General features: G+C 56.3%; 107 protein-coding genes, 7 tRNA genes and 1 pseudogene (2 of these 115 only partly in view). 79 read left to right on the top strand and 36 right to left on the bottom strand.

Going from position 1 to position 115,343, the window contains the following annotated elements:
• The 8 genes from kdpA to potE form a co-directional block, all read left to right on the top strand.
• A protein-coding gene (gene kdpA, locus SP99_RS06240) for a potassium-transporting ATPase subunit KdpA (RefSeq protein ID WP_047958033.1) crosses the window boundary here: on the top strand, positions 1–1,196 show its 3' portion. The gene continues 484 nt to the left of window position 1, outside the view; the window shows 1,196 of its 1,680 coding nt (coding positions 485–1,680); its start codon lies off the left edge, out of view; its stop codon occupies positions 1,194–1,196.
• A gap of 18 nt (positions 1,197–1,214) precedes the next feature.
• Entirely contained in the window at positions 1,215–3,263 is a 2,049-nt protein-coding gene (gene kdpB / locus SP99_RS06235; protein ID WP_047958032.1) for a potassium-transporting ATPase subunit KdpB, read from the top strand.
• Positions 3,264–3,275: 12 nt separating this feature from the next.
• Entirely contained in the window at positions 3,276–3,851 is a 576-nt protein-coding gene (gene kdpC / locus SP99_RS06230; protein WP_025756364.1) for a potassium-transporting ATPase subunit KdpC, read from the top strand.
• A complete protein-coding gene (gene kdpD / locus SP99_RS06225; RefSeq protein WP_045286152.1) occupies positions 3,852–6,539 on the top strand; it encodes a two-component system sensor histidine kinase KdpD in 2,688 nt (895 codons plus the stop codon).
• Complete coding sequence (gene kdpE / locus SP99_RS06220) at positions 6,536–7,213, top strand: two-component system response regulator KdpE (protein WP_047958031.1); 678 nt, start codon at positions 6,536–6,538, stop codon at positions 7,211–7,213. The genes kdpD and kdpE overlap by 4 nt, the downstream gene beginning before the upstream one ends.
• A gap of 278 nt (positions 7,214–7,491) precedes the next feature.
• Complete coding sequence (gene speFL, locus SP99_RS24295) at positions 7,492–7,596, top strand: leader peptide SpeFL (protein ID WP_003858645.1); 105 nt, start codon at positions 7,492–7,494, stop codon at positions 7,594–7,596.
• Between the two features lie 254 nt (positions 7,597–7,850).
• On the top strand, positions 7,851–10,049 hold the full coding sequence (gene speF, locus SP99_RS06215) for an ornithine decarboxylase SpeF (protein ID WP_047958030.1): 2,199 nt from the start codon (positions 7,851–7,853) through the stop codon (positions 10,047–10,049).
• Positions 10,046–11,359 (top strand): putrescine-ornithine antiporter, encoded by a 1,314-nt coding sequence (potE, locus tag SP99_RS06210; RefSeq protein WP_025756360.1) that lies wholly within the window; start codon positions 10,046–10,048, stop codon positions 11,357–11,359. Before speF ends, potE begins: the two co-directional genes overlap by 4 nt.
• 90 nt (positions 11,360–11,449) lie before the next feature.
• Here the strand turns inward: potE and pgm are convergent, their stop codons facing one another.
• Complete coding sequence (gene pgm, locus SP99_RS06205; protein ID WP_025756359.1) at positions 11,450–13,090, bottom strand: phosphoglucomutase (alpha-D-glucose-1,6-bisphosphate-dependent); 1,641 nt, start codon at positions 13,088–13,090, stop codon at positions 11,450–11,452.
• Between the two features lie 24 nt (positions 13,091–13,114).
• Positions 13,115–13,663: a replication initiation negative regulator SeqA gene (seqA, locus tag SP99_RS06200; protein ID WP_025756358.1), complete on the bottom strand. Its 549-nt coding sequence runs from the start codon at positions 13,661–13,663 to the stop codon at positions 13,115–13,117.
• 183 nt (positions 13,664–13,846) lie between these two features.
• On the opposite strand from seqA, the gene ybfF reads away from it, so the two are divergent.
• The 4 genes from ybfF to fur all read left to right on the top strand — a co-directional run bounded on the left by ybfF (position 13,847) and on the right by fur (position 16,459).
• Positions 13,847–14,620: an esterase gene (ybfF, locus tag SP99_RS06195; protein WP_047958029.1), complete on the top strand. Its 774-nt coding sequence runs from the start codon at positions 13,847–13,849 to the stop codon at positions 14,618–14,620.
• 128 nt (positions 14,621–14,748) lie between these two features.
• Positions 14,749–15,036: a LexA regulated protein gene (ybfE, locus tag SP99_RS06190; protein WP_023334913.1), complete on the top strand. Its 288-nt coding sequence runs from the start codon at positions 14,749–14,751 to the stop codon at positions 15,034–15,036.
• A gap of 155 nt (positions 15,037–15,191) precedes the next feature.
• Positions 15,192–15,722 (top strand): flavodoxin FldA, encoded by a 531-nt coding sequence (fldA, locus tag SP99_RS06185; protein ID WP_008501067.1) that lies wholly within the window; start codon positions 15,192–15,194, stop codon positions 15,720–15,722.
• A gap of 290 nt (positions 15,723–16,012) precedes the next feature.
• Entirely contained in the window at positions 16,013–16,459 is a 447-nt protein-coding gene (gene fur, locus SP99_RS06180) for a ferric iron uptake transcriptional regulator (RefSeq protein WP_023310771.1), read from the top strand.
• Positions 16,460–16,554: 95 nt separating this feature from the next.
• Here fur and chiQ read toward each other — a convergent pair whose 3' ends face one another.
• The 4 genes from chiQ to nagE form a co-directional block, all read right to left on the bottom strand.
• Complete coding sequence (gene chiQ / locus SP99_RS06175) at positions 16,555–16,884, bottom strand: ChiQ/YbfN family lipoprotein (RefSeq protein ID WP_047959783.1); 330 nt, start codon at positions 16,882–16,884, stop codon at positions 16,555–16,557.
• A 46-nt stretch (positions 16,885–16,930) separates the two neighbouring features.
• Complete coding sequence (chiP, locus tag SP99_RS06170; RefSeq protein WP_025756355.1) at positions 16,931–18,328, bottom strand: chitoporin ChiP; 1,398 nt, start codon at positions 18,326–18,328, stop codon at positions 16,931–16,933.
• 446 nt (positions 18,329–18,774) lie between these two features.
• Positions 18,775–20,442: a glutamine--tRNA ligase gene (glnS, locus tag SP99_RS06165; RefSeq protein ID WP_047958028.1), complete on the bottom strand. Its 1,668-nt coding sequence runs from the start codon at positions 20,440–20,442 to the stop codon at positions 18,775–18,777.
• A 169-nt stretch (positions 20,443–20,611) separates the two neighbouring features.
• Positions 20,612–22,633 (bottom strand): N-acetylglucosamine-specific PTS transporter subunit IIBC, encoded by a 2,022-nt coding sequence (gene nagE, locus SP99_RS06160; RefSeq protein ID WP_025756353.1) that lies wholly within the window; start codon positions 22,631–22,633, stop codon positions 20,612–20,614.
• 328 nt (positions 22,634–22,961) lie between these two features.
• Between nagE and nagB the strand changes: the two genes are divergently transcribed.
• The 5 genes from nagB (at position 22,962) to asnB (ending at position 28,907) form a co-directional block, all read left to right on the top strand.
• Positions 22,962–23,762, top strand: a complete 801-nt coding sequence (nagB, locus tag SP99_RS06155; protein WP_013097568.1) for a glucosamine-6-phosphate deaminase — start codon at positions 22,962–22,964, stop codon at positions 23,760–23,762.
• A gap of 55 nt (positions 23,763–23,817) precedes the next feature.
• Positions 23,818–24,966 carry an N-acetylglucosamine-6-phosphate deacetylase gene (gene nagA, locus SP99_RS06150; protein WP_047958026.1) on the top strand — a complete coding sequence of 383 codons (1,149 nt, stop codon included), beginning with the start codon at positions 23,818–23,820 and terminating at the stop codon, positions 24,964–24,966.
• Positions 24,967–24,974: 8 nt separating this feature from the next.
• Positions 24,975–26,195, top strand: coding sequence for a DNA-binding transcriptional regulator NagC (gene nagC, locus SP99_RS06145; protein ID WP_025756351.1), 1,221 nt, complete (start codon positions 24,975–24,977; stop codon positions 26,193–26,195).
• Between the two features lie 45 nt (positions 26,196–26,240).
• Positions 26,241–26,993, top strand: coding sequence for a ribonucleotide monophosphatase NagD (nagD, locus tag SP99_RS06140; RefSeq protein ID WP_025756350.1), 753 nt, complete (start codon positions 26,241–26,243; stop codon positions 26,991–26,993).
• Positions 26,994–27,242: 249 nt separating this feature from the next.
• Positions 27,243–28,907, top strand: coding sequence for an asparagine synthase B (gene asnB, locus SP99_RS06135; protein ID WP_025756349.1), 1,665 nt, complete (start codon positions 27,243–27,245; stop codon positions 28,905–28,907).
• Here asnB and SP99_RS24880 read toward each other — a convergent pair.
• Positions 28,898–29,092, bottom strand: a complete 195-nt coding sequence (locus SP99_RS24880; RefSeq protein WP_167514952.1) for a hypothetical protein — start codon at positions 29,090–29,092, stop codon at positions 28,898–28,900. The genes asnB and SP99_RS24880 overlap by 10 nt on opposite strands.
• 42 nt (positions 29,093–29,134) lie before the next feature.
• Here SP99_RS24880 and SP99_RS06130 point away from each other — a divergent pair.
• The 7 genes from SP99_RS06130 (at position 29,135) to SP99_RS06100 (ending at position 29,832) form a co-directional block, all read left to right on the top strand.
• A tRNA-Met gene (locus tag SP99_RS06130) sits at positions 29,135–29,211 on the top strand.
• Positions 29,212–29,220: 9 nt separating this feature from the next.
• A tRNA-Leu gene (locus SP99_RS06125) sits at positions 29,221–29,305 on the top strand.
• Positions 29,306–29,328: 23 nt separating this feature from the next.
• Positions 29,329–29,403 (top strand) — tRNA-Gln (locus SP99_RS06120).
• A gap of 32 nt (positions 29,404–29,435) precedes the next feature.
• Positions 29,436–29,510, top strand: a tRNA-Gln gene (locus tag SP99_RS06115).
• A 17-nt stretch (positions 29,511–29,527) separates the two neighbouring features.
• A tRNA-Met gene (locus SP99_RS06110) sits at positions 29,528–29,604 on the top strand.
• 42 nt (positions 29,605–29,646) lie between these two features.
• A tRNA-Gln gene (locus tag SP99_RS06105) sits at positions 29,647–29,721 on the top strand.
• 36 nt (positions 29,722–29,757) lie between these two features.
• Positions 29,758–29,832: transfer RNA gene (locus SP99_RS06100), tRNA-Gln, on the top strand.
• A 95-nt stretch (positions 29,833–29,927) separates the two neighbouring features.
• Here SP99_RS06100 and ubiF read toward each other — a convergent pair.
• Positions 29,928–31,103 carry a 3-demethoxyubiquinol 3-hydroxylase gene (gene ubiF / locus SP99_RS06095; protein WP_047958025.1) on the bottom strand — a complete coding sequence of 392 codons (1,176 nt, stop codon included), beginning with the start codon at positions 31,101–31,103 and terminating at the stop codon, positions 29,928–29,930.
• A 135-nt stretch (positions 31,104–31,238) separates the two neighbouring features.
• Here ubiF and miaB point away from each other — a divergent pair, with 135 nt between their 5' ends.
• The 10 genes from miaB to rihA all read left to right on the top strand — a co-directional run bounded on the left by miaB (position 31,239) and on the right by rihA (position 41,521).
• A complete protein-coding gene (miaB, locus tag SP99_RS06090; RefSeq protein ID WP_025756346.1) occupies positions 31,239–32,663 on the top strand; it encodes a tRNA (N6-isopentenyl adenosine(37)-C2)-methylthiotransferase MiaB in 1,425 nt (474 codons plus the stop codon).
• A gap of 163 nt (positions 32,664–32,826) precedes the next feature.
• Positions 32,827–33,873, top strand: coding sequence for a PhoH family protein (locus SP99_RS06085; RefSeq protein WP_025756345.1), 1,047 nt, complete (start codon positions 32,827–32,829; stop codon positions 33,871–33,873).
• On the top strand, positions 33,870–34,337 hold the full coding sequence (ybeY, locus tag SP99_RS06080; protein WP_047958024.1) for an rRNA maturation RNase YbeY: 468 nt from the start codon (positions 33,870–33,872) through the stop codon (positions 34,335–34,337). Before SP99_RS06085 ends, ybeY begins: the two co-directional genes overlap by 4 nt.
• Positions 34,338–34,426: 89 nt before the next feature.
• Positions 34,427–35,305 (top strand): CNNM family magnesium/cobalt transport protein CorC, encoded by an 879-nt coding sequence (gene corC / locus SP99_RS06075; RefSeq protein WP_025756344.1) that lies wholly within the window; start codon positions 34,427–34,429, stop codon positions 35,303–35,305.
• 5 nt (positions 35,306–35,310) lie between these two features.
• On the top strand, positions 35,311–36,849 hold the full coding sequence (gene lnt, locus SP99_RS06070; protein ID WP_047958023.1) for an apolipoprotein N-acyltransferase: 1,539 nt from the start codon (positions 35,311–35,313) through the stop codon (positions 36,847–36,849).
• Between the two features lie 408 nt (positions 36,850–37,257).
• Positions 37,258–38,163 carry an amino acid ABC transporter substrate-binding protein gene (locus SP99_RS06065; RefSeq protein ID WP_008501049.1) on the top strand — a complete coding sequence of 302 codons (906 nt, stop codon included), beginning with the start codon at positions 37,258–37,260 and terminating at the stop codon, positions 38,161–38,163.
• Between the two features lie 155 nt (positions 38,164–38,318).
• On the top strand, positions 38,319–39,059 hold the full coding sequence (gene gltJ, locus SP99_RS06060; RefSeq protein ID WP_008501048.1) for a glutamate/aspartate ABC transporter permease GltJ: 741 nt from the start codon (positions 38,319–38,321) through the stop codon (positions 39,057–39,059).
• On the top strand, positions 39,059–39,736 hold the full coding sequence (gene gltK / locus SP99_RS06055; protein WP_025756342.1) for a glutamate/aspartate ABC transporter permease GltK: 678 nt from the start codon (positions 39,059–39,061) through the stop codon (positions 39,734–39,736). Before gltJ ends, gltK begins: the two co-directional genes overlap by 1 nt.
• Positions 39,733–40,458, top strand: coding sequence for an amino acid ABC transporter ATP-binding protein (locus SP99_RS06050; RefSeq protein WP_008501046.1), 726 nt, complete (start codon positions 39,733–39,735; stop codon positions 40,456–40,458). Before gltK ends, SP99_RS06050 begins: the two co-directional genes overlap by 4 nt.
• 121 nt (positions 40,459–40,579) lie before the next feature.
• On the top strand, positions 40,580–41,521 hold the full coding sequence (rihA, locus tag SP99_RS06045) for a pyrimidine-specific ribonucleoside hydrolase RihA (protein ID WP_047958022.1): 942 nt from the start codon (positions 40,580–40,582) through the stop codon (positions 41,519–41,521).
• A 172-nt stretch (positions 41,522–41,693) separates the two neighbouring features.
• On the opposite strand, the gene SP99_RS06040 is transcribed toward rihA, so the two are convergent.
• Positions 41,694–42,176 (bottom strand): zinc ribbon-containing protein, encoded by a 483-nt coding sequence (locus tag SP99_RS06040; protein WP_025756340.1) that lies wholly within the window; start codon positions 42,174–42,176, stop codon positions 41,694–41,696.
• A 214-nt stretch (positions 42,177–42,390) separates the two neighbouring features.
• On the opposite strand from SP99_RS06040, the gene leuS reads away from it, so the two are divergent.
• The 14 genes from leuS (at position 42,391) to lipA (ending at position 57,354) form a co-directional block, all read left to right on the top strand.
• Entirely contained in the window at positions 42,391–44,973 is a 2,583-nt protein-coding gene (gene leuS, locus SP99_RS06035) for a leucine--tRNA ligase (RefSeq protein ID WP_053060141.1), read from the top strand.
• 14 nt (positions 44,974–44,987) lie between these two features.
• A complete protein-coding gene (lptE, locus tag SP99_RS06030; RefSeq protein WP_025756339.1) occupies positions 44,988–45,557 on the top strand; it encodes an LPS assembly lipoprotein LptE in 570 nt (189 codons plus the stop codon).
• Positions 45,557–46,588 (top strand): DNA polymerase III subunit delta, encoded by a 1,032-nt coding sequence (gene holA, locus SP99_RS06025; protein WP_047958020.1) that lies wholly within the window; start codon positions 45,557–45,559, stop codon positions 46,586–46,588. Before lptE ends, holA begins: the two co-directional genes overlap by 1 nt.
• The gene (nadD, locus tag SP99_RS06020; protein ID WP_025756337.1) at positions 46,581–47,246 is read left to right on the top strand and encodes a nicotinate-nucleotide adenylyltransferase; all 666 of its coding nucleotides are present in this window, start codon (positions 46,581–46,583) and stop codon (positions 47,244–47,246) included. The genes holA and nadD overlap by 8 nt, the downstream gene beginning before the upstream one ends.
• Positions 47,247–47,516: 270 nt before the next feature.
• Positions 47,517–47,834 (top strand): ribosome silencing factor, encoded by a 318-nt coding sequence (gene rsfS, locus SP99_RS06015; protein ID WP_003858696.1) that lies wholly within the window; start codon positions 47,517–47,519, stop codon positions 47,832–47,834.
• A gap of 3 nt (positions 47,835–47,837) precedes the next feature.
• A complete protein-coding gene (gene rlmH, locus SP99_RS06010) occupies positions 47,838–48,305 on the top strand; it encodes a 23S rRNA (pseudouridine(1915)-N(3))-methyltransferase RlmH (RefSeq protein WP_003858701.1) in 468 nt (155 codons plus the stop codon).
• 28 nt (positions 48,306–48,333) lie between these two features.
• Entirely contained in the window at positions 48,334–50,235 is a 1,902-nt protein-coding gene (gene mrdA, locus SP99_RS06005; RefSeq protein ID WP_025756336.1) for a peptidoglycan DD-transpeptidase MrdA, read from the top strand.
• 2 nt (positions 50,236–50,237) lie between these two features.
• Entirely contained in the window at positions 50,238–51,350 is a 1,113-nt protein-coding gene (gene mrdB / locus SP99_RS06000) for a peptidoglycan glycosyltransferase MrdB (RefSeq protein ID WP_013097590.1), read from the top strand.
• 16 nt (positions 51,351–51,366) lie between these two features.
• Positions 51,367–52,479, top strand: a complete 1,113-nt coding sequence (gene rlpA, locus SP99_RS05995; protein ID WP_047958019.1) for an endolytic peptidoglycan transglycosylase RlpA — start codon at positions 51,367–51,369, stop codon at positions 52,477–52,479.
• Positions 52,480–52,618: 139 nt separating this feature from the next.
• Entirely contained in the window at positions 52,619–53,830 is a 1,212-nt protein-coding gene (dacA, locus tag SP99_RS05990) for a D-alanyl-D-alanine carboxypeptidase DacA (protein ID WP_025756334.1), read from the top strand.
• A 105-nt stretch (positions 53,831–53,935) separates the two neighbouring features.
• Positions 53,936–54,199, top strand: coding sequence for a DUF493 family protein YbeD (gene ybeD / locus SP99_RS05985; protein ID WP_003858718.1), 264 nt, complete (start codon positions 53,936–53,938; stop codon positions 54,197–54,199).
• A gap of 94 nt (positions 54,200–54,293) precedes the next feature.
• A complete protein-coding gene (lipB, locus tag SP99_RS05980) occupies positions 54,294–54,935 on the top strand; it encodes a lipoyl(octanoyl) transferase LipB (protein ID WP_045286196.1) in 642 nt (213 codons plus the stop codon).
• A gap of 292 nt (positions 54,936–55,227) precedes the next feature.
• Positions 55,228–56,181 carry a YbeF family transcriptional regulator gene (locus SP99_RS05975; protein ID WP_045286197.1) on the top strand — a complete coding sequence of 318 codons (954 nt, stop codon included), beginning with the start codon at positions 55,228–55,230 and terminating at the stop codon, positions 56,179–56,181.
• Positions 56,182–56,388: 207 nt separating this feature from the next.
• A complete protein-coding gene (lipA, locus tag SP99_RS05970) occupies positions 56,389–57,354 on the top strand; it encodes a lipoyl synthase (RefSeq protein ID WP_024907012.1) in 966 nt (321 codons plus the stop codon).
• Positions 57,355–57,436: 82 nt separating this feature from the next.
• Here lipA and tatE read toward each other — a convergent pair whose 3' ends face one another.
• Together tatE and SP99_RS05960 are read right to left on the bottom strand one after the other, a co-directional pair.
• A complete protein-coding gene (gene tatE, locus SP99_RS05965; protein ID WP_025756331.1) occupies positions 57,437–57,640 on the bottom strand; it encodes a twin-arginine translocase subunit TatE in 204 nt (67 codons plus the stop codon).
• A gap of 125 nt (positions 57,641–57,765) precedes the next feature.
• Positions 57,766–58,554, bottom strand: a complete 789-nt coding sequence (locus tag SP99_RS05960; protein WP_047958018.1) for a deaminated glutathione amidase — start codon at positions 58,552–58,554, stop codon at positions 57,766–57,768.
• A gap of 67 nt (positions 58,555–58,621) precedes the next feature.
• Between SP99_RS05960 and crcB the strand changes: the two genes are divergently transcribed.
• The gene (crcB, locus tag SP99_RS05955) at positions 58,622–59,005 is read left to right on the top strand and encodes a fluoride efflux transporter CrcB (RefSeq protein ID WP_047958017.1); all 384 of its coding nucleotides are present in this window, start codon (positions 58,622–58,624) and stop codon (positions 59,003–59,005) included.
• A gap of 219 nt (positions 59,006–59,224) precedes the next feature.
• Here crcB and cspE read toward each other — a convergent pair whose 3' ends face one another.
• Positions 59,225–59,434, bottom strand: a complete 210-nt coding sequence (gene cspE, locus SP99_RS05950; RefSeq protein ID WP_002439184.1) for a transcription antiterminator/RNA stability regulator CspE — start codon at positions 59,432–59,434, stop codon at positions 59,225–59,227.
• Positions 59,435–59,624: 190 nt separating this feature from the next.
• Positions 59,625–60,242, bottom strand: coding sequence for a lipid IV(A) palmitoyltransferase PagP (gene pagP / locus SP99_RS05945; protein ID WP_047958016.1), 618 nt, complete (start codon positions 60,240–60,242; stop codon positions 59,625–59,627).
• A 393-nt stretch (positions 60,243–60,635) separates the two neighbouring features.
• Between pagP and dcuC the strand changes: the two genes are divergently transcribed.
• Both dcuC and rna read left to right on the top strand, forming a co-directional pair.
• Complete coding sequence (gene dcuC / locus SP99_RS05940; protein WP_045286223.1) at positions 60,636–62,003, top strand: anaerobic C4-dicarboxylate transporter DcuC; 1,368 nt, start codon at positions 60,636–60,638, stop codon at positions 62,001–62,003.
• A gap of 94 nt (positions 62,004–62,097) precedes the next feature.
• Positions 62,098–62,907, top strand: coding sequence for a ribonuclease I (rna, locus tag SP99_RS05935; protein WP_047958015.1), 810 nt, complete (start codon positions 62,098–62,100; stop codon positions 62,905–62,907).
• On the opposite strand, the gene SP99_RS05930 is transcribed toward rna, so the two are convergent.
• Entirely contained in the window at positions 62,901–63,518 is a 618-nt protein-coding gene (locus tag SP99_RS05930) for a flavin reductase family protein (protein WP_025756325.1), read from the bottom strand. The genes rna and SP99_RS05930 overlap by 7 nt on opposite strands.
• 259 nt (positions 63,519–63,777) lie before the next feature.
• On the opposite strand from SP99_RS05930, the gene rnk reads away from it, so the two are divergent.
• Entirely contained in the window at positions 63,778–64,188 is a 411-nt protein-coding gene (gene rnk, locus SP99_RS05925; protein ID WP_025756324.1) for a nucleoside diphosphate kinase regulator, read from the top strand.
• A gap of 139 nt (positions 64,189–64,327) precedes the next feature.
• A complete protein-coding gene (gene yldA / locus SP99_RS25240) occupies positions 64,328–64,417 on the top strand; it encodes a small membrane protein YldA (protein ID WP_008501020.1) in 90 nt (29 codons plus the stop codon).
• A 10-nt stretch (positions 64,418–64,427) separates the two neighbouring features.
• On the opposite strand, the pseudogene SP99_RS05920 reads toward yldA, so the two are convergent.
• Positions 64,428–65,666 (bottom strand): annotated as a pseudogene (locus tag SP99_RS05920) (zinc-dependent alcohol dehydrogenase).
• Between the two features lie 180 nt (positions 65,667–65,846).
• On the opposite strand from SP99_RS05920, the gene uspG reads away from it, so the two are divergent.
• Positions 65,847–66,275: a universal stress protein UspG gene (gene uspG, locus SP99_RS05915; protein WP_025756322.1), complete on the top strand. Its 429-nt coding sequence runs from the start codon at positions 65,847–65,849 to the stop codon at positions 66,273–66,275.
• A 55-nt stretch (positions 66,276–66,330) separates the two neighbouring features.
• Here the strand turns inward: uspG and ahpF are convergent, their stop codons facing one another.
• Positions 66,331–67,896 (bottom strand): alkyl hydroperoxide reductase subunit F, encoded by a 1,566-nt coding sequence (ahpF, locus tag SP99_RS05910; RefSeq protein ID WP_047958013.1) that lies wholly within the window; start codon positions 67,894–67,896, stop codon positions 66,331–66,333.
• A 188-nt stretch (positions 67,897–68,084) separates the two neighbouring features.
• Positions 68,085–68,648: an alkyl hydroperoxide reductase subunit C gene (gene ahpC / locus SP99_RS05905; protein ID WP_008501015.1), complete on the bottom strand. Its 564-nt coding sequence runs from the start codon at positions 68,646–68,648 to the stop codon at positions 68,085–68,087.
• A 637-nt stretch (positions 68,649–69,285) separates the two neighbouring features.
• Between ahpC and citR the strand changes: the two genes are divergently transcribed.
• The 3 genes from citR (at position 69,286) to SP99_RS05890 (ending at position 72,193) form a co-directional block, all read left to right on the top strand.
• On the top strand, positions 69,286–70,185 hold the full coding sequence (citR, locus tag SP99_RS05900; protein ID WP_025756320.1) for a DNA-binding transcriptional repressor CitR: 900 nt from the start codon (positions 69,286–69,288) through the stop codon (positions 70,183–70,185).
• A gap of 173 nt (positions 70,186–70,358) precedes the next feature.
• A complete protein-coding gene (locus tag SP99_RS05895) occupies positions 70,359–71,582 on the top strand; it encodes a phosphoadenosine phosphosulfate reductase (RefSeq protein ID WP_047958012.1) in 1,224 nt (407 codons plus the stop codon).
• Entirely contained in the window at positions 71,567–72,193 is a 627-nt protein-coding gene (locus SP99_RS05890; protein ID WP_047958011.1) for an IbrB-like domain-containing protein, read from the top strand. The genes SP99_RS05895 and SP99_RS05890 overlap by 16 nt, the downstream gene beginning before the upstream one ends.
• Here the strand turns inward: SP99_RS05890 and SP99_RS05885 are convergent, their stop codons facing one another.
• Positions 72,194–73,354: a pyridoxal phosphate-dependent aminotransferase gene (locus SP99_RS05885; protein WP_047958010.1), complete on the bottom strand. Its 1,161-nt coding sequence runs from the start codon at positions 73,352–73,354 to the stop codon at positions 72,194–72,196.
• A 122-nt stretch (positions 73,355–73,476) separates the two neighbouring features.
• On the opposite strand from SP99_RS05885, the gene SP99_RS05880 reads away from it, so the two are divergent.
• The 3 genes from SP99_RS05880 to SP99_RS05870 are packed head-to-tail and all read left to right on the top strand — an operon-like array spanning position 73,477 to position 75,316.
• Positions 73,477–74,091, top strand: coding sequence for a methylthioribulose 1-phosphate dehydratase (locus SP99_RS05880; RefSeq protein ID WP_047958009.1), 615 nt, complete (start codon positions 73,477–73,479; stop codon positions 74,089–74,091).
• Entirely contained in the window at positions 74,088–74,777 is a 690-nt protein-coding gene (gene mtnC, locus SP99_RS05875) for an acireductone synthase (RefSeq protein ID WP_047958008.1), read from the top strand. The genes SP99_RS05880 and mtnC overlap by 4 nt, the downstream gene beginning before the upstream one ends.
• Positions 74,774–75,316 (top strand): 1,2-dihydroxy-3-keto-5-methylthiopentene dioxygenase, encoded by a 543-nt coding sequence (locus tag SP99_RS05870; protein ID WP_047958007.1) that lies wholly within the window; start codon positions 74,774–74,776, stop codon positions 75,314–75,316. The genes mtnC and SP99_RS05870 overlap by 4 nt, the downstream gene beginning before the upstream one ends.
• A 420-nt stretch (positions 75,317–75,736) precedes the next feature.
• Here SP99_RS05870 and SP99_RS05865 read toward each other — a convergent pair whose 3' ends face one another.
• Together SP99_RS05865 and mtnA are read right to left on the bottom strand one after the other, a co-directional pair.
• Positions 75,737–76,207, bottom strand: a complete 471-nt coding sequence (locus SP99_RS05865; RefSeq protein ID WP_045286208.1) for an SRPBCC family protein — start codon at positions 76,205–76,207, stop codon at positions 75,737–75,739.
• 42 nt (positions 76,208–76,249) lie between these two features.
• Positions 76,250–77,266, bottom strand: a complete 1,017-nt coding sequence (gene mtnA / locus SP99_RS05860; RefSeq protein WP_047958006.1) for an S-methyl-5-thioribose-1-phosphate isomerase — start codon at positions 77,264–77,266, stop codon at positions 76,250–76,252.
• A 105-nt stretch (positions 77,267–77,371) separates the two neighbouring features.
• Here mtnA and mtnK point away from each other — a divergent pair, with 105 nt between their 5' ends.
• Positions 77,372–78,571 carry an S-methyl-5-thioribose kinase gene (mtnK, locus tag SP99_RS05855; RefSeq protein WP_047958005.1) on the top strand — a complete coding sequence of 400 codons (1,200 nt, stop codon included), beginning with the start codon at positions 77,372–77,374 and terminating at the stop codon, positions 78,569–78,571.
• Between the two features lie 40 nt (positions 78,572–78,611).
• Here the strand turns inward: mtnK and SP99_RS05850 are convergent, their stop codons facing one another.
• The 4 genes from SP99_RS05850 to SP99_RS05835 form a co-directional block, all read right to left on the bottom strand.
• A complete protein-coding gene (locus tag SP99_RS05850) occupies positions 78,612–79,853 on the bottom strand; it encodes an LVIVD repeat-containing protein (protein ID WP_047958004.1) in 1,242 nt (413 codons plus the stop codon).
• 92 nt (positions 79,854–79,945) lie between these two features.
• Positions 79,946–81,010: a sugar ABC transporter substrate-binding protein gene (locus SP99_RS05845; protein ID WP_047958003.1), complete on the bottom strand. Its 1,065-nt coding sequence runs from the start codon at positions 81,008–81,010 to the stop codon at positions 79,946–79,948.
• 19 nt (positions 81,011–81,029) lie between these two features.
• Positions 81,030–82,025: an ABC transporter permease gene (locus tag SP99_RS05840; protein ID WP_045286213.1), complete on the bottom strand. Its 996-nt coding sequence runs from the start codon at positions 82,023–82,025 to the stop codon at positions 81,030–81,032.
• Entirely contained in the window at positions 82,022–83,524 is a 1,503-nt protein-coding gene (locus SP99_RS05835) for a sugar ABC transporter ATP-binding protein (RefSeq protein ID WP_047958002.1), read from the bottom strand. The genes SP99_RS05840 and SP99_RS05835 overlap by 4 nt, the downstream gene beginning before the upstream one ends.
• Before the next feature lie 159 nt (positions 83,525–83,683).
• Here SP99_RS05835 and SP99_RS05830 point away from each other — a divergent pair, with 159 nt between their 5' ends.
• From SP99_RS05830 to SP99_RS05815, 4 genes are all read left to right on the top strand, one after another.
• The gene (locus SP99_RS05830; RefSeq protein ID WP_047958001.1) at positions 83,684–84,772 is read left to right on the top strand and encodes an oxidoreductase; all 1,089 of its coding nucleotides are present in this window, start codon (positions 83,684–83,686) and stop codon (positions 84,770–84,772) included.
• 57 nt (positions 84,773–84,829) lie between these two features.
• Positions 84,830–85,573 (top strand): SDR family NAD(P)-dependent oxidoreductase, encoded by a 744-nt coding sequence (locus SP99_RS05825; RefSeq protein ID WP_047958000.1) that lies wholly within the window; start codon positions 84,830–84,832, stop codon positions 85,571–85,573.
• A gap of 183 nt (positions 85,574–85,756) precedes the next feature.
• The gene (locus tag SP99_RS05820; protein ID WP_047957999.1) at positions 85,757–86,062 is read left to right on the top strand and encodes a type II toxin-antitoxin system RelE family toxin; all 306 of its coding nucleotides are present in this window, start codon (positions 85,757–85,759) and stop codon (positions 86,060–86,062) included.
• Entirely contained in the window at positions 86,034–86,438 is a 405-nt protein-coding gene (locus SP99_RS05815) for a helix-turn-helix domain-containing protein (protein WP_025756303.1), read from the top strand. The genes SP99_RS05820 and SP99_RS05815 overlap by 29 nt, the downstream gene beginning before the upstream one ends.
• On the opposite strand, the gene SP99_RS05810 is transcribed toward SP99_RS05815, so the two are convergent.
• Both SP99_RS05810 and cstA read right to left on the bottom strand, forming a co-directional pair.
• Positions 86,435–86,632, bottom strand: a complete 198-nt coding sequence (locus SP99_RS05810; protein WP_047355420.1) for a YbdD/YjiX family protein — start codon at positions 86,630–86,632, stop codon at positions 86,435–86,437. The genes SP99_RS05815 and SP99_RS05810 overlap by 4 nt on opposite strands.
• A 60-nt stretch (positions 86,633–86,692) precedes the next feature.
• Positions 86,693–88,798 carry a pyruvate/proton symporter CstA gene (cstA, locus tag SP99_RS05805; RefSeq protein WP_047957998.1) on the bottom strand — a complete coding sequence of 702 codons (2,106 nt, stop codon included), beginning with the start codon at positions 88,796–88,798 and terminating at the stop codon, positions 86,693–86,695.
• A 269-nt stretch (positions 88,799–89,067) separates the two neighbouring features.
• Here cstA and SP99_RS05800 point away from each other — a divergent pair, with 269 nt between their 5' ends.
• From SP99_RS05800 to SP99_RS05790, 3 genes are read left to right on the top strand one after another with little or no spacing between them, the layout of a single operon-like run.
• Positions 89,068–89,763, top strand: coding sequence for a nucleoside recognition domain-containing protein (locus SP99_RS05800; RefSeq protein ID WP_047957997.1), 696 nt, complete (start codon positions 89,068–89,070; stop codon positions 89,761–89,763).
• A complete protein-coding gene (locus SP99_RS05795; RefSeq protein ID WP_045286221.1) occupies positions 89,760–90,224 on the top strand; it encodes a YjiG family protein in 465 nt (154 codons plus the stop codon). Before SP99_RS05800 ends, SP99_RS05795 begins: the two co-directional genes overlap by 4 nt.
• A gap of 13 nt (positions 90,225–90,237) precedes the next feature.
• Positions 90,238–91,350: a M20 family metallopeptidase gene (locus SP99_RS05790; RefSeq protein ID WP_047957996.1), complete on the top strand. Its 1,113-nt coding sequence runs from the start codon at positions 90,238–90,240 to the stop codon at positions 91,348–91,350.
• Positions 91,351–91,417: 67 nt separating this feature from the next.
• On the opposite strand, the gene entH is transcribed toward SP99_RS05790, so the two are convergent.
• The 5 genes from entH to entC are packed head-to-tail and all read right to left on the bottom strand — an operon-like array spanning position 91,418 to position 96,243.
• Positions 91,418–91,831, bottom strand: coding sequence for a proofreading thioesterase EntH (entH, locus tag SP99_RS05785; protein ID WP_047957995.1), 414 nt, complete (start codon positions 91,829–91,831; stop codon positions 91,418–91,420).
• Complete coding sequence (entA, locus tag SP99_RS05780) at positions 91,831–92,583, bottom strand: 2,3-dihydro-2,3-dihydroxybenzoate dehydrogenase EntA (RefSeq protein WP_047957994.1); 753 nt, start codon at positions 92,581–92,583, stop codon at positions 91,831–91,833. The genes entH and entA overlap by 1 nt, the downstream gene beginning before the upstream one ends.
• Positions 92,583–93,437, bottom strand: a complete 855-nt coding sequence (locus tag SP99_RS05775) for an isochorismatase (protein WP_047957993.1) — start codon at positions 93,435–93,437, stop codon at positions 92,583–92,585. Before SP99_RS05775 ends, entA begins: the two co-directional genes overlap by 1 nt.
• A gap of 10 nt (positions 93,438–93,447) precedes the next feature.
• The gene (gene entE, locus SP99_RS05770; RefSeq protein WP_047957992.1) at positions 93,448–95,058 is read right to left on the bottom strand and encodes a (2,3-dihydroxybenzoyl)adenylate synthase EntE; all 1,611 of its coding nucleotides are present in this window, start codon (positions 95,056–95,058) and stop codon (positions 93,448–93,450) included.
• A gap of 9 nt (positions 95,059–95,067) precedes the next feature.
• The gene (entC, locus tag SP99_RS05765) at positions 95,068–96,243 is read right to left on the bottom strand and encodes an isochorismate synthase EntC (RefSeq protein WP_047957991.1); all 1,176 of its coding nucleotides are present in this window, start codon (positions 96,241–96,243) and stop codon (positions 95,068–95,070) included.
• 188 nt (positions 96,244–96,431) lie between these two features.
• Between entC and fepB the strand changes: the two genes are divergently transcribed.
• Entirely contained in the window at positions 96,432–97,391 is a 960-nt protein-coding gene (gene fepB, locus SP99_RS05760) for a Fe2+-enterobactin ABC transporter substrate-binding protein (RefSeq protein ID WP_047957990.1), read from the top strand.
• A gap of 45 nt (positions 97,392–97,436) precedes the next feature.
• Here the strand turns inward: fepB and entS are convergent, their stop codons facing one another.
• Positions 97,437–98,684: an enterobactin transporter EntS gene (gene entS, locus SP99_RS05755; RefSeq protein WP_047957989.1), complete on the bottom strand. Its 1,248-nt coding sequence runs from the start codon at positions 98,682–98,684 to the stop codon at positions 97,437–97,439.
• A gap of 108 nt (positions 98,685–98,792) precedes the next feature.
• On the opposite strand from entS, the gene fepD reads away from it, so the two are divergent.
• Genes fepD through fepC form a run of 3 tightly spaced genes read left to right on the top strand, consistent with a single transcriptional unit; the run spans position 98,793 to position 101,577 of the window.
• Entirely contained in the window at positions 98,793–99,797 is a 1,005-nt protein-coding gene (fepD, locus tag SP99_RS05750) for a Fe(3+)-siderophore ABC transporter permease (RefSeq protein WP_047957988.1), read from the top strand.
• Positions 99,794–100,786 (top strand): iron-enterobactin ABC transporter permease, encoded by a 993-nt coding sequence (gene fepG / locus SP99_RS05745; RefSeq protein ID WP_047957987.1) that lies wholly within the window; start codon positions 99,794–99,796, stop codon positions 100,784–100,786. Before fepD ends, fepG begins: the two co-directional genes overlap by 4 nt.
• The gene (fepC, locus tag SP99_RS05740) at positions 100,783–101,577 is read left to right on the top strand and encodes an iron-enterobactin ABC transporter ATP-binding protein (protein ID WP_047957986.1); all 795 of its coding nucleotides are present in this window, start codon (positions 100,783–100,785) and stop codon (positions 101,575–101,577) included. The genes fepG and fepC overlap by 4 nt, the downstream gene beginning before the upstream one ends.
• Positions 101,578–101,659: 82 nt before the next feature.
• On the opposite strand, the gene entF is transcribed toward fepC, so the two are convergent.
• The 3 genes from entF to fes are packed head-to-tail and all read right to left on the bottom strand — an operon-like array spanning position 101,660 to position 106,936.
• Positions 101,660–105,517, bottom strand: a complete 3,858-nt coding sequence (entF, locus tag SP99_RS05735; RefSeq protein ID WP_047957985.1) for an enterobactin non-ribosomal peptide synthetase EntF — start codon at positions 105,515–105,517, stop codon at positions 101,660–101,662.
• Positions 105,514–105,726 (bottom strand): MbtH family protein, encoded by a 213-nt coding sequence (locus SP99_RS05730; protein WP_047957984.1) that lies wholly within the window; start codon positions 105,724–105,726, stop codon positions 105,514–105,516. The genes entF and SP99_RS05730 overlap by 4 nt, the downstream gene beginning before the upstream one ends.
• Positions 105,727–105,736: 10 nt before the next feature.
• Positions 105,737–106,936: an enterochelin esterase gene (fes, locus tag SP99_RS05725; protein ID WP_047957983.1), complete on the bottom strand. Its 1,200-nt coding sequence runs from the start codon at positions 106,934–106,936 to the stop codon at positions 105,737–105,739.
• A gap of 144 nt (positions 106,937–107,080) precedes the next feature.
• On the opposite strand from fes, the gene SP99_RS05720 reads away from it, so the two are divergent.
• The 5 genes from SP99_RS05720 (at position 107,081) to SP99_RS05700 (ending at position 111,605) form a co-directional block, all read left to right on the top strand.
• Complete coding sequence (locus SP99_RS05720; protein ID WP_047957982.1) at positions 107,081–109,321, top strand: TonB-dependent siderophore receptor; 2,241 nt, start codon at positions 107,081–107,083, stop codon at positions 109,319–109,321.
• Between the two features lie 61 nt (positions 109,322–109,382).
• Complete coding sequence (gene entD / locus SP99_RS05715; protein WP_047957981.1) at positions 109,383–110,024, top strand: enterobactin synthase subunit EntD; 642 nt, start codon at positions 109,383–109,385, stop codon at positions 110,022–110,024.
• 158 nt (positions 110,025–110,182) lie between these two features.
• Positions 110,183–110,743: a hypothetical protein gene (locus tag SP99_RS05710; RefSeq protein WP_047957980.1), complete on the top strand. Its 561-nt coding sequence runs from the start codon at positions 110,183–110,185 to the stop codon at positions 110,741–110,743.
• A complete protein-coding gene (locus tag SP99_RS05705; RefSeq protein ID WP_047957979.1) occupies positions 110,740–111,096 on the top strand; it encodes a putative T6SS immunity periplasmic lipoprotein in 357 nt (118 codons plus the stop codon). The genes SP99_RS05710 and SP99_RS05705 overlap by 4 nt, the downstream gene beginning before the upstream one ends.
• Positions 111,096–111,605, top strand: coding sequence for an Hcp family type VI secretion system effector (locus SP99_RS05700; protein WP_047957978.1), 510 nt, complete (start codon positions 111,096–111,098; stop codon positions 111,603–111,605). The genes SP99_RS05705 and SP99_RS05700 overlap by 1 nt, the downstream gene beginning before the upstream one ends.
• A 157-nt stretch (positions 111,606–111,762) precedes the next feature.
• On the opposite strand, the gene betT is transcribed toward SP99_RS05700, so the two are convergent.
• Positions 111,763–113,796: a choline BCCT transporter BetT gene (gene betT, locus SP99_RS05695; RefSeq protein ID WP_025759672.1), complete on the bottom strand. Its 2,034-nt coding sequence runs from the start codon at positions 113,794–113,796 to the stop codon at positions 111,763–111,765.
• 128 nt (positions 113,797–113,924) lie between these two features.
• Between betT and betI the strand changes: the two genes are divergently transcribed.
• On the top strand, positions 113,925–114,512 hold the full coding sequence (betI, locus tag SP99_RS05690) for a transcriptional regulator BetI (RefSeq protein WP_025759674.1): 588 nt from the start codon (positions 113,925–113,927) through the stop codon (positions 114,510–114,512).
• 13 nt (positions 114,513–114,525) lie between these two features.
• A protein-coding gene (betB, locus tag SP99_RS05685; protein ID WP_047957977.1) for a betaine-aldehyde dehydrogenase crosses the window boundary here: on the top strand, positions 114,526–115,343 show its 5' portion. The gene runs 655 nt beyond the window's last position; the window shows 818 of its 1,473 coding nt (coding positions 1–818); it begins with the start codon at positions 114,526–114,528; its stop codon lies beyond the right edge, outside the window.

The raw sequence follows: 115,343 nt of genomic DNA, 5'->3' as shown, positions 1-115,343 counted from the left end.
CCCTGGGAAATGCCTGGGTCGATCTGACACGCATTACCCTGTGGATCCTGCTGCCGATTGCGCTGCTGATCGCGCTGTTCTTTGTTCAGCAAGGCACCCTGCAAAACTTGCTGCCTTACACGCCATATACCTCCCTTGAAGGCGCAAAACAGCTCCTGCCTATGGGGCCAGTGGCGTCACAGGAGGCCATCAAGATGCTGGGGACGAACGGGGGTGGTTTCTTTAACGCCAACTCGTCGCATCCATTTGAGAACCCCACCGCACTGACCAATTTTGTGCAGATGCTGGCGATCTTCCTGATCCCCGCCGCGCTCTGCTTCGCCTTTGGCGACGTGGTCAACGATCGCCGTCAGGGGCGCACCCTGCTCTGGACCATGTCGCTTATCTTTGTGGTCTGCGTAGCGCTGGTGATGTGGGCGGAATGGCAGGGTAATCCGCACTTCCTTTCACTGGGTGCCGATAGCGCCATCAACATGGAAGGGAAAGAGAGCCGCTTTGGCATTCTCGCCAGCAGTTTGTATGCGGTGGTCACTACGGCAGCCTCTTGCGGGGCGGTTAACGCCATGCATGACTCGTTTACCGCACTGGGTGGCATGATCCCGATGTGGCTGATGCAAATTGGCGAAGTGGTGTTTGGCGGCGTGGGCTCCGGTCTTTACGGCATGCTGCTGTTCGTACTGCTGGCGGTGTTTATTGCCGGTCTGATGATTGGCCGCACCCCGGAATACCTGGGTAAAAAAATCGACGTTCGCGAGATGAAATTAACCGCGCTGGCGATTCTGGTCACCCCGGCGCTTGTACTGCTCGGCACCGCATTGGCCCTGATGACCGAGGCCGGACGCAGCGGCATTTTTAACCCCGGGATCCACGGCTTTAGCGAAGTGCTCTATGCCGTCTCTTCTGCCGCCAACAACAACGGCAGCGCCTTTGCAGGCTTAAGCGCCAACTCACCGTTCTGGAACTGTCTGCTGGCGTTCTGCATGTTTGTGGGTCGCTTCGGGATCATTGTGCCGGTAATGGCGATTGCCGGATCGCTGGTGAATAAAAAAATTCAACCGACCACTACCGGCACATTGCCGACCCACGGCGCGCTGTTTATCGGCCTGCTGACGGGCACCGTGTTGCTGGTCGGCGCCCTGACCTTTATCCCCGCCCTCGCGTTAGGCCCGGTCGCGGAATACCTCTCTTTACGCTGATTTTGCGGAGAAATTGTCATGAGTCGTAAACAACTGGCCCTGTTCGAACCGTCATTAGTTCGCCAGGCGCTCATGGATGCGGTGAAAAAACTCAGCCCGCGCGTGCAGTGGCACAACCCGGTGATGTTTATTGTCTGGGCGGGAAGCGTCCTGACCACCGCCCTGGCGATTGCCATGGGAACGGGCCACATGCCGGGAAACGCGATGTTTACCAGTGCCATCAGCCTGTGGCTGTGGTTTACCGTGCTGTTCGCCAACTTCGCAGAGGCGCTGGCGGAAGGCCGGAGTAAAGCCCAGGCCAACAGCCTGAAAGGGGTGAAAAAAACCGCCTTCGCGCGCAAGCTACGTGAACCAAAATACGGTGCGCAGATGGACCACGTCCCGGCGGATGAACTGCGTAAAGGCGATGTGGTGCTGGTGGAAGCGGGCGACATCATCCCCTGCGACGGGGAAGTTATTGAGGGGGGCGCATCGGTGGACGAAAGCGCCATCACCGGGGAATCTGCGCCGGTGATCCGTGAATCCGGCGGCGATTTCGCCTCCGTGACGGGCGGGACGCGCATTCTCTCCGACTGGCTGGTGATCCAGTGCAGCGTTAACCCGGGTGAGACCTTCCTCGACAGGATGATCGCCATGGTGGAAGGCGCGCAGCGTCGGAAAACCCCTAACGAAATTGCGCTGACCATCCTGCTGGTGGCCTTAACCATTGTCTTCCTGCTGGCAACGGCAACGCTCTGGCCGTTCTCCGCCTATGGCGGCACCGCGGTCACCGTCACTGTTCTGGTGGCACTGCTGGTCTGTCTGATCCCCACCACCATTGGTGGTCTGCTGTCGGCCATCGGCGTGGCCGGTATGAGCCGTATGCTCGGTGCCAACGTCATCGCCACCAGCGGGCGGGCGGTGGAAGCCGCCGGTGACGTGGATGTCTTGCTGCTGGATAAAACCGGGACCATCACCCTGGGTAACCGCCAGGCGTCAGACTTCTTACCCGCCCCGGGCGTGGATGAAAAAACGCTGGCGGATGCCGCCCAGCTCTCTTCCCTTGCCGATGAAACCCCGGAAGGCCGCAGCATTGTGATCCTCGCCAAACAGCGCTTCAACCTGCGCCAGCGCGACGTGCAGAGCCTGCATGCCACTTTCGTGCCCTTCACGGCGCAAACCCGCATGAGCGGCATCAACATCCAGGACCGCATGATCCGTAAAGGTTCCGTTGACGCCATCCGTCGCCACATTGAGGCCAACAACGGTCATTTCCCACCGGAAGTGGACAGCCTGGTCGAGAGCGTGGCCCGTCAGGGGGCGACGCCGCTGGTGGTGGCCGAAGGGGCGCGCGTGCTCGGGGTCATTGCCCTGAAGGACATTGTCAAAGGCGGCATCAAAGAGCGCTTTGCCCAGCTGCGCAAGATGGGGATCAAAACGGTGATGATCACCGGGGATAACCGGCTGACTGCCGCGGCGATTGCCGCCGAAGCGGGCGTGGATGATTTTCTTTCCGAAGCCACCCCGGAAGCCAAACTGGCATTGATTCGTCAATATCAGGCGGAAGGCCGTCTGGTGGCGATGACCGGTGACGGGACCAACGATGCCCCTGCCCTCGCACAGGCTGACGTGGCGGTAGCGATGAACTCCGGTACCCAGGCCGCAAAAGAGGCGGGCAACATGGTCGACCTGGACTCCAACCCGACCAAGCTGATTGAAGTGGTGCACATCGGCAAGCAAATGCTGATGACCCGCGGTTCGCTGACCACGTTCAGCATCGCCAACGACGTGGCGAAGTATTTCGCCATCATTCCGGCCGCGTTTGCTGCGACTTATCCGCAGTTAAACGCGCTGAATGTGATGCATCTGCACTCCCCGGCCTCGGCCATTCTGAGCGCAGTGATTTTTAACGCCCTGATTATTGTCTTCCTGATCCCGCTGGCGCTGAAAGGCGTGAGCTATAAGCCGCTCACTGCCGCCGCCATGCTGCGCCGTAACCTGTGGATTTACGGCCTGGGCGGGCTGGTGGTGCCCTTCATCGGTATCAAGGTTATTGACCTGCTGTTGACGCTGTTCGGCCTGGTTTAAAAGGTGAATCAAATGACGATGTTACGCCCCGCTATACTTCTGTTTATTCTGCTGTCTCTTATTACCGGCGGGTTGTACCCGCTGGTGACCACCGCGCTGGGCCAGTGGTGGTTTAAGGATCGGGCCAACGGCTCGCTGATTATGCAAAATGGCGAAAACCGCGGTTCGCGCCTGATTGGTCAGAACTTTACGGATGCCCGCTACTTCCAGGGACGCCCTTCCGCCACTGCCGAAAGCCCGTATAATCCGATGGCATCCGGCGGCAGTAACCTGGCGGGCAGCAACCCTGAGCTGGACAAAGCCGTCACTGAGCGCGTGGCCGCTCTTCGCGCCGCTAATCCACAGGCCAGTCAGCATGTTCCCGTGGAGCTGGTAACTGCCTCGGCCAGCGGGCTGGACTATAGCCTGACGCCGGCAGCGGTGGCATGGCAGATCCCGCGCGTCGCCGCTGCCCGTCAGCTGACCGTTGAGCAGGTTAGCCAGCTGGTTGCCGAGCACACGCAAAAGCCGCTGGTCAGCTTTATCGGCATGCCCGTGGTAAATATTGTTGAGCTGAATCTGGCGCTGGACGCGCTAAGGAAAAACTAAATGACCGACGAGCCCATGCGCCCGGATCCGGACCGGCTGCTCGAACAAACAGCTGAAGCCCATCGCGGCAAACTGAAAATTTTCTTTGGCGCCTGCGCAGGCGTCGGGAAAACCTTCGCCATGCTGACAGAAGCCCAGCGGCTTCGGGCACAGGGGCTCGATATTCTGATCGGCGTGGTTGAAACCCACGGCCGCAAAGAGACGGCATCGCTGCTGAAGGGGCTGGCTACTCAGCCGCCCCGACGCATCAGCCATCGTGGTCGTTTAGTCACCGAATTCGATCTCGATGCCGCCCTCGCCCGCCGTCCCGCCCTTATCCTGATGGACGAACTGGCGCACAGCAATGCGCCAGGCTCACGCCATCCCAAACGCTGGCAGGACGTGGAAGAGTTACTGGAAGCCGGCATCGATGTGTTCACGACAGTTAACGTTCAGCATCTCGAAAGCCTGAACGACGTGGTGAGCGGCGTGACCGGCATTCAGGTCCGTGAGACGGTGCCCGACCCCTTCTTTGATTCCGCGGACGAAGTGGTGCTGGTTGATCTTCCCCCCGATGATTTGCGCCAGCGCCTGCATGAAGGCAAAGTCTATATCGCCGGTCAGGCCGAACGCGCCATCGAACATTTCTTCCGTAAAGGCAATCTGATAGCCCTGCGCGAACTGGCTCTGCGCCGCACCGCCGACCGGGTGGACGACCAGATGCGTGCCTGGCGAGATCTGCAGGGACAGGAGCGCGTCTGGCATACGCGGGACGCCATCCTGCTGTGCGTGGGGCACGGTAGCGGCAATGAAAAACTTGTCCGCACCGCCGCTCGCCTGGCGGCCAAATTTGGCAGCGTCTGGCACGCGGTGTATGTCGAAACGCCGCAGCTGCACGCTCTGCCTGAAAACCAGCGTCGCGCTATTCTGAGTTCGCTGCGCCTGGCGCAGGAGCTGGGCGCGGAAACCGCCACCCTTTCCGATCCTCAGGAAGATAAAGCCATTCTGCGCTACGCGCGTGAGCATAACCTGGGGAAAATCGTGATTGGCCGTCGCCAGCATCGCCGCTGGTTTAGCCGCGAATCCTTTGCCGACAAACTGGCCCACCGCGCGCCGGATCTGGATCTGGTGATCGTGGCGCTGGATGACAAACCCACGCCGTTACCCAACCGCGCACCGGACAGCCGCACCTTCAGCGATAAGTGGCGCATTCAGCTCCGCGGCTGTCTTGTGGCCGTGGTGCTCTGTGCCCTGATCACCGTCATTGCCAGCCAGTGGCTGATAGCGTTTGATGCCGCCAACCTGGTGATGATTTACCTTCTTGGCGTGGTGGTGGTGGCGCTCTTTTACGGGCGCTGGCCGTCGGTACTGGCGACGGTTATCAACGTCATCAGCTTCGATCTGTTCTTTATTGCCCCCCGCGGAACGCTCGCCGTGTCGGATGTGCAGTACATTCTCACCTTTGCGGTAATGCTCACCGTCGGGCTGGTGATCGGGAATCTGACGGCGGGGGTGCGCTATCAGGCGCGTATCGCCCGCTACCGCGAACAGCGCACCCGCCATCTCTATGAGATGTCGAAATCGCTGGCGGTGGGTCGTACCCCGCTGGATATTGTGCAGACCAGCGAGCAGTTTATCCGCTCGACGTTTCATGCCAGCAACCTGATTTTACTCCCGGACGAACACGGCAAGCTGCGCCCGCTGACGTCGGCCTCGGGCATGACCCCCTGGGACGAGGCTATCGCGCGCTGGAGCTTTGACAAAGGATTACCGGCTGGCGCAGGGACCGATACCCTGCCCGGCGTGCCCTATCAAATTCTGCCTCTGCGCAGTGCCGATAAAAATCAGGGGCTGGTCATCGTTGAGCCCTCCAACCTGCGCCAGTTGATGATCCCCGAACAGCAGCGGCTGCTGGAGACCTTTACGCTGCTGGTTGCCAGCGCGCTGGAGCGGCTGGCCCTCACCGCCAGCGAAGAGCAGGCCCGGCTGGCAAGCGAACGTGAAAGTATTCGTAACTCGCTGCTGGCGGCGCTGTCTCATGACCTTCGAACCCCGCTCACCGTCCTGTTTGGTCAGTCAGAGATCCTGACGCTGGACCTGGCGGCGGAAGGCTCTAAGCACGCCCTTCAGGCCAGCGAGATCCGCCAGCACGTGCTGAATACCACGCGCCTGGTGAATAACCTGCTTGATATGGCGCGTATTCAGTCCGGCGGTTTTAACCTCAAAAAAGAGTGGCTCACGCTTGAAGAGGTGGTGGGCAGCGCCCTGAAAATGCTCGAGCCTGGCCTCGGTGGGCGGCATATCGCGCTCAACATGCCCGAGCCACTCACCCTGATTCACGTTGATGGCCCGCTGTTTGAACGCGTGCTGATCAACCTGCTGGAAAATGCCGGCAAATATGCCGGTGCCAGTGCACGGATTGGCGTGGATGCGACGGTGGAAGAGGGAACGCTGCATCTTGACGTCTGGGATACTGGCCCGGGCATTCCTGCCGGGCAAGAGCTGGCTATTTTTGAAAAATTCGCGCGCGGCAATAAGGAGTCGGCCATTCCAGGCGTTGGGCTGGGGCTGGCCATTTGCCAGGCGATCATTGACGTTCACGGCGGGTCCATTTCCGCAGAGAATCGTCCGGAAGGCGGTGCGCGTTTTTGTGTTACACTTCCTCTGGAAACCCCGCCAGAACTTAATGAATTACCAGAGGATTTGTGATCAACGTTCTGATTGTTGAAGATGAGATCGCCATTAGCCGGTTTCTGCGCGCTGCGCTGGAAGGAGACGGCCTGCGCGTGCATGATGCGGGTACGCTGCAGCGGGGTTTAATTGAAGCCGCCACCCGCAAACCGGACCTGGTGATCCTCGATCTTGGTCTACCGGACGGCGACGGCATCGATTTCATTCGGGAAGTCCGCCAGTGGAGCCAGATGCCGATTCTGGTGCTCTCCGCCCGCACAGAAGAGACGGATAAAATTGCCGCGCTGGATGCCGGGGCGGATGACTACCTGATTAAACCCTTTGGTATCGGCGAACTGCAGGCGCGCCTTCGCGTGGCGCTGCGTCGTCACAGTGCCTCTACGCCTGCCGATCCCACTTACGCGTTTGGTGATATCCAGGTTGACCTTGCCGCACGACGCATTGTGCGCGGTGAAGAGGAGATCCATCTCACGCCAATCGAGTTTCGCCTCCTCGCCGTGCTGCTCAACAACCACGGCAAGGTGCTCACCCAACGCCAGCTGTTAAGTCAGGTATGGGGCCCCAATGCCGTAGAACATAGTCACTATTTGCGCATATATATGGGGCACCTTCGTCAGAAACTCGAAATCGATCCCGCACGCCCTCGCCATTTATTAACTGAAACCGGTATCGGTTATCGGTTTATGCTCTGAATAACTATTCATTTTATTTTAAATAAAAACAAAACCAACCAGAAAAATAGTTAAAAAATAACCCAACGTTATTTTATCGGGTTATTTTCGCTCATTTAAGACATTAACAATACAATCCATTAACAGACCATCAACAAATCAGCATTTTGATCTGCAATATTCATCAAAAACGAATATTTATTTCTGATTTGATCGGTTAACGGTGATCTGTTTCACAGTTAATCGCCTTTTCCTGGATAAAATGACCATGCTTTCAATTACTGAAAGGAAAATGAAACATGGAAAACAACAATCGTTTAATGCCCCATATAAGGCGGACAACACATATCATGATGTTTGCCCACCGAAACTGCTTTGACTTTCATCTCTTTAATGCCCGGTAGTCCTTCGACTTCTGGCGCACTCGCTTACAGGTTATCCTGAAACTCCCTATTTTACAGGCTGTTGCCTGTAACCTCGTGCGCTCATTTAACGTGATTCAGACTCATCCGCACCGGGCGGACTGAATTGCCATCATAAAAAAGCAATTCACTGATTTTTAATCAGCGGCCACCTTTTGCTTTTTTTCCGGAAAATTATCGATTTCTTTTTTGCAAGAAATCGAGGGACTTTTATTACCTAAAATAAAGAGAGAAAGATGAACAGTTTAAAAATTGCAGCCAGCCGTGCCTGTCCGGATTGTTTTACCACCCAGCGTGAACTGGTGGATGTACGGGCCTCGGATTATATTGATGTTGCCGCTATTGTTCTGGCCGTAAGCGATATTACCGATGGTATACTGGACGAAATAGAAGCCACCGGATTTGGTATTCCTGTTTTTGTCGCGACGCACAAAGAAGAGATCATCCCGGCAGACTATTTATCACGCATTCAAGGCGTATTTGAGTATTCAGACACCAGCAACGACTTTTATGGACGTCAACTTGAAGCGGCAGCACAGAAGTATGAAACCCAGCTGCGCCCGCCGTTTTTCCGCGCCCTGGTCGATTATGTGAAACAGGGCAACAGCGCGTTTGACTGCCCGGGGCATCAGGGCGGGCAATTCTTCCGCCGTCACCCTGCCGGGAACCAGTTTGTCGACTTCTTTGGTGAGACGCTTTTCCGTGCCGATCTGTGCAACGCCGACGTGGCGATGGGCGACCTGCTGATCCACGAAGGCGCGCCGTGCATCGCCCAGCAGCATGCGGCAAAAGTCTTTAATGCCGATAAGACTTACTTCGTGCTGAATGGCACTTCATCATCTAACAAAGTGGTGCTTAACGCCCTGCTCACGCCGGGTGACCTGGTCTTGTTCGACCGTAACAACCATAAATCGAACCATCACGGTGCCCTCCTTCAGGCAGGCGCTACGCCGGTCTATCTGGAAACCGCGCGCAACCCGTACGGTTTTATCGGTGGTATTGACGCCCACTGCTTTGATGAACGTTATCTGCGCGAGCTTGTGGCAGAGGTGGCGCCTGGCCGTGCACGCGATGCGCGTCCGTTCCGCCTGGCGGTGATCCAGTTGGGTACCTACGATGGCACCATCTATAACGCCCGTCAGGTGGTGGATAAGATTGGTCATCTGTGCGATTACATCCTGTTTGACTCGGCCTGGGTGGGTTACGAGCAGTTTATTCCGATGATGGCCGACTGCTCTCCCCTGCTGCTGGATCTGAACGAAAACGATCCGGGGATCCTGGTGACCCAGTCTGTGCACAAACAGCAGGCGGGCTTCTCACAGACCTCGCAAATCCACAAGAAAGACAGCCACATCAAAGGCCAGCAGCGCTATGTCCCGCATAAGCGGCTGAATAACGCCTTTATGATGCACGCCTCCACCAGCCCGTTCTATCCGCTGTTTGCCGCGCTGGACATCAACGCCCGGATGCATGAAGGCCAGAGCGGGCGCAACATGTGGATAGACTGCGTGGTGAACGGTATCGAAGCGCGAAAATTAATTCTGGAGAACTGCCACTACCTGCGTCCGTTCGTACCCGAAACGGTAGATGGTCGTCCCTGGGAAAGCTGGGCCACGGCGGAAATTGCGACCGACCTGCGTTTCTTCCATTTCGTGCCGGGTGAACACTGGCACGCTTTTGAAGGCTACGCTGAGCACCAGTATTTTATCGACCCGTGCAAGCTCTTGCTGACCACGCCGGGCATTAACGCCCGCACCGGCGAGTATGACGACTTTGGCGTGCCTGCCACTATCCTCGCCAACTTCCTGCGTGAAAATGGCATTGTGCCGGAGAAATGCGATCTCAACTCGATCCTGTTCCTGCTCACGCCTGCGGAAGATATGGGCAAACTGCAGCAGCTGGTGGCGCAACTGGTCCGCTTCGAAAAACTGCTCGAGAGTGATGCCCCGCTAAAAGAGGTGCTGCCTTCCATCTGCAGACAACATCCGGATCGCTACGCGAATTACACTCTGCGCCAGATCTGCCAGGAGATGCATGACCTGTACGCCCGCCACAACGTGAAACAGCTACAGAAAGAGATGTTCCGCAAATCTCACTTCCCACGCGTGATGATGAACCCGCAGGACGCGAACTACGCCTATCTGCGCGGCGAGGTCGAACTGGTGTCCCTGCGCGACGCGGAAGGCCGCATCGCCGCCGAAGGCGCCCTTCCTTATCCGCCAGGGGTGCTGTGCGTTGTTCCGGGGGAAGTCTGGGGCGGTTCCGTGCTGCGCTACTTTGCCGCGCTGGAAGAAGGCATCAACCTGTTACCGGGCTTTGCGCCCGAGCTGCAGGGGGTCTACGTCGAAGAGTGCGAGGGTCGCAAACAGGTTCGCTGCAATGTCATCAAACAACCCGCCGCTCAGCCCGCGCTGCTGAAAGGAGAGACATTATGAGTAAGTCCAATAAGATGGGCGTAATGCAGCTCACCATCCTCACTATGGTGAATATGATGGGATCGGGGATCATCATGCTGCCCACCAAGCTTGCAGAAGTGGGGACCATTTCGATTATCTCCTGGCTGGTGACCGCCTTAGGTTCAATGGCGCTGGCATGGGCGTTTGCCAAGTGCGGAATGTTCAGCCGCAAGTCAGGCGGTATGGGGGGCTATGCCGAATATGCCTTTGGTAAGTCCGGCAACTTTATGGCCAACTATACCTACGGGGTGTCGCTGCTGATCGCTAACGTGGCCATTGCTATTTCCGCCGTCGGTTACGGCACAGAGCTGTTTGGCGCGACGCTTAGCCCGGTACAGATTGGTTTAGCCACCATCGGCGTACTGTGGATCTGCACCGTGGCCAACTTTGGCGGCGCGCGCATCACCGGCCAGCTCAGCAGCATCACCGTCTGGGGCGTAATTATTCCGGTTGTCGGCCTGTGCATCATCGGCTGGTTCTGGTTCAGCCCGACCCTGTACGCTAACTCATGGAACCCGCACCATGTACCGTTCTTTACCGCAGTGGGCTCTTCTATCGCCATGACACTGTGGGCCTTCCTCGGCCTGGAATCCGCCTGCGCGAATGCGGAAGTGGTGGAGAATCCGGAAAAGAACGTTCCGATTGCCGTTCTTGGTGGCACGCTCGGCGCGGCGGTGATCTATATCGTCTCGACGAACGTGATTGCAGGCATCGTGCCGAACATGGACCTGGCAAACTCCACGGCGCCGTTCGGGCTGGCTTTTGCGCAGATGTTCACTCCAGGCGTCGGGAAAGTGATCATGGGTCTGATGGTGATGTCCTGCTGCGGGTCACTTCTCGGCTGGCAGTTTACTATCGCTCAGGTATTTAAATCTTCGGCTGATGAAGGCTACTTCCCGAAAATCTTCTCCCGCGTGACCAAAGCCGATGCGCCGGTGCAGGGCATGTTAGCGATTGTCATCTTCCAGAGCGGATTGTCGCTGATGACCATCAGCCCGTCGCTGAACAGCCAGTTCAACGTGCTGGTCAACCTGGCGGTCGTGACGAATATCATTCCGTATATTCTGTCGATGGCGGCGCTGGTGATTATTCAGAAGGTCGCGAAAGTGGAGCCACGCAAAGCGCGCGTGGCGAACATCGTGGCGCTGATTGGGGCGATTTACAGCTTCTATGCGCTCTACTCATCCGGGCAGGAGGCGATGCTGTATGGTGCGATGGTGACCTTTATGGGCTGGACGCTGTACGGTCTGGTGTCACCGCGGTTTGAATTGAAGAATAAGCACAGTTGAAAAAAAGCCCGGTGGCGCTAGCGCTTACCGGGCCTACGATCGTTGTTGTAGGCCGGGCAAACGCAGTGCCGCCCGGCACACAAACCGCACTTACGCGTTTTTCAGCACTTCGCTGACAATCTCTACCGCTTCTTTCTCAATCTGCTGACGGTGCTCAGCGCCAAGGAAACTTTCGCAATAGATTTTATACGCATCTTCCGTACCGGATGGACGTGCCGCGAACCAGCCGTTGTCGGTCATCACTTTCAGTCCGCCAATGGATGCGCCGTTACCCGGTGCCGCCGTCAGACGGGCAGTGATCGGGTCGCCCGCCAGGGTGCTTGCGCTGACCATCTCAGGAGAGAGTTTCGACAGCGCCGCTTTCTGGGCAGACGTCGCGCTGGCCTGAATACGGTTATAGCTCGGCGCACCAAAGCGTGCCGCCAGGTCGTTATAATGTTCCTGCGGGTTTTTACCAGTGACCGCGGTGATTTCCGCCGCCAGCAGGCACATGATGATGCCGTCTTTATCGGTTGACCACGGCGTGCCGTCAAAGCGCAGGAAAGATGCCCCCGCGCTCTCTTCACCACCGAAGCCGAAGCTGCCGTCGTGCAGACCGTCAACAAACCATTTGAAGCCAACCGGTACTTCCACCAGCTTGCGGCCCAGCGCATCAACCACGCGGTCGATCATAGCTGAAGAGACCAGCGTCTTACCGACAGCCACCTCTTTGCCCCACTGCGGACGGTGCTGGAACAGGTAGTTAATCGCAACCGCCAGATAGTGGTTCGGGTTCATCAGCCCGGCCGGGGTGACAATACCGTGGCGGTCATAATCCGGGTCGTTAGCAAACGCCAGGTCGAATTTATCGCGCAGCGCCAGCAGGCCCGCCATGGCACACTCTGATGAACAGTCCATACGGATCGCGCCATCTTTATCGAGGTGCATAAAGCGGAAGGTCTGATCGACGTGATCGTTCACGATGGTCAGGTCCAGCTTGTAATGCTCTGCGATACGTTTCCAGTATTCAATACCGGAGCCGCCCAGCGGATCCACGCCCAGCTTCAGCCCGGCTTTCTGAATTGCCGCCATATCGACGATATCCGCCAGCCCTTCCACGAACGGCTGAACCAGATCCTGTTCTTTCACGTGACCCGACGCCATGGCGGCATCCAGAGAAATACGTTTCACGCCTTTCAGGCCATCTGCCAGCAAAGCGTTGGCGCGATCTTCCACCACTTTGGTGACGTTGGTGTCAGCCGGACCACCGTTAGGCGGGTTGTATTTGATGCCGCCGTCTTCCGGCGGGTTGTGGGATGGCGTGATAACGATGCCGTCCGCCAGCGCGCCACCTTTTTTGTTGTGCACAAGGATAGCGTTAGAGACCGCAGGCGTTGGGGTAAAACCGTTGTTCTCCTGAACAATCACATCGACGCCGTTTGCCACCAGCACTTCCAGCACCGAAATAAAGGCAGGTTCAGACAGTGCATGGGTATCTTTCCCCACGTAGCACGGACCGGTAACGCCGTTTTTAGCGCGCTCTTCTGCAATGGCCTGAGCAATGGCCAGAATGTGCGGTTCGTTAAAGCTGTGGCGCGCCGCGCTACCGCGGTGGCCAGATGTACCAAACTTCACTGCGTGTTCTGCGTTGCCCACGACCGGTTTCAGCACGTAATACTGCGCGGTCAGCTGAGCGACGTTAATCAAATCGCTTTGTTGTGCAGGTTGGCCTGCACGGCTGTGATTTGCCATTACCGGGTCCTTCTGATGCAAGGGTTAAATTGTACCGCAAACCTTTTCAGTCAATTCCGCCGGGAACTGCATGGACTGCATGATGTGTTCAATCATGCTGCACTTGCGGCCCGTATTGGTATTGGTGATCACCCAGTACGGAGTGCCAGGGACATGTTTGGGTTTGGTTTGGTTGCCATTTTGCAGCAGCGTCTGCTCATCACCCGCGAAATAGACGCGAGTACGACCGTGAAGCGACTCGGTCGCCTCAGCAAACGCATTGTTATCCAGTGAATAAAGTGTAGACAGCACCAGCATAAAGCGGTTAACCGCCTTTTTCTGCTCCGCATATTCATCGGACAGGAGCAGCTCGCGCATCGCGCGCACTTTATCTTTTGCCGGTGTCACGGCAGGTTTTGCTTGTGCGACAACGCCCGGCTGAGACACGACATCTTTGGTGACTGGGGTAGCAGGCTGTGAAGCGGCGGAAATTTTAAGCATGCGCCGTAAAATGTCGGACGCGCTCTCCCCGATATGCCGCGTCTGGCTGGCAATATACTGATAGAGTTCGTCATCAACTTCGATTGTTTTCATCTTAATCCAGTGCGATATCTTATCTGAATACAAGTCATTGGGATTATAAGGTCAAATCCCAACAGCGGATAGCGTCAAACCAGGTTGGCCACAAAAGTCAGATTAAACTGGAACCTTGCAGCCGGGCGGCAGAATGGTCAACATGATACCCTAACCTGACATACGTAAAAAAAGAACTTTGCCATGAAATTGAATACCCGAGCGCAAACTGCACAATCGCCGAACAATAATTCTCCCATCGTACTGGTTCACGGGCTTTTTGGCAGTCTGGATAACCTGGGCGTGCTGGCGCGCGATCTGGTTACTGACCACGATATTTTGCAGGTCGATATGCGCAATCACGGTCTTTCCGGGCGTTCAGACGAGATGACCTATGCCGCGATGGCGCAGGATCTGCTGGATACGCTGGACGCCAACGGCCTGCAGAAGGTAACCCTCATCGGGCATTCAATGGGCGGCAAAGCGGTGATGGCCCTCACAGCGCGTGCGCCGGAGCGTATTAACGGCCTGGTGGTGATTGATGTCGCGCCTGTCGATTACGACGTTCGCCGTCATGACGACATTTTTGCCGCCATCAATGCGGTCACCGAAGCGGGTGTCGCGACCCGCCAACAGGCGGCGGCCGTCATGCGTGACCATCTGGACGAAGAAGGCGTTGTGCAGTTCCTGCTGAAATCGTTTGTGGACGGACAATGGCGTTTTAACGTGCCGGTGCTCTGGGCGCAGTACAACAACATCGTGGGCTGGGAAACGGTACCTGCCTGGCCACACCCTACCCTCTTCATTCGTGGCGGTAACTCTCCTTATGTTACCGACGCGTACCGCGACGCTATACTGGCGCAATTCCCTCAGGCGCGAGCCCACGTGATTGCCGGTGCCGGACACTGGGTTCATGCCGAAAAACCTGACGCCGTGTTGCGCGCCATTCGTCGCTATCTCTCTGATACGGCAAATTGATTAAAAAGAGAGCGACTGGAAGGCTGCGGGCTTCCAGTCGTTGGCGCGCCGTTTTTGGTGATGTATGATGGCGCGCTTATCGCCCGGGCATTAGCAGGGCGGCGTGTTTCCCCCGAAGTCTCAGAATCATGGCCAAAGAACAAACGGACCGTACGACACTAGATCTGTTCGCGAATGAGCGTCGCCCGGGACGACCCAAGACGAATCCGCTTTCGCGCGATGAACAGCTGCGTATCAATAAACGCAATCAGCTTAAACGCGATAAAAATCGTGGGCTTAAGCGTGTCGAACTGAAGCTTAACGCCGACGCCGTCGATGCGCTGAATGAGCTGGCTGACGCGCGCAATATCAGCCGCAGCGAACTCATTGAAGAGATGTTGATCGCCCAGCTTGAGACGTTGCGCAGCCAGGCATAAGTCTGAAAATCCCCTTAATGACCCTTTTCATGTAGCACAGAGTGCAGTCCTGCGTGATAGCTGTTTCCGCAGGGTTGCCAGTTCTGCTATTATTGCCCTTATCCGTGGCCAAATTGCGCCACCATACTATTAAGTTTCAAGAGGTTATTTTACTCATGGCAATCATCGGCATTTTCTTCGGCAGTGATACCGGCAATACCGAAAACATCGCAAAAAACATTCAAAAACAGCTCGGTAAAGACGTTGCTGATGTGCATGACATCGCCAAGAGCAGCAAAGAAGACCTTGAAGGATATGACATCCTGCTGCTGGGCATTCCGACCTGGTACTACGGCGAAGCCCAGTGCGACTGGGATGATTTCTTCCCGACGCTGGAAGAAGTGGATTTCAACGGTAAACTGGTTGCCCTGTTTGGCTGTGGCGATCAGGAAGACTACGCCGAGTACTTCTGTGACGCACTGGGCACTATCCGCGACATCATCGAGCCAAATGGCGCCGTGATTGTCGGCCACTGGCCGACTGCCGGTTACCACTTCGAAGCGTCTAAAGGCCTGGCGGATGACGACCATTTCGTGGGTCTGGCCATCGACGAAGACCGTCAGCCAGAACTGACCGCAGAGCGTGTTGAGAAGTGGGTGAAGCAGATCCGCGAAGAGCTGCACCTGGACGATATTCTCAACGCCTGAGTTTTATCACGGCGCAACGGCGGTTGCGCCCGTGTTCCAGGTCAAACCGATTAAATTAATCGCTACAATCTTTTAACTTTTTCGTCCAGACCTGTACAATGTCTCCCTGATAAAACGTGGTTTTCCATTGCGCAAGTTTGTTGGTGATACCACGTTTTTATAAGCATATTTTGCCTGAGACTTGCAGTTTTCATTTAGCCATGGCAGTTCTATAATGAGACGCATTATCCTAGGTGCATTTTCTGTCACTTCCTAAGAAGTGAATCGTTTAGCAACAGGACAGATTCCGCATGACTGACAACAATACCGCATTAAAGAAGGCTGGCCTGAAAGTTACGCTTCCTCGGTTAAAAATCCTCGAAGTGCTTCAGGGTCCAGACAATCACCATGTCAGTGCGGAAGACCTTTATAAACGTCTTATCGACATGGGTGAAGAGATTGGGCTGGCTACCGTTTATCGCGTGCTGAACCAGTTTGATGACGCGGGCATTGTTACCCGTCATAATTTTGAAGGCGGAAAATCTGTCTTCGAACTGACCCAGCAGCAGCACCACGATCACCTGATCTGCCTCGATTGCGGCAAGGTCATTGAATTCAGCGATGATTCCATCGAATCACGTCAGCGTGAAATCGCGGCACGTCATGGCATCCGCCTGACCAACCACAGCCTGTACCTGTATGGTCACTGTGCTGAAGGCGATTGCCGTGAAGACGATCACGCGCACGACGCAAAATAATTTGTGTTCATGCTCTGAGCCAACCGCGAGGTTGGCTTTTTTTTGCCTAAAAAAATGCCCGGTGGCGCAGCGCCACCGGGCATGATAACAGCGAGTTACTTACTGTTATTGCTTCGAATTTCTTTCCAGATCTGATCGCAACGCTTCGCCACTTCCTGATCGTTACCGGTTTTACGCGCCTGGATACAGGCCTGGTAATCCATCACGCGCACCGTCTCCTGCGTCGCGAACTGCTCATGCGCTTTCTCTTTCTTCAGCACATTTAACACGCTCTGACAGGCTTCAATTTTCTCCGGCGAACCTTCAGCGGTATTGATACATGCGCTATAGGCCTCTTTCAGCCGGGAATCTTCTTTCGGTGCCTGAGTCTGAGCACACGCCACTAGTCCCGACGCCAGCAGCGCGACAATTACGATTTTTTTCATCATGTGCAGTCTCCTGTCCGGCAGGCACTGCCCGCCGGACGATTCATCAGAAGATGGTGAACGGTGCGATAACCATGAATTTCACGTCACGTTCATCCTGGAAGATGTTGCCGTAACCGCCCGCATAACTCGGGATATCGGAGTGGTTGTCATACTGGGTGAAGTGCAGTTTGAACATCGTGCCTTTTGCGCGACCATCCTGCAGGGTATAGATCGCATCCAGGCTGTAGGAGGACTCTTTCAGGCGATAGTTTGGATCGTAGTAAGCGTCTGGTGTGGCCATATCGGCAGGTTTTGCATCCCAGGCGTAAGCGTAGGAAGCCCCCACCGCCCAGCCAGGCAGGTTCCAGTTTTTCAGGTCATACATCGCACCGAAGAAGACCGCTTTCTCGCCGTCGGCGTTGAAGTCTGAACGGTTATCCCACCAGATATCAAGACGGCCATTGGACGATGCATAGGTCGGGGTCATACGCTGCAGGAAGTAACCCTGCTGCCCTTCCGCCTTCACCCACGTCCCTTCCAGACGTAAATCAACCTGGCCTACCTTGTAGCCGAAGGTCAAAGCCTGTAACCATGCGGTACCGTCATAGATGTCGTTGACGCCACCATCACTGACTTTATCGCGGGTGCCGTAGAATTGATAACTGGTGCTCAGCGGGCTACCGGCGATATCAAATTTGTAGCTGGCTTTGGCAAAGTACTGATCGACATAACCTTCTGCCTGACCAAATGCCGCTTCAAGAACAAGATCGTTTTTGAAGTCGTATTTCGCGCCCAGCGAGTGCAGGTAATCGACTTTGGTTTTTTTATCGTTCTGGTAGAACTTGTCCATTTCGATGTGCCATGGAGCTTTGTACTCGTTGGTCCACATGTAAGAGAAGCTCAACGCACCCGCATCACCATAGTCGAAGTTCGCCCCGGCTTCGGCCCCCTGATAAGTGCCCGGCATAAAGCTCCAGTGCGGCGCTAACAGCGTCTGGCCGGTTGGCTGAATATAGCCCCCGCGCGCCCATACCGGGCCGTATTTAAATTTCGCTGCGGCCTTGTAAAGGCTGATACCGCTTTTATCTCCGGACCAGTCTTCTTTATAGGCTTTGTTGCTGGAGGAGAAGGCAATTTCGTTAGGGTGGGCGCTGTCGCCGTTTTCCGCCATTTCGATCGCGGTGAACGCAGCAATATCCAGACCGAACATATCCGCGGCGTAGCCTGACTGGAAGTCCAGGTTGGCGTTCCAGGTGGAGTGAGAAAGGTTGGTTTTGTATTTGTCTTCGGTAACGTCTTTACGGTCACGCTCACGCTGCCAGTAATAAATACCGCCCGTGAGGGTAGAATCTTCGATGAAACCCGCCGCTTTTGCCTCTGGGGTAACGACCAGGCCCGACATTGCTGTCACACCGGCAATAGCCAGCGCCAGCGCACTACGTTTGCCACTGAACGTACGCATAGATTATTCCTCTTTGACGAATTAAAACGCCTGAAACGGCGAAAATAAAAAAGACCCGATGGTCAGGGGTAGTTATAAATACCCTCGAATTAACTACCGTCTTTAGGTTATTTTTCGCGACGCGAATTATCAATGCTTTTCAGCGGGCAAAAGTCAGGATTATGACGAAGTGCACATAATTGGTAGTGCTTTGTAACATTTACCGGAGGACGAGATTTGGCGGGGTAAGACATTAAATTTCAGTAGTTAAGATCGTTAAAGTCTGTAACGTTTTCCTCATTCTGTATTTATGGAAACAAACAAACTTTTTTCAGGAAAATAAGTAGCACCTCATTGACCTGATATTTTTACCGAAAGGTTTACAGCCCGGCTTTAACGATATGATCATAAATAAAAAAAACGCCGCAATACGCGGCGTTTGTCTCTCATTGACCAATACAGCGTTATTATTCGCCGATCTTAGTCCAGGTATCACGCAGGCCCACGGTACGGTTAAATACCGGTTTTTCCGCCGTGCTGTGACGGCTGTCCAGGCAGAAGTAACCTTCACGTTCGAACTGGAACGCTTTGCCCGCTTCAGCCGCTTTCAGTGATGGCTCCGCATAGCCCTGTTTGATAACCAGTGATTCCGGGTTAATGGTCGCCAGGAAGTCTTCAGCCGCCCCCGGGTTAGGCACGCTGAACAGACGATCGTAGAGGCGAATTTCGACCGGCAGCGCATGGGGCGCACTGACCCAGTGAATAACGCCTTTTACCTTGCGTCCGTCCGCCGGATCTTTGCTCAGGGTCTCTGCGTCGTAAGAGCAGAAGATGGTGGTGATGTTACCTTCCGCATCTTTCTCCACGCGCTCGGCTTTGATGACGTAAGCATTACGCAGACGCACCTCTTTACCCAACACCAGACGCTTGTACTGCTTGTTAGCTTCTTCGCGGAAGTCAGCACGATCGATCCAGATTTCACCACTGAACGGCACGTCACGGCTTCCCATTTCCGGTTTGTTCGGATGGTTAGGCATGGAGACCAGCTCGCTTTCACCCTGCGGATAGTTCTCAATAACCAGTTTCACCGGGTCGATAACCGCCATCGCGCGCGGTGCGTTTTCGTTGAGGTCTTCGCGAATGCAGGATTCCAGAGACGCCATTTCAATGGTGTTGTCCTGCTTGGTCACGCCAATGCGTTTGCAGAACTCACGAATAGAGGCGGCAGTATAACCACGACGACGCAGACCAGAAATAGTCGGCATACGTGGGTCATCCCAACCCTCAACGTGCTTGTCGGTGACCAGCAGGTTCAGCTTACGCTTGGACATCACGGTGTATTCCAGATTCAGACGAGAGAACTCGTACTGACGTGGATGCACAGGAATGGTGATGTTATCCAGTACCCAGTCGTACAAACGACGGTTATCCTGGAACTCCAGCGTACACAGCGAGTGGGTGATACCTTCCAGCGCATCGCTGATGCAGTGGGTGAAGTCGTACATCGGGTAGATGCACCACTTGTTACCGGTCTGGTGGTGTTCAGCGAACTTGATACGGTACAGCACCGGATCGCGCATTACGATGAACGGAGACGCCATGTCGATTTTGGCACGCAGACACGCTTTGCCTTCTTCGAAGCCACCCGCACGCATTTTTTCAAACAGCGCCAGGTTCTCTTCCACGCTGCGATCGCGGTACGGGCTGTTTTTACCCGGTGCGGTCAGCGTACCGCGATATTCACGGATTTCATCCGCAGACAACTCGTCGACATACGCCAGACCTTTATTGATCAGCTCAACCGCATAGGCGTACAGCTGATCAAAATAGTCAGAGGAGTAGCAGATATCGCCAGACCAGTTGAAGCCCAGCCATTGGACATCGTTCTTAATGGACTCAACGTATTCGATGTCTTCTTTTACTGGGTTGGTGTCATCGAAACGCAGGTTGCACTGGCCCTGGTAGTCCTGGGCAATGCCAAAGTTCAGGCAGATAGATTTTGCATGCCCGATGTGCAGGTAGCCGTTTGGCTCCGGCGGGAAACGGGTATGGATTGTGGTGTGCTTACCACTGGCCAGATCTTCATCGATGATCTGACGAATAAAGTTACTCGGGCGGGCTTCTGCCTCACTCATCGTGGATTCCTCAAAGCGTAAACAACGTATAACGGCATATGATCTTATAAGCCGGACGTAGTGACAACCCTTAAAACGGCTCTGAAGAAAATAATGGGGGCATTTGCTGCAAAAAAAAGCGGCGGAGGAGATCCCCCGCCGCTTAAGGCATGACTCTACTCAGGAGCGATTACTTGCCTTTAATCTCATACAACGGTGTTTGGCCCGCAACAACCTGACCTTTCGCCTGAATGACCAGGCCACTGAAGTCGTCGATGTTGCTGCACACCACCGGGCTTATCATGGATCGCGCGTTGGCGTTCAGGAAGTCCAGATCCATTTCCAGAATCGGCTGCCCGGCGACCACTTCAGCGCCCTCTTCCACCAGGCGAGTAAAGCCCTGACCGTTCAGCGCTACGGTATCGATACCCATGTGGACAACGATCTCCGCGCCATTTTCGGTTTCGAGGCAGAACGCGTGGTTAGTGTTGAAGATTTTCACGATGGTACCGGCAGCAGGAGACACAACGGTTTTGTCCGTTGGTTTCACCGCGACACCGTCCCCCACCGCTTTGCTGGCGAATGCTTCATCAGGCACCTGCTCAATCGCCACGACTTCACCGGTGACAGGAGAAACCAGCGCGGCAACGGTTTTGGCGTTTGGTACAGCCTGCGGTTTTGCAGCTGCAGGTGCGGCAGCGGGAGCAGCGCCTGCTTCAGCGGCGGCGACCGGGCCGGTTGTTTTCATGGCGTTGGCAATTTTTTCCGCAACGAAGCCAACAATAATCTGCACGCTGGTTTTGTTCAGGCGGATAACGCCGGACGCGCCCAGACGTTTTGCCAGCGCTTCATTCACCAGAGAGGAATCTTTCACGTTCAGACGCAGACGGGTGATACAGGCATCAATGCCGGTCAGGTTGTCAGAACCCCCGACAGCGGCGATGTACTGACGCGCCAGACCAGAAACATCCTGATCCTGCGCACCGCTCACGTTCACGTCCTGACCATCCGCTTCGCTACCGGCCACAGCCAGCTCACGACCCGGAGTCATCAGGTTGAATTTGGTGATAGTGAAACGGAACACCACGTAGTAGATCGCGAAGAACACCAGACCTTGTGGAATCAACATCCACCAGTGGGTCGCCAGCGGGTTACGGGAAGAAAGCACCATATCCACCAGACCCGCACTGAAGCCAAAGCCTGCAATCCAGTGCATGCTGGCAGCGATAAACACGGAGATACCGGTCAGCACAGCGTGGATCACATACAGCACAGGCGCCACGAACATGAAGGAGAATTCCAGCGGTTCGGTGATACCGGTGAAGAAGGCCGCAAACGCCCCCGCCATCATAATACCCAGCACTTTCGCTTTGTTCTCTGGACGCGCGCAGTGGTAGATAGCCAGCGCAGCACCCGGCAGACCAAACATCATGATCGGGAAGAAGCCAGCCTGGTAGCGACCGGTGATACCGACAACCGCTTTACCGGCTTCGATGGACTGTGCGCCACCCAGGAAGTTAGGGATATCGTTAATACCCGCAACGTCGAACCAGAACACGGAGTTCAGCGCGTGGTGCAGACCAACCGGGATCAGCAGACGGTTGAAGAACGCGTACACGCCCGCCCCGATGGAGCCCAGTTTCTGAATGTGCTCACCGAAGTTAACCAGACCGTCGAAGATCATCGGCCAGATGTACATCATGATGAACGCAACGACGATCATCACGAACGAGGTCAGGATTGGCACCAGACGACGGCCGCTAAAGAAGGAGAGCGCTTTTGGCAGTTCAACGCTACTGAAGCGGTTATACAGTTCGGCGGAGATGATACCTACAAGGATACCGACAAACTGGTTGCTGATCTTACCGAATGCCGCCGGTACCTGGTCCGCCGGAATTTTTTGGATCATCGCCACTGCTGCTGGTGAGCAGAGCGTGGTTAAGACGAGGAAACCGACAAAACCGGTCAGCGCAGCGGCACCGTCTTTGTCTTTGGACATACCATAAGCCACACCAATCGCAAACAACACGGACATGTTGTCGATAATGGCGGAGCCTGACTTGATAAAGAACGCCGCCAGCGCGCTGGTGCTACCCCAGCCGTTGGGGTCGATCCAGTAGCCGACACCCATCAGGATGGCTGCGGCAGGCAGCGTGGCGACCGGCACCATCAGTGCGCGACCAACCTTTTGTAAATAACCTAGAATACTCACTTTCTTCCCCCTATGAGACCCCGTTTAAGGCGTGTTCTCAGCTCTGTTTTTTATTGTGTCACGAACTATAGATACAGTTGATGATTCACTGGCATTGTGAGTGTGTGAAAAATTAATTCGTATCGCAAATTAAACACCTGCTTTTTGTGATTTTTGTCACCAAATATCGTTTCTCACCCTCCCTTTCACTGGCTAACAACGAAAACTTATTTTATCATTCGAAAAATCAAGACGGATTGATCCGGCCTGAAAGGTTCCAGGTTACGCTTACGTATCAGGTCCCGATAGCCATCCGCCCACTCTTCTACTTTAACTCTTGAGGTGAACAATGAGACTGATTCCCCTGGCAACTGCTGAACAAGTCGGTAAATGGGCCGCTCGCCATATCGTTAACCGCATCAACGCGTTCAAACCGACCGCCGATCGTCCTTTCGTACTTGGCCTCCCGACGGGCGGCACACCGCTGACCGCGTATAAGGCCCTGGTTGAGATGCACAAAGCAGGCCAGGTTAGCTTCAAACATGTTGTGACCTTCAATATGGATGAATACGTCGGCTTACCGAAAGATCATCCGGAAAGCTACCATAGCTTTATGCACCGCAATTTCTTTGATCACGTTGATATTCCAGCTGAAAATATTAACCTGCTGAATGGAAACGCGCCTGATATTGACGCAGAATGTCGTCAGTATGAAGAAAAAATCCGTTCTTACGGTAAAATCCACCTGTTTATGGGCGGTGTGGGTAATGATGGTCACATCGCATTTAACGAGCCGGCATCATCTCTGGCGTCCCGTACCCGTATTAAAACGCTGACCCATGACACGCGCGTGGCAAACTCCCGCTTCTTTGATGGCGATGTGAACCAGGTTCCAAAATACGCCCTGACCGTAGGCGTAGGCACCCTGCTGGATGCCGAAGAAGTGATGATTCTGGTGCTGGGCAGCGTGAAGGCGCAGGCGCTCCAGGCAGCCGTAGAAGGCAACGTTAACCATATGTGGACCATCAGCTGCCTGCAGCTGCATCCAAAATCAGTCATCGTCTGCGACGAGCCATCCACGATGGAGCTGAAGGTAAAAACGTTGAAATACTTCAACGAGTTAGAAGCTGAGAACATCAAAGGTCTGTAATTGAATAACCGCCTCTTCAACAAGAGGCGGCCGCTTTTTTTAACCGGGGGTCGTTATGTACGCTTTAACCTACGGTCGGATTTATACCGGCCATGATATTCTGGATGACCATGCGATTGTTATCGCCAATGGCCTGATTGAACGTGTTTGCCCGCTGGCAGAGCTGCCGCCGGAGATTGAACAGCGCTCACTCAATGGAGCAGTAATCTCCCCCGGTTTCATCGACGTACAGCTGAACGGCTGCGGCGGTGTGCAATTTAATGACTCCGCCGACGCGGTGACGGTCGAAACGCTGGAGATCATGCAGAAAGCCAACGAGAAATCTGGCTGCACCAGCTATCTGCCAACGCTCATCACCAGCAGTGATGATCTTATGAAACAGGGTATCCGCGTGATGCGTGAATACCTGGCCAAACACCCCAATCAGGCGCTGGGTCTGCACCTTGAAGGACCATGGCTCAATATGGTCAAGAAAGGGACGCATAACCCGGATTACGTGCGCAAACCGGATGCAGAGCTGGTGGATTACATGTGTGCGAACGCTGATGTGATCACCAAAGTCACGCTGGCCCCTGAAATGACCGGCACTGACGTCATCAGCAAGCTGGCCGCCGCCGGGATTGTGGTTTCAGCAGGCCACTCTAACGCTACGCTGAAAGAGGCGAAAGCCGGTTTCCGCGCGGGCATTACCTTTGCGACGCATCTTTATAACGCCATGCCGTATATCACGGGGCGTGAACCGGGTCTGGTCGGTGCGATTCTGGATGAGCCAGACGTATACTGCGGCATTATCGCCGACGGTTTACACGTCGATTACACCAACATTCGCAATGCCAAGCGGCTGAAAGGTGACAAGCTTTGTCTGGTCACGGATGCCACCGCACCGGCAGGTGCAAATATTGAGCAGTTCATTTTTGCCGGTAAAACAATATACTACCGCAATGGACTGTGTGTGGATGAAAACGGTACGCTGAGTGGTTCCTCTTTGACCATGATTGAAGGGGTGCGTAACCTGGTGGAACATTGCGGGATTGCGCTTGATGAAGCCCTGCGTATGGCCACCCTTTATCCGGCGCGTGCAATGGGCGTGGATAAACAGCTTGGCGGAATTGCACCAGGTATGGTTGCAAACCTGACGGCATTCACACACGATTATAAAATTATTAAGACCATCGTTAATGGTAACGAGGTCGTCACTGAGTAAGTAAAAGTATGACACCTGGCGGACAAGCTCAAATCGGTAATGTCGATCTCGTTAAACAACTTAACAGTGCGGCGGTATATCGCCTGATTGACCAACATGGTCCAATCTCACGTATCCAGATAGCCGAACAAAGCCAGCTTGCTCCCGCCAGCGTGACAAAAATTACCCGCCAGCTCATCGAGCGCGGTCTGATCAAAGAAGTCGATCAGCAGGCCTCTACCGGGGGCCGCCGCGCGATCTCCATTGTTACCGAAACCCGTAATTTTCAGGCGATCGGCGTCCGGCTGGGTCGTCATGACACCACGCTCACGCTCTACGATCTGAGCAGCAAAGCCATTGCGGAAGAGCACTACCCTCTTCCGGAGCGCACCCAGGAAACACTGGAGCATGCGCTGCTGAACACCATCGCGCTGTTTATTGAAAGCTGTCAGCGCAAGATCCGCGAACTCATCGCCATCTCCGTGATTCTTCCCGGCCTGGTCGACCCGGAAAGCGGCGTGATCCGTTATATGCCGCATATTCAGGTTGAAAACTGGGGGCTGGTCGACGCGCTGGAAAAGCGTTTTAAAGTGACCTGCTTTGTGGGCCATGACATTCGCTCTCTGGCGCTTGCTGAGCACTACTTTGGTGCGAGTCAGGACTGCGAAGACTCTATTCTGGTGCGCGTTCACCGCGGTACGGGCGCCGGCATTATCTCTAACGGCCGTATTTTTATTGGTCGCAACGGTAACGTCGGTGAGATTGGCCACATTCAGGTTGAACCCCTCGGGGAGCGCTGCCACTGCGGAAACTTTGGTTGCCTTGAAACCATTGCCGCCAACACCGCCATCGAGCAGCGCGTCCGCCATCTGCTGGAACAGGGTTACCAAAGCCGCGTGACGCTGGACGACTGCAAGATAGGCACCATCTGTAAAGCCGCCAATAAAGGCGACGCGCTGGCCTGCGAAGTGATCGAACAGGTGGGACGCCATCTGGGGAAAACCATCGCCATCGCCATTAACCTGTTTAACCCGCAAAAAGTGGTGATCGCAGGTGAAATTGTGGAGGCAGAAAAGGTCCTGCTCCCCGCCATTGAAGGCTGTATTAACACCCAGGCGCTGAAAGCATTCCGCCAGAACCTCCCGGTGGTTCGTTCAAAGCTTGACCATCGCTCAGCGATTGGCGCGTTCGCGCTGGTCAAACGGGCTATGCTCAACGGAATTCTGCTGCAGCATTTGCTGGAAAGTTAATCGGACCTTATAGTAACGCCTTCTTTTTTTGATGTCGGAATGTCCATGACCATTAAGAATGTAATTTGTGATATCGACGGCGTGCTGATGCACGACAACGTTGCCGTGCCGGGTGCTGCGGAGTTTCTTCACCGCATCATCGACAAAGGAATGCCTCTGGTTCTTCTCACGAACTACCCTTCTCAGACCGGTCAGGATCTGGCAAACCGCTTTGCGACGGCGGGTGTCAACGTCCCGGACAGCGTGTTTTATACCTCGGCAATGGCCACGGCGGATTTTCTGAAGCGTCAGGAAGGGAAAAAAGCCTACGTGGTCGGTGAAGGGGCGCTGATCCACGAGCTGTACAAAGCGGGCTTTACCATCACCGATGTCAACCCGGACTTTGTGATCGTAGGTGAAACGCGCTCCTACAACTGGGAGATGATGCATAAAGCCTCTTTCTTTGTGGCTAACGGCGCGCGCTTTATTGCCACCAACCCGGATACCCATGGCCGTGGCTTTTATCCGGCCTGTGGCGCGCTGTGCGCCGGTATCGAAAAAATCTCCGGGCGCAAGCCGTTCTATGTCGGCAAGCCAAGCCCGTGGATCATTCGCGCCGCGCTCAACAAGATGCAGGCCCACTCTGAAGAGACCGTGATTGTCGGCGACAACCTGCGCACCGATATTCTGGCCGGTTTCCAGGCTGGTCTGGAGACAATTCTGGTGCTCTCCGGCGTCTCTCAGCTTGATGACATCGATTCAATGCCGTTCCGGCCAAGCTGGATTTACCCCTCCGTCGACGAAATTGACATTATCTGATACCGAACCACGCCTCAGGGCGTGGTTCTTTATTTTTATGTATGCAAAACACAACCCCATCTAACAAAAAGGTGCTTCTGTTGAATAATCATCAATAAATGCGCTCATCACATACGCGTTTTTCACTGATCCGCAACCGCCATTGCACTATTTCCGTTTTCACCCGTAAAACGCTTGCGCGCCCTGCCCCTTTGCGGCATTTTCATAAGCAAGCAACATCACAATGCAACAGGGTTAACGGAGAAGGTTATGTGTTCTATTTTTGGCGTACTGGATATTAAAACTGACGCGGGCGAACTGCGTAAAAAAGCACTCGAACTGTCCCGCCTGATGCGCCATCGCGGCCCGGACTGGTCCGGCGTTTACGCCAGTGACAAAGCCATTCTGGCACACGAACGTCTGTCAATCGTCGACGTCAATGCCGGTGCACAGCCGCTGTATAACGAGAAAAAAACGCACGCGCTGGCGGTTAACGGTGAGATTTACAACCACCAGGCGCTGCGCGCCGAGTACGGTGACCGCTACGCGTTCCAGACCGGCTCTGACTGTGAAGTCATCCTGGCGCTGTATCAGGAGAAAGGACCCGAGTTCCTGGACGACCTTCAGGGTATGTTTGCATTCGCCCTGTACGACAGTGAAAAAGACGCCTACCTGATTGGCCGTGACCATATTGGTATTATCCCGCTGTACATGGGCCACGATGAACACGGCAACTTCTATGTCGCGTCTGAGATGAAAGCCCTGGTGCCGGTTTGCCGCACCATTAAAGAGTTCCCGGCGGGCAGCTACCTGTGGAGCAAAGATGGCGAAATCCGTCAGTATTATCAGCGCGACTGGTTCGACTATGATGCCGTAAAAGACAACGTCACGGACAAAGCCGAGCTGCGCCAGGCACTGGAAGATTCCGTGAAAAGCCACCTGATGTCTGACGTGCCCTACGGCGTGCTGCTCTCCGGCGGTCTGGATTCCTCCGTGATCTCGGCGATCACCAAGAAATTTGCCGCCCGTCGTGTGGAAGATCAGGAGCGCTCTGAAGCCTGGTGGCCACAGCTGCACTCCTTTGCCGTGGGTCTGGAAGGCGCGCCTGACCTAAAAGCCGCGCAGGAAGTGGCAAACCACCTGGGGACGGTGCACCATGAAATTCACTTCACCGTGCAGGAAGGTCTGGATGCGATCCGCGATGTGATCTATCACATTGAAACCTATGATGTGACCACCATTCGCGCCTCCACGCCAATGTACCTCATGTCGCGCAAGATCAAGGCGATGGGCATTAAGATGGTGCTCTCCGGTGAAGGCTCTGACGAAGTGTTTGGCGGCTACCTGTACTTCCACAAAGCGCCAAACGCCAAAGAGTTACACGAAGAGACGGTGCGTAAACTGCAGGCGCTGCACATGTTTGACTGCGCACGAGCTAACAAAGCGATGTCCGCCTGGGGCGTAGAAGCACGCGTTCCGTTCCTGGATAAAAAATTCCTTGATGTGGCGATGCGCATTAACCCGCAGGATAAAATGTGCGGCAACGGCAAAATGGAAAAACATATCCTGCGCGAATGTTTTGAATCCTACCTGCCGGCAAGTGTGGCATGGCGTCAGAAAGAGCAGTTCTCTGACGGCGTAGGCTACAGCTGGATCGACACCCTGAAAGAGGTGGCGGCGAAACAGGTTTCAGACCAACAACTGGAAACCGCGAGCTTCCGCTTCCCGTACAACACGCCGGGCTCTAAAGAAGCATATCTGTACCGTGAGATCTTCGAAGAACTGTTCCCGGTACCGAGTGCTGCCGAGTGTGTGCCTGGGGGGCCGTCCGTCGCCTGCTCTTCCGCGAAAGCCATTGAATGGGATGAATCTTTCAAAGCAATGAACGATCCATCAGGCCGCGCGGTAGGCGTTCACCAGTCTGCCTATAAATAATCAATCATTTCTTTATCAGGTCCTGCGGGGCCTGATTTTTTTTGCCCCACTTTTCCTCCTCTAAAACCGATTAATAACCAATAATTGCCGAATATTCGGCCACGCTGTTCGCAACCTAACCAAACAGTCACATTCCCGCCATTTTCGTTGAAAAAGGTGTTGACGCTGCAAGGGTCTATACGCATAATGCGCCCCGCAACGCCGATAAGGTAACGCGAAAAAAAGATGGCTACGTAGCTCAGTTGGTTAGAGCACATCACTCATAATGATGGGGTCACAGGTTCGAATCCCGTCGTAGCCACCATCTTTTTTTGCGGGAGTGGCGAAATTGGTAGACGCACCAGATTTAGGTTCTGGCGCCGCAAGGTGTGCGAGTTCAAGTCTCGCCTCCCGCACCATTCCCGGGTAAGCGTTGCACGGATGGGGTATCGCCAAGCGGTAAGGCACCGGTTTTTGATACCGGCATTCCCTGGTTCGAATCCAGGTACCCCAGCCATATTTCTTCGATTTTGCGGTTCTCCGCGGTATTGGGGTATCGCCAAGCGGTAAGGCACCGGTTTTTGATACCGGCATTCCCTGGTTCGAATCCAGGTACCCCAGCCATCGAAGATTGCAGTACTGGCTACGTAGCTCAGTTGGTTAGAGCACATCACTCATAATGATGGGGTCACAGGTTCGAATCCCGTCGTAGCCACCAAATTTAGATTATCGATTGATTTCGGTAATGAAAAAAAATTGTTGGGGTATCGCCAAGCGGTAAGGCACCGGATTCTGATTCCGGCATTCCGAGGTTCGAATCCTCGTACCCCAGCCAATTTAAAAAGTCGTTAAGCAGTCTGTTTAACGCAATTGGGGTGTCGCCAAGCGGTAAGGCTCTGGTTTCTGATACCAGCATTCCGGGGTTCGAATCCCTGCACCCCAGCCACTTAGTCACAAAAAAGCCCGCTCTGCGGGCTTTTTTGTTTTTGTTGCTCAGAATAGTGCGGTCTGATGCCCTCTCCCACGGGAGAGGAAAAAAGATTAGAGTCCCAGGGCGTATTTGAGCGCCTGACGCTTCAAGCCGCCGGCGCGTTCCGCCGCCATCAAACCAATGTTACGCAAGATACGCACCGGCGCTATGTCATTGCTGAACCCGGCATAGAACAGATCCATTCCCGACTGCATGATAAAGTTATCCGCCATACGGCGCGTCTGATAACGCTTCAGGACCTGATGACTGGACCAGTTCTCCGCATGCCCGCGGGCGCTGCCCAGCACATCCAGTAACGCATCGACGTCGCGATACCCCAGATTTACCCCCTGCCCGGCCAGCGGATGAATGGTATGTGCCGCATCGCCCACCAGCGCCAGCCCTTCTCTGGCATACTGCAATGCGTGACGCCGCGTGAGCGGGAACGCCCCTGCGGCAACCGGCATAACATTGCCCAGACGGCTCGGGAAGTTCAGATGAATTTCCCGCTGCAATTGCTCCATTGAAAGCCCCTGCAGCTGGCGAATGCGCGCCGGTTTGTCGTACCACACCAGCGACGCCCAGTTATCGAACAGCGGTAAGAAGGCGTGCGGACCATTCGGAGTAAAGTGCTGCCAGGTGCTCTCTCCCGGCGCATTCTCACACTGAACGGTAATCAACATGCAGGACTGCTCGTACTGCCAGGCATGCACCCCGATACCCGCCATCTGCCTGACCTGCGAGTTAGCCCCATCGGCCCCGACGACCAACTTCACGGCCAGTTCATCGCCGCTGTCGAGCGTCAACACATAGCCACTCTCGTGAGGATGCAGCGCCTTCAGCGACGCAGGCACATGCAGCGTTACCTTCGGGTGCGCCTCCAGCGCCTGCCAGAGTGCCCGCTGGAGCACGTTATTTTCCACCATATAGCCCAGGCGCGGTAACTTCAGCTCAGCGGCATCAAACGCGACGTGGGCATTTTCCCACTCCCAGGTTTCAAGACGGCTGTAAGGATGGGCGCGCATCGCCAGCACCGACTCCCAGACGCCCAGCCCGCGCAGCAGATCAACGGACGCTGCGCTGATCGCGGAGATGCGTACATCCGGTTTGGCCGCCGGATCGTATTGCCCAGGCGCTGCCTGTTCAATTACCGTTACCTCAAATCCCTGCTGCGCCAGCCCCAGCGCCAGCGCGCCGCCGACCATACCGCCGCCGACAACGGCAACTTCGGTGTGTTGGAGTGTCATGGTCAATTTTCCTTATTGCAGAATCCCTTAAGTTTACCGGATTTTTTCGGTCATGAGACACATAACCTTCATACTGGTCACAACCCCACCAAAGCATTACAATACGCGGCTTGCAATCCTGAGCTGAGCAAGTCGATGACTAAAAAACTCCATATAAAAACCTGGGGCTGTCAGATGAACGAATACGATTCATCCAAGATGGCCGATCTGCTGGACACCACCCACGGATACCAGCTGACTGAAAATGCGAAAGAAGCCGATGTGCTGCTGCTAAATACCTGTTCAATTCGCGAAAAAGCGCAGGAAAAAGTCTTTCACGTGTTAGGCCGCTGGAAACTTCTTAAACGAAAAAATCCGGACCTGATCATCGGCGTGGGTGGCTGCGTTGCGTCGCAGGAAGGTAAGCTGATCCGCCAGAGAGCCCCGTATGTGGATATTGTCTTTGGCCCTCAGACCCTGCACCGCCTGCCTGAAATGATCAACAAGGTGCGCGGCGATCGTAGCCCGGTCGTTGACGTCAGCTTCCCGGAGATCGAAAAATTTGACCGTCTGCCAGAGCCGCGCGCCGATGGCCCGACCGCGTTCGTCTCTATCATGGAAGGCTGCAACAAATACTGTACTTACTGCGTGGTGCCGTATACCCGTGGTGAAGAGGTCAGCCGCCCGGCAGACGACATCCTGTTTGAAATTGCACAGCTTGCCGCCCAGGGCGTTCGCGAAGTCAACCTGCTGGGTCAGAACGTTAACGCCTGGCGCGGTGAGAACTACGACGGCACCACCGGCAGCTTTGCCGAACTGCTGCGTCTGGTGGCCGCGATTGACGGCATCGACCGTATTCGCTTTACCACCAGCCATCCGATGGAATTTACCGACGACATCATTGACGTTTACCGCGATACGCCGGAACTGGTGAGTTTCCTGCACCTGCCGATTCAGTGCGGTTCCGATCGCGTGCTGAACCTGATGGGCCGTCCGCATACGGTGCTGGAGTACAAATCCATCATCCGTAAGCTGCGTGAAGCCCGCCCGGATATCCAGATAAGCTCTGACTTTATTGTCGGCTTCCCTGGCGAAACCGCTGATGACTTCGAACGCACCATGAAGCTCATCGGCGAAGTGAATTTTGACGTCAGCTACAGCTTCATCTTCTCACCGCGTCCTGGTACCCCTGCGGCCGATATGGTTGACGATGTACCGGAAGAAGAGAAAAAACAGCGTCTGTACATTCTGCAGGAGCGCATTAACCAGCAGGCCAACGCCTGGAGCCGCCGCATGCTCGGCACCGTCCAGCGTATTCTGGTGGAAGGCACCTCGCGCAAGAGCATTATGGAACTCTCCGGACGTACCGAGAACAACCGCGTGGTCAACTTTGAAGGTACCCCGGACATGATCGGTAAATTTGTGGATGTCGAGATTGTTGAAGTGTTGACCAACTCGCTGCGTGCGAAAGTAGTACGTACCGAAGATGAGATGGGCCTGCGTATTGCAGAGTCACCAGAATCTGTGATTTCCCGTACCCGCAAAGAAAATGATTCTGGCGTGGGAATTTACCAGCCTTAATCCTTCAGGCCTGCCTCTTCGGCAGGCCTTGTATTTCCTCTCATCGTCCCCAATATCATCCGCAACGCTTGCGCCTTTATTCTGTGGCGTGAATAATTTCGGTAATGACCGTTTTATTACGTCCTGTCGCAACGGATCAGTTAACCAATCAATGAGGAACAGTTTGAACATAGATACGCGTGAAATTAGCCTGACGCCCGCAGACAACGCTCGCCTGCTGAGCCTGTGCGGGCCGTTTGATGACAACATCAAACAACTGGAGCGACGTCTGGGTATCGAAATCAATCGTCGCGATAATCATTTCAAACTTACCGGACGCCCTATCTGCGTCAACGCCGCCGCGGACATTCTGCGTAGCCTGTATGTCGATACCGCCCCGATGCGCGGCGAAATTCAGGATATCGAACCGGAACAGATCCACCTCGCCATTAAAGAGGCGCGCGTGCTTGAGCAGAGCGCGGAAAGCGTGCCGGACTACGGCAAGGCCATTAACATTAAGACCAAACGTGGCGTCATCAAGCCGCGGACACCAAACCAGGCGCAGTACATCGCCAACATTCTTGACCATGACATCACCTTCGGCGTCGGTCCGGCAGGTACGGGGAAAACCTATCTGGCCGTTGCCGCCGCGGTTGATGCGCTGGAGCGCCAGGAGATTCGTCGTATTCTGCTGACCCGTCCGGCTGTGGAAGCGGGCGAGAAACTGGGCTTCCTGCCCGGCGATCTGAGCCAGAAGGTTGATCCTTACCTGCGCCCGCTGTACGACGCTCTGTTCGAGATGCTGGGCTTTGAGAAAGTCGAGAAGCTCATTGAGCGTAACGTAATCGAAGTGGCCCCGCTCGCCTACATGCGCGGCCGTACGCTCAACGACGCGTTCATCATTCTTGATGAAAGCCAGAACACCACTATCGAACAGATGAAGATGTTCCTGACGCGTATCGGCTTCAACTCGAAGGCAGTCATTACCGGTGACGTGACGCAGATCGACCTGCCGCGCAGCACCAAATCGGGTCTGCGCCACGCCATCGAAGTGCTGGCCGAAGTCGACGAAATTAGCTTTAACTTCTTCCACAGTGAAGACGTGGTACGCCACCCGGTGGTCGCGCGTATCGTTAACGCCTATGAAGCCTGGGAAGAGGCAGATCAGAAGCGTAAGGCCGAACTGGCCGCAGAACGTAAGCGCGAAGCGCAGGAGCAAGAACAGAAATGAGTCAGGTGATCCTCGATTTACAGCTGGCCTGTGAAGATAATTCCGGCATGCCAGATGAGGCACAGTTTCAGAAATGGCTGGATGCCGTTATCCCCCAGTTTCAGGAAGAATCAGAAGTCACGATTCGTCTGGTGGATGAAGCAGAAAGCCACGAGCTTAACCTGACCTACCGCGGGAAAGATAAGCCAACCAACGTGCTCTCTTTCCCGTTCGAAGCTCCACCGGGTATCGAGATGCCGCTGTTGGGCGATCTGATCATCTGCCGTCAGGTGGTTGAACAGGAAGCCAAAGAGCAACAAAAGCCGCTGGAAGCCCACTGGGCGCATATGGTGATCCATGGCAGCCTGCATCTGCTCGGCTACGATCATATTGAAGACGACGAAGCGGAAGAGATGGAGTCCCTTGAGACAGAGATAATGCTTGCTCTGGGCTATGAGGATCCGTACATTGCCGAGAAAGAATAGTCCGTCACCTGACTGACTAACATGCCGCCACGAAAGGAGATTGCGTGGCGGTAAACGTTGAACTAACAAGAGAACCCTTAACAAACGCCATGAGCGACGACAATTCACACAGTAGCGACACGACAACCAGTAAAAAGGGATTTTTCTCCCTCATTCTGAACCAGCTTTTCCACGGCGAACCGAAAAACCGTGATGAACTGCTGGAGCTGATTCGTGATTCCGGGCAGAACGACCTTATCGACGAAGATACGCGCGAAATGCTCGAAGGGGTTATGGACATCGCCGACCAGCGTGTTCGCGATATCATGATCCCCCGGTCACAGATGATCACCCTGAAACGCAACCAGACGCTGGACGAGTGCCTCGATGTGATCATCGAATCCGCCCACTCACGTTTCCCGGTCATCAGCGAAGACAAAGATCACATCGAAGGGATTTTGATGGCGAAAGATCTGCTGCCGTTTATGCGCAGCGATGCCGAAGCCTTCAGCATGGAAAAAGTGTTACGCCAGGCCGTGGTTGTGCCGGAAAGTAAACGTGTGGATCGGATGCTGAAAGAGTTCCGCTCTCAGCGTTACCACATGGCGATTGTTATTGATGAATTCGGTGGCGTTTCCGGTCTTGTCACGATCGAAGATATTCTTGAGCTGATTGTCGGCGAAATCGAAGATGAGTATGACGAAGAGGAAGATATCGACTTCCGTCAGCTCAGCCGCCATACCTGGACCGTGCGTGCGCTGGCCTCCATCGAAGACTTCAATGACGCCTTCGGGACCCACTTCAGCGATGAAGAGGTGGATACCATTGGCGGGCTGGTAATGCAGGCCTTTGGTCATCTTCCGGCGCGCGGTGAGACCGTTGACATCGACGGTTACCAGTTCAAAGTGGCCATGGCCGACAGCCGACGTATTATACAGGTTCACGTCAGAACGCCGGACGATTCACCGGTGCCAAAACTGGAAGAGTAATGTAAATGGCATTTGCCCCACTGTTTGAACGCCAGCGCGTCCGTTTGCTGCTGGCGCTGTTAATCGGAGCCAGCGGTACGCTGGCTTTTTCTCCTTACGATATCTGGCCTGCGGCCATCCTCTCCCTGATGGGACTACAGGGTTTAACCCTGAATCGTCGTCCCGTCCAGGCTGCCGCCATCGGCTACTTCTGGGGGCTGGGGCTGTTTGGCTCAGGCATCAACTGGGTCTATGTCAGCATCGCCCAGTTTGGCGGTATGCCAGGCCCTGTTAATGTCTTCCTGGTGGTACTGCTCGCCGCGTACCTTTCACTGTATACCGGTTTGTTCGCGGGCATCCTTTCTCGCCTGTGGCCAAAAACCAGCTGGCTACGCGTCGCCATTGCCGCGCCCGTGGTCTGGCAACTCACCGAGTTCTTGCGCGGTTGGGTACTGACGGGCTTCCCGTGGCTGCAGTTCGGCTACAGTCAAATTGACGGCCCGCTAAAAGGTCTGGCGCCGGTGATGGGCGTTGAAGCCATCAACTTCCTGCTGATGGTGATCAGCGGCCTGCTGGTACTGGCGCTGGTCACGCGCTGCTGGAAACCGCTGGTGGTGGCGCTCGTATTGTTCGCCCTGCCTTTCCCGCTGCGCTATATCCAGTGGTTCACGCCCGAGCCCGGGCGTGCCATGCAGGTTTCCATGGTGCAGGGAAATATCCCGCAGTCCATGAAGTGGGACGAGAAAGAGCTGCTGAATACGCTGAAGATTTACGCCAACGCCACCGAAGAGGTGATGGGAAAATCACAGCTGATTATCTGGCCGGAGTCGGCGATCCCCGATCTGGAACTCAACCAGCAGCCGTTTCTGAACATGATGAACGATCTGCTACTCGCGCGCGGTAGCACGTTGATTACCGGCATTGTGGATGCGCGTCTGAACCAGCAGAACCGCTACGACACCTACAACACCATCATTACGCTCGGTAAAGACAGCGAATACAGTTACCACTCGACTGACCGGTATAACAAGAATCACCTGGTACCGTTTGGTGAGTTTGTTCCGCTGGAGTCGATTCTGCGTCCGCTGGCCCCCTTCTTTGACCTGCCGATGTCCTCTTTCAGCCGCGGGCCATACGTTCAGCCCCAGCTGCACGCGCACGGCTTTGCTCTGACGGCGGCCATTTGCTACGAAATCATTCTCGGCGAACAGGTGCGGGATAACTTCCGTCCGGACACGGACTTCCTGCTGACCATCTCTAACGATGCGTGGTTCGGTAAGTCGATTGGCCCGTGGCAGCACTTCCAGATGGCGCGCATGCGCTCCCTTGAGCTGGCGCGTCCACTGCTGCGCAGCACCAATAACGGCATTACCGCCGTGATTGGACCGCAGGGTGAAATTCAGGCCATGATCCCTCAGTTCACCCGTGAAGTGCTGACCACGACAGTCACGCCAACGACCGGGTTAACGCCATATGCGCGTACCGGCAACTGGCCACTGTGGATCCTGACCGCGCTGTTTGGCTTTGGCGCCGTGTTGATGAGTCTGCGTCAGCGTCGTAAATAACCCCTCACCCTGGCCCTCTCCCCTAAGGGGAGAGGGAATAGTCCACGCACCGTTTCACCATCCAGCTCTGCCTTTTCCCCTCTCCCTTCCAGGGAGAGGGATAGGGTGAGGGTCATTTCTGGCACGCCTATTGCTTTGTTTATTCAGGTAAACGCAGTTTGGCTTAATGTGCAACTTTGTCGCACCAGCGTAGATCACCGGTAGCACCGAAACGGTGCAACGGGAGATATTTGCCTCTGAATGGTGCGGCGCGCTTCGCAAAAATAAACAATAACGCAGCAAAATCTTTACATTAAGCCAGACTAAATGTTAACAAGCTTGCATAACACTGCACTCGCATCGCGCGAGATATAACAACATCACAATGGGTATCAATGCGTCACTGGCGCTGATAAGAAGGAGTTGGGTATGCAATTACGTAAACTGGCCACAGCAATGCTGGTGATGGGAATGTCTGCTGGCGTGGTCCACGCTGAAGATGCGCCGGCAGCCGGCAGCACTCTCGACAAGATTGCCAAAAACGGCGTGATCGTGGTCGGCCACCGTGAATCTTCTGTCCCGTTCTCTTACTACGACAACACGCAAAAAGTCGTAGGTTATTCACAGGATTACTCCAACGCCATCGTTGAAGCTGTGAAGAAAAAGCTGAACAAACCTGACCTGCAGGTGAAGCTGATCCCAATCACTTCACAGAACCGTATTCCACTGCTGCAAAACGGCACCTTTGATTTTGAGTGTGGCTCCACCACCAACAACCTCGAGCGTCAGAAACAGGCAGCCTTCTCGGACACCATCTTTGTTGTGGGCACCCGGCTGCTGACGAAGAAAGGCGGTGAGATCAAAGACTTCGCTGACCTGAAAGGGAAAGCGGTCGTGGTCACCTCCGGTACCACTTCAGAAGTGCTGCTGCACAAGCTGAATGACGAGAAGAAAATGGATATGCGCATCATCAGCGCTAAAGACCATGGCGACTCCTTCCGTACCCTGGAAAGTGGTCGTGCCGTCGCGTTTATGATGGACGACGCCCTGCTGGCGGGCGAGCGTGCAAAAGCGAAGAAACCGGACAACTGGGATATCGTCGGTACCGCGCAGTCGAAAGAAGCCTACGGCTGTATGCTGCGTAAAGACGATCCGCAGTTCAAAAAGCTGATCGATGACACCATCGCCCAGGTGCAAACCTCCGGCGAAGCGGAAAAATGGTTCGACAAATGGTTCAAGAACCCGATTCCACCAAAAAACCTGAACATGAACTTTGAACTGTCCGACGACATGAAGGCCCTGTTCAAATCACCCAATGACAAAGCTCTTAACTAATTAGAACAACAGGGGCGGGATCTCCTGCCCTCTCGATTGTCGGGAAGCACGGACAGACTATACGTTGAGTGGTCGTTCCCCACTCAGCACGAAAAATGAGCTTCTCACCAATCTTCGAGGGTAGCGCTGCTACCCTTTTTTTTCTGGAGTTTATTATGTCAATCGACTGGAACTGGGGCATATTCCTGCAACAAGCCCCGTTCGGCAACACCACCTATCTTGGCTGGCTGTGGAGCGGATTTCAGGTTACCGTGGCATTATCGATAACGGCGTGGATTATCGCGTTTCTTGTCGGTTCGCTGTTCGGTATTCTGCGTACCGTCCCTAACCGTTTCCTTTCAACACTGGGCACCCTGTACGTGGAACTGTTCCGTAACGTTCCGCTCATCGTGCAATTCTTTACCTGGTATCTGGTTATCCCGGAACTGCTGCCTGAAAATATTGGCATGTGGTTCAAATCGGAACTGGATCCGAATGTACAGTTCTTTGTCTCCTCAATGATGTGTCTGGGGCTGTTTACCGCTGCGCGCGTTTGTGAGCAGGTGCGTGCCGCCATTCAGTCATTACCCCGTGGACAAAAAAATGCGGGCCTGGCGATGGGGTTAACCCTGCCGCAAACCTACCGTTACGTGCTGCTGCCTAACGCTTACCGCGTGATCGTCCCACCGATGACCTCTGAGATGATGAACCTGGTGAAAAACTCGGCCATCGCCTCAACCATCGGTCTGGTCGATATGGCGGCTCAAGCGGGAAAGCTGCTGGATTACTCCGCGCACGCGTGGGAATCCTTCACCGCAATCACGCTCGCGTATGTTCTGATTAACGCTTTCATCATGCTGGTGATGAACCTGGTTGAACGCAAAATTCGCCTGCCGGGCAATATGGGGGGCAAATAATGTACGAGTTTGACTGGAGTTCTATCGTTCCCTCTATGCCATACCTGCTTGATGGCCTGGTGATTACCTTAAAAATCACGCTTATTGCCATCATCGTCGGTATCGTCTGGGGTACCCTGCTGGCCGTCATGCGCCTTTCGAGCTTTAAGCCGCTCGCCTGGTTTGCAACCGCCTACGTCAACGTTTTCCGTTCCATCCCGCTGGTGATGGTGCTGCTGTGGTTTTATCTGATTGTGCCCGGCTTCCTGCAAAACGTGCTGGGGCTGTCACCGAAAACCGATATCCGCCTGATCTCCGCGATGGTGGCGTTCTCGATGTTTGAGGCCGCCTACTATTCAGAGATTATCCGTGCGGGCATTCAGAGTATCTCCCGTGGACAGTCCAGCGCCGCGCTGGCACTGGGGATGACGCACTGGCAGTCCATGCAGCTCATTATTCTGCCGCAGGCGTTTCGCGCCATGGTTCCACTCCTGCTGACCCAGGGTATCGTACTGTTCCAGGATACCTCCCTGGTCTACGTGCTGAGTCTGGCAGACTTCTTCCGTACCGCGTCCACCATCGGTGAACGTGATGGTACGCAGGTCGAGATGGTGCTCTTCGCGGGAGCGGTCTATTTTGTGATTAGTTTAAGCGCGTCGCTGTTGGTCAGCTGGCTGAAGAAAAGGACGGTACAATGATTTCCCTGAAAAATGTTTCTAAATGGTATGGGCACTTTCAGGTGCTGACCGACTGCTCCACCGAAGTGAAAAAAGGCGACGTGGTGGTGGTGTGCGGACCGTCCGGCTCCGGTAAATCGACGCTGATCAAAACCGTCAACGGACTGGAGCCGGTGCAGCAGGGTGAGATCGTGGTCAACGGCACCAAAGTTAACGACAAGAAAACCAACCTCGCTCAGCTTCGCTCTCACGTTGGGATGGTGTTCCAGCATTTTGAGCTGTTCCCTCACCTCTCCATTATTGAGAACCTGACCCTGGCGCAGGTGAAAGTGCTTAAGCGTGATAAAAAAGCATCGCGCGAGAAAGGCCTGAAACTGCTGGAACGCGTTGGGCTCGCGGCCCATGCCGATAAGTTCCCGGCACAGCTCTCTGGCGGCCAGCAGCAGCGTGTGGCGATTGCCCGCGCGCTGTGCATGGATCCTGTGGCGATGCTGTTTGACGAACCTACGTCGGCCCTCGATCCGGAGATGATCAACGAAGTGCTGGACGTTATGGTTGAGCTGGCGCATGAAGGGATGACCATGATGGTGGTAACCCATGAGATGGGCTTCGCACGTAAAGTGGCCAACCGCGTGATCTTTATGGATGAAGGGAAGATCGTGGAAGACTCACCGAAAGAGGAGTTCTTCGCTAACCCGAAATCAGAACGTGCGAAAGATTTCCTCGCGAAAATCCTGCACTAATCTTCTCAGTGCGCAATCTGCGGATTGCGCACTGCCTCACGCTTTCGCTCACTTCTTCTCGTCGTGTGTCCCATTGCAGCGTTAACCTTGTCACAAAATAACGCTATGAATGGAGAACGCTATGGCACAACCTATTATTTTCGATTGCGACCCGGGTCATGATGACGCGATCGCGCTCGTCCTTGCACTTGCCTCCCCTGAGCTCGACGTCAAAGCCGTCACCTCTTCTGCCGGAAACCAGACGCCGGATAAAACCCTGCGTAACGCTTTGCGCATGCTGACGCTGCTTAACCGCACGGATATTCCTGTCGCTGGCGGTGCCCTCAAGCCCCTGATGCGTGAATTAATTATTGCGGATAACGTGCACGGTGAAAGTGGGCTGGACGGTCCGGCGCTGCCGGAGCCGGGCTTCACGCCGCAAAACTGTACCGCCGTGGAGCTGATGGCAAAGGTGCTGCGTGAGAGCGCGGAACCCGTGACCCTGGTGGCAACGGGACCGCAAACCAACGTCGCGCTGCTGTTGAACAGCCATCCTGAACTGCACGGCAAAATTGCCCGTATCGTCATCATGGGCGGGGCGATGGGGCTCGGTAACTGGACGCCGTCCGCTGAGTTCAACATTTTTGTCGACCCGGAAGCGGCGGAGATCGTCTTCCAGTCCGGTTTGCCGATTGTGATGGCAGGGCTGGACGTTACCCACCGCGCGCAGATTATGGCCGACGACATTGAACGTTTCCGTTCCGTGGGTAACCCGGTCGCCACAACCGTGGCTGAGCTGCTCGACTTCTTTATGGAGTATCACAAAGCCGAGAAGTGGGGATTCCACGGCGCACCGCTGCATGACCCCTGCACGATCGCCTGGCTGTTAAAGCCGGAGATGTTTACCACGGTGGACCGATGGGTAGGCGTTGAGACACAGGGGAAATATACCCAGGGCATGACGGTGGTGGACTACTACTCGCTGACGGGGAATAAACCGAATACAACGGTGATGGTGGATATTGACAGACAGGCGTTTGTGGATTTGCTGGCGGAGAGGCTGGCTTACTACAGTGCGCCCTGATGCCCTCACCCCAACCCTCTCCCACGGGAGAGGGGCGCAGACACTAAAAACGGCAACATAGTTGCCGTTTTGCGTTTACCTTGTGCGGCCTGATGCCCTCACCCCAACCCTCTCCCACGGGGAGAGGGCGCAGACACTAAAAACGGCAACGTGGTTGCCGTTTTGCTTTTATTTATGGCTCAAACGGCCGACGCTGGAACTGGTCGTGCCCGCATTTCGGACACAGCGGCAGCACATCCGGCGTATACACCGCAATATGGTGATGGCATTTCTCGCACACCAGATTTCCCAGCCCAACCACTTCCCCACTCTGGTACACACCGTGGTGGTTCAAATCCTGAAACACCTCGCGCCACTCCAGCTGCGTTTTATCAGTAATATCGGCCAGCTCCTGCCACAGACTCTCTTTAATCACCCGCATAAAGACGCTGTCGGCGATCTCATCCTGGCTCTCCTCGTAGCTGCGCGCAAACTCTTCCAGGTCACGGCGCACGGCACGGGTCACCTCTTCCACTTCGGTTCGCGTTAACTCACCCGTTTGCGTCACCCGGGCACGAGCCTGCTCCACCAGCGCGTCAATATCGCGCTCGCCGTTACGCAGCCGTTCCGTCAGTGTCGCCACCAGTTCGCGGTAAAATTGAGCAACCTTGTTCATCATTTTGCCTCCCGGGTAAGTAACTATTTCTAATAATAGACCTTATTTCATCGCCGCTTTGTCAGGTGAAGCACAGACCCGGTAAATTCCTGCAAAGCGCATTTGTGCGAAAGGCTGTTTTGACGCGGGCGTTTGGGCTATGCTATGCGGATCTGAATTACCACATCCATTGGCTACATTTGTAGCTGTATTGAAAACAGGACCACTGGCTGCCATGCAAGAGCAATACCGCCCGGAAGAGATAGAATCAAAAGTCCAGCAACACTGGGACGAGAAGCGCACCTTTGAAGTAACCGAAGACGAGAGCAAAGAGAAGTATTACTGCCTGTCGATGCTTCCCTATCCTTCTGGTCGACTACACATGGGCCACGTGCGTAACTACACCATCGGTGATGTGATTGCACGCTACCAGCGCATGCTGGGCAAGAACGTTCTGCAGCCAATCGGCTGGGATGCGTTTGGCCTGCCTGCGGAAGGCGCAGCGGTAAAAAACAATACGGCGCCAGCCCCGTGGACGTACGACAATATCGCGTACATGAAAAACCAGCTCAAAATGCTGGGCTTTGGCTATGACTGGAGCCGCGAGCTGGCAACCTGTACCCCGGAATACTATCGCTGGGAACAGAAGTTCTTCACCGAGCTGTACAAAAAAGGCCTGGTTTACAAGAAGACGTCTGCCGTTAACTGGTGTCCGAATGACCAGACCGTTCTCGCTAACGAACAGGTTATCGACGGCTGCTGCTGGCGCTGTGACACAAAAGTTGAGCGTAAAGAGATCCCGCAGTGGTTTATCAAAATCACCGCTTACGCTGACGAACTGCTGAACGATCTGGATAGTCTGGACCACTGGCCGGATACCGTTAAGACCATGCAGCGCAACTGGATCGGCCGTTCTGAAGGCGTGGAAATTACCTTCAACGTTGAGAACTACGACCAGACCCTGACCGTCTATACCACCCGTCCGGACACCTTCATGGGCGCGACCTACCTGGCCGTGGCCGCAGGTCACCCGCTGGCGCAGAAAGCGGCAGAAAATAATCCGGAACTGGCCACCTTCATCGACGAATGCCGCAACACCAAAGTGGCTGAAGCCGATATGGCAACGATGGAGAAAAAAGGCGTGGATACTGGCTTCAAAGCCATTCACCCACTGACCGGCGAAGCCATTCCTGTCTGGGCCGCCAACTTCGTGCTGATGGAGTATGGCACGGGTGCCGTAATGGCCGTTCCGGGTCACGACCAGCGCGACTACGAATTTGCCACCAAATACGGCCTGACCATCAAGCCTGTTATCCTGGCGGCTGACGGTTCTGAACCAGACCTGTCCGAACAAGCGCTGACCGAAAAAGGCACCCTGTTCAACTCCGGCGAGTTCAGCGGCCTGAGCTTCGAAGAGGGCTTTAACGCCATTGCCGACAAACTGGCTTCTCTGGGCGTAGGTGAGCGTAAGGTGAACTACCGTCTGCGCGACTGGGGCGTCTCCCGTCAGCGTTACTGGGGTGCGCCAATTCCAATGGTGACCCTGGAAGATGGCACCGTGATGCCAACGCCAGACGATCAGCTCCCGGTGATCCTGCCGGAAGACGTGGTCATGGACGGTATCACCAGCCCGATCAAAGCCGATCCCGAGTGGGCCAAAACCACCGTCAACGGCCAGCCTGCGCTGCGTGAAACTGACACCTTCGACACCTTTATGGAATCATCCTGGTATTACGCGCGTTACACCTGCCCGCAGTATCAGGACGGCATGCTGGACTCCAACGCGGCAAACTACTGGCTGCCGGTTGATATTTACATCGGCGGTATTGAACACGCCATCATGCACCTGCTCTACTTCCGCTTCTTCCATAAACTGATGCGCGACGCGGGCATGGTGAACTCTGACGAGCCTGCTAAACAGCTGCTGTGCCAGGGCATGGTGCTGGCAGATGCGTTCTACTACGTGGGTGCAAACGGCGAGCGTAACTGGGTTTCTCCGGTCGATGCGATCGTTGAGCGCGACGAGAAAGGCCGTATCGTGAAGGCGAAAGACGCCGAAGGTCATGAGCTGGTCTATACCGGCATGAGCAAGATGTCCAAGTCTAAAAACAACGGCATCGACCCGCAGGTGATGGTTGAGCGTTACGGTGCGGATACCGTGCGTCTGTTCATGATGTTTGCCTCTCCGGCAGACATGACCCTGGAATGGCAGGAGTCAGGCGTTGAAGGGGCGAACCGCTTCCTGAAGCGCGTCTGGAAACTGGTTTACGAACACACCTCACTGGGCGATGCTCCGGCCCTGAACGCCGCCGCCCTGACGGAAGATCAGCAGGCGCTGCGCCGTGATGTTCATAAAACGATTGCGAAAGTGACCGATGATATTGGTCGTCGTCAGACCTTCAATACCGCAATTGCGGCTATTATGGAACTGATGAACAAACTGGCGAAGGCGCCGCAAGAGGGCGAGCAGGATCGTGCCTTAATGCGTGAAGCGCTGCTGGCCGTCGTTCGCATGCTGAACCCGTTCACGCCTCACGTCAGCTTCACCCTGTGGCAGGAGCTGAAAGGCGAAGGCGATATCGACAACGCGCCGTGGCCAGAGGCTGATGAAGCCGCGATGGTGGAAAACACCACGCTGGTTGTGGTCCAGGTAAACGGTAAAGTCCGCGGTAAAATTACCGTGGCGGTCGACGCAACCGAAGAACAGGTTCGCGAGCGCGCGGGCCAGGAACCGCTGGTCGCAAAATATCTTGAGGGCGTTACCGTACGTAAAGTGATCTACGTACCAGGTAAATTGCTGAATCTGGTCGTTGGCTAAGCGCGGGAGGAAACGTGCGACAACTGGCAACAATACTCTTATCTCTGGCGGTGCTTGTCACCGCTGGCTGTGGCTGGCACCTGCGCAATACCACGGCGGTGCCTGCTGAGATGAAAACGATGATTTTCGACTCATCGGATCCTAACGGTCCACTCAGCCGCGCAATTCGTAATCAGTTGCGTCTGAACGGCGTTGAGCTGATCGAAAAAGGCACCCTGCGCCAGGATGTACCGTCTCTGCGTGTGCTGGGGATGACGCTCAGCAAAGATACGGCCTCTATCTTCCAGGACGGCCATACCGCAGAGTATCAGATGGTCATGGCGGTTAACGCGGCAGTTCTGATCCCGGGTAAAGACATCTACCCGATCAGCACGAAAGTGTACCGTTCGTTCTTCGATAACCCGCAGACGGCGCTGGCAAAAGATGCCGAACAGCAGATTATCATCAACGAAATGTACGACAAGGCAGCGGAACAGCTGATCCGTAAACTGCCAGCTATTGCAGCGTCAAAAAAACAAGGATCTGACATTGTTGAAAAACCGGATGCCGACGCGTCTCCTGTTTCTACCTCAATGGGTAACTGATGATCAGGCTGTATCCTGAACAACTCCGCGCGCAGCTCAATGAAGGGCTGCGCGCGGCGTATCTGCTCCTCGGTAACGATCCGCTATTACTACAGGAAAGCCTGGATGCCGTGCGACACGCGGCGGCCGCTCAGGGCTTCGATGAACACCACACCGTCCAGCTGGATAACAATACCGACTGGAATGCCCTCTTCTCGCTTTGCCAGGCGATGAGCCTGTTTGCCTCGCGTCAGACGATCCAGATCCTGCTGCCAGAGAATGGTCCGAACGCCGCCATTAATGAACAACTGGCCACGCTGGTCAGTCTGTTACACAGCGATCTGCTGTTGATCGTGCGTGGCAATAAGCTGACGAAAGCGCAGGAAAACGCGGCGTGGTTTACCCAACTCGCGACCCATGCGGTGCAGGTCACCTGTCAGACGCCTGAGCAGGCGCATCTGCCAAAATGGGTGGCAGCACGCGCAAAGCAGAACAACCTTCAGCTGGATGACGCGGCAAATCAACTGCTCTGCTACTGCTACGAAGGCAACCTGCTGGCCCTCGCGCAGGCGCTGGACCGGCTCGCCCTGCTCTGGCCGGATGGCAAGCTGACCCTGCCGCGCGTCGAGCAGGCCGTTAACGACGCGGCGCACTTCACGCCGTTCCACTGGGTTGATGCCTTGCTGTCGGCGAAGAGCAAACGCGCCCTGCATATTCTGCAGCAGCTGCGCCTTGAAGGCAGCGAGCCGGTCATTTTGCTGCGCACGCTCCAGCGCGAACTGCTGTTGCTGATCGCGCTCAAGCGACAGTCTGCCCATACGCCCTTGCGCGCGCTGTTTGATAAACATCGGGTGTGGCAAAATCGCAGGGCGTTAACCACCGAGGCCATCAACCGCCTGAGCCATGAACAGCTGCGTCAGGCAGTACAGCTTCTGATGCGCGCTGAGCTCACGTTAAAACAAGATTACGGTCAGTCGGTCTGGGCGGAGCTGGAAAGCCTTTCTCTGTTGCTCTGCCACAAGGCGCTGGCTGACGTTTTTATTGATGGATAGTATGCACTCTCTCCAGGCCCTGTATGGTGGCACCTTCGACCCGGTACATTACGGGCATCTGAAGCCGGTTGAAATTCTGGCGAATCTGATTGGTCTTCAGCGCGTTATCATTATGCCCAATAATGTCCCGCCTCATCGTCCGCAGCCCGAGGCAACCAGCGAGCAACGAAAAGCGATGCTCGCCCTGGCCATCGCGGATAAACCGCTCTTCAGCCTTGATGAGCGCGAGTTGCGCCGCGACACGCCCTCCTGGACGTCGCAAACGCTGCAGGAGTGGCGCGCAGAACACGGGCCAGACCAGCCGCTGGCCTTTATCATCGGTCAGGACTCTCTGCTGAATCTCCCCACCTGGCATCAGTACGAAACCATTCTGGAGAACAGCCACCTGCTCGTCTGCCGTCGTCCGGGCTATCCGCTGACCATGCGCGAAGCACAGTATCAGCAGTGGCTGGAAGATCATCTCACCGACAATATAGAAGATCTTCACACACAGCCGGCCGGGAAGATTTATCTGGCGGAGACGCCGTGGTTCGATATCTCTGCGACCCTCATTCGCGAGCGTTTACAGCACGGTTTAGCCTGTGACGATTTGCTACCGGCCCCGGTGCTGGCGTATATCCATACGCACGGTTTGTATCAGAAAAGCGCAGATGAATAGCCGAAGGGCATAATTAAGTGGCTTATTGTTTTTCCTGCCTTGACAGGGTAAGCCATACTGTTATCCTCCGCTGCCAGACTTTCCCGCCGATCATTGCTTTACAGAAATTGTTTTACAAAAATGGCGATGCAATCTCAGGCGGAGGGTGGGATGATACCCGCCTTCAAAAGCCGGGCAGGAGACATTTGTCCCGTTACAGGCCTGAGTTCAGGTATACTGTCTGGCTACGAATTCAACGTTATACAATCTCATTCACCCCAGGGGGAAAACTTGCAGGGTAAAGCACTCCAGGATTTTGTTATTGACAAAATTGATGACCTGAAAGGTCAGGACATCATCGCTATCGACGTTAAGGGTAAATCCAGTATTACCGACTGCATGATCATCTGCACCGGTACCTCTACGCGTCATGTTGTTTCAATTGCCGATCACGTGGTGCAGGAATCGCGTGCTGCAGGGCTGTTGCCCCTCGGCGTTGAAGGTGAAGCGACCGCTGACTGGGTGGTTGTCGATCTCGGCGATGTGATTGTCCACGTCATGCAAGAAGAGAGCCGTCGCCTGTATGAGCTGGAAAAACTCTGGGGTTAATGCGTGAAGTTGCAGCTGGTCGCCGTCGGCACCAAAATGCCGGACTGGGTACAAACCGGTTTTACTGAATATCTGCGTCGTTTTCCAAAAGACATGCCGTTCGAACTGGTGGAGATCCCCGCCGGAAAACGCGGCAAGAACGCCGATATCAAACGTATTCTCGATAAAGAGGGTGAACTGATGCTGGCAGCCGCAGGCAAAAACCGCATCGTCACTCTCGATATTCCAGGGAAGCCCTGGGATACGCCGCAGCTGGCGCACGAACTGGAGCGCTGGAAGCAGGATGGTCGTGACGTCAGTCTGTTGATTGGCGGGCCTGAAGGGTTGTCCCCTGCCTGCAAAGCGGCAGCAGAACAAAGTTGGTCTCTCTCCGCGCTGACGCTTCCCCACCCGCTCGTTCGGGTACTGGTGGCAGAAAGCCTGTATCGCGCGTGGAGCATTACTACCAACCACCCCTATCACCGCGAGTAATGACTGACCAGGGTAGATTAAGCAGCGGATGAAACTACAGAATTCTTTTCGCGACTATACGGCTGAGTCCGCGCTGTTTGTGCGCCGGGCGCTGGTCGCCTTTACCGGGATTTTGCTGCTTACCGGCGTGCTGATCGCCAACCTTTATAATCTGCAAATTGTCCGCTTTACCGATTACCAGACGCGTTCAAACGAAAACCGGATCAAGCTGGTGCCCATCGCGCCCAGCCGCGGCATTATTTACGATCGTAACGGCACCCCGCTGGCGTTAAACCGCACCATCTATCAAATCGAGATGATGCCGGAAAAAGTCGATAACGTTCAGGACACGCTGGAAGCATTGCGAAGCGTGGTCGATCTTAACGATGACGATATCGCGGCCTTCAAAAAAGAGCGCGCCCGTTCCCACCGTTTCACCTCCATTCCGGTTAAAACCAATCTGACGGAAGTCCAGGTGGCCCGCTTTGCGGTGAATCAGTACCGTTTCCCCGGCGTGGAAGTGAAAGGTTACAAGCGTCGTTACTACCCTTACGGCTCCGCGCTGACGCATGTCATTGGCTACGTCTCCAAGATTAACGATAAAGACGTCGAGCGCCTCGATAAAGACGGCAAGCTGGCGAACTACGCAGCAACGCACGATATCGGCAAGCTGGGCATTGAACGCTACTACGAAGATGTTCTGCATGGGCAGACCGGCTATGAAGAGGTTGAGGTGAACAACCGCGGCCGCGTCATTCGTCAGCTGAAAGAGGTGCCGCCTCAGGCGGGACATGACGTTTATCTGACCCTCGACCTTAAACTGCAGCAGTATATTGAAACCTTACTGGCGGGCAGCCGTGCGGCCGTGGTGGTCACCGATCCTCGTACCGGTGGCATCCTGGCGATGGTGTCAATGCCAAGCTATGACCCGAACCTCTTTGTTGACGGCATCTCCAGTAAAGACTATTCCGGCCTGCTGAATGACCCGAACACGCCGCTGGTGAACCGCGCTACGCAAGGGGTTTACCCGCCAGCGTCAACGGTTAAACCGTACGTGGCGGTCTCTGCGCTGAGTGCTGGTGTCATCAACCGTAATACCAGCCTGTTTGACCCCGGCTGGTGGCAACTTCCGGGGTCGGAAAAACGCTATCGCGACTGGAAAAAATGGGGCCACGGCCATCTGAACGTGACGAAATCGCTGGAAGAGTCCGCGGATACCTTCTTCTACCAGGTGGCGTACGATATGGGTATCGACCGTCTGTCAGAGTGGATGAGTAAGTTTGGCTACGGACATTACACCGGGGTGGACCTTGCCGAAGAACGCTCTGGCAACATGCCAACCCGTGAGTGGAAGCTGAAGCGCTTTAAGAAACCGTGGTATCAGGGTGACACCATTCCGGTGGGTATCGGCCAGGGCTACTGGACGGCAACGCCGCTTCAGATGAACAAAGCCATGATGATCCTCATCAATGACGGCGTGGTGAAAGTCCCTCACCTGCTGCAAAGTACCGTTGAAGACGGCAAAAAAGTGCCCTGGAACCAGCCGCACGAAGCGCCTGTGGGTGACATCCATTCAGGCTTCTGGGAAATCGCGAAAGACGGGATGTACGGCGTGGCAAACCGTCCGAACGGTACCGCGCATAAGTATTTCGCCGGTACGCCTTATAAAGTGGCCGCGAAATCCGGTACGGCGCAGGTATTTGGTCTGAAAGCCAACGAAACCTATAACGCCCACCGCATTGCCGAACGTCTGCGTGACCATAAGCTGATGACGGCGTTTGCCCCTTATGATAACCCGCAGGTCGCGGTGGCGATGATTCTGGAAAACGGCGGTGCCGGCCCTGCGGTCGGGACCATCATGCGCCAGATCCTTGACCACATTATGCTGGGTGATAACAACACCGAACTGCCGGCTGAAAACCCGGCCGCCGCTGCGGCGGAGGACCAATAATCATGACGGATAATCCAAATAAAAAATCGCTGTGGGATAAAATCCACATCGACCCAGCCATGCTGCTGATCCTGCTGGCTCTGCTGGTTTACAGTGCCCTGGTTATCTGGAGCGCCAGCGGCCAGGACATCGGCATGATGGAGCGTAAAATTGGCCAGATCGCGATGGGTCTGGTCATTATGGTGGTGATGGCGCAGATCCCGCCGCGCGTCTATGAAGGCTGGGCGCCCTATCTTTACATCTTCTGTATTATTTTGCTGGTTGCGGTAGACGCGTTTGGCGCCATCTCAAAAGGGGCGCAGCGCTGGCTGGATCTGGGCGTTGTCCGCTTCCAGCCCTCGGAAATCGCCAAAATCGCCGTACCCCTGATGGTGGCACGCTTTATCAACCGCGACGTCTGTCCGCCGTCTCTGAAAAATACCGCCATCGCGCTGGTGCTGATTTTCCTGCCAACGCTGCTGGTCGCGGCGCAGCCTGACCTGGGAACCTCAATCCTCATCGCCCTCTCCGGCCTGTTCGTTCTTTTCCTGTCGGGCCTGAGCTGGCGTCTGATTGGCATCGCGGTGGTGCTGGTTGCCGCGTTTATTCCGATTCTCTGGTTCTTCCTGATGCATGATTACCAGCGCCAGCGCGTCATGATGCTACTCGATCCGGAAACCGATCCGCTGGGCGCGGGCTATCATATTATTCAGTCTAAAATTGCGATTGGCTCCGGTGGCCTGCGCGGTAAAGGCTGGCTGCACGGTACACAGTCGCAGCTGGAGTTTTTACCGGAACGCCACACCGACTTTATTTTCGCCGTACTGGCAGAAGAGCTGGGGCTGGTGGGCATCTTAATTTTGCTGGCGCTATACGTCCTGCTGATCATGCGCGGATTGTGGATTGCAGCACGCGCGCAAACCACCTTTGGTCGCGTTATGGCAGGCGGGTTGATGCTGATTTTATTCGTTTATGTCTTCGTAAATATTGGTATGGTGAGTGGTATTCTGCCGGTGGTTGGCGTGCCGCTGCCGCTGGTGAGTTACGGAGGCTCGGCACTGATTGTGTTGATGGCCGGGTTTGGTATCGTGATGTCGATCCATACCCACAGAAAAATGTTGTCAAAAAGCGTATAAAAATAAGGGGATCGGAATGCGTAAGCAGTGGCTGGGGATCTGCATTGCGGCAAGTTTACTTGCGGCCTGCACAAGTGATGATGGTCAGCAACAGGCAACCGTCGCGCCGCCGCAGCCTGCGGTGTGTAATGGCCCGATCGTTGAAATCAGCGGTGCCGATCCCGTTTATGAACCGCTGAATGCCAGTGCGAATCAGGATTACGAGCGCGACGGCAAAAGCTACAAAATTGTTCAGGATCCTTCCCGCTTCAGTCAGGCTGGCTTTGCCGCCATTTATGATGCCGAACCCGGCAGTAACCTGACGGCGTCCGGGGAGGCCTTCGACCCAATGCAGCTGACAGCAGCACACCCGACGCTGCCGATCCCGAGCTATGCCCGTATCACCAACCTGGCGAACGGCCGTATGATCGTTGTGCGCATCAATGACCGCGGCCCGTACGGCAATGACCGGGTGATCTCCCTGTCTCGCGCGTCCGCCGATCGCCTGAACACGTCGAATAACACCAAAGTCCGTATCGACCCGATTATCGTGGCGCAGGATGGTTCGCTCTCCGGACCGGGTACCGCCTGTACGACAGTGGCGAAACAGACCTATGCCCTTCCCGACCGTCCAAATCTTGACGGCGGAATGGGAAGCGTCTCTTCTCCGGCCGAACCTGCTCAGCCGGGGGGAGAAATCCGTCCAATCAGCAATGACACGCTGCAAAGTGATGATTCAACGGGCGCACCGGTAAAGAGTAGCGGCTTTCTTGGCGCACCAACGACCTTAGCCTCGGGCGTGCTTGAAGGCAGTGAGCCGACACCCGCCCCTGCTCCTGTGAGTGCACCAGCAGCTCAACCGGCGCCCGTAACGGCGCCAGCGGCCACGCAAAGTACGGTGGTGGCAGCTCCGGCAGCGGCCAGCGGCAGCTATGTGGTGCAGGTAGGCGCAGTGAGCGATCAGGCTCGGGCCCAGCAGTATCAACAGCGTCTGAGCCAGCAGTTTGGCGTCCCGGGACGCGTTGAGCAAAACGGTGCGGTCTGGCGTATTCAGATGGGGCCGTTTGCCAGCAAAGCGCAGGCAGCGTCCCTGCAGCAGCGTTTGCAAAATGAAGCTCAGCTTCAGTCATTTATCGCTGTGGCAAAGTAGTTAATCGGCGGTGTCCGAAATGTCAGTTTGTGTAAAACACATTCACAAACTCATGCTTAAAGTCGGATGCCTGCCTGAATAGCATTTGCTATAGTAAGGCACTTTTTTTAATTCCATCACGGATGTCGTAGTTCTGACCATGAAGACCACTTTTTCTGCTCGTTTTGTGCAGCGCATGGCGCTGACCACGGCCCTTTGCGCTGCTGCACTTTCTGCAGCTCACGCCGATGACCTGAATATCAAGACCATGATCCCTGGCGTTCCGCAAATCGACGCGGAATCCTACATCCTGATCGATTACAACTCTGGCAAAGTGCTGGCAGAACAGAATGCTGATGCCCGCCGCGACCCGGCCAGCCTGACCAAAATGATGACCAGCTACGTTATCGGCCAGGCGATGAAAGCCGGGAAATTCAAGGAAACTGACCTGGTCACCATCGGTAACGATGCGTGGGCAACCGGAAACCCGGTGTTCAAAGGGTCGTCTCTGATGTTCCTGAAACCGGGTATGCAGGTTCCAGTTTCTCAGCTCATTCGCGGGATCAACCTGCAATCGGGTAACGATGCCTGTGTGGCGATGGCCGATTTTGCTGCCGGTAGCCAGGACGCCTTCGTGGGCCTGATGAACAGCTACGTGAACGCGCTGGGTCTGAAAAACAGCCATTTCCAGACCGTACACGGTCTGGACGCCGACGGTCAGTACAGCTCCGCGCGTGATATGGCGCTCATTGGTCAGGCGCTGATCCGCGATGTACCTAACGAATACGCCATCTATAAAGAGAAAGAGTTCACCTTCAACGGTATTCGTCAGACCAACCGTAACGGCCTGCTGTGGGATAACAGCCTGAACGTTGATGGCATCAAAACGGGCCATACTGACAAAGCGGGTTACAACCTGGTGGCCTCTGCCACTGAAGGTCAGATGCGCCTGATCTCAGCCGTGATGGGCGGCCGTACCTTTAAAGGTCGTGAAACAGAAAGCAAGAAACTGCTGACCTGGGGCTTCCGTTTCTTCGAAACCGTGAACCCACTGAAAGCAGGTAAAGAGTTTGCTTCCGAACCCGTCTGGTTCGGCGACAACGACCGTGCCTCCCTTGGCGTGGATAAAGATCTGTACCTGACCATTCCGCGCGGTCGTATGAAGGATCTCAAAGCCAGCTACGTCCTGAACAGCACCGAGCTGCATGCGCCACTGCAGAAAAACCAGGTTGTAGGCACCATCAATTTCCAGCTGGATGGCAAGACGATCGATCAGCGTCCGCTGGTTGTCCTGCAAGAAATTCCTGAAGGTAATTTCTTCGGCAAAATCATTGATTACATTAAATTGATGTTCCATCACTGGTTTGGTTAAAAATTGAACACTTGAAAGTGTGATTTTGATCCCCATATACTAAGTATCCTGATAACTCCCACCTGACGTGGGAGTTATTCTTTTTGACGTTACGCCGGAGCTGACATGAAAACCAAACTTAACGAACTGCTTGAATTCCCTACCCCATTTACCTACAAAGTAATGGGTCTGGCGAAGCCTGAGCTGGTTGATCAGGTGGTTGAAGTGGTACAGCGCCATGCGCCGGGTGACTACTCTCCGTCAGTAAAACCAAGCAGCAAGGGCAACTACCACTCGGTTTCTATTACCATCACCGCTACACACATTGAGCAGGTTGAGACGCTGTACGAAGAGCTCGGCAATATCGAAATTGTTCGTATGGTGCTGTAGTCCCTTTGCGGTTACCCGGTTTGCCGGGTAACCCATCTCCCCGCTGTGATATACTCCCCCGCATCTTTTGTCCCTCGTCTTCGGAGACGCTGTTTTGTATCAGGATAAAATTCTGGTCCGACACCTCGGGCTGCAACCTTATGAGCCTGTCTCCCAGGCTATGCATGACTTCACCGATTCACGCGATGAGAGCACCCCGGACGAGATCTGGCTGGTCGAACACCTGCCAGTCTTTACGCAGGGTCAGGCGGGAAAAGCGGAACATTTATTGATGACGGGAGACATCCCGGTGATTCAGAGCGATCGCGGCGGGCAGGTCACTTACCACGGACCCGGACAGCAGGTAATGTACGTCCTGCTTAATCTGAAGCGCAGAAAACTGGGCGTGCGTGAACTGGTTACTCTACTGGAACAAACTGTCGTCAATACGCTGGCGGAATATGGTATCGATGCGCATCCACGCGCCGATGCACCAGGCGTTTACGTCGGGGAAATGAAGATCTGCTCTCTGGGGCTGCGAATTCGTAAAGGCTGCTCCTTCCACGGCCTGGCATTGAATATTAATATGGATCTCACCCCTTTCCAGCGCATAAACCCCTGCGGCTACGCCGGCATGGAGATGACGCAAATGCGCCAGTGGGTCGATACCGCTACGCCAGACACTATTCGTCCTGTGCTTTTGAAGAACGTGTTAGCACTACTTAACAATCCCCCGCACGAATATATCCCTGCTTAATATATCATACAACATGGCTCGCTAATTTGACGGGCCACTGTTTATTTACCGCTTTTGCGCTTTACAATAAACCACAGATTCTATATTTTCGAAGCGCCCGAATATTGCCGTTACATATTATTTAGCTTCCCTCAAACGTGACAAACAGGGTCTAAGTAACATGAGTGATAATCACACAACTGTTTGATTTTTGATAAAGAAGTGAAACAAAACCAACACTTTACGAATCTCTACAAGCATAATAAATAAATTCAACTATCATTCATATTGTGAATGTATACGGAGTAAAAGCGTGGAGTATAATAATTTACCAGCCAAACGCCTGAATGACCCTGGTGGCGAAGACAAGCCGCAAATTTTTCGGACTTTACGTAATATTGATCTCAATTTACTGACTATTTTTGAGGCAGTATATGTCCATAAGGGTATCGTTAACGCTGCGAAAATTCTTAATCTCACGCCATCAGCAATAAGCCAGTCCATTCAAAAGCTGCGCGCTATATTTCCCGACCCGTTATTTATCCGTAAGGGCCAGGGAGTGACGCCGACGGCCTACGCCACGCACCTCCATGAGTTCATCAGCCAGGGGCTGGAATCCATTCTGGGCGCGCTGGATTTAACCGGCAGCTACGATAAGCAGCGCACCATTACCATCGGCTGTTCCCCTTCCGTGGGCGTTCTGGTGATGCCTGCAATTTATCAGGCCGTGAAAGAGCATGCTCCGCAGCTTCTGCTGCGCAACGTGCCTCTTAGTGAGCCTGATATTCAGCTTGCCCAGTTCCAGACGGACCTGATTATTGAAAGCGGCAGTTTCAGTGCCAGAGCGCTGGGGCAAAATGTGCTTTATGCGGATAATCTGGTTCTGGTGTGTCGCCAGCAGCATCCCGCGCTCAGCGAACCGCTGACCCTTGAAAACCTGCGCAACTATGACCACTCGTCTTTCATGACCGAAGGACAGGCGAATCATGCTCTGCGCCAGCGTATTGATGAAATTTTCCCGGAACGCCAGATCAGTTTCAGCAGTTACAATATGTTCACTACCGCATCCCTGATCGGCAGCAGCGATATGCTATGCATTATGCCGGCACGTCTGTACAACCTGCTGCGCAAATGCTGGCCGCTGGAAAGTATCCCACTCAGCCAGCTTAATGCGGAATCTGTCGAGATTTCACTGCATTACAACAAACTGAGTTTGCGCGATCCGGTCCTGGAAAACGTTATCCGCATTATCCGTCAGGCCTTCTGACCGCTTCAGACAGCACAAGCCCCTGCTGCAGGCAGGGCAAAAGGCACAAAACAACAACTATTTTACAAATTGGCGACCTGGCAGGCTGCTTTAACGCCCCTTTCAATGATATACTGCCTGTCGTTCGTTCAAAAATAGTTGATAAATACAACATTCCCTTGAATTGAAACGCTTTCCTTCGATATTCGCAACTGGAACACGCACGCTATGAGTAAACCCATTGTGATGGAACGCGGTGTTAAATACCGCGATGCCGATAAAATGGCCCTTATCCCGGTTAAAAACGTGGCTACAGAGCGCGAGGCGCTGTTAAGAAAACCGGAATGGATGAAAATCAAACTTCCGGCCGACTCTTCGCGTATCCAGGGGATCAAAGCGGCGATGCGCAAAAATGGCCTTCACTCCGTCTGTGAAGAAGCCTCTTGCCCGAACCTTGCTGAATGTTTCAATCACGGTACCGCGACGTTTATGATTCTGGGTGCTATCTGTACCCGCCGCTGCCCGTTCTGCGACGTAGCCCATGGCCGTCCAGTTGCACCTGATGCTAACGAACCCCAAAAACTGGCGCAGACCATCGCTGATATGGCGCTGCGTTATGTGGTCATTACCTCCGTAGACCGTGACGATCTGCGCGATGGTGGTGCACAGCACTTCGCTGATTGTATTACGGCCATTCGCGAAAAAAGCCCGAACATCAAAATCGAGACGCTGGTGCCTGACTTCCGCGGCCGTATGGATCGTGCGCTGGATATTCTGACCGCCACGCCGCCAGACGTATTTAACCACAACCTGGAGAACGTGCCGCGTCTTTACCGCCAGGTTCGTCCGGGTGCGGATTATAACTGGTCCCTGAAGCTGCTGGAGCGTTTCAAAGAAGCGCATCCGCACATTCCGACCAAATCAGGCCTGATGGTAGGTCTGGGTGAAACCAATGAGGAAATCATCGAGGTAATGCGCGATCTTCGCCGCCACGGTGTAACCATGCTCACCCTGGGCCAGTATCTGCAGCCAAGCCGTCACCACCTGCCGGTACAGCGCTACGTCAGCCCGGACGAGTTTGATGAGATGAAAGCCGAAGCGATGGCGATGGGCTTTACCCACGCGGCGTGCGGCCCGTTTGTTCGCTCCTCTTACCATGCGGACATGCAGGCGAAAGGCGAAGAAGTAAAATAATGCTGTAATATTCATTTACAGTAATACAAAAAAACCGGCCTCATGAGCCGGTTTTTTTTTCGCATGCCCTCAGGCATGGCTGTCACTCTTTGTGAGAAAGCTTGTCTGCCGGGATGTCGTCCTCGGCGCTTTTCTTCGCAGCCGCGTCATCGTCGTTCATCGCTTTCTTAAAGCCTTTGATGGCAGCCCCCAGGTCACCACCCAGCGTGCGTAACTTCTTGGTACCAAACAGCAGGACGACCAGTGCGGCAACCACCAGCAGTTTGGTAATACTAATCTCACCCATAGATACCTTCTTTACTTAAAACAGGCTGCATACAGCGCCAAAACCTGAATCTATTAACGGTCATTTAGCGCGTGCACACAATAGCAATCTGTAACAAGGTGAATCAAGCGTTGTTGAAAAAAACATCACAATAATTGCGGTGGCGCAAACCGACGATTGCGAAGAACAGGTAATTGCTGACGTGCAAGCGCGATTCTGTCTACGTTTATCTCCGCCACCAGCAACTCGGGGGTTTCAGCGGCGGCGGCGATCGTCACCCCCAGCGGATCCACCACCCTGCTTTGCCCGATATTTTTCGTGCCGCATTCGCCTGCTGCAACCACATAGCAGGTCGTATCCAGCGCGCGCGCAGCAAGCAGCGTCGCCCAGTGATGCTCTTTTAACGGCCCTTTGACCCACGCGGCAGGCAATACCAGTACGTCCGCGCCCTGTAACGCCAGATGGAGCGCCAGCTCCGGAAAACGCAGGTCGTAGCAGGTCATCAGCCCAATCTTTACTCCGTCAATCTCCAGCAGCGGGGGAATACGGTCTCCCGGGTCAACCCGCCGGGACTCCTGAACGCTGAAGGCATCATAGAGATGCAGCTTGGCGTAACGTGCGACAATGGCTCCGCCGCGAATCGCCACCAGCGTATTCACCGCCCGACCCGGCATAGAGGGAACATGGATTGTTAAGATCGTCGTCATCGTATTGCCCACGCTCTGAGCGAGCAATTGCTGTAAGAATTCACCGTCCAGCGGCTGCGCGGACTTCACGGATAAATCCGGGTCATTATCATCCCTGGCCAGCAGCGCCTCAGGAAGCACCAGCAGCGACGCGCCTTTCTGTTGGGCCTGCAACATCAGGTCGACGCATTTTTTCGCGTTCGCCTGCCAGTCAGGCGTGACCGCAAATTGTCCTACCGCAACATACATATTTGTCCCCTCATCATAAACGGCGTTAAACTCGCTTCTCTTACACATCAAATAGCAGGTATTAAGCGTGTTACAACTACTTTTAGCCGTTTTTATTGGTGGGGGAACGGGTAGCGTTGCGCGATGGTTTCTGAGTATGCGGTTTAACCCGCTGCATCAGGCGATTCCGATGGGGACGCTTGCCGCGAACCTGATTGGCGCCTTTATCATAGGCATGGGACTGGCCTGGTTTAACCGCATGACGCACATCGACCCAATATGGAAGGTATTGATTACGACAGGTTTCTGCGGCGGCTTAACCACCTTCTCAACCTTCTCTGCAGAAGTGGTGTTTCTCTTTCAGGAAGGTCGTATCGGCTGGGCGCTGGTGAACATCGCCATTAACATGCTGGGCTCCTTTGCGATGACGGGGATCGCATTTTGGCTATTTTCCACTGCAAGTCAGCACTAACAGTCAGCACGTTAATGTTGGCTTAATTTTTCTCTGTCACTCTGAGTGCAATACTGAACGAGGGTGACAGAATGAAACAGAGTCTGATGAGCGCAGGAATGGTGTTGTTGAGCGTGCTGATCGTGGCCAGCTTCCTGAAAATGTATCTGCTTGGCTGATTCAAAACGAAAAAAACCCGCTCAGTGAGCGGGTTTTGAAATTCTTGCTGACGCGTCTGAATTACAGAGCGATTACGTTAGCAGCAGAAGGGCCTTTGGCACCGTTAGTGATTTCGAACTCTACACGCTGACCTTCAGCCAGAGTTTTGAAACCATTAGACTGGATTGCAGAGAAGTGTACGAACACGTCTTTGCTGCCATCTTCAGGAGTAATGAAACCGAATCCTTTGGACTCATTAAACCACTTAACGTTACCTTTAATCTTAGACATCAAAATTACCTTTACATTAAAAAACGACACAAATGCTGTGTCGGTTACCAGTACATCAATTGTGGGACCTTTTGTCCAGCGGATCTTTAATAAAAAGTGACTAAAGTCGCGTTAATTTTCACTGGCAGATTTTTATCGTTTATGAATCAACGCTTGCGCGTTTTTTCACCAACATGTAAAGTTTTTTCAGTTAAAACTGAAAACGCATCCAGGCGAAGTAAACGTTACCGTTGTTGTACGTACCGGGAATGTAGGTCATCTGGAACGTTGCCGGCCCATAGCCAATAGAGGCCAGCGGCAGCAGCACCGGGATCGGAATGTAGTTCCAGTTGTCACGCGCAGTGACCCCGGCGGTATAGCCCAAACCGACGTGGAAGTTCTCGTCTGCTAACGGGCGCCAGGTTTTCTCCCAGCCATAACCGCCAATCGGTTCCCATTTATTAAACGAGTCCTTAAAGGCCATCAGGTAGATGCCGTGCCAGTTGCCCTTTTCATCCCAGCGCGACTGACCAAAACCCGCCCCCCAGGGACGCTCGTTGTATTTATCGGTTTTCTCTTTGTCATAAGCAAAGCGCGCATGCCACGTTATTGCCGGAACATAGAGATCATAATGTTCTGGTGCCGACCATGTCTGGGAAACATTATCTGTAAAGGTTGAGAACCAGCCTTTATCCGTCGCGTTGTCCGCTGCCTGTGCAACAGAAGAAAACGTTAACTGCCCAAAAATAAACAACAAAATAGAGAAAAAAGTATTACGTACGATCACAATGCAATTACCATTCTTAGTATTCGAGGCAAAGTTTACCATAAAATAGTTGAACCAGAACTTAACGGCATCGCTGTTATTCCTAATTATCCGGCCTTTTTTCGGGAATATTCTTAATTAAACCTGTCGGGACGTTCGAATAAGCCCATATTACGTAGGCTTTTTACCTCTTTAACTTCTTAATCAATAACATACTAAACTACACAGGTTATTAACATTTTGTTATCATTATAAAGACATCCTGCGCGATGTCTGACGGTCAAGCCTCTCATGACATAAATGTATGGGCCATGGCAAAAATGCGGTTGTTCCGTTCTCTAGTCGTCTGTTTATTGATTTTAATCAGCAAGAACGGGCCATTTATTCGGCACATTTTCATCCTTCTTATTTTATTGATTTTTTGTGCTCCAGTGCAGCAAAGATACAGGGGAAATCATGCTTACGTTTATCGAACTCCTTATTGGGGTCGTCGTCATTGTCGGTGTCGCACGTTACATCATTAAAGGCTACTCGGCCACGGGCGTATTATTTGTTGGCGGTTTAACACTGCTGATTATCAGCGCCATAATGGGGCATCAGGTATTACCAGCCAGCGCAACCAGTACGGGTTACACCGCCACTGATATTGTTGAATACATTAAGATATTACTCATGAGCCGCGGCGGCGACCTGGGTATGATGATCATGATGCTGTGCGGCTTTGCCGCCTACATGACCCATATCGGTGCCAACGACATGGTCGTTAAACTTGCCTCAAAACCCCTGCAGTACATCAACTCGCCCTATCTGCTGATGGTCGCCGCCTATTTCCTCGCCTGCCTGATGTCGCTGGCCGTGTCGTCGGCTACCGGACTTGGCGTACTGCTCATGGCCACACTGTTCCCGGTCATGGTCAACGTCGGTATCAGCCGTGGCGCGGCAGCGGCAATTTGCGCGTCACCGGCAGCGATAATTCTCTCCCCGACTTCAGGTGATGTTGTGCTGGCAGCAAAGGCAGCGGAAATGTCACTCATCGACTTCGCCTTTAAAACCACGTTGCCGATCTCTATTGTCGCCATTGTGGGAATGGGTATCGCGCATTTCTTCTGGCAGCGCTATCTGGATAAGAAAGAGAACATCAGCCACGAAATGATGGATGTGAGTGAAATCACCACCACCGCACCCGCGTTTTATGCCATTCTGCCCTTCACGCCGATTATCGGGGTACTGATTTTTGACGGCAAATGGGGTCCGCAGCTGCACATCATCACCATTCTGGTGATCTGTATGCTGCTGGCCGCCATGCTGGAATTTGTGCGCGGTTTTAACACGCAAAACGTCTTCTCCGGTCTGGAAGTGGCGTATCGCGGTATGGCGGATGCCTTTGCCGGGGTGGTGATGCTGCTGGTTGCGGCAGGCGTCTTTGCCCAGGGCCTGAGCACAATCGGCTTTATCCAGAGCCTGATCTCCATTGCCACCTCGTTCGGCTCGGCCAGTATTATCCTGATGCTGGTTCTGGTGGTGCTCACCATGCTGGCGGCCATGACCACCGGCTCCGGTAACGCGCCCTTCTACGCTTTTGTGGAGATGATCCCCAAACTGGCTCACTCCTCCGGTATTAACCCGGCGTATCTCTCCATTCCCATGCTGCAGGCGTCAAACCTGGGCCGTACTATCTCTCCGGTGTCGGGCGTGGTCGTCGCCGTTGCCGGGATGGCAAAAATTTCGCCATTCGAAGTGGTCAAACGCACCTCAGTGCCCGTGATTGTTGGGCTGATTATCGTGATTATCGCCACCGAAGTGCTGGTTCCCGGCGCGGCCTAAGCTAAATTACGGCTATCCAGAAAGCGCCTGCGGGCGCTTTTTGTGCTTTAATAACTTCCAGAAATTTATTGTGCTCATTCGATCAGGAAATCATATGTTCAGGAAGGATATCGTTATCCCGTCTGGCGCAATCGCGCTTGCTCTTTGTGTTTTCTCCGCACAGGCCGAACCGCTCAAGGCAACGCAGTATGGCGATTTCGATCGTTATGTGCTGGCGCTCTCCTGGCAAACCGGGTTTTGTCAGAGCATGGTCGAGCGCAACCGTAATGAACCAGAAGAGTGTCGCCTGCAAAAAGAGACCGACAATAAAGTCGATTTTCTGACCGTTCACGGACTCTGGCCAGGCCTGCCGAAATCGATTGCCGCCCGCGGCGTGGATGAACGTCGATGGATGCGCTTTGGCTGCGCCACGCGCCCGATCCCGAACCTGCCGGAAGCGAAGGCCAGCCGCAAATGTGCCGCCGCCGAAACCGGACTGTCGCTGTCCGGTGCCGCAAAGCTTAACAGCGTGATGCCGGGCGCGGGCGGTAATTCCTGCCTGGAGCGTTACGAGTATGCCAAACATGGCGTCTGCTTTGGTTTTGATCCCGATGCCTATTTCGGCACGATGGTGCGGATGAATCAGGAAGTAAAAAGCAGCGCTGTCGGTCAATTCCTCGCCGATAACTACGGGAAAACCGTCAACCGTAGCGACTTTGACCGCGCCGTTGCCAAAAGCTGGGGCAAGGAAAACGTCAAAGCGTTCAAGCTCACCTGCAATGGCAATCCGGCGTATCTGACCGAAATGCAGATTTCACTCAAGGCAGACACCATCAATAACCCGCTGTCTGCGACGTCATTTGCCCCGCAGCCACATCCGGGTAACTGCGGTAAACAATTCGTGGTAGATAAGGCCGGTTACTGACCCGCACCCGGGCGAACCATATCAAACCGGTTTTCATCACTGATGCCATAGTACGCCGTCGGCCCACCCGCACGCAGGATGGGCTGCGCTTTCGCCGTCTGGTAGATCCCCTCTTCCAGCAGCGATTCGGCAATATGGATACCGACCACTTCCCCCAGCACCAGCCAGGTATCAACCGGCGTACCGTCGGCGCCGGTCAGCTGAATGCACTGCGACAGGCGGCACTCAAAATTCACCGGGCTCTCCGCCACGCGCGGCGCCTTAACAAGCTGGCTCGCCGCCGGCGTCAATCCGGAAAAGGTAAACTCATCCCGGTCGTGCGGAAGCATCGCGGACGTTTGGTTCATCGCTTCAGCCAGATCGCGCGTGGCCAGGTTCCAGACAAACTCCCCCGTTTCGGTAATATTACGCACGCTGTCCTTCCAGCCGTTGCTGGAAAAACCAATGATAGGCGGACGATAGTTAAAGCAGTTAAAGAAGCTGTAAGGTGCGAGGTTCAATTGACCGGCCTTATCAGATGAGGAGATCCAGCCGATAGGACGTGGGCCAATAATGGCATTCAGCGGGTCATGCGGCAGGCCGTGCCCCTGAGACGGTTGATAGAAGTACATAGTGCTCTCTCGTTGGTGGGCATGGCGCTTCGCACCAGACCCCGGTTCAGAACGCTCAGCGTAACGCAATCCAGCGGAAAGGAAGACTGAATAAATTTCAACGAAAATTCATATGGACCATGAATGTGACCTTCATCACTTCAAACTTATGCGCTCAGCCAGTATCATCGGGAGAGTTAAACCCTCGCTGCCAGACGGCGAGGGTTTTCTTTTGGATCAGTTTCTGCGTAACACGCAGCATTAACGACATGGAGTAAAAATGTCCAGACCAACCATTATCATTAACGAGCTCGACGCAGAACGTATCGACAGACTGCTGGAAAAAGCAGAATTTGCCTCACTGCCAGTGGCAGACGCCCTGAATGAGGAGCTCGACCGGGCACAAATGTGCACGCCTGAGTCAATGCCCCATGACGTGGTCACCATGAACAGCCAGGTAAAATTCCGCAACCTGACCACCGGTGAAGAGCTGACCCGCACGCTGGTTTACCCGGCGCAGATGACGGACAGCAGCACTCAGCTTTCTGTCCTCGCACCTGTAGGGGCCGCACTGCTGGGGCTGCGCACGGGAGATACCATCCACTGGGAATTACCGGGCGGCGCCTCAACCCATCTGGAAGTCCTGGCGTTACTCTACCAGCCAGAAGCGGCGGGCGATTACCTGCGTTAACCCCCTTCTGAACAAGCGCGCCCCGCGTTGCACAGAGGATGCAGTCGCATCCTCTTTCCGCCAATTCACCCTAATTTCCTATATCGCGCAAAATGGCCTTAATCCACGCTTAATCTGTTTTGGTGCCGCGGGGACGGTCATGAGTGAGATAGGGGTTATCACGCTTATTTTTCTCATTTTTGTAGCGATTATCGTCACGGCGGTGCTTTATCTGGAGCGCCACTGGTAGATGAGTCACCTCACACCACCCCACCCGGAAAGGCATTTACCAGCCCTTTAACCTGCTGTTCCGCCGCCTCGGGCGTTTCGGTGCCAGGAACCAGGATCACCTTCCGGCACTCCTCCTCCCGTTTTTCGAAAATCTTCTAGGCGCGTTCCGCATCCGCAAGGGGGAGATAATGGGTGACGATCTCTTCCGGCGTAAGCAGCCCTTTTTCGATCAGCGGTAACAGTTCGCCCAGCCAGGCGTGAACGTGCGTCTGGCCCATCTTAAACGTCAGCCCCTTATCGAAGGCATCGCCAAACAGGAAGCCATGAATAAACCCGGCGTACACGCCGGGTACGCTGACCACCCCGCCACGGCGAACGGCCGCAATACACTGACGCAACGCTTTCCCGCTGCTGCCTTCAATTTTAAGATTGCTGAGGATCGTTTCCGTGGTGCTGCCTTTCGCTTCGAATCCTACCGCATCAATCACGGCATCAACTCCACGCTGGCCGGCGGTCTGCTCGATGATTTTTTCCGCGGCGTCATTATCTTCATCAAAGTTGATGGGGATGGCACCGTAACGCGCCTCGGCAAATTGCAACCGATACGGGTGGTGATCGATAACAAAGATCTGCTCGGCCCCTAACAGCCGTGCGCAGGCAATGGTCAGTAGCCCCACCGGCCCGGCACCGTAAACCGCCACGCTTGAACCTTTTTCGATCTGCGCATTTTTTGCCGCCTGCCAGGCCGTGGGCAAAATATCCGACAGGAACAGCGCCTTATCATCAGAAAGAAGTTGCGGGACTTTAAACGGCCCGACGTTACCTTTCGGCACGCGCACGTATTCCGCCTGTCCCCCCGGCACGCCGCCGTAGAGATGGCTATAGCCAAACAGCGCTGCCGGCGCGGGGATTTGCTTTTTGTTCAGAGCCGCGCCCTGTCCGGCATTGGTATTCTCACAGGCCGCGTACTGCTGCAAACGACAAAAGAAACAATCTCCGCAGGCGATGACAAAAGGGATCACCACGCGATCGCCCTTCTGCAGCTGCTTCACCTCTGAGCCGCACTCAACAATTTCGCCCATGAATTCGTGACCAAAAATATCGCCGTGCTGCACCTTCGGGATCTTGCCACGGTAGAGATGCAAATCGGAGCCGCAGATCGCCGTGGCCGTAACGCGCAGAATGATATCGTCGGGCTGTTCAATGATGGGATCAGGGACATTCTCGACGCGAACATGGTGCGGACCGTGATACGTAAGTGCTTTCATGCGACCTCCGAAAGGTTCCAGGTAAGTGTATAAGGGTAGCTACCCCTGAAGGTCTGCCCGGGAATAGAGGCCTTTTGAGATTTTTCCTGGCGAGATAAGAAAACTGACGAGGCGCTTACAGAAACCATGACTATTTTGTGGTTGAATGAGTTCAGCGTTTATAAACAAGGAGAAACGGGTATGTATCAGAGAATCATTATGCCGGTTGATGTTTTTGAGATGGAGCTGAGCGACAAGGCCGTACGCCATGCCGAGTTCCTGGCGCAGCAGGACGGTGTCATCCATCTGTTGCACGTGCTGCCAGGCTCCGCCAGCCTGAGCCTTCACCGCTTCGCCGCCGATGTGCGTCGCTTCGAGGAGCACTTGCAGCACGAGGCGGAAACTCGCCTGCAAACCATGGTTGGCCATTTCAGCATCGACCCTTCACGCATCAAAACGCACGTCCGGTTTGGCAGCGTGCGTGATGCGGTAAACGAACTGGCAAACGAACTGAAAGCTGACGTGGTGGTCATCGGTTCGCGTAACCCGTCCATCACCACGCATCTGCTCGGGTCGAACGCCTCCAGCGTGATCCGCCACACGCACATTCCGGTGATGGTTGTCAGATAAAAAAAGAGGCCACCTTCCGGTGGCCTCTTGCTATTGCAGGTGTCGTCTTACTTTTTTATGCGGTTTTGGTGCGAATCAGATAGTCGAATGAACTCAGGGACGCCTTCGCACCTTCGCCAGTGGCGATGATGATCTGTTTATAAGGCACTGTGGTACAGTCGCCGGCCGCAAATACGCCCTTCACGCTGGTCTCACACTTCGCATCAATAATGATTTCGCCCATACGGTTGCGCTCAATCGCCCCTTCCAGCCAGGTGGTGTTTGGCAGCAGGCCAATCTGCACGAAGATTCCCGAAAGCGCTACGCTGTGGACATCGCCACTCACGCGGTCGCGGTATTCCAGACCGGTCACCTTGCTGCCGTCACCTTTCACTTCCGTGGTCTGCGCGTTCAGGATGATGTCGACGTTTTTCAGGCTGCGTACTTTGTCCTGCAGAACCTGGTCGGCTTTCATCTCCGGGGCAAACTCCAGCAGGGTAACGTGTTCCACAATACCCGCCAGGTCGATAGCCGCTTCCACGCCGGAGTTACCGCCGCCGATCACCGCCACGCGTTTCCCTTTGAACAGCGGACCATCGCAGTGCGGGCAGTAGGTCACGCCCTTAGTGCGATACTGATCTTCGCCCGGGACGTTCATGTTGCGCCATTTCGCGCCGGTAGCAATGATAATACTGCGCGCTTTCAGCACCGCGCCGGAGGCGGTTTCAATCTGATGCAAGCCACCTTCAACCGCGGCCGGAACCAGCTTGCTGGCGCTCTGGCTGTCGATCACATCCACTGCATAATCACTGACGTGCGCTTTCAGTGCCCCGGCCAGTTTCTGACCTTCGGTTTTCGGTACTGAGATATAGTTTTCAATGTCCACGGTATCCAGTACCTGACCACCAAAACGTTCGCCCATCAGGCCGGTACGGATCCCTTTACGTGCGGAGTACACCGCCGCCGCCGCGCCCGCCGGGCCAGAACCGACAATCAGGACATCATACGCATCACGCGTGTTCAGCTCTTCGGCAGCACGTTTTTCGGCACCGGTATCCACTTTGGCGACAATTTCCGTCAGGGTCATACGCCCCTGGCCAAACTCCTGCCCATTCAGGAACACTGCCGGAACACCCATCACGTTGCGATCGGTGATTTCGTTCTGGAAAGTACCCCCGTCAATAGCCGTGTGTTTGATGCGCGGGTTCAGAACCGACATCAGGTTCAGCGCCTGCACCACGTCCGGGCAGTTGTGGCAGGAGAGTGAGTAATAGGTCTCAAACTCAAAATCGCCGTCGATATCGCGGATCTGCTCCAGCAGCGCCTGTGCTTCTTTCGACGGATGGCCGCCGGTCCACAGCAGGGCCAGCACCAGCGAGGTAAATTCATGCCCCAGCGGGGAACCGGCAAAGCGCGGCCCTTGATCAGAGCCTGGGTTGGTTATCAGGAAAGAAGGCTTACGGACTGCCAGGGAATTGTCTTCTTTGAACGTCACTTTTGGCGACAGTTCAGCGATCTCTGCCAGCAGTTCCTTGATTTCTGCCGATTTCGCGCTGTCGTCCAGCGTGGCAATCAGCTCAACAGGTTTGGTCAGTTTCTCAAGGTAGGCCTTGAGCTGGGTTTTCATCGTAGTGTCGAGCATTATTCTTCCCTCTCTTAAAACGTCATCATGCAAGCAGCCTTTCTGCGGGCGGCCTGAATGCAACTTGCATCATGGTGCTGGAATGAAATGGGCGCGGGTGCGCCCATTGATTGCCGGGTGGCACTTCGTTTACCCGGCCTACGATACTGCAGGCCTGTGCAAGCACAGCGCCGCCAGGCTTTACAGACTTAGATCTTGCCGACCAGGTCCAGAGATGGCGCCAGGGTCGCTTCGCCTTCTTTCCATTTCGCCGGGCAGACTTCGCCTGGGTGAGAAGCAACATACTGAGCCGCTTTCACTTTACGCAGCAGGTCAGAAGCATCACGGCCGATACCTTCAGCGGTAACTTCGATAGCCTGGATAATGCCCTGCGGGTCAACAACGAAGGTCGCGCGGTCAGCCAGGCCTTCATCTTCACGCATGTTGTCGAAGTTACGGGTCAGGGCGCCAGTCGGGTCACCGATCATCGCGTATTTGATTTTGGCGATGGTTTCAGAGCTGCTGTGCCATGCTTTGTGGGTGAAGTGGGTGTCGGTAGACACTGAGTAAACATCTACGCCCAGCTTCTGCAGTTCGTCGTAGTGATCTGCCACGTCACCCAGTTCAGTCGGGCAAACGAAGGTGAAGTCAGCAGGATAGAAGAAGAACACGCTCCAGCGGCCTTCGGTATCTTTTTCAGTGACTTCAATGAACTCACCGTTTTTGAACGCCTGGTTTTTGAAAGGTTTAATTTTGGTATTAATCAAAGACATCTGTACTTCCTCCGTGTTTTCGTTGAGATGTAAGGTAACCAACTTTATCCATCGGGGCTAATGCGTATGCTTTATCAAATCAATCAGCCAAACCTAACAACCCAATCAAGACAACGTTAAGAACTGAATAAACAAAAGCCCGAAAGTAAAAAGGCCGCCCTGGTGGGCGGCCCTGATACCTGAACTTTCCACAGGAACTTTCAGTGCCAGTAACACTGGCGTTGCGTTGCGCTCTACTTACCTTTATATCAGGATCGTAACAGCCTCCTGATTACAGCACCCGTACTGACCCAGAGCAATGCGCGAAAGGGGTAATCGTATCTATGGCTGTGATAGGTTTTACCAAACGGTCCTTTTCACGCACGCCCCTCTTATCCGGCGTGAAAAATAGAAATGAGTGATATTTACTTGTCGATATATAAACGACACTATTTTTATTCAATTTTATTTGCGTTTTTAAAGATAAAAATATCTTCATCATAATTGAAGTTCTATTTCATTAATCTACGTTCGTGATATATTAAGTTCGCATTCAATAACAATTAAGTTAGTTAACTATCACGGATGGTAAATAGTTAACTTAGTTCTATAGTTATCAGTGATGTGATAACGCAACGCAGCTCACTCAGGATGAAACATGGCAAACCTTTACGACCTTAAAAAATTCGATCTCAACCTGCTGGTCATTTTCGAATGTATCTACCAGCATCTTAGCATCAGCAAGGCAGCAGAAACGCTGTACATTACTCCGTCAGCCGTCAGTCAATCGCTGCAGCGGCTGCGTAACCAGCTCAACGATCCGCTGTTTATCCGTTCGGGGAAAGGAATTACGCCCACCACGGTGGGTGTCAATCTTCACCATCATCTTGAGCAAAACCTCAATCAGCTTGAGCAGACAATCAACATTATGAATGCGTCTGCACTTAAAAAGAATTTTATCGTCTACAGTCCGCAAATCCTGACGACGGAAAACCTGATTACCCCGCTTAAGCTCTTGATGAGACATCATAATTACGAGATAGAGCTTCACGATATGCTGCTGACTGCTGATTCCGCAGAAGACTTGCTGGCGTACCGTAAAGCGGATCTTATTTTTTCTATGGCGCCGGTTAACAACCGTTCCATGGTGTGTGTCCCTTATGCGAGCTATTCGATGGTTATGGTATGCAGTCAGGATCACCCGCGCATGAAAGACGTTGTGACGATGGAAGAACTTCAGGAAGAGAAATTTACGATTTTCCTCAGCGAGGAAGCTGGCGTGAAGAACTACCAGTCACAAGTGGCGAAGGTGCATGCCGAGAAAAACATTGGTTTCCGTTGCGATTCCGTATACACGATCCTCGCCATGATTAGCGCCTCGCATCTCATTGGTTATTTGCCCGAAGTATTATTTGAAAAATACAAAGACGTAATGCGGCTCAAAAGATTGCACGCCCCGATCACGCTTCCCCCTGTGGATGTGTTCATGATTTATAACCGCTCTGCCCTAAACAGCTCGATTTTCTCGACCTTTATTGGACAAGTTGCGGAAATTTAAACACCTCGGGCTGGGGTTAACACAGCCCTTTTCATTTATTAACAGATAATCCTCATTTATAGATAATAAAAACTTTTCTCTTTTTCATTTACCTGCTCCTGTTTTTCACTACTATTATCCTCACACCTTAATTGACACCCATCCGGTATTTATATCCAGGGAGAAGATTGGTTATGTCAATGTATAAATATCCGCTCAATCAAAATGTCCTGGAGGCTGCGGAGGACCGCATAACATGGACGCTTGAGAATCTACCCAGGGTTTGTGTTTCATTTTCAGGTGGGAAAGATTCCACCATTATGCTGCATTTAACGGCCCGCCAGGCCCGCAAAATGGGGAGAAAAATTCATCTGCTTTTTATCGACTGGGAAGCGCAGTTTACCTATACCATTCAGCATGTAAATAATATGCTCGCGCAATACGCCGACGTGATTGAACAATACTGGTGGGTTGCGCTCCCACTCACCACCCAAAATGCCCTGACACAATTCGAGCCAGAATGGCAATGCTGGGAGCCAGGGAAACAGTGGGTGCGCCAGCCGCCTGCAGAGGCGATTACCGATCCGGCTTACTTCGATTTCTACCAGCCAGGCATGACGTTTGAAGCCTTTGTCCGCACCTTTTCCGACTGGTATGCCCAACGACGCCCGGCGGCAATGATGGTCGGTATTCGCGCCGATGAATCCTACAACCGTTTTTTGACCATCGCCAATGCGCGAAAGCAGCGTTTTGCCGATGACAAACCCTGGACCACCGTCGCCCCTGGCGGCCACGCCTGGTATATCTATCCGCTTTATGACTGGAAAACCGCTGATATCTGGACATGGTTTGCCAAAACGGGCGGATGCTATAACCCGCTTTACGACCTGATGTTCCAGGCGGGCGTCCCCCCGCGCTATATGCGCATCTGTGAACCCTTTGGCCCCGAGCAGCGCCAGGGGTTGTGGCTCTATCACGTCGTGGAGCCCGAGCGCTGGGCGGCGATGTGCGAGCGGGTAGCGGGCGTTCACTGCGGTGGCGTCTATGCCGGGCAGGACAATCATTTTTATGGCCACCGCAAAATTCTGAAACCCGACGCGCTCAGCTGGCGGGAATACGCCCTGCTGCTGCTCGACAGCATGCCGCAAATGACGGCGGAACATTACCGCAATAAAATCGCGGTTTATTTACACTGGTATCAGAAGAGAGGCATGGCCGATATTCCCGACACGCAGGAAGGCGATATCGGGGCGAAAGATATTCCGTCCTGGCGACGCGTGTGTAAGGTATTACTCAATAATGACTACTGGTGTCGGGCGCTTTCATTCAGCCCTAATAAACCAAAGCATTATCAGCGTTACAGCGAACGGATAAAGTCAAAACGCAAGGAGTGGGGAATATTATGCAGCAACGATTGATTCAGGAAATTAAACGTTATCTTCAGTCTCTTCCCGAAGACCAACGCATTGAAGCCATCAACGCCTTTCGTCAGGCCATTCATGAAAATAGCCCTTTCCGTGAGCAGCCTGTCGACTGCGTGCTGTGGATTAAACAGGACGATATCACCGCGAACGATTACAACCCCAATAACGTCGCGCCGCCGGAAAAACGGCTGCTCTGCAAATCACTGGAGCTGGACGGTTTCACCCAGCCCATTGTGGTAACGGAAAGCGATACTCAACATTATGAAATCGTCGACGGCTTTCACCGCCACGAAATGGGTTCGAACCGGGCGGTGTTAAAGCGCCAGCTTAAAGGCTACCTGCCCGTCACCTTTCTGCGTAAAGAACGGCAGAAAAAGTTCGACCGGATGGCGGCCACCATTCGCCATAATCGTGCCCGGGGTCGTCACCAGATTAGTGCGATGTCCGACATCGTCCGCGAGCTGGCCCAGCTTGGCTGGGATGACGAGAAAATCAGTCAGGAACTGGGGATGGACAACGACGAGGTCCTGCGCCTCAGGCAAATCAACGGCCTGCTGGAACTCTTTGCAGACCGTCGATACTCCGAAGCCTGGACGGTAAAATAATCAGAGCGCGTTTAGACGTTCTGCCGCCGCCAGCAGCGTCGATTCCTGTTTCGCAAAGCAGAGACGGATCAGCTTATGCGGGAAGGGATCGGCGCAAAATACCGATAACGGGATCGCCGCCACGCCCACCTCTTTGGTCAGCCACTGGCAGAAGCTGACGTCATCCAGATCGGAAACCGCGCTGTAGTCAGCCAGCAGGAAATAAGTCCCTTCCGAAGGCAAAATCTCCAGACGGCTTTTACTGAGCGCTGAGACAAACAGATCCCGACGTTCGCGGTAAAAATGCGGTAATTCGAGATAATGTCCGGGCTCAGCGCGCAGCATATCGGCCAGCGCCAGCTGGGCTGGCGTATTCACGGCAAACGTCAGGTACTGGTGCACTTTGCGCAGCTCCGCGCTAATGGCGGCCGGCGCGATGCAGTAGCCCACTTTCCAGCCGGTCATATGATAGGTTTTACCGAATGACGACACGGCGATAGCCCGTTCGCGAAGCTGCGGATGGGCCAGCACGCTGGCGTGCCCTTCCTCTGCAAAGCAGATGTGCTCGTACACTTCATCGCTCAGAACATAAATCTCGCGTTCGGCGATAGCCTGCCACAGCGCGGCGAAATCGGCCTTCTGCCACACGGTCGCCGAGGGATTATGCGGCGTATTCAGGATCACCAGGCGGGTTTTGTCACTCAGCAGCGCAGCGAATGCCTGCCAGTCAGGACGGAAATGCGGTGGCTGTAACGCCACCCGTTTTACCACGCCGCCGGAGAGTTCAACCGCCGGCGCGTAGCTGTCGTAGCTTGGGTCAAAGCAGATCACCTCATCGCCGGTGCGGACCAGCGCCGTGATCGCCGCATACAGCGCTTCGGTAGCCCCTGCCGTCACCGTGATGTCAGTATTTGCATCAGGCTTATGGCCATATAGCTCAGCCGTTTTGTCCGCAATGGCCTCCCGCAGCGCCTGCACGCCGGTCATCGGCGCGTACTGATTCGCCCCTTGTGCGACGTGGTACGCCAGGCGCGCCTGCAAATATGACGGTCCGTCAAAATCCGGGAACCCCTGCGAAAGGTTAATCGCATTGTGCTGCTGCGCCAGGGCGCTCATCTGCGTAAAGATGGTTGTCCCCAGTTGAGGAAGCTTACTCTGCGGAATCAATGCGTTAGTGCTCATTGTGTTGTGCCTGCTTGTAATACTTATGTTGCCGCCACTATAACACGATGTTAGTCTTTGGCAATCAAGACGCTTAGACGTCTATATGCTATTCATATTCCTGTCCGGGAGGATACAAGGCAATGACAGACAACCCGCAACTCACCTCTCTGGTCGACGCCTGCCGCTGGATCGGGGCCAAAGGCTGGGCGCCTGCCACCGGCGGCAATATGTCGGTGCGTCAGGACGAACATCTGTGCTGGCTCAGCGAATCCGGAAAAGACAAAGGCAGCCTCACAACAGAGGATTTTTTGCAGGTGGAGATCGCCACCAACCGCGCGCCATCTGGCCGCAAGCCCTCGGCGGAGACCGGGCTGCACACCCTGATCTATCGTCTGTTCCCGGAAGCCAACGCCGTGCTGCACGTTCACACGGTTAACGCCACGGTGTTGTCGCGTCTGGTGAAAGAAGCTGAGCTCAACATCAACGGCTTCGAGATGCAAAAATCCCTCACCGGACAAACCAGCCATCTGGATACGGTGGCCATTCCGGTGTTTGACAACGACCAGGATATCGACGCCCTCGCCTCGCGAATCGCCCATTACGCACAGGAACGCCCGCTTAATTATGGTTTTCTTCTGCGCGGCCATGGCTTAACCTGCTGGGGACGCGATGTGGCCGAGGCCCGTCGTCATCTTGAAGGGTTAGAATTCTTATTTGAATGCGAAATGCGTTTACGACAACTGGAGAAGGTATGATTCGCGCAATTGTGACGGATATTGAAGGCACCACCAGCGATATCCGTTTTGTCCATGATGTTTTGTTCCCCTACGCGCGTGAGCGTCTGGCGGCCTTCGTCACCGCTCAGCAGTACGCCGAGCCGGTCAAATCCATTCTGGACAATCTGCGCGATGAAATTGACGCGCCGCACGCCAGCGTCAGCACTCTTATCGACACCCTGTTTACCTTTATGGATGAAGACCGCAAATCGACGGCGCTGAAGGCACTGCAGGGGATTATCTGGCACGACGGATACGTCAATGGCGACTTTACCGGCCATCTCTACCCGGACGTGCTCCCTGCGCTGGAAAAATGGAAAGCGCAAGGGATTGATCTCTATGTTTATTCCTCTGGCTCCGTCGCAGCGCAAAAACTGTTATTTGGCTACAGCGACGAAGGTGATATTACTCATCTGTTCAGCGGCTATTTTGATACCCACATCGGCGCCAAGCGTGAAGTGCAGTCTTATCAGAACATTGCGGCGCAAACGGGCATCTCCCCGTCGCAAATCCTGTTCCTGTCAGATATTCATCAGGAGCTGGACGCGGCTGAACAGGCAGGTTTTCGCACCCTGCAGCTGATTCGCGGTGATGATGACGGCGCAAGCCACCATCATCAGGTTCACCAGTTTGATGAGATTAACCCGGAGCAGATCCCTTCATGAGCGCATTAACGATTTACTCTGATAAAGACGCCAGTAAGCATCAGTGGCACAGCACCGACGCGGACGAAATTGCCCAACAGCTCAACGCCAAAGGCGTGCGCTTTGAACGCTGGGCGGCCGATCGGGATTTAGGACAGGACCCCACGCCTGAAGCCGTGATCGAAGCTTATCAGCATGCGATCGATAAGCTGGTGGCGGAGAAGGGTTACCAGAGCTGGGATGTGATCAGCCTGCGCGCCGACAACCCGCAGAAAGAGGCGCTGCGCGCGAAGTTCCTGAACGAGCACACCCACGGCGAAGATGAAGTGCGCTTCTTTGTAGAAGGTGCCGGGCTGTTCTGCCTGCACATTGGTGATGAGGTGTATCAGGTGCTGTGCGAGAAAAACGACCTGATTTCCGTGCCGGCGGGCACGCCGCACTGGTTTGATATGGGTTCAGAGCCGAATTTTACCGCGATCCGTATTTTTGACAACCCGGAAGGCTGGGTGGCCCGGTTTACCGGTGATGCGATTGCGGATGCGTATCCGCGACTGGCATGATTTTTCTCCCTCTCCCTGAGGGAGAGGGCTGGGGTGAGGGGGAACATACGGCTGTAGAGGTTATTCCGTTCACTTTATGTTCCTTGCTACTTTGTAACGGCATGGCCTGTGAACGTGCCAGGGCGGCTCAGTCGCCGCCGCCCTGGCGACCCGGGCTCCCGGCGGTAAATCGCCGCTTCGCGGTACCTTCGGCTTATTCCTTCCGGCTTATCGGGGACGGGCGGAGGCAACGTCCATGTAAAGCCCGCCCTCTCGGCGCATCCCTGCGCCTCGCCCCGGCCTGCAGGAAACGCCTCAGCGATTTACAGCCGGACCAGGGCGTCGCTGTAATCCAATCATATTCCTGAGGAAATATTCATCGCTTCGGCTAAAAAATTACTGGGGATCCCTCTCCCTCAAGGGAGAGGGGGTCTAAGAGCCCTACGCGTTAAGCCCCTTCACATACCCCACCAGTTGATCCAGCACAATCCCCCACCCTTCGTGGAAGCCCATCTGCTCATGCTGCTCGCGGATCGCCTTCGTTGGATGCCGCGCAATGGCCGTGTAGCGGGTTTTGCCCTCCCCGACATCTTCCAGCAACAGAATCGCCGTCATAAACGGCTTTTCGGCCGGTTTCCAGCCTTCGGTATAACCGTCGGTAAAGACCAGCTTTTTGCCAGGATCGATTTCCAGAAAGACGCCGCGGTTATCCATCCGCTGACCGTCCACCTCAAACACGGTGTTGAACCGCCCGCCCACGCGGAGATCGAGATCGCATTCGGTCACCTTATGGGGTGCAGGAATGAAGAAGTTTTTGATGTGCTCAGGCGTAGTCCAGCACAGCCATAGCAGGTCGCGTGGTGCATCCACCACGCGCTCCAGTTTTAAATCTGTTTCAGGGTCGAGCGTCACGATGTTGTCCTCTCAGGGGAACCCCTTAAAGGATAGCCGGAGTCAGGCGAATTTCCCGTTTGCCACCGCTTCCGGCGTGATCACGCCCGTGTCCAGTACCCAGCCGCTAATCAACGAGGCAGGCGTAACGTCAAAGGCCGGGTTATAGACCCGTGCATTTTCCGGTGCCCACTGCACCGCGCCAAAGCTCCCCGCCACGCCCGTCACTTCGCTGGCGGCACGCTGCTCGATGGGGATCGCGTCCCCGTTCGGGCAGTCCGGGTCGAGCGTGGTCTGCGGCGCGGCAACGTAGAACGGAATACCGTGGAATTTCGCCAGCACCGCCAGAGAGTAGGTGCCAATTTTATTCGCCACATCACCGTTGGCGGCAATGCGGTCGGCCCCTACCCACACGGCGTCGACCTGCCCTTTCGCCATCAGGCTGGCGGCCATGGAATCGGTGATGAGCTGATATGGCACACCCAGCTCGCCAAGCTCCCATGCGGTCAGCCTGCCCCCCTGCAGCAGCGGACGGGTTTCATCCACCCAGACGTTGCTGACATTACCTTCCTGATACGCACGGGCAATAACGCCAAGCGCGGTACCCACGCCCGCGGTTGCGAGACCGCCGGTGTTGCAGTGGGTCAGCAGACGGCTACTGGGCTTCACCAGCGCACTGCCCGCACGCGCGATGGCGTCGCAGAGCTGTTTATCCTCATCAATCAGACGCAACGCTTCCGCCGTCAGCGCCGGCAGAAAATCTTCCTGCCAGAGCGCCAGCTTCATGCGGTCGAGGTTGTTCATCAGGTTAACCGCCGTCGGCCGGGAGGCGCGCAGCGTTTCCAGCGCCAGCGCCAGTTCATCACGGCTTTTGCCGTTTTCGGCCAACAGCGCCAGCAGCAGGCTTGCAGAGAGACCAATCAGCGGCGCGCCGCGCACGCGAAGGGCATGAATATGCCCCACCAGCGCCTCTACCGCTGTCGCGTCCAGCCAGCGTTTCTCCTGCGGAAGCGCCTGCTGGTCGAGAATAAAGAGCTGATTATCCGTCACCCGCAGGCTGGTCGTCTGTATTGTCTGCATGTCGTTAATTCCCTGTTGCGTTGTTGTAGCACATTGTGTCAGGATGAAATCCAGATGTATAGACGTCTACATGTCTTTATTCGCAAAATCAGTGAGGAGCAGGCAATGTCGCAATACCGTACCTTTACCGCCCAGGACGCCGTGGAGTATGCCAGGCAGTTTGGCGGCCTTGATAATCCCTCATCGCTGGTAGAGGCGCAGGAAGTGGGCGACGGTAACCTTAATCTGGTTTTCAAAATTTACGATGCCCAGGGCGTGAGCCGTATCATCGTTAAGCAGGCACTCCCTTACGTGCGCTGCGTTGGCGAGTCCTGGCCGCTGACGCTGGACCGCGCGCGCCTGGAGGCGCAAACGCTGGTCGAGCACTACCGGCACAGCCCGCAGCACACCGTGAAAATCCACCATTACGACCCGGAGCTGGCGGTGATGGTGATGGAAGATCTCTCCAGCCATCGCATCTGGCGCGGCGAGCTGATTAAAAATCATCACTACCCGCAGGCCGCACGTCAGCTGGGGGAATACCTGGCACACACGCTGTTCCACACCAGCGATTTCTACCTGCACCCGCACGATAAAAAAGCGCAGGTGGCGAAGTTCATTAACCCTGAGATGTGCGAGATCACGGAAGATCTGTTCTTCAACGATCCGTACCAGATCCACGCGCGCAACAGCTACCCGGCCGAGCTGGAAAGCGACGTCGCCGCCCTGCGCGACGACGCTCAGCTGAAAATTGCCGTGGCCTCACTCAAGCATCGCTTCTTCTCGCATGCCGAAGCGCTGCTGCACGGCGATATTCACAGCGGATCGATATTCGTGGCGGAAGATAGCCTGAAGGCCATCGACGCTGAGTTCGGCTACGTGGGCCCGATTGGCTTTGACGTGGGTACCGCCATCGGCAACCTGCTGCTCAATTTCTGCGGCCTGCCGGGGCATCTGGGCATTCGCGATGCCGCCGCCGCGCGCGAACAGCGCCTGACCGATATTCAGGAACTCTGGAACACCTTCGCGGAACGCTTCCAGGCGCTGGCACATGAGAAAACGCGCGATGCCGCGCTGAGCGTACCGGGCTATGCCTCCGCGTTTCTGAAAAAAGTCTGGCACGATGCCATTGGCTTCAGTGGCACCGAGCTGATCCGCCGCAGCGTAGGGCTTTCACACGTGGCGGATATCGACACCATCGCGGATGACGCCATGCGCCACGAATGCCTGCGCCACGCGATTACGCTCGGCAAGGCGTTGATTGTGATTGCGGACCGTATCGACAGCGTGGAAGAGCTGGTGGCACGGGTTCGGCAGTACAGCTGAGACCGTTTGCCCGGTGACGCTGCGCTTACCGGGCAAACTCTCACCCCAGATACTCAATCACCGACAGCCCGCCGTTATAATCCGTGCTGTAAATAATCCCCTGCGCATCCACAAACACATCGCATGACTGGATCACCTGCGGGCGATTCGGCCGCGTGTCCATCATCCTCTCAGGCGCAGCAGGCACCAGCGCACCGGTTTCCACCGGACGATACGGATTGGAAATGTCATACGCGCGTATGCCAGCATTCTGGTAAGTGGCAAAAATCAGCGTTGAGCTGACAAAGCTCCCCGGCCGGTTTTCATGCAGATTATGCGGTCCGAAGTGTGCCCCTTTCGTCACGTAGTCTCTCTCATCCGGCTGCGGGAATGTCGAGATACTGACCGGGTTTGCCGGCTCGCGGATATCAAACAGCCAGATCAGCTTCTCGCCGTCTTGCTGATTGTCGAGCACCGCTTCGTCGAGTACCACCAGCAGATCGCGGTCGGGCAGCGGCAGCGCGGTATGCGTCCCACCGCCAAACGGCGGACTCCAGTTGCGATGGCTAATTAATGTCGGCTGGGTGCGGTCTTTCACGTCCAGCAGCGTCAGACCGCCGTCGCGCCAGCTGCCGTAGGCGGTATCGCCTGCGACGATCGCATGATGCAGCGCATAGCGTTTGCCTTCCGGCCAGTCAGGCTTTTCCCCTGCCGCCTGATTCATCCCCGGCAGCCACCAGCGCCCTGCCACTTCGGGCTTACGCGGATCGGCCAGATCGATGGTCAGGAAGATGTAGTCGGTAAAACCGTCGATCAGCGCGGACACATAGGCCCAGCGCCCGCCGACGTACCAGATGCGGTGAATGCCGATGCCGTTCAGTGACAGAAAGCCGATCTCACGCGGCTTGTCCGGCGTGGAGATATCAAACACGCGCAGCCCGGCGCTCCAGCCTCTGTCCTGCACGTCGCTGACGGTCTCCCCCACCTGACGGGTGTAGTAAACCTTCTCGTCGGCAAAGCGGGCATCGGCAAACAGATCCCGGGCGTTGATCACCAGCAGCAGATCGTCATGCGCCTGGAGGTGCACATTCCAGGTGCCGGGCGGCGCGGGAACATAGCCCGCGGGTTTGGGGTTTTTCGGGTCGCGCACGTCCACTATCGAAAAGCCCTGCGACACCATATGGCCGATCCAGGCGAATCCGCGGTGCACCATCAGCTGCACGCCGTCAGGGCGACCGCCCTGGTCGCTATGGCCAATCAGCCGCATATTGCGGCTGTATTCGGGGGTGGGTAATGCTGACATAGTGGATTCCTTTCTCCCGGTGGCGCTGCGCTTACCGGGCCTACGGGTGCAAAATGTAGGCCGGGTAAGGCGCAGCCGCCACCCGGCTTGTTTTATTTATTTTTCGCTTCCAGCGTCGCAAACCACGGGGCGATAAAATCTTCCGTCTGGCCCCAGCCTGGAATGATTTTCCCCAGCGACGCTACGTTCACCGCGCCCGGCTGGGCGGTCAGCAGGGCCTGCGGGATGGCCGCGGCTTTAAAATCGTAGGTGGCCGGGGTCGGTTCACCGGCAATTTTATTGGCCACCAGACGCACGTTGGTGGCCCCAATCAGCTTCGGATCCACCGCCACGCTCACCTTCCACGGGCTGCCCGGCTCGCGCATCAGTTGCAGATCCTGGTTGGAGATGTCGATGCTGTAGAGCTTGATCTCGGTGCGGCCGTTCTCTTTCAGCGCCTTATAGGCGCCCTGGCTGAAGGCGTCCCAGGTGCCCCAGATGGCGTCGATTTTACCTTTCGGGTATTTCGCCAGGATCGCGCCCACCTTGTTGGCGGTGTCACCCTGCACGTCAGACGAGACCGCGCCAATAGACTCCAGCTCTTTGATCTCCGGATACTGCTTTTGCAGCGCTTTATAGGCCGCCTGACGACGCTCCATCGGCGGGAAACCCGCCACCCACAGCTTGACGATATTGGCTTTGCCGTTGAAATCTTTCGCCAGTTGGCCGAAGGAGAGATTGGTCAGGGAGGCATCGTCCTGCTGGGTAACGGTCACGCCCGGGATCTCGCCGTTCACCGCGGTATCAAATACCGCGACTTTGATCCCGGCATCCACCGCTTTCTTCACCAGCGCAGTCGCATACGGATCGCGCCCCTGGGACAGAATAATCCCGTCATATTTCTGGCTGATGGCCTGGTTCACGAAGTCCTGGAATTTGGCATCGTCCCCGTTGCTTAAAAAGGTGCTGACCTTAAAGCCGAGCTTCTTGCCTTCCTGAATCGCCCCGGCAATAAACTGCGTGGTGTTGTCGTCTGAGCCGAGGTTGCGGATCACCGCGATGCGGATCGGGCCGTCGTGGTTAGCAATGGCTGGTGGAAGCGGTGCCGGCGTGGCCGCAAAGCCAGGCAGAGCAGCGAATAACCCTAATGCCACCAAAGAGCGTGCAATCTTTTTCATTTTTTATCCCGTTGTGTTGTCAGCGTTTTTGTATGTAGGTAATCGCCAGCGCTACCGCGAGCACCAGCCCTTTTATAATGTCCATGGCGTAATACGGCACCGAGAGCATCACCAGCCCGTTCGACAGCACGCCAAGAATGATCGCCCCGACCAGGGTTCCCAGCGCGTTCGGCTTGCCGGAGCCGGCCAGCGAGAAGCCGATCCACGCCGCCGCCACCGCATCCATCAGGTAGCCGCCGCCCGCATTGACCTGCGACGAACCGATGCGCGAGGCCAGCAAAATCCCACCCAGGCCCGCCAGCAGAGAGGCAATCACGTAGGCCGCGACCTTGTAACGGGTAGTGCGGATGCCGGAAAGGCGAGCCGCTTCCGGGTTACCGCCGATGGCGTACATCCGACGGCCGTGGGTGGTCAATGACAGGCCCAGCTGCGCCAGAATGGTCACCGCCAGCATGATGATCACGATGGTTGGCACCTGCCCCAGCAGGCTGAACGCCGCCGGAATGGTCCCTTCCGCCATGTCACCGCTCGGCAGCACCATGTTCTCGGTGATCGACCCGCCGTAGCTGTAAGTCATCGCCACGCCCTGGATCACAAACAGGCTGGCAAGCGTCGCGAGCATATCCGGAATACGCAGGATGACGATCAGAAAGGCGTTAAACAGCCCCACCAGCGTGCAGAGCGCGAGGGTGATCAGAATCGACTCGGTGGTGCCGAAGCCGTGCCAGACGAAGAGTGAAATCACCAGCGCGTTCGCCAGCGACGCGGTAGATCCCACGGAGAGATCGAACCCGCCGATGGTCAGCGAAATCGACACGCCAATGGCAATCACCGTCACGATGGCAATCGAACGCAGAATATTGATGATGTTATTCGGGTCGAGGAAGCTGTCCGACGCCAGGCCAAAAACGGCCACCAGCGCGACGACGGTCAGCAACATGCCCCACTTATAGAGAAAATCGAAAATCTGCTGACGGCCAGACGCCGCCGCGTTCACTGAAAGGGCCTTACTCACGACGCCGTTCCTCCGGTTGAATAATAAAGCAGGGTTTCTTCACGGGCCTCGGCCCCGGCGATTTCCGCCACGATACGTCCGTCCCACAGCACACAGATGCGGTCGCACAGCCCCACCAGCTCGGCAAACTCGCCGGAGGCGTAAATGACCCCTTTGCCCTCGCGCGCCAGGCCGTCAATCAGCTGGAACAGGTCGGTTTTGGCCTTCACATCCACGCCTTTGGTCGGTTCGTCGAATATCAGTACGCTGGCGTCATTGCGCAGCCATTTGCCGATGGCGACTTTCTGCTGGTTACCGCCGGACAGACGGCGCAGCACCTGCCCCGGCCCGCGCGCCCGCACGCCGACGCGGGCGATAACCTCTTCCGCCCAGCGCCACGCCTGACGATGGCCGAACAGGCTCCAGCGCGAGAAGCTGTTATCCGCCGTCACCGCCAGATTCATGCTCACCGGCTCGTCGATAAAAATGCCCTCTTTGCGCCGCTCCTCCGGCACCAGCGCCAGGCCGCGCAGCACCGAATCCGCCGGGTCGCGCGGTTTCCAGGGCTGATGATTCAGCTCACCGCGCGCCACGCGGCTTTTGCTGGCACCAAACAACGCCTTGCAGAGTTCGGTTTTGCCTGCGCCCGCCAGCCCGGCAATGCCGAGAATTTCGCCTTTGCGCAGGTGCAGGGAGATATCTTTCAGCAGCGCGTCGTCGTGCAGCCCCTCCACGCGTAGCAGCGTTTCGTCGCCGTGTGCAGGGCGCGCGGGCGGGTAGATATCGCTCAGCACGTGGCCAAGCATCTTCTCGACAATCGCCTCGCCGCTGAGATCCGCCATTGGACCGGACTCAATCAGCTTGCCGTCGCGCAGCACCGTCAGGGTGTCGCAAATGGCTTTCAGCTCGTGAATGCGGTGCGAGATAAACACCACGCCGATGCCCTGCTGCTGTAAACGTCTGACCACAGCAAACAGGCGCTCGCTTTCGTGGGCGTCCAGCGGCGCAGTGGGCTCATCCAGAATTAAAAAACGGCAGTGATGGGACAACGCCCGCGCCAGCAAAATCTGCTGCTTTTCGGCAAGCGAACAGCTATCAATAACGCGGCGTACGTCAAGAGAGACGTCCAGCTGCGCCAGGGCCTGTCTCGCCTGCTGGCGCAGCGTACGCCAGCTGAAGCGATGTCCCGGCTGCGCCAGCGTATCGAGCATGATGTTCTCGGCAATGGTTAATCCCGGGATCAGCGCCACATCCACTTCCTGCTGTACCAGATGGATCCCCAGCCGTTTGGCGTCCAGCGGCTCGCGGATCGTCACCGGCTGGTTATTAATGCAGATCTCACCTTCATAACGTTCGTGCGTTCCGCACAGCACCGCCATCAGCGTTGATTTCCCCGCGCCATTGGCACCGGTCAGGGCATGCACCGATCCGCCGGTTAGGGTGAAATTCACGCGCGACAGGGCCTGAAAGCCGGAAAAGGCCAGGCTGATACCGCGCATCTCAAGGCGACTGGAAACCATCCGCGTAAATCCTTCATTACTCTTCTGATTTAGCGAATTTTTCACAGCTCCGGTTGACTGACAACGACGGAAAAGGCATAAGTTAAAGCGAAATATTATTAGCCATCCGGATGTCCAGACATAACATCGGGTTAGCGCTTGCTAAAAAAGGACACCTTCATGAGCACCACCGATATCCGCGTCGTACCTGGCCCGGCGAACTACTTTTCCCATTCCGGAAGCCTTGCGCGTCTGAATGACTTCTTTACCCCGGAACAGCTTTCCCGCGCGGTGTGGATTTACGGCGAGCGCGCCATCGAAGGCGCGCGCCCTTTCCTGCCGGAGAGTTTTAACGCGCCGGGGGCGAAACACCTGCTGTTTAAAGGCCACTGCAGCGAGCGTGACGTCACCCACCTGGTGCATGAAGCCGGCAGCGAGGCGAGCGTGGTGATTGGCGTTGGCGGCGGTGCGCTGCTCGATACCGCCAAAGCGGTGGCTCGCCGTCTGGGTATCCCGGTAGTGGCAATTCCGACCATCGCCGCCACCTGTGCAGCGTGGACGCCACTTTCCGTCTGGTACAACGACGCCGGTCAGGCGCTGCAGTTTGAGATTTTCGACGACGCCAACTTCCTGGTGCTGGTCGAGCCGCATATCATTCTCAACGCCCCGGCGGAGTACCTGCTGGCGGGGATTGGCGATACGCTGGCGAAATGGTATGAAGCGGTGGTGCTCGCGCCTCGGCCTGAAGACCTGCCGCTGACCGTGCGGCTGGGCATTAACGGCGCGCTGGCAATCCGCGACGTGCTGCTGGCGCACAGCGAGGAAGCGCTGGCTGACCAGCAGCGCGGCGAACAAACCCAGGCATTCAGAGACGTGGTGGATGCCGTTATTGCCGGTGGCGGGATGGTCGGCGGCCTGGGCGAGCGCTACACCCGCGTGGCGGCGGCGCATGCAGTGCATAATGGCTTAACCGTGCTGCCGCAAACGGAAAAATACCTGCACGGTACCAAGGTGGCCTACGGCATCCTGGTGCAAAGCGCTCTGCTCGGTCAGGAGGACGTGCTGGCACAGCTTATCTCGGCGTATCAGCGTTTCAACCTGCCGACCACGCTTCGCGCGCTGGAGGTCGATATCCATAACCGCGAGGAACTGGATAAGGTCATTGCTCATACCCTGCGCCCGGTAGAGTCGATTCATTATCTGCCGGTGACGTTAACGCCTGAGGTTCTGCGCGCGGCGTTTGAGAAGGTGGAATACTTCAGCCGTTAATCGCCCCGAGGAACTATACCTAATGATGATTCTCACCACTCTCGCAACGAGGTCATCATGCAGATCGATTTAACAGGTAAGAAGGCGCTGGTTACCGGCGCCAGCCGTGGGTTGGGTCGCGCTATCGCGCTGTCGCTGGCGCGCGCCGGTGCCGACGTGGTTATTACGTATGAAAAATCTGCCGATAAAGCCCAGGCGGTTGCCGATGAAATTAAGGCGCTTGGGCGGCACGGTGAAGCGGTGCAGGCCGACAGCGCCAGCGCGCAGGCCATTCAGGATGCCGTCACCCATGCGGCGCGCTCCCTCGGCGGGCTGGACATTCTGGTCAACAACGCCGGGATCGCGCGCGGCGGCCCGCTGGAGTCCATGACGCTGGCGGACATTGACGCCCTGATCAACGTCAATATTCGAGGGGTGGTCATCGCTATTCAGGAGGCTCTGGTGCATATGTCTGACGGCGGGCGCATCATTAACATTGGCAGCTGTCTGGCTAACCGCGTGGCCATGCCGGGCATTGCCGTTTACTCAATGACGAAGTCCGCCCTCAACTCTCTTACCCGCGGCCTGGCGCGCGATTTAGGCCCGCGCGGCATCACCGTTAACCTGGTCCATCCAGGCCCTACCAACAGCGACATGAACCCAGAGGATGGAGAGCAGGCGGAAGCTCAGCGCCAGATGATTGCCCTCGGTCACTACGGCCAGCCGGAGGATATCGCCGCGGCGGTCACCTTCCTTGCCAGCCCGGTCGCCGGGCAGATCTCCGGCACAGGGCTGGACGTGGACGGCGGTCTGAACGCCTGATCGCACATTCTCTGCAAGCCTCTGTCGCGCGGCAGAGGCGTTTTGAAGCCGCCTCGAGGGAATGCGTTTTGCCTCTTACCGGCGTTTATTCTCCGCTCTACAGTACCCCATAAGAAATTCGGAATTTATCTAATAGTCTTATTATTTCCTTATATTTTGTGTGGGCGTACAGTGGAGGTACGGATGAAGATTGTCTGGTCCAATGGTGCAAAGAAGGCGTTTTCAAAGATTGACGAGCGGTATCAGCGACGCATTGAGGTAAAGCTTGCTGAACTGGATGACCGTTCCGCTCCCCGGCCCGATATCAAAAAAATATCGGCGACAGAAGATCATTTCCGGCTACGCGTTGGCGATTACCGCATCATCTATACGCTTCGGGACGATCCCGATGACCATTGTTATGTTTTGGCCATCAAGCGTAGAACTTCAACGACTTACCTGCATGAGGAGAGTGCAACCTATGGCTGTACAGCTAATCAAGGACGATAACGGGAAAACGCAGTACGTCGTTATTCCCTATCACGAATATTTTCGTATGCTCTTACAAATGGCAGAAATTGACGACGAAACCGACGACGACCTGGAGGATATTGAAGTCGAACACGATAGTCTGGATGACGTTGAGCTTCCTGGCGAGGTTTGCAGCATCATGACCTGGCAGAACGTCAGCCTGCAGGCCGCATGGCGCATCCTGCGCGGCATGTCCCAGCAGGAGGTGGCAGAGAAACTAGGCATCAGCCAGTCCGCCGTGTCACAGCTGGAAGCGCTGGACTCTCGCCCGCAAAAGCGTACCCGCGAAAAACTCGCGGCACTTTACGGCTGTAAGCAGGAACAGATCAGCCTCTATTTACCGAAAGAGGGTTAACAGCACTTCGCCCCGCCCTTGCCGCCGTAGCGGGCGTCCTGGCGATCGCGGAAAAATTCTTCATAGTTCATTGGCGTCTGGTCCGGATGGTTGACGCGCATATGCTCGACGTAGTTGTCGTAATCCGGTACGCCGATCATCATTTTGGCGGCCTGGCCCAGGTACTTACCTGCTTTGGAAAGGGTGTCGAACATCATTCTCATCTCACAGGAAAAGTAGGCCGGGTAAGGCGAAGCCGCCACCCGGCACAAAGGTTAATGCGCCCCTTTCGCCTGGGTGACAATCGTTTCCAGGTTTTCAGGCATTGGCTCATACGGTGTCTCTTTCGCCGTCGGCTTGTCTTCTTTCAGCGCCGCCAGCGCGGTCTTCAGAGAATACAACGCCAGCACCACGACCACCACCATAAAGAAGATGGTCAGCCCGGCATCCAGACGGTTGTTAAAGACCAGCTGCGACAGCTGTGATTCCGTGTACTGCGCCGGGATCTTACCGCTGTCGATCATCGCCTGGAACTTGTTGGCAATCGCCAGGAAGCCCACTTTATTGTCCGGACTGAAGGCTTTCTGCCAGCCCGCCGTCAGGGTACAAATCAGCAGCCAGGCCGTTGGTACCAGCGCCACCCACGCATAACGCTGGCGTTTCATCTTAAACAGCACCACTGCACACAGCATCAGCGCCATGCCTGCCAGCATCTGGTTGGCAATCCCGAACAGCGGCCACAGGGTATTAATCCCACCCAGCGGGTCGACCACGCCCTGATGCAGGAAGTAGCCCCACGCCAGCACGCACAGGGCTGTCGCCAGCAGGTTCGCCGGTAACGACTCAGTACGCTTCAGGTTCGGGGAGATCACCCCCAGCAGATCCTGCAGCATAAAGCGCGCCGCACGGGTTCCCGCATCCACCGCCGTCAGGATAAACAGCGCTTCAAACAGAATGGCGAAGTGATACCAGAACGACACATCCATCAGCCCGCCCAGCGCACCGTGAAGGATATACGCCATACCGACCGCAAGCGTAGGCGCACCGCCCGCTCGCGAGATAATGGACTGCTCGCCCACTTCACTGGCAATACTCGTTAACGTATCAGGGGTAATCGCAAAGCCCCAGCCGCTCACCACCTGAGCAGCAGACGCCACAACGTCAGCGGTGCCCGCCGGCGCCAGAACCGCCATCGGGCTGTTCATCGCGAAGTAGACGCCCGGGTCGATAACGCAGGCGGAGACCAGCGCCATAATCGCCACGAAAGACTCCATCAACATGCCGCCGTAACCAATCAGGCAGGCCTGATTTTCATTCGCCAGCATCTTCGGCGTAGTGCCGGAGGCGATCAGCGCGTGGAAGCCCGACACCGCACCGCAGGCGATGGTGATAAACAGGAACGGGAACAGGTTGCCGGTCCAGACCGGGCCGGTGCCGTCGATAAATTTGGTCAGCGCCGGCATGGTCAGGGTCGGGCGCATAATCAGAATGCCGATCGCCAGCCCGACAATGGTACCGATTTTCAGGAAGGTGGAGAGGTAGTCGCGCGGCGCCAGCAGCAGCCACACCGGCAGCACCGCCGCCACAAAGCCGTAACCCACCAGCATCCAGGTGAGCTGTACGCCGGTAAAGTCAAAGAACGGTGCCCAGGTCGGGCTTTCCGCTACCCAGCCGCCGGAGATAATGGCGAATACCAGCAGCACCAGACCAATGACCGACACCTCACCAATGCGTCCCGGACGCAGGTAACGAATGTAGATCCCCATAAAAATGGCCAGTGGAATGGTGAACGCGACGGTGTAGGTCCCCCACGGGCTGTGGGTCAGCGCTTTCACCACGATCATCGCCAGCACCGCAAGGATGATCACCATGATCATAAAGGTCGCCACCAGCGCAATCACCCCGGCGGTGGCCCCCATCTCCTCTTTCACCAGCTCGCCCAGCGAACGGCCGTCGCGGCGGGTGGAGACGAACAGTACCATAAAGTCCTGCACCGCCCCCGCCAGCACCACGCCGGCAAGGATCCAGATCATCCCCGGCAAATAGCCCATCTGCGCCGCCAGCACCGGCCCCACCAGCGGGCCCGCTCCGGCAATCGCCGCAAAATGGTGACCGAACAGCACTTTCTTGTCCGTCGGAACGTAGTCCAGCCCGTCGTTATGGCGAACGGCGGGGGTCATGCGCGTGGCGTCAACCGCTAAAACGTTCTTCGCGATATAGCGGCCATAAAAACGGTACGCGATCAGGTAAATGCAGACGGAGGCAACGACGATCCACAGCGCGTTGATCTGTTCCCCCCGGTTGAGGGCGATATAACCCAGGGCAAAGGCTCCCACAACGGAGAGCCCTGCCCATAAAAGGTGTTTCCCTGAGTTGTTCATAATGGTGATCCGTTGTTGTGAAAACAGTGAGATGTTACATTTTGTTTCTAGAACAACAGCGAAAATTTAACAACTTTGAAACGCAATAATGCGTGGTCAAACCAGACATTTACACCACATTGTTAAGCCGATCACTTTCGTACCGTCACCGGTCACACTTTTGCCTTTTTCGTCCCGCCCCGGCCTTACGGGATGATTTGTATCATTTTTTTTGCCCGAAACCCCGCCAGAATGACCCTGCGCAATGGCGTGCACACAAGGAAAAGGATATGAACAGTTCAGTACCTCAGGATAGTAAGGTCGGGCCCGGCGCGTACTTCGCCCTGGCGTTTGCAGCCGTCTTCTTCTCTGGCCTGTTGGGCGGAAAAGAGTGGTACGGCGTGTTTGATTTCACCACCCTTAACGGTGCGTTTGGCAAAGTGGTCAGTAAAGCCAGCCTGGAGGATGGCACTCTGACGACGGCCAGCAGCGCCTTTCGCGGCACAGGCGGCAGCGGTGCGATGGACGGCTTTCTCTTCGCGCTCGGTCTCATTCCGGCCGTGATGTTTGCGCTTGGGATGATCAACGTGCTGGAGCACTACGGCGCCCTGCGTGCCGCCCGCAAGCTCTTAACCCCGCTGCTGCGCCCCCTGCTGGGCATTCCCGGCACCACCGGGCTGGCGCTGATAGGCAGCCTGCAAAGCACCGACGTGGGCGCGTCCCTCACCCGAAACCTGTCTGATGAAGGGCAAATCAGCGAAAAAGAGAAAGATGTCTTCGCCATGTTCCAGTTTTCCGCCGGGGCGATGATCACCAACTTTTTCTCCTCCGGCGCCATCCTCTTTACGCTGGTGGCCGTCGACGGCACGGCTGCCGTTCCCACCTCCATCGGCGCCTGCATCGCTGTGATGTTCATCATGAAAATCGTGGGGGCAAATCTGCTGCGTTTGCTCCTCTCTTGCACTGCTAAAGGAGACGCCGCATGAGTGCTCCACAATCCAACCCGGTTATCACTGATGTCTTCGTCGAGGGGGCACGCAAAGGCTGGAGCATTGCCACCAGCAGCACCCTGCCCAACGTGGTAATGGCGTTTATCATCATCAAAGCGCTGGAGATCACCGGCGCGCTAAAAGGACTGGGGATGCTCTTCGCCCCGCTGATGGGGCTGTTTGGCCTGCCGGGCGAAGCCGCCGCTGTGCTGATTGGCGGCTGGATGTCGATGGGCGGTGGGATAGGCGTCGCCATTGGCCTGTTTGATAAGGGCATTCTCACCGGCGAACACCTGGCGATTCTGGCACCTGCCATCTACCTGATGGGCTCGCAAGTGCAATACCTGGGCCGCATTCTGGGGGTGATCGGCACCCGCGCCAGGCGCATTCCGCTGATGATCGCCATCTCGGTAGTCAACGCATTCTTAGCCATGCTGCTGATGCGCATTATTCTCTGAACAGGACGTGAACATGAATCTTGACCATTACATCGAAGAACTGAAAAGCCTGGTGAACGTAGACTGTGGAACCCAGACGATTGCAGGCGTCGCCACCGTGGCAGGCATTATGCAGCAGCTCTGGCAGCGCGAGGGCTGGCATACCGAACAGGTAAACCTGGGCGATAAGGTGGGTCCCGGCGTGTTCGTCTGCAACAAACCGCAGGCACAACAGTTTGACGTGCTGCTGGTGGGCCATCTGGACACCGTGTTTCCCGCTGGCACAGTGGCCGGGCGCCCGCTGAGCGAGGACGATACTCGCCTGTACGGCCCCGGCGTCTCGGATATGAAGAGCGGACTGCTGAATATTTTATGGGCAATGCGCGAACTGGACACCGCTGACAAAGAACGTCTGGCGATAGCCGTGGCGATGAACCCGGACGAAGAGACGGGTTCCGTCTATTCCCATGAATGGATTGGCGCGCTGGCAAAACGCTCCCGCTGCGTGCTGGTCTGCGAAGCCGCCCGCGCCGACGGCTCGCTGGTGAAAGCGCGGAAAGGCATGGCGGGCTATCACCTCACCTTCAACGGCGTGGCGGCGCATGCGGGTAACGACCCGGAAAAAGGCCGCTCGGCGATTACCGCCCTGGCGAACAGCGTTATCGCCATTAATGCCCTGAGCAACCTCGATCGCGGTACCACTCTCAACGTCGGGGTGATACAGGGCGGCAGCGCGGCCAACGTGGTGGCCGATAAAGCTGTGGCCGAACTGGACGTCCGCTTCTGGGAAAACGATGAGTACGACCGGGTAAATCAGGCGCTGGAGGCGTTATGTGAAAAAGGCTTTTTAGACGGCGTGACCACCACGCTGACGCGGGTCAACCACAAACCGGCGATGGCAGCAAGCGTTGCAACGCAGGCGCTAATGCAGCAGGTTGAAGCGGCGGGGAAAGCGGAAGGTATCGCCATTACCTGGCAGGCGGTTGGCGGCGGCAGCGATGCCAACCACACCGCGGCGCTCGGCATCCCGACGCTTGACGGCTTCGGGCCCGTTGGCGCCGGGTTCCACAGCCCCGCGGAGTGGCTGGATAAAGCGTCCATAGCGCCGAGAATTCGGTTACTTAAGCGCGTCGTTTCAATGCTCTAATTTTGCACGACACTGTCCCCTCTCCCTGTGGGAGAGGGTTAGGGTGAGGGCAACAGGCCACACAACACTAACCCAGCACCATCGTACTCAACCGGCAGGTACAGCACCGCCGTCCCTGCTCGTCGAAGACCACAATCTCCCAGCTCTGGCTGGAACGCCCCAGATGCAGCGGCTGACACACCCCGCGCACCTTACCGTGCGACACCGCGCGATGATGGGTGGCGTTCAGTTCCGTTCCCACCACGCTCTGCCCGTCCCGGGTCATCAGAAACCCGGCCATCGAGCCGAGCGTTTCCGCCAGCGCCGCCGAGGCTCCGCCGTGCAGCAGACCAAATGGCTGGTGGGTTCTTGCGTCCACCGGCATCTCCGCTTCCAGCGTGTCGTCACCGAGGCGGGTATAGACGATGCCAAGATGCGCCACCAGGGTGTTCATGCTGGTCGCGTTCAGTTCATCGAGGGATAAATGACGTTTCCAGATCATTACGCCCCCAGCGTGGAGCCACCGTCCACCACAATATCCTGCAGGGTGATATGGCTGGCGGCATCGGAGGCGAGGAACAGCACCGTACTCGCAATCTCCTGCGGACGGGCGATTTTGCCGAGCGGAATGCCGAGCTTAAACTGCTCGCCAAAGCCGCGAATGCGCTGCTGCTCTGCATCGTTGCTTTTCCACAGCGTGCGCTGCATATCGGTGTCCGTTGAACCCGGCGACACCAGGTTGCAGCGCACGCCGCTGGCCGCCAGCTCCAGCCCGACGGTCAATGCCAGGCTTTTCAGCGCCGCTTTCGAGGCGCCGTAGGCGCTCATGCCAATACGCGGGGTATGCGCCGCATCCGAAGCCACCGTCACAATCGCCCCGCCCTGCTGACGGCGAAACTGGCCCATCGTCTGCTGGAACAGATTAAACGCGCCGCCAACGTTGACCGCGAAGGTCTGCTGCCAGTCCGCCGACGAGAGCTGGTCGGTTGCCCCCATCCGCAGAATACCGGCCGCGTTAACCAGTACGTCCAGACGTTCAACGGTAGTGAGCAAACGACCACACACCTCGCTGACCTGCGCATCATTCGCCACGTCCAGCGCTTCGGTCGCAAAGGGATAATCGCCCAGCGGAAACGCCAGGTCGAACCCGGTTACCTGTGCGCCCGCTTCAGCGAACGCCAGCGCCGTCGCATAGCCAATGCCTTTACCCGCCCCCGTCACCCAGACGGTTTTACCGGTGAAGTCAAATCCCATTACAGCACCTCGCGGGAGAGCAGCGCCCACCAGGCGTCGAGAGTGGGATTTTTGGCCAGCATCACGAAATCAATGTCGCCATGCACTTTGCGCCAGCGGGCGGCCAGCGCCATCATGCGCACCGAGTCCAGACCGTAGTCGATCAGGTTTTCGTCATCCATCGGCTCGTCGGACTCGTCCAGCAGCGGCAGGAGCAGCTCACGCAGCGCGGCTTTTGATGGCGGAACCGACGGCAGCAGCTCGTCGGTCATTACCACGCGGCCAGAGCGCCCGGCCACGTAGTTCAGCGACATCAGATGCTCATCGCGGGTGAAATCCGCCAGCGCGTCGGCAATAAAGAACGGTTTGATGTCGCGCATAAAGGCATCGGTGGCGGTGGTCATGCAGCCGATGTGGGCGTACACACCGGTAATCAGCAGCTGGTTGCGGCCCGTCTCTTTCAGCATCTGCTCCAGCGGCGAGCGGTGAAACGCGCTGTAGCGCCACTTCACCAGCACGGTGTCCGCTTCGTCCGGCGTTAGCTGAGAGACGATACGCTGCTGCTCCGGCGAGCGGGTCAGGCCCGGCCCCCACATGTCGTTGAGCAGCGCGCGGTCTTCATCACTCTGCTCTTTCGGCTGGGCGGTGTAGTACACCGGAATATTATGCGCTTTGCAGTACGCGCGAAGTTTAGCAATGTTCGCCACCATTTGCTGCATCATCCCGCTGTTTTCGCCCCAGAAGTTCAGGAAGTATTCCTGCATATCGTGGATCAACAGCGCGGCACGCTCAGGCTCAAAGGCCCAGTTCACTTTACTGGTTGGTAGCTCTGCGGCAGTTGGCAGCGCGTAAGCGGTTAATTTTGGGATAGTCATACTCTGTTCCTCAGCCCCGGGCGCGTTCAGCCAGCCACAGGCGCAACTGTTTCTTATCGACTTTGCCGACCGGCGTCAGCGGGAGCGCATCCACGCTCTCCACGCGGTCCGGCAGCTTGAATTCGGCAACGCCCTGCTCGCGCAGGAAACGACGCACCTCGACCGCGCGCAGGGGCTGTTTCACCACCAGATACGCACAGCTCTTCTCGCCAAGCAGGCTGTCCTCCATGCTCACCAGCGCGGCGTGGATCACCGCCTCGTGGCGCAGCAACAGGTTCTCGATCTCTTCGGCGGCGATCTTCTCGCCGCCGCGGTTGATCTGATCTTTCTCACGCCCCTGCACGGTGATGTAGCCCTGCTCATCGATGGCGATCAGATCGCCCGAGCAGTAAAAACCCTCAGCGTCGAAGGCGCTGGCGTTGTGTTCCGGGCTGTTAAAATAGCCGCGGAAGGTATAGGGCCCGCGCGTCATCAGACGACCGACTTCCCCGCGCGGAAGCGGGTTGCCGTGCTCGTCCGCGACCCACACTTCATCATCCGGGCACATCGGGCGGCCCTGCGTGTTGATGATGCGCTCCGGCGCGTCGTCGAGGGCGGTGTAGTTCACCAGCCCTTCCGCCATGCCGAACACCTGCTGCAGCTGGCAGCCAATCTCCGCCGGAATACGCGCCGCGAGCGTGGCGGAAAGACGCGCACCGCCCACCTGCAGCAATTTGAGAGACGTCAACTGCGCGTTCCCCGCCCCATCGGCGATGGCCTGCAGCCACAGGCTGACCGCCGGAGGAACCAGCGAGGTGACGGTAATCTGATGCTGTTCAATCAGCGGGAAGCAGAGCGTGGCGCTTGGATCGCTCGCCAGCACCACGCAGCCGCCCGCGGTAAAGACCCCTAACGATCCCGGCGAGCTCATGGCGTAGTTATGCGCCGCGGGCAACGCGTTGAGGTAGCGGGTGTCGACAGTAATGCCGCAAATTTCGTTGCTGCGGCGGATGCTGTAGTCGTAATCGTTGTGCGTGCGCGGGATGAGCTTGGGCGTGCCGGTGCTGCCGCCGGAAAGCTGGAAGAAGGCCACTTCATCGGCGGGCGTCGGGTTGGCAATAAAATTATCCGCCGGGCGGGAGATCGCCTCCTCCAGCGCATGCTCACCACTGTCACCGCGTAGCAGGACGACGCGTACCGAACGGTGTTCATCCACGAAAGCATTGAGGAAATCATCGCCTGCGAACAGCGCGTGGTCGCGGTCGGCAATCAGCACGGCGGGTTTGATTTGCACAGCGTAGGCGTTCAGCTCGCTGCGCTGGTGGCTAAAAAGCGCGTTGACCGGCGCGACGCCAATTTGCAGCAGCGCGAAGAAGGTGATGTAGAACTCGGCCACGTTGCCAAGCTGCACCAGCGCCGTCTCGCCGCGCTGCAACCCGCGCGCCTGAAGCGCTGAGGCCAGGTTGTTCACGGCCTGATTAAACGCGCGGTAGGTCACGCGACGTTCGCCGTCGATAATCGCTACCGCATCGCTGTCCGCGCGATCGGTCAGGATGTGGGTTAACGGCAGATCCTGCCAGTAGCCTTTTTCTCGGTAGCGCCGGGCGAACGCCTCAGGCCAGCGGGTAAAGGGAATGGTCATCAGTCTTCCTTAGTGCAAACCAAAAACATTGAGCATGGTGGAGAGCTTCACACCGGTTTCACGCCACTCGCCCACCGGGGAGGAGGCAGGCACAATGCCCGCACCGGCAAACAGGCGAACGCGATTTTTATGCAGCCGCGCGCAGCGGATGGTCACCACCCACTCGCCGTTGCCTTCGCTGTCGCACCAGCCGACGATGCCGCCGAACAGCTCGCGGTCGAACGGCTCCAGCTCGGCAATCAGCGCTTTTGCCGCCTGATGCGGGAAACCGCTCAGGGCTGGCGTCGGGTGCAGCAGGCAGGCCAGGGTCAGGGCGTTCTCGTTTTCGCGCGCCTCGCCTTCCACGGGCGTCGCCAGGTGCCACAGCGTCGGCGTGGTGATCAGCTGCGGAGAGTCCGGCATGCTGAGGTGATGGCTCCGGGGCGCGAGAATGGCTTTCATCGCCTGGGTCACGAGGTCGTGCTCATGGCGGTCTTTTTCGGAGGCCAGCAGCTTATTGCCCGCTTCACGATCCAGCACATCGTCCGGCTGGCGGCGCGCCGAGCCAGCCAGCGGCAGCGAACTAAAGTGCGCCCCCTCTTTGCGCAGCAGCAGCTCCGGGCTTGCCCCGAGCAGCACCCCGCCGTCTTCCAGCGGTACATGGAAGTTAAAGCTCGCCGGGTTCTGGGCGATAAGACGCTCCATCAGGGCGCCGCTGTCCATCGGCCTGTCGGTCGCGATATCAATCAGGCGCGACAGCACCACTTTGTTCACCTGCGGCGTGGCGGTGAGCGATGCGGCGCGGGCGACCATCTCTTCAAACACGGGCTGCGGCGGGATCTCGGTGCGTTGTTCCACCTTCAGCGTCTGCGAGCCGGAAAAATAGCGCGCGGACTGCTGACGTGCAGGACGGGAAAAGGTCTGCCAGTGCTGCGGAATAAACAGCGATGAGGGCTTGCGGGTATCGAACGGGATCGCCCCTACCATCACCGGGTGAGCGATACCGCTGGCTTTGGCATTCCGGAAGGCCTGGGCTAATTTTTGCTGGAACTGACCCGTCGGATCGTCGCCGCCGACGGCGGGCTCATTGAAGCGGGAAAAGCAGCCTGACGTGGTAAAGCTGCGGTAAGGCGACATAAAGAAAAAGCGGTCTGATTGCAGCGTGCTTGCGGTGTGCTGAACTTCCTCAGCCAGGGACGTATCCATATCATCCTCCTCAAAATGATAAAAGAAGCAATAATGATTATCATTTATATTTTCGTCGGCTAACCTAATCCCACATCGCTTCGCTGTCAACCGTCGGGCAAATAACTTGTGCGACAAAAGCTTGCATCCCTGCGCGGCAACCTTGAAAATGAGAAGCATTATCTTCAACAAAAACAGGATACCGCGCTGTGAAATGCCCTGCCGTTTACCGTACTTCCCTGCTTTTATTGGGACTTTTTGTTTTAGGACTTACCTCAGCCACCGCCGCCGACTGGCCCCGCCAGGTGACGGACAGCCGCGGCGTGCATACCCTGGAGAGCAAGCCGACGCGCATTGTCTCCACCAGCGTGACCTTAACCGGCTCCCTGCTGGCGATTGACGCCCCGGTTGTCGCCAGCGGTGCAACCGCGCCCAACAACCGCGTGGCGGACGCGCAGGGATTCCTGCGCCAGTGGGGGGATATTGCGAAACAGCGCAAGGTCGCACGGCTGTATATCGGTGAGCCGAGCGCCGAAGCGGTGGCAGCCCAGATGCCGGACCTGATCTTAATCAGCGCGACCGGCGGGGATTCCGCGCTGGCGCTGTACGATCAGCTCTCCGCCATCGCCCCGACGCTTGTCATCAACTACGACGACAAAAGCTGGCAGGAACTGCTGACCCAGCTCGGTACTATTACGGGTCAGGAAAAGCAGGCCGCTGGGCGCATTGCCGCATTTGATAAACAGCTTGCGCAGGTAAAGCAGCAGATGACACTGCCGCCGCAGCCGGTGAACGCCATCGTCTACACCGCCGCCGCGCACAGCGCCAATTTGTGGACCGCGGAATCGGCCCAGGGCAAGCTTTTGCACCAGCTGGGCTTTACGCTGGCAGACTTGCCTGCCGGGCTGCATACCTCAAAAAGCCAGGGCAAACGCCACGACATTATTCAGTTAGGCGGTGAAAGCCTGGCGACGGGGCTCAACGGCGAAGGGCTGTTTGTGTTTGCCGGCGACGAGAAAGACGTGGAGGCGATTTACTCCAACCCGCTGCTGGCGCATCTGCCAGCGGTGAAGAACAAGCGCGTCTGGGCGCTGGGAACCGAGACTTTCCGTCTGGACTATTACAGCGCGATGCTGGTGTTAGACAGATTGAATACATTGTTTAAGTAGGTATTTCCCCTCCCTCTCCCTGTGGGAGAGGGCCGGGTGAGGGCATCAGGCCGCACCGTTATTAAACACAACCTCCTGCCTGAATCGGCGCAATTCTGCCAACGACATCAATAAAATCCCGCCAATAGCGGCTAATACAAACCCGCTGCTGCTCGCCGACGCCACCGGGGTCATTATCGTCCCCAGGCCGCCGAGGATCGCCGCACCAATGGCATCGCCCGTCACGTTCTGCGCGGTCCACAGGCCGTTAATGCGCCCCAGCATCCCTTCCGGCGTCTGGGTCTGGATCAGGGTGTACTGTAACAGCGAGCTGATAGCGCTCAGCCAGCCGAAAATCACCAGGCACATCACGCCCAGCGCCCACACCGGCATCAGGCTGAAGAAGCCAATGGCGATAAACGAGGCCAGCGTGGCAAGCAGCATAATCAATCCCGGACGCGCGGTCTGCGCCAGGTTGCCGCTGGTCAGCGCACCGCACGCCGCGCCGAGCGGAATGGCGGCGTAGAGAATGCCTATCTCCGAAGCGCTCATCTGCCACTCGCCCGCCAGCGCCGGGTACAACACGCGCACCGCGCTTGCCATGGTCAGCAGGCCGCCGAGCAGCGCAATCCCGCCGATCAGCGGGTTGCTGAACAGAAAACGAATAGCCGCCATCAGTGATTTCAGCGGATGCTCGCGCGGCTGCGGCGGCGGGGGCAGAAGCGGCAGGCGCAGCAGGGTCAGTGTGGTGATAAACGTGCCCGCCGCTGCCAGCCCGTAATTCCAGGCCACGTTACCCGTTGCCAGCAGCAGGCCGCCGGCCATAGGCGAAATCACCGAACCCAGACGGACGGTGAGCATCGTGATCGCCCCGGCCTGCATCAGGTTTTCGCGCCCCACCAGCGCAGGCGTGGCCGCCAGCAACGCCGTCACGCCTAGCGAGGCAAAGAAACCGTCCCACAGGCCAAGCGCGTAAATGGCCATCAGCGACGGCTCCGACAGCATGGCGTTCAGACACAACCCGACGAACCCCACCCCGCAGGTGCCGCGCGCCAGCAGGATCAGCTTTTTACGCTCGTAGCGGTCCGCCAGCACGCCGCCGACCATCAGGCCGATAAACATCGCCCCACCGGTTAAGGTGACCGAAAGGCCCACCAGCCAGCTGGAGTGCGTCATGGTCTGGATCTGTACCGGCACGGCCACGCCGAGCAGGCCGAGGGACAAAATGGAGATAAAGCGGGCGATAAACACAGCGCGATACGCCGGATGTGTTTTAAGCAGGCTGAGGTTGAGCAGCCAGGATTTTTGATTCATGACAAAGCCTTGAGTGTAATTCTACCCTTTCCATGGGCGCACATGCTAACATAGCCAAATAAGATAGATAACGATAATCACTATCATTATCAAATCATGGATGTTGCTATGTCGTTTTCCTCTTCTTCGGTGCGCGCCCTTGCCGTGCCCGTTTTATTGCTGCTGTTAATTCTGGCGATTGCACTCAGCCTGCTGGTCGGCGCGAAGCCGCTGCCTGCATCCATTATCGTTGATGCGCTCACCGGCACCTGCCAGAGCGCCGACTGCGTTATCGTGCTCGACGCCCGTCTGCCCCGCACGCTCGCCGGGCTGCTGGCCGGTGGCGCACTCGGTCTTGCCGGTGCGCTGATGCAAACCCTCACCCGTAACCCACTGGCGGACCCCGGCATTCTCGGCGTTAACGCCGGAGCCAGCTTTGCCATCGTGCTCGGCGCGGCGCTGCTCGGTTTGACCTCGCCATCTGAACAACTGGTGATGGCCTTCTGCGGCGCGCTGGCCGCCTCGCTGGTGGTGGCGTTTACCGGCAGCCAGGGCGGCGGCCAGCTGAGTCCGGTTCGCTTAACGCTGGCAGGCGTGGCGCTCGGCGCGGTGCTGGAAGGGTTATCCAGCGGCATCGCCCTGCTCAACCCGGACGTCTACGATCGGCTGCGTTTCTGGCAGGCCGGCTCGCTGGATATCCGCACGCTGGACACCTTAAAAGTGGTGGCGATCCCGGTGGTTATCGCCGCCGCCGTGGCGCTGTTTTTAAGCCGGGCGCTGAACAGCCTGAGTCTCGGGAGCGACACCGCCACCGCGCTCGGCAACCGCGTGGCGCGGACCCAGCTGACGGGATTACTGGTCATCACCGTTTTGTGCGGCAGCGCGACGGCGGTTGTCGGCCCGATAGCCTTTATCGGCCTGATGATGCCGCACATGGCGCGCTGGCTGGTGGGGGCGGATCACCGCTGGTCGCTGCCGGTGACGCTGCTGGCAACGCCCGCCCTGCTGCTGGTGGCCGATGTTGTGGGTCGTCTTCTGGTGCCCGGCGAGCTGCGCGTCTCGGTGGTCAGCGCCTTTATCGGCGCGCCGGTGCTGATCTTCCTTGTGCGCCGTAAACGCGGAGGTGGCGCATGATGGCCCCGTCCCGTCGTTTAATGACCAGCGTCGCGCTGCTGCTTATCGCCATTCTGCTGCTGGCGGTCTGGAGCCTGCGCAGCGGCGCGGTCACGCTCGATTTTACTCAGGTCTTTAACGCCTTGCTCGGCAGCGCACCGCGCAACCTCTCCCTGGTGGTCACCGAGTGGCGACTGCCGCGCGTGGCGATGGCGATTCTGGTGGGCGCGGCGCTCGGCGTCAGCGGTGCGATATTCCAGTCGCTGATGCGCAACCCGCTCGGCAGCCCGGACGTGATGGGCCTCAATACCGGCGCCTGGAGCGGCGTGCTGGTGGCGATGGTGCTGTTTGGTCAGCACCTGACGGCCATCACCTTTACGGCGATGGCGGGCGGCATTCTCACGTCTCTGCTTATCTGGGCGCTTGCCTGGCGCAACGGTATCGACACCTTCCGCCTGATCATCATCGGTATCGGCGTGCGCGCCATGCTGATGGCGTTTAATACCTGGCTGCTGCTGCAGGCCTCGCTGGAAACCGCGCTCTCCGCCGGGCTGTGGTACGCCGGCTCGCTCAACGGCCTGACCTGGGGCAAAACCTGGCCCGCCGCGCCATTGATTGTGCTGATGTTTATTGCCGCACTGCTGCTGGTGCGGCGCATGCGCCTGCTGGAGATGGGCGATGACAGCGCCTGCGCGCTGGGTGTCGGCGTTGAGCGCTCGCGCCTGATGCTGATGCTGGTGGCGGTCTTGCTGACCGCAGCCTCCACCGCCATCGCCGGGCCGATCTCGTTTATCGCCCTTATCGCGCCGCATATCGCACGACGTCTAAGCGGGACGGCGCGCTGGGGATTAACTCAGGCGGCACTGTGCGGCGCGCTGTTACTGCTGGCCGCGGATCTCTGCGCCCGGCAGCTGTTTATGCCTTATCAACTGCCGGTGGGCGTCGTGACCGTCAGCCTCGGCGGGATTTACCTCATCGTCTTGCTCGTTCAGGAGTCACGCAAGAAATGACCGATACCACCTCCCGCCTGCGCGGCGAAAACCTCACCCTCGGCTACGGCAAAAAAATCATTGCCCGTGATTTAACCGTCGCGATCCCGGACGGCCATTTTACGGCAATCATCGGCCCGAACGGCTGCGGTAAATCGACACTGCTGCGCACGCTGAGCCGCCTGATGACGCCCGTTGAGGGCAGCGTATTCCTCGACGGCGAGCAGATCCAGCGCTTCCCCAGCAAAGAGGTGGCCAGGCGCATCGGATTGCTGGCGCAAAACGCCACCACGCCGGGAGACATCACGGTGCTGGAGCTGGTTTCGCGCGGGCGCTACCCGCACCAGCCGCTGTTTACCCGCTGGCGTAAAGAGGATGAGGAGGCGGTCAACCGCGCAATGCGGGCGACCGGGATTACCGATCTCGCGCAGCAAAGCGTGGACACTCTCTCCGGTGGGCAGCGCCAGCGGGCGTGGATCGCGATGGTGCTGGCGCAGGAGACCGCCATCATGCTGCTGGACGAACCGACGACATGGCTGGATATCAGCCATCAGATTGACCTGCTGGAGCTGCTGAGCGAGCTGAACCGCACGCAGGGGTACACCCTGGCGGCAGTGCTGCATGATTTGAACCAGGCGTGCCGCTACGCCACGCATCTGATTGCGCTGCGCGACGGCGAGATTGTGGCGCAGGGCGCGCCGAAGGAGATTGTGACGCCAGAGCTGATCGCGCGGATCTACGGCATGCGCTGCATGATTATTGACGATCCAGTGGCGGGAACGCCGCTGGTGGTGCCTTTAGGTCGGCGGTAATTGCCGGGTGGCGGCTTCGCCTTACCCGGCCTACATTCAGCTCCCGTAGGCCCGGTAAGCGCAGCGCCACCGGGCAGTTTCACTACCCCAATATCTCCCTCAACACCGGTCCTATCTTCTCAAACGCCTGCGCTGAAATGATGTCCACGTGGGCGCAGTCCTGGCGATACACCTCCAGTTCACCTACCCACGGCGACCAGGCCTGCTGCGGATCCAGCGTGCGCGTGCGCTCGGCAACAAACAGCGTCGCTTTACCCTCGAAGCGCGCGCTGTGTGCCGTGGTGAGCAAGCGCACCGCGTCAGCGTAGTTGCCTTCGATAGCGCTAAACAGCTCGCTGGAGCCCTGTCCGTGCTGGGCGGCGATAAACGCCTGTCGCTCGCGCTCGATTTCCGCCAGCACTGCCGGGTCGAGGCCGTTCGCCTCTTTCTCTGCCCAGTTCTGGGTTTCCGGCGGCCAGGTATCCAGCAGGCCGAGGAACGCGACGGCTTCCCCCTGCGCGCGCAGACGCGCGGCAATGCCCTGCGCCAGCGTGCCGCCAAGGGAATAGCCGAACAGGTAATACGGTCCCTGCGGCTGCTGTGCGCGCAACGTTTTCAGGTGATGTTCGATTACCTCATCCAGATCCGCACACTGCTGCATCGGCCCGTCCGGGCGAGGTGACTGAATGCCGGTAATGGACCAGCGCGGGCTAAGATAGCGAGCCAGCACGCTAAACTGCCACGCAAAACCGGAAGCCGGATGGAAGCAGAACAGCGTTGGACCGTCGCTTTCACGCAGCGGCAGCAGGGTTTCATACCCCAGACGCTGCGCCTGCGCGTCGCTCATCGACGAGTCCAGCAGCGCGCTGAGCTTGCTGACCGTGGAGGCGACCATAATCTGCCCCGGTGTGACCTTGCGGTCAAACGTGCGGCTCAGCTGTGCCGCGAGGCGCATCGCAAGCAGCGAGTGGCCGCCAAGGGCAAAGAAGTCGGCTTCGGTATCGTTGATCTCGCAGCCCAGCAGCGCGGCAAACGCCTGCGCGACGCCGATTTCGGTTGCGCTTTCCGGCGCGCGACCGGATGTTTTGCTGGTCAGCTCCGGCAGCGGCAGCGCCTTACGGTCGAGCTTGCCGTTGGCGCTTAACGGCAGCGCGCTGATTTGCAGCACCACTACCGGCACCATATGCGGCGGCAGCTGTGCTTTGAGTGATGCCAGCAGCGCGTCGCGATCCAGCGGCAGACCCGATTCAGAAACCACATACCCCACCAGTTGGCGCGCATCGCCGCCCGTCGCCGCCGCCTGATTGAACACGCAGGCGTGTGCCACGGCCTGGGCCACGTCCGGCAGCGACAGCAGCGCCCGGTCGATTTCGCCGAGCTCGATGCGCTGGCCGCGAATTTTCAACTGATCGTCGCTGCGGCCCAGATACTCCACCGCGCCGTTGTCCAGCCAGCGGGCCACGTCGCCGGTGCGGTACATCCGCTCGCCGGGCGCGAACGGATCGGCGATAAAGCGGCTGGCGGTCAGGTCCGGACGACCAAGGTACCCCTGCGCCAGCTGGATGCCGGTGAGGTACAGATCCCCCGCCACGCCAAACGGTACCGGGCGCATCATCGCATCCAGAATGCGCAGCCCCGTGTTCCACACCGGGAAACCGATCGGCACGCTGTTGCCTTCAACGGCCGCCAGTTCCGGGCCAAACGCCGGATACCAGCTGACGTCCACCGCCGCTTCGGTTGGACCATAGAGGTTATGCAGCGGCACATGGGTCAACGCTTCCCACTCACGGCACAGCGCCGTCGGCAGCGCTTCGCCGCTGCAGAACACCTGCTTAAGCGTGTTGCAGCACCCGACGTTTTCCGGCGTCAGCGAGGCGACAAACGCCGCCAGCATCGACGGCACGAAGTGGGTAGTGGTCACGCCATAGTGGGCGAAGAAGCTTTGCATCGCCTGCGGATCGCGGTGCACGTCCGGCTCGGCCATCACCAGCTTCGCCCCGGCGATAAACGGCCACCAGAACTCCCACACCGACACGTCAAAGCTGCACGGCGTTTTCTGCGCCACCACATCGTCCGCGCCCAGCGGATAATGGTCCTGCATCCACTTCAGGCGGTTAACGATGGCGGTATGGCCGACCATGACCCCTTTTGGACGCCCGGTCGAGCCGGAGGTAAAGATGATGTACGCCGTCTGCTCCGGCTTCGCCAGACGCAGCGGTTCAGCATCCGCGATCGGTAATAGTGTGTTGTAACTAAAGGAGGGAATCGGCAGATCGCTAAAGCGCGAACGCTGCTCGTCGGTGGTAATGAGCAGGGACGGCTTCGCGTCCTCCAGCATCATCCGCAGGCGGTCGTCCGGGTAGCCGGTGTCCAGCGGCAGCCACGCGGCACCCGCTTCGACGATGCCGTGCAAGGCCAGCGTCAGGAACACCGAGCGCGGCAGCGCCACCGCCACGCTGTCGCCCGGCTTCACGCCGCGCTCGCGCAGCAGGTTTGCCAGTGCCACCACCTGCTCACGCATCTGGCGATAGGTAAGCTCGATGTGCGCATCCGCCAGCGCGGGGGCATCAGGCGTGTTGCTTGCCTGCTCCGCCACCAGATCGGCGAGCGTAGTGGACGGCAGCGCCAGCCCGGTATTGTTGATGCGCGCGAGCTGTGCGTACTCCTGTTCTGAAACGATCTCCACCTCGCCACAGCGCAGGTCCGGGTTGGCGGCAAACTGCATGAGCATCGCGTTCAGCCGGGCAACATGACGGGTAAGCGTCGCTTCATCATAACGCAGCTTACTGGCGAGGATTTCAATACTGAGTCCCCCCTGTTCATCCGGGAACAGCGCCAGTTCAAGGTCATTCACCGGGCCGGTCGCCAGCGTGTAGGTGATGGCCTCCACGCCGTCGAGTTCCAGCCGGTAGTCGAACACCTTCACGTTCAACACGGGGCCGAACAGAGGCTCGTCGCCCGCCGCTTTCCCGCTGTCGCGCACGATCTGCTCGGCGTCGTAGCGCTGGTGGCGGCGCATTTTTTTTAGCTGGTTTGCCAGGCGCAGCGCCAGCGAGGGCAGGCTTTCCTGCGGATTGATATTCACCGCCAGCGGCAGGACGTTGAGCACCGGCCCGGTCGCGGTCAGCGCGGTCGATCCCATCCTGCGCATGAAGATAAACCCGGCGGCGTAGTCCAGCCGTCCGGTGAGGCGCCCTAGCCACAGCGTCACCAGCGCAAGCGCCAGTTCGGCGCGCTGCACCTGCCCTGTCGCCTGTACAAGCCGGCTAAAGGCGCGACCGTCAGTTACGATTTTCAGGCGCAGGATATCCGTTGTCGCGGCACGACCCGGCAGTGGCGCGGAAGAGAGCGAGACCGGCGAAGGCAGCTGCTTGCGCTGTTCGGCCCAGAAGGCACCGTCGCGCCGCCAGGCTTCACTGTCGCGATAGCGCTGGTACTCTTCCACCACCTCCGCAAACGGCGTGAACGGAGATTCAGGCGTGGGTTCGCCCTTTTGCCATGCGGAATAAATTGCGGCAATCTGGCGGGTAATGGCCGGGAAACTGAAGCCATCCACCACCAGATGGTGATAACGCTGATACCAGTACCAGCTCTGCTGCCCCACCTGAATCAGCTGGTGAAACGCCAGCGGCTGGCCGCTGTCAACGCGCAGGTTCTGGTTGAGATCGGCCTCCATCAGCGCCATAGCGGCGTCATGCGAGTCGACGCGCACGATGGGCGGTTCCGGCAGAATGAAGGTTTCATCTACCCACTGCCATACCTCACCGTTCTCTTGCGTAAAGCGCGTGCGCAGGGTATCGGCCTGCATCATGCCTGCCGCAATGGCTTTTGCCAGCAGCGGCGCGTCGATATCCCCTTTCAGCTCGGTGTAATGCGCCACGCTCCAGGCGTTTGGCAACGTGGACAGCTGTTCCGCCATCCAGATACCCGGCTGGGCGGCGACGAGAGGAAGACGGTTCATGCGTTCCCCTTTGCAAAATGAGACGGTTCCAGCGTTTGCCAGCGTTCCGCCAGCCACTGCTGGCACGCTTCCTGGGACTGTGCCTCGCACACCACACGCCACCCTGCCGGCAGTTCGCACTGCTGCGGCCACAGGCTGTACTGCCCGTGGTCGTTTTGCAAAATGGCGAACTGTCCCTGCGGATTATCGAAAGGATTGCTGAATTCCATACAGACTCCGTTATTGAATAAGCGGCTGCCAGAGGGTTATCAGCCCCTGCGTCAGCCCCCCGCGCCAGCAAAGCGCGTCGTGCCCGCCGTCAACCTGACGCCAGTAAACCTGCTGTTGCGCATGCAGTTCGGCGTAAATCGCCTGATTCGCATTGAAAATGAGCGGCTCGTTGCGCCCGGCCTCCAGGACAATACGCAGCCCACGCGCGGTTATCTCCCCCGCTCTGAGTTGTTCGATAAGGCGTCCCTCCTGCTGCCCGCCGCGATGCGGCCACCAGTAGGAGCCGGACTGGCTGAGCACGCAGCCAAAACGCTGCGGCCAGTTGAGGCCCGCATACAGGGAAGAGAGTCCGCCAAAGCTTTGGCCCGCCACCACCGTACGGTCGGCGCGGTCGCTGAACGGCGCGCGTTTTTTGACAAGCGGGAGAAGTTCTTCCTGCACCGCCAGCCAGAAATCGGGGTTACAGGGCAGTTCGCTGTTGCGATGCGCCATGTCGATCGCATCGATCAACACGTAGACGGCAGGCGGCAGCTTGCGCCCGGCAGTAAGCGACGCCAGCGCAGGCCAGACGGGCATGCTTTCGGCCCAGAACTGACCGTCGAGCAGCACGGCCAGCGGGCGTTCCGGGCTATCGTCCCCGGTGGTAAAAATCCATACGCGGCGGCGGTTTTTCAGGCGCGCGCTTTCCCATTCAATGCAGACCGGCGCGTTGTGAGGGGTATCGGAATGATGCCAGCCCGGCTGAACCGGTGCTTCCGGCATCTCCAGCGCCGAGACGGCATGGCCGCGCCCGCCGCGCCAGCTCTGCGGATTTAGCGGGTCAGACACCGCGTGCGGCAGCAGTTTTCGCCAGCCTTCGCGCAGCGCCAGGCGGTCCGGCTTCTGGCCTGCGAACACGGCGTCGGCAAAATCGTTTTCATTCACAGAGGGGATAAAACAGTAGCTCCCGCGCCACGCGGGGGTGAACTCGCCCTGCCACTGCCAGACGTCGGTATCAGGAATGCGTTCGAGGGATTGCGGGCGGGCATTCTGGTGGTGATCGGTCACGCCGGTGACGTAGAGCCAGACGCGTTTGATCGGTGACGTTCTTTGCGTTCCTGCCGGGTCACGCCACCAGAACGTGACGCGATATTTCCCTTTTTCCCGTGTCCATTCAGGCCCGTTTTTCGACTGCCACCACGCTTCACTGCCCGTTGTTAACGCCGTCACCCTTATAACCTCATGTTTAACAGTCTTTTTTGTTTCAGAGCAAATTTTATTGATAATATTATTGATAACTATTTGCATTTGCAATAGCGTAGTGGCCGCGCTGTGGGAAGCGCTCATAAAACAACCATAAAAGCAGGACGTACAATGAATAAGAAGATTCACTCTCTGGCCTTGCTGGTCAATTTAGGGATTTACGGCGCCGCGCTGCCCGCGCTGGCAGACGATAACAACGCCTCCGCGCAGCACGAAGACACCATGGTCATTACCGCCGCCGAGCAGAACCTGCAGGCACCGGGGGTATCAACCATCACCGCCGATGAGATCCGTAAAAACCCGCCCGCGCGCGACGTGGCGGAAATCATCCGTACCATGCCGGGCGTGAACCTGACCGGGAACTCCACCAGCGGCCAGCGCGGGAATAACCGTCAGATTGATATTCGCGGCATGGGGCCGGAAAACACCCTGATCCTGATCGATGGCAAGCCGGTGACCAGCCGTAACTCTATCCGTCTGGGCTGGCGCGGCGAGCGTGATACCCGCGGCGATACCGGCTGGGTACCGCCAGAGATGATTGAGCGCATCGAAGTGATCCGCGGACCGGCAGCCGCGCGCTACGGCAACGGTGCGGCAGGCGGCGTGGTGAACATCATCACCAAAAAGTTCGACGACCAGTGGCATGGCTCCTGGAACACCTACCTGAATGCGCCAGAACACAAGGACGAAGGTTCCACCAAACGCACCAACTTCAGCCTGAGCGGCCCGCTTGGCGGCGATTTCAGCTTCCGCATGTTTGGTAACCTGGACAAAACGCAAGCCGACGCGTGGGACATCAACCAGGGTCACCAGTCTGAGCGTACCGGCGCCTACGCCAATACCCTGCCGGCTGGCCGGGAAGGTGTGGAGAACAAAGACATTAACGGAGTGGTCCGCTGGGACTTCGCGCCGATGCAGTCCCTGGAGTTTGAAGCAGGTTACAGCCGTCAGAACAACCTCTACGCGGGTGATACTCAGAACACCAACAACGACAACGCGCTGGTGAAAAAGAATTACGGCAAAGAGACCAACCGTATCTATCGCCAGAACTTCGCCGTTACCTGGAACGGCGGCTGGGATAACGGCATAACCACCAGCAACTGGGCGCAGTACGAGCACACCCGCAACTCCCGCCTGGGCGAAGGGCTGGCGGGAGGTCTGGAAGGCCTGTTCAACAGCAATAAATTCACCGACACTGACCTGGCCGACGTGATGTTGCACAGCGAGATCAACCTGCCGATTGATTTCCTCGTTAACCAGAACCTGACGCTGGGCACCGAATGGAACCAGCAGCGCATGAAGGACTCCACCTCCTTCACGCAAACCCTGCAGGGCGGCACTATCCCGGGGATGAGTAACGATCGCAGTCCGTACACCTCGGCAGAGATTTTCTCCCTGTTCGCCGAGAACAATATGGAGCTAACCGACAGCACCATGCTGACCCCGGCGCTGCGCTTCGACCATCACACCATCGTCGGCAACAACTGGAGCCCGTCCCTGAACCTGTCGCAAGGTCTGGGGGATAACTTCACGCTGAAGATGGGGATCGCGCGCGCCTACAAAGCGCCGAGCCTGTACCAGACCAACCCAAACTACCTGCTCTACAGCAAAGGCCAGGGCTGCTACGCCAGCTCCGATGGTGTGGGCTGCTACATGATGGGTAATGAGGATCTGAAGGCCGAAACCAGCATCAACAAAGAGATTGGTCTGGAGTGGAAGCGCGACGGCTGGCTGGCGGGCGTGACCTGGTTCCGCAACGACTACCGCGACAAGATTGAAGCGGGCTACGCGCCGATTGGTCACACCTCCTCCGGTAAAGTGCAGACCGATATCTACCAGTGGGAAAACGTGCCGAAAGCGGTGGTTGAAGGGCTGGAAGGATCCCTGAACGTGCCGGTCAGCGACACCATTAACTGGACCAATAACATCACTTACATGCTGCAGAGCAAGAACAAGGAGACCGGCGATCGTCTGTCGATTATCCCGGAGTACACGCTGAACTCGACCCTGAGCTGGCAGGTCCATCAGGACGTGTCGCTCCAGTCAACTTTCACCTGGTACGGCAAGCAGCAGCCGAAGAAGTACAACTACAAAGGTCAGCCGGTGACCGGTTCTGAAAAAGACGAAGTCAGCCCGTACAGCATCGTTGGCCTGAGCGCGACCTGGGACATGACCAAAAACGTCAGCCTGACCGGCGGCGTGGATAACGTCTTCGACAAGCGCCAGTGGCGTGCGGGTAATGCCCAGACCACGGGTAACGCCACCACCGGCGCGTATATGTACGGTGCAGGGGCGTATACGTATAATGAACCGGGTCGCACCTGGTATATGAGCGTGAATACGCGTTTTTAAGGCACTGAAGTCAATCCTTCCCTCTCCCCTCAGGGGAGAGGGTCAGGGTGAGGGGAAAACCATGCACACCACCCACCGCACGCTCATTCTCGCCAACCACACCGTCCACCACATCACCTTCGATCCCACGACCTTCACCGAAGCCGATCTCCTCTGGCTCCCCCATCACGCTGAACTTGCAAACGCCGGACGCAAACGCAAAGCAGAGCATCTGGCCGGTCGCATCGCCGCCGCGCATGCTTTACCTGAACATACCGTTCCCGGCATCGGCCCCAGCGGCGAACCACTCTGGCCAGAAGGCATTTCAGGCAGCATCACCCACAGCGGCACGCAGGCAATGGCGGTTGTCGTCCATCATCCCGATGCGAGGGTGGGTATTGATTGCGAAGCCATACTTCCAGACAGTGAAGCCCGGGAAATCCAGGACGGCATTATTGATGCGCAGGAAGCGATGTGCCTGATGCGTTCGGGCTACCCTTTCGCGCTGGCGCTGACGCTGGCGTTTAGCGCCAAAGAGAGTCTGTTTAAGGCGCTCTTTCCGCAGGTGAAGAATTTTATGGATTTTGACTGTGCTCGTATTACGCGACTCGATGAAAGAACACTTACGCTGGCGTTGACCCGCCCACAGGCGGATTTTAAAGAAAACACGCTATTTACACTTCACTGGTTACTTGATGGTAATCAAGTCATCACTTTGCTGTAACGCGCGTCAGGCATCGAAAATCTTTATTCAGCCACTCTTTCACTCCTTTTATTTCTCGCAATGCAAAAAATACTTTTTAGGAATATATCAATCTTCTTTTCCATTTCGGCAGGAGTAGGATAAAACCCCAATAACCACATTATTAAAATGGATTTATGATGCCGGTAAATGAACGCATTATTCCCACCTCAGGAACCCCGATTAACCCAGGCGGTATCCGACAACTCACCATCGGTGAGATAGCCCTCGCGAAGACGCTTTATGGTTACAGTATCCATTATCATCTGGTGTGGGTGCACAGGGAAAGTTATCTTCCTTTTAATCTCCAGCCTGTCGATATAGCGATGAGTCCCAATGGTGAGATGTGGTACAGAGAGGAAACGTATTCACCGGATTTTTCGTTAGAGAAAAGCCTCCGAAAAAAGCATCGATTCATGCATGAAATGATGCACGTCTGGCAGACACAAAAAGGAATGTTAGTCAGAACCAGGGGACTATTTTCTGGCATTGCTGACTATTCATACAGCTTAGATAAAGCAGATTTATTGCATTATGGTTTAGAGCAACAGGCATCAATAGTAAGTGACTATTGGTTATTGAAATACCATGGATTAAAAAACAATGAGCATTTGTTTGAATATCGTGATTTTAACCAAAATGAGACAATTTATTATCTTCTTCAGAAATACCAAGCGATTTTGAGAGGTTTTCCTGGATGAAAAAAATAATTACCTTGCTTAGTTTATGCATTTTACTGACGGGCTGTCCAGGAGGCAAACGTGCACCACATCCCAGAGCCACGTACATTAATGGGGATTATCTTTGTTTTAGCGTAAATAAAAAAGATAAACTTAATTACTATACAATTTATTCTAGTGAAGGTAACGATATAACTATCGTGACGGGTTCCGGAAGACAACAATTGAATCTTAACTACCCTGACAATTGCATAAATATCAATTGGAAATATGGATACACCTACGTAATTAACTATGGCCTGAATGGTGAAGATTATGAACATGAGTTTTTTATCGATAACGACGGGCAACTAACTAATCTGGGAGGATTATAATGTCACTACCCGCTTACCTACTTCTCTACGATGAGCACGGGATGCTCGTACAGGGCGATTGTATGATGCCAGGACGAGAAGGTGCAATCGAGATCATGAACAGCAGCTATAGTGTAAAACAAGCCGTCGACAGCCATACCGGAAATATGACCGGAACAAGACAGCATGGTCCGGTTACTCTGCATAAGCAATTAGATAAAGTGAGTCCTTATCTTGCCGTTGTCGCTTGCGAAGGAAGACGCCTGCAAAAAGCAATTATCAAATATTATGAAATTATTGAAGCGGGAGCAGAAAGAGAGATCTACACTATTACGCTTGATAGCGTGGTAATCTCATCTTTAGATTTTACACATGTATACTATCCAGGTAGTTCTGCGCCTAACATGCATGAAGTAGTAGGCCTGCGATTCCGTGGTATTCAATGGAACTATGTAAAAGGAAATATCAGATATGATGATGCATGGATGAAACCTGCGCAGAAAGAAAAACAGAATGGTGAATATAAATAAAGAAAATATTGCCCTTCAGTCCCATAGCACATTTAACGCCTGATGGCGCTTCGCTTATCAGGCCTACGGTAAACCGGTTTTGTAGGCCGGGTAAGGCATCGCCGCCACCCGGCATGAGGGCAGCGACGATGCCTTTGTACGTTCTTCAGATCAAGCCTCAAACATCCGGAAACATCACGCTATTCCCCGGCGCTTCCCTGTGCAGATGGATAAAGTTCAGGTGCCGTTCATACTGGTCCAGAATGTCCGTAATCACCTGCTCCTTGCTGTAATCCATCAAATCATTCCCCTGGCTCCCTTCCAGCAGGAACGTCTCAAGCCGGTAGTAGGTCGATTTCCCGCTGCGCGCCCGGTAGGTGAATCCGGGTACCGAGTACTGCTGCGGCCAGATCTGGTAGACAAAGTTCTGCTCGTCGCCCATGTGCACCAGCAGATCCAGATGCCCCAGGTTTTCCCCCTCTTCCGGCGGCAGGTTTTTCAGCTCCACATAAGCGCCACGCAGTTTCAGCTCCTGCGCCACCTCCTCCATCGCCGGGAAACAGACCGTCTCCATCATCTGGCGGGTGTAGCGCGTGCCCGGGTAGTTCATCAGGCGCGACAGGCGTTTCTTCCAGCTCAGCCTGTCCTGCGCCCCCATCGGACGTGGCGCGGTGTCGCGGCTGGCGCTGACGCGGCGGTAATCTTCCACTTTGAGAGATTTATACAGCCCGGCCATCACGAAGAAAATGACGAAGCTGAACGGCAGCCCCATGATCACCGTGGTGTTCTGCAGGGCGGAAATGCCGTTGGTCATCAGCATGCCGAGCGTCAGCAGGCCGATGGCGACCGACCAGAAGATGCGCAGCCAGTTTGGCGCGTCGCTGTTGATGTCCTTGAGCTTCGAGGTGAAGTTGCCCAGCACCAGCGCGCCGGAATCCGCCGAGGTGACGTAGAACAGCAGGCCGGTAATGGTCGCCACGGACGCGCTAAAGGTAAACGCCGGATACTGCGCCAGCAGGCTGTAGAAGCCGCGCTCCGGGTGCGCCATCGCTTCCTGCGCAAAGGTCGCGTTGCCGTGGATAATCTCATGCAGCGCGCTGTTACCAAACACCGACAGCCACAGCAGTGTAAAGGTGAACGGGATAATCAGCGTGCCCATCACAAACTGACGGATGGTGCGGCCACGTGAAATACGCGCCAGGAACAGACCAACGAACGGCGACCACGCCACCCACCACGCCCAGAAGAACAGCGTCCAGTTGTTCATCCACTCTACCGGGCGGTCGAAGGCGAAGCTGTTCAGCGTCATGCCCATAAAGCGGTTTACGTAGTCGCCCACGTTCAGCACTAAGGCATTGAGCAGGAACGAGGTATCGCCCATAAACAACACGAACAGGATCAGACCCAGCGCCAGCGCGACGTTCAGCTCGGAGAGCACGCGGATGCCCTTATCCACGCCGGAGGTCACCGAAATGGTGGCGATAATCACCGAGAGCGCAATCAGCGCCGCTTTCGCCGCCATCGAATCCGGAATATCAAACAGCACGCTCAGCCCATAGTTGAGCTGCACCACGCCAATCCCCAGCGTGGTGGCGATCCCGAAGATGGTGCCGATCACCGCTGCAATATCCACGCTGTGGCCAATCGGGCCGTTTATTTTTTTCCCGAATATTGGGTACAGCGCGGAGCGGATGGTCAGGGGCAAATTATAACGATAGCTAAAGTATCCCAGCGCCATCCCCATCAGGGCATACATCGACCAGCCAGTCAGGCCGTAGTGGAACAGGGTCCAGACCATCGCCTGGCGCGCGGCCTCCATCGTCTGCCCCGCCCCTTCCGGCGGCTGCATATATTGCGTGACCGGTTCGGCCACGGAGAAGAACATCAGATCGATGCCGATACCTGCGGCAAACAGCATCGCCGCCCAGCTCAGCAGGCTGAACTCGGGTTTTGAGTGCTCGGGCCCGAGCTTCACGGAGCCGAAACGCGAACAGGCCACGCAGACCACAAAGACGATATAGAGCGTCGCCGCCAGTAAGTAGTACCAGCCGAAGGTCTTCGACACCCAGTTCAGGGTGCGTCCAATCCACTCGGCAGAGAAGTTGCTAAAGAAGATCGTCGTCAGGGAAAACAACAAAATCAGTCCTGCGGAAGTATAAAAAACAACCGGATTGATTTTGTCCTTTTCTCTGTTTTGCGAAAGATCTGTCATCCAGTATCCCCACTGTTTTTGTAACTATTAAAATCCAAATCCGCAACAATTAAGACACATTTTATATTGAACGTCCAATCAAAAACCGCTTTAATGGTTAACCAACGCTGATGAATGGAGTGGCAATAATGCCCAAAGTGGGGATGCAGCCGATCCGGCGCAGGCAACTGATCAACGCCACGCTGGAAGCAATAAATGAAGTGGGAATGCATGACGCGACGATCGCGCAGATCGCCCGTCGCGCAGGCGTTTCCACGGGGATCATCAGTCACTACTTCAGAGACAAAAACGGCCTGCTGGAAGCGACCATGCGCGACATCACCGGCCAGCTGCGCGACGCGGTATTAAGCCGCCTGCATGCCCTGCCGGACGGCAGCGCGGAGCAGCGCCTGCAGGCGATTGTCGGCGGTAACTTTGATGAAACCCAGGTCAGCAGCGCGGCGATGAAGGCCTGGCTGGCCTTCTGGGCGAGCAGCATGCACCAGCCGATGCTCTACCGCCTGCAGCAGGTGAGCAGCCGCCGTCTGCTCTCAAACCTGGTGTACGAGTTCCGCCGCGAACTGCCGCGCGAACAGGCCCAGGAAGCGGGCTACGGGCTGGCGGCACTGATTGACGGCCTGTGGCTGCGCGCCGCCCTGAGCGGTAAACCGCTGGATAAAAATCTGGCCCAGTCGCTCACCAGCCACTTCATCAGCCAGCATTTACCGACCGAATAACCGAGGAGAATTTATGTCCCGAATGGCAGAACAGCAGCTTTATATCAATGGTGGTTATACATCCGCCACCAGCGGTCGCACCTTCGAGACCATCAACCCGGCCAACGGTGAAGTCCTGGCAAGCGTGCAGGCCGCCGGGCGCGAGGATGTGGACCGCGCCGTGGAAAGCGCAAAGCGCGGGCAAAAGATCTGGGCGGCAATGACTGCGATGGAGCGCTCTCGCGTTCTGCGTCGCGCCGTCGACATCCTGCGCGAGCGGAACGACGAGCTGGCAAAGCTGGAAACCCTCGACACCGGTAAAGCGTATTCCGAAACCTCAACCGTGGACATCGTCACCGGCGCGGACGTGCTGGAGTATTACGCGGGGCTGATCCCGGCGCTGGAAGGCAGCCAGATCCCCCTGCGCGAGACGTCGTTCGTCTATACCCGCCGCGAACCGCTGGGCGTAGTGGCGGGTATCGGCGCGTGGAACTACCCGATCCAGATCGCCCTGTGGAAATCCGCCCCGGCGCTGGCGGCAGGTAACGCGATGATCTTCAAGCCGAGCGAAGTGACCCCGCTTACCGCCCTGAAACTTGCCGAAATCTATACCGAAGCGGGTCTGCCGGACGGCGTGTTTAACGTCCTGCCGGGCGTGGGTGCGGAGACCGGCCAGTACCTGACTGAACATCCGGGTATCGCTAAAGTCTCCTTTACCGGCGGCGTCGCCAGCGGCAAAAAAGTGATGGCCAACGCGGCGGGCTCGTCCCTGAAAGAGGTGACGATGGAGCTGGGTGGCAAATCTCCGCTGATTATTTTCGACGACGCGGATCTCGATCTCGCGGCCGACAT

Origin of the sequence: Enterobacter sp. BIDMC92, assembly GCF_001030225.1 — a bacterium.
Lineage (GTDB): Bacteria > Pseudomonadota > Gammaproteobacteria > Enterobacterales > Enterobacteriaceae > Enterobacter > Enterobacter sichuanensis.
Note: the sequence above shows the minus strand (reverse complement) of the source record. Positions and strands in the feature narration are given on the sequence as shown.

Coding starts and splice junctions, on each gene's coding strand:
- kdpB (WP_047958032.1), top strand. CDS start 1,215: ATGAGTCGTAAACAACTGGCCCTGTTCGAACCGTCATTAGTTCGCCAG.
- kdpC (WP_025756364.1), top strand. CDS start 3,276: ATGACGATGTTACGCCCCGCTATACTTCTGTTTATTCTGCTGTCTCTT.
- kdpD (WP_045286152.1), top strand. CDS start 3,852: ATGACCGACGAGCCCATGCGCCCGGATCCGGACCGGCTGCTCGAACAA.
- speFL (WP_003858645.1), top strand. CDS start 7,492: ATGGAAAACAACAATCGTTTAATGCCCCATATAAGGCGGACAACACAT.
- speF (WP_047958030.1), top strand. CDS start 7,851: ATGAACAGTTTAAAAATTGCAGCCAGCCGTGCCTGTCCGGATTGTTTT.
- potE (WP_025756360.1), top strand. CDS start 10,046: ATGAGTAAGTCCAATAAGATGGGCGTAATGCAGCTCACCATCCTCACT.
- pgm (WP_025756359.1), bottom strand. CDS start 13,090: ATGGCAAATCACAGCCGTGCAGGCCAACCTGCACAACAAAGCGATTTG.
- seqA (WP_025756358.1), bottom strand. CDS start 13,663: ATGAAAACAATCGAAGTTGATGACGAACTCTATCAGTATATTGCCAGC.
- ybfF (WP_047958029.1), top strand. CDS start 13,847: ATGAAATTGAATACCCGAGCGCAAACTGCACAATCGCCGAACAATAAT.
- ybfE (WP_023334913.1), top strand. CDS start 14,749: ATGGCCAAAGAACAAACGGACCGTACGACACTAGATCTGTTCGCGAAT.
- fldA (WP_008501067.1), top strand. CDS start 15,192: ATGGCAATCATCGGCATTTTCTTCGGCAGTGATACCGGCAATACCGAA.
- fur (WP_023310771.1), top strand. CDS start 16,013: ATGACTGACAACAATACCGCATTAAAGAAGGCTGGCCTGAAAGTTACG.
- chiQ (WP_047959783.1), bottom strand. CDS start 16,884: ATGAAAAAAATCGTAATTGTCGCGCTGCTGGCGTCGGGACTAGTGGCG.
- chiP (WP_025756355.1), bottom strand. CDS start 18,328: ATGCGTACGTTCAGTGGCAAACGTAGTGCGCTGGCGCTGGCTATTGCC.
- glnS (WP_047958028.1), bottom strand. CDS start 20,442: ATGAGTGAGGCAGAAGCCCGCCCGAGTAACTTTATTCGTCAGATCATC.
- nagB (WP_013097568.1), top strand. CDS start 22,962: ATGAGACTGATTCCCCTGGCAACTGCTGAACAAGTCGGTAAATGGGCC.
- nagA (WP_047958026.1), top strand. CDS start 23,818: ATGTACGCTTTAACCTACGGTCGGATTTATACCGGCCATGATATTCTG.
- nagC (WP_025756351.1), top strand. CDS start 24,975: ATGACACCTGGCGGACAAGCTCAAATCGGTAATGTCGATCTCGTTAAA.
- nagD (WP_025756350.1), top strand. CDS start 26,241: ATGACCATTAAGAATGTAATTTGTGATATCGACGGCGTGCTGATGCAC.
- asnB (WP_025756349.1), top strand. CDS start 27,243: ATGTGTTCTATTTTTGGCGTACTGGATATTAAAACTGACGCGGGCGAA.
- SP99_RS24880 (WP_167514952.1), bottom strand. CDS start 29,092: ATGCGTATAGACCCTTGCAGCGTCAACACCTTTTTCAACGAAAATGGC.
- ubiF (WP_047958025.1), bottom strand. CDS start 31,103: ATGACACTCCAACACACCGAAGTTGCCGTTGTCGGCGGCGGTATGGTC.
- miaB (WP_025756346.1), top strand. CDS start 31,239: ATGACTAAAAAACTCCATATAAAAACCTGGGGCTGTCAGATGAACGAA.
- ybeY (WP_047958024.1), top strand. CDS start 33,870: ATGAGTCAGGTGATCCTCGATTTACAGCTGGCCTGTGAAGATAATTCC.
- corC (WP_025756344.1), top strand. CDS start 34,427: ATGAGCGACGACAATTCACACAGTAGCGACACGACAACCAGTAAAAAG.
- lnt (WP_047958023.1), top strand. CDS start 35,311: ATGGCATTTGCCCCACTGTTTGAACGCCAGCGCGTCCGTTTGCTGCTG.
- SP99_RS06065 (WP_008501049.1), top strand. CDS start 37,258: ATGCAATTACGTAAACTGGCCACAGCAATGCTGGTGATGGGAATGTCT.
- gltJ (WP_008501048.1), top strand. CDS start 38,319: ATGTCAATCGACTGGAACTGGGGCATATTCCTGCAACAAGCCCCGTTC.
- gltK (WP_025756342.1), top strand. CDS start 39,059: ATGTACGAGTTTGACTGGAGTTCTATCGTTCCCTCTATGCCATACCTG.
- SP99_RS06050 (WP_008501046.1), top strand. CDS start 39,733: ATGATTTCCCTGAAAAATGTTTCTAAATGGTATGGGCACTTTCAGGTG.
- rihA (WP_047958022.1), top strand. CDS start 40,580: ATGGCACAACCTATTATTTTCGATTGCGACCCGGGTCATGATGACGCG.
- SP99_RS06040 (WP_025756340.1), bottom strand. CDS start 42,176: ATGAACAAGGTTGCTCAATTTTACCGCGAACTGGTGGCGACACTGACG.
- leuS (WP_053060141.1), top strand. CDS start 42,391: ATGCAAGAGCAATACCGCCCGGAAGAGATAGAATCAAAAGTCCAGCAA.
- holA (WP_047958020.1), top strand. CDS start 45,557: ATGATCAGGCTGTATCCTGAACAACTCCGCGCGCAGCTCAATGAAGGG.
- nadD (WP_025756337.1), top strand. CDS start 46,581: ATGGATAGTATGCACTCTCTCCAGGCCCTGTATGGTGGCACCTTCGAC.
- mrdA (WP_025756336.1), top strand. CDS start 48,334: ATGAAACTACAGAATTCTTTTCGCGACTATACGGCTGAGTCCGCGCTG.
- mrdB (WP_013097590.1), top strand. CDS start 50,238: ATGACGGATAATCCAAATAAAAAATCGCTGTGGGATAAAATCCACATC.
- rlpA (WP_047958019.1), top strand. CDS start 51,367: ATGCGTAAGCAGTGGCTGGGGATCTGCATTGCGGCAAGTTTACTTGCG.
- dacA (WP_025756334.1), top strand. CDS start 52,619: ATGAAGACCACTTTTTCTGCTCGTTTTGTGCAGCGCATGGCGCTGACC.
- ybeD (WP_003858718.1), top strand. CDS start 53,936: ATGAAAACCAAACTTAACGAACTGCTTGAATTCCCTACCCCATTTACC.
- lipA (WP_024907012.1), top strand. CDS start 56,389: ATGAGTAAACCCATTGTGATGGAACGCGGTGTTAAATACCGCGATGCC.
- tatE (WP_025756331.1), bottom strand. CDS start 57,640: ATGGGTGAGATTAGTATTACCAAACTGCTGGTGGTTGCCGCACTGGTC.
- SP99_RS05960 (WP_047958018.1), bottom strand. CDS start 58,554: ATGTATGTTGCGGTAGGACAATTTGCGGTCACGCCTGACTGGCAGGCG.
- cspE (WP_002439184.1), bottom strand. CDS start 59,434: ATGTCTAAGATTAAAGGTAACGTTAAGTGGTTTAATGAGTCCAAAGGA.
- pagP (WP_047958016.1), bottom strand. CDS start 60,242: ATGGTAAACTTTGCCTCGAATACTAAGAATGGTAATTGCATTGTGATC.
- dcuC (WP_045286223.1), top strand. CDS start 60,636: ATGCTTACGTTTATCGAACTCCTTATTGGGGTCGTCGTCATTGTCGGT.
- rna (WP_047958015.1), top strand. CDS start 62,098: ATGTTCAGGAAGGATATCGTTATCCCGTCTGGCGCAATCGCGCTTGCT.
- SP99_RS05930 (WP_025756325.1), bottom strand. CDS start 63,518: ATGTACTTCTATCAACCGTCTCAGGGGCACGGCCTGCCGCATGACCCG.
- rnk (WP_025756324.1), top strand. CDS start 63,778: ATGTCCAGACCAACCATTATCATTAACGAGCTCGACGCAGAACGTATC.
- yldA (WP_008501020.1), top strand. CDS start 64,328: ATGAGTGAGATAGGGGTTATCACGCTTATTTTTCTCATTTTTGTAGCG.
- uspG (WP_025756322.1), top strand. CDS start 65,847: ATGTATCAGAGAATCATTATGCCGGTTGATGTTTTTGAGATGGAGCTG.
- ahpF (WP_047958013.1), bottom strand. CDS start 67,896: ATGCTCGACACTACGATGAAAACCCAGCTCAAGGCCTACCTTGAGAAA.
- ahpC (WP_008501015.1), bottom strand. CDS start 68,648: ATGTCTTTGATTAATACCAAAATTAAACCTTTCAAAAACCAGGCGTTC.
- citR (WP_025756320.1), top strand. CDS start 69,286: ATGGCAAACCTTTACGACCTTAAAAAATTCGATCTCAACCTGCTGGTC.
- SP99_RS05895 (WP_047958012.1), top strand. CDS start 70,359: ATGTCAATGTATAAATATCCGCTCAATCAAAATGTCCTGGAGGCTGCG.
- SP99_RS05890 (WP_047958011.1), top strand. CDS start 71,567: ATGCAGCAACGATTGATTCAGGAAATTAAACGTTATCTTCAGTCTCTT.
- SP99_RS05885 (WP_047958010.1), bottom strand. CDS start 73,354: ATGAGCACTAACGCATTGATTCCGCAGAGTAAGCTTCCTCAACTGGGG.
- SP99_RS05880 (WP_047958009.1), top strand. CDS start 73,477: ATGACAGACAACCCGCAACTCACCTCTCTGGTCGACGCCTGCCGCTGG.
- mtnC (WP_047958008.1), top strand. CDS start 74,088: ATGATTCGCGCAATTGTGACGGATATTGAAGGCACCACCAGCGATATC.
- SP99_RS05870 (WP_047958007.1), top strand. CDS start 74,774: ATGAGCGCATTAACGATTTACTCTGATAAAGACGCCAGTAAGCATCAG.
- mtnA (WP_047958006.1), bottom strand. CDS start 77,266: ATGCAGACAATACAGACGACCAGCCTGCGGGTGACGGATAATCAGCTC.
- mtnK (WP_047958005.1), top strand. CDS start 77,372: ATGTCGCAATACCGTACCTTTACCGCCCAGGACGCCGTGGAGTATGCC.
- SP99_RS05850 (WP_047958004.1), bottom strand. CDS start 79,853: ATGTCAGCATTACCCACCCCCGAATACAGCCGCAATATGCGGCTGATT.
- SP99_RS05845 (WP_047958003.1), bottom strand. CDS start 81,010: ATGAAAAAGATTGCACGCTCTTTGGTGGCATTAGGGTTATTCGCTGCT.
- SP99_RS05835 (WP_047958002.1), bottom strand. CDS start 83,524: ATGGTTTCCAGTCGCCTTGAGATGCGCGGTATCAGCCTGGCCTTTTCC.
- SP99_RS05830 (WP_047958001.1), top strand. CDS start 83,684: ATGAGCACCACCGATATCCGCGTCGTACCTGGCCCGGCGAACTACTTT.
- SP99_RS05825 (WP_047958000.1), top strand. CDS start 84,830: ATGCAGATCGATTTAACAGGTAAGAAGGCGCTGGTTACCGGCGCCAGC.
- SP99_RS05820 (WP_047957999.1), top strand. CDS start 85,757: ATGAAGATTGTCTGGTCCAATGGTGCAAAGAAGGCGTTTTCAAAGATT.
- SP99_RS05815 (WP_025756303.1), top strand. CDS start 86,034: ATGGCTGTACAGCTAATCAAGGACGATAACGGGAAAACGCAGTACGTC.
- SP99_RS05810 (WP_047355420.1), bottom strand. CDS start 86,632: ATGTTCGACACCCTTTCCAAAGCAGGTAAGTACCTGGGCCAGGCCGCC.
- cstA (WP_047957998.1), bottom strand. CDS start 88,798: ATGAACAACTCAGGGAAACACCTTTTATGGGCAGGGCTCTCCGTTGTG.
- SP99_RS05800 (WP_047957997.1), top strand. CDS start 89,068: ATGAACAGTTCAGTACCTCAGGATAGTAAGGTCGGGCCCGGCGCGTAC.
- SP99_RS05795 (WP_045286221.1), top strand. CDS start 89,760: ATGAGTGCTCCACAATCCAACCCGGTTATCACTGATGTCTTCGTCGAG.
- SP99_RS05790 (WP_047957996.1), top strand. CDS start 90,238: ATGAATCTTGACCATTACATCGAAGAACTGAAAAGCCTGGTGAACGTA.
- entH (WP_047957995.1), bottom strand. CDS start 91,831: ATGATCTGGAAACGTCATTTATCCCTCGATGAACTGAACGCGACCAGC.
- entA (WP_047957994.1), bottom strand. CDS start 92,583: ATGGGATTTGACTTCACCGGTAAAACCGTCTGGGTGACGGGGGCGGGT.
- SP99_RS05775 (WP_047957993.1), bottom strand. CDS start 93,437: ATGACTATCCCAAAATTAACCGCTTACGCGCTGCCAACTGCCGCAGAG.
- entE (WP_047957992.1), bottom strand. CDS start 95,058: ATGACCATTCCCTTTACCCGCTGGCCTGAGGCGTTCGCCCGGCGCTAC.
- entC (WP_047957991.1), bottom strand. CDS start 96,243: ATGGATACGTCCCTGGCTGAGGAAGTTCAGCACACCGCAAGCACGCTG.
- entS (WP_047957989.1), bottom strand. CDS start 98,684: ATGAATCAAAAATCCTGGCTGCTCAACCTCAGCCTGCTTAAAACACAT.
- fepD (WP_047957988.1), top strand. CDS start 98,793: ATGTCGTTTTCCTCTTCTTCGGTGCGCGCCCTTGCCGTGCCCGTTTTA.
- fepG (WP_047957987.1), top strand. CDS start 99,794: ATGATGGCCCCGTCCCGTCGTTTAATGACCAGCGTCGCGCTGCTGCTT.
- fepC (WP_047957986.1), top strand. CDS start 100,783: ATGACCGATACCACCTCCCGCCTGCGCGGCGAAAACCTCACCCTCGGC.
- entF (WP_047957985.1), bottom strand. CDS start 105,517: ATGAACCGTCTTCCTCTCGTCGCCGCCCAGCCGGGTATCTGGATGGCG.
- SP99_RS05730 (WP_047957984.1), bottom strand. CDS start 105,726: ATGGAATTCAGCAATCCTTTCGATAATCCGCAGGGACAGTTCGCCATT.
- SP99_RS05720 (WP_047957982.1), top strand. CDS start 107,081: ATGAATAAGAAGATTCACTCTCTGGCCTTGCTGGTCAATTTAGGGATT.
- entD (WP_047957981.1), top strand. CDS start 109,383: ATGCACACCACCCACCGCACGCTCATTCTCGCCAACCACACCGTCCAC.
- SP99_RS05710 (WP_047957980.1), top strand. CDS start 110,183: ATGCCGGTAAATGAACGCATTATTCCCACCTCAGGAACCCCGATTAAC.
- SP99_RS05705 (WP_047957979.1), top strand. CDS start 110,740: ATGAAAAAAATAATTACCTTGCTTAGTTTATGCATTTTACTGACGGGC.
- SP99_RS05700 (WP_047957978.1), top strand. CDS start 111,096: ATGTCACTACCCGCTTACCTACTTCTCTACGATGAGCACGGGATGCTC.
- betT (WP_025759672.1), bottom strand. CDS start 113,796: ATGACAGATCTTTCGCAAAACAGAGAAAAGGACAAAATCAATCCGGTT.
- betI (WP_025759674.1), top strand. CDS start 113,925: ATGCCCAAAGTGGGGATGCAGCCGATCCGGCGCAGGCAACTGATCAAC.